Genomic DNA, 115,343 nt, shown 5'->3' with positions numbered 1-115,343 from the left:
TTCAAGTGTATATGACCCGGCAGATACCGGGATGTTGAACAAACCATCCTTATCGGCAGTGGCAGATACACCGGCCTCTACCACGCTTATGGTAGCGCCAGGCAATGGTTCACCAGCTTCATCGGCTATCTTTCCCAAAATATGGCCTTTCCCCCCAGCGTTTTTACCGGCATTTGCCAGGCTGAGGATAATATAATTATCGATGGCTTTATATTTAACCGGTAAATCGGCAGTAAGCCACTTCAAAGCATCGGCAACGGTTGTTTTCTTTTTTCTTACGGTGATTTTTTTCTCCATCAGGGAGTTCACATCCTGATCGAACGTAAATTCAATACCCTGTTGGTCTTTAACCTGCTTTATAAACTGTTGCAGTGTTACCTGGCTGCTGTTAAATGTAATGGCGCGTTCGGTATTTTGCGCCTCTGCACGCGGAACAATTGCGCACAGCATAAAAACAAGCATCAAAAATTGATACCTAAATATTTTTTTCATTATTTTAGTGTTGATTATCGCAGGGGGTCAAAAACCTGCATTTTTGTTAATTGAATCTCCAAATTCAGTTGATATTCTGCGCCCTGCTCCAACGGGGCGCATATTTTTTTTGTAAAGTTTCCTTTTGGGGTACCTCCTTGTTTAATGGGTTTAATCAATATGTATTTCGTTATTAGTCAATTGATAGGAAAATCCGGCAGTTTGCGATAAGATTACCATTACCTGCTGTAACGTCTTCTGTTTAAAAGCGGCAGTGACCTGCTTGCCCGGATTATTGTTGTTTTTGCCGAAGGAGATATGCGCGCCATAATACCGTTCCAGTACCGGGGCTATATCACGGATGCTTTCCTGGTGAAATATGAGCATCCCCTTTTGCCAACCCAACACGTCATCGGGGTTAATATGATCTGTATTAATAGTGCCGTTATAGCTTAACCTATCACCGGGCAATAACATACTTGCATGCGATGAGTTGGTAACATTTACGCCCACTTTCCCGGTTGCTACGCTTACAGTTGTTTTTCTGTCGTGTGTGTAAGCGCTTACGTTAAATGAAGTTCCCAATACCTGAACATTTAGTTTTTGGGTATGGACTATAAAAGGATGTTGAGCATCGTGTACTACATTAAAAAATGCCTCACCGTCTAAATAAACCTCACGTTTGCTCCCGTTAAAAACATCTTTATAATATAGCGTACTCTGGCTGTTCAGGGCAACTTCGGTACCATCTGTAAGGGTGATCTTTTTTTGTTGCCCTGCTGATGAAGATACACTCAGCAAAGGCTGATTATTTGAAACGGGATTGCGATTACTGAAAAACAGGTAACCTGCCGAAAGCATGATCAATATCGCGGCGGCGGCACCCAAACTCCAACGCGGGAAGGCCAGCTTTTTAACCGGTTTAGTACTACGGTTTATGCGGTTCAAAACTTCATCTTGCCTAAAGTTCAACGTATCCGAAGTTTCGGTATCATCATTTAAAGCTTCCTCCAACAAAACAGCTTCCCATTCGGCATCGTATTGTCCGGATGTGATGATCTGTTTTACCTGCTCCAACTCCCGCGCGTTGCAGTTGTTGTTAGCGTACTTACGTAATAATAAAATGATTTCCTGGTTCATATTCCTGTCCTACATTGATAAAGACACCCAGGTTAGGCGGTATAACTATCGCCTAATAAAAAATATTTTTTATTTTTTTAGTAGGAGGATAAAAGCAGTCATTGCCCCTATTGCACCTGTAGCTAACAGGTGCTCTTTGATAGATTTAAGCGCCTTTACTATCTGGTTATTAACCGTGCTGTCGGCTATATTGAGTTCGCGGGCAATTTGTTTGTGGCTCATGCCCTCGCCTCGTCCCATTTCAAATATCAGTTTTCTTTGCGGGGGCAGGTTATCGATGGCCTGCTGTGTTTTGGCAAGGGTTTCGCGATATTGGATGGTCTCTTCAGTATTCTGACTGAATTCGGTCGCGTTGTTCATTATTTCATCAATGTAGCGGCCTTCAACCGCCTCACGCCTGATGAGGTTTAATAGATGATTATGGGCGAGCCTGTAAAGGTAAGATTGAATGGAAACCTGAATATCCAGATCGGCAGCGTTATTCCAAAGCTTAACAAAAATATCGTGAACGGCATCTTCGGCTATATCGTTTGATTTCACAAAGCGAATCGCGTAGCGATAAATTTGTTTGGAGTAAGCATTATAGATAGTTGTAAAAGCGCCCTGATCCAAATCTTTCAATCTGTCCAGTATTTCCCGCTCATTCAATATCGTATTAATTTTATCGGCCATCTGCATCCAATGTTTGGATACGGGCAAAATTATTAAACCGCGTTTTGAGCCTGCGATAAGGAATCTTTAAGTTATTGTAAACAACCTAATATTTTAACAGCTCTTATTATTGATCGGTGGAAAGTGAAATATAGCAGCTTCTTCCTGGCTGATTTGTAATAAGCGTGTTGACAAACGTTGGAATATAATTCTTTCACTAAAGAATAATTCAAAAAATTATTATCAAAATAATTTAGATGCGTGGCCTTATTGATAATATTTTTGGAATAATCCGTAAATCGTTTCAAATATCTTTGGTAGTTCGATTCCGTTTATCAGGCTGGCCAGGGAAGGATGATCATTGTTCTTCCCGAGAGCTTACGGCGTTATTGATAGTTATCAAGCCGGCGGTATTTTTGCAGGACAAGTATCCGGGATATTTTCGCAAACTGAATGGCTATCTCTTACAAAAAATGCCGGCAACCCAAATTACGGCTTTCCAAAACAAACTTTTATATTAATTTTATTCCGGATCTTCAAACCATAACCATTTCCGTTTTCAAGCAATGTTTGTTATCGTAAGAAATCCGATAACCATTTTCGCTATTGCTTTTGCCTATACCTTTCGAATTGAAAAACGTCTATACTATTTATCCTGACCTGGTTCTCAGGACGCCATTTTTAAGTTATCTCGACTATGATGTCGCTATCAATAAAAAAACACTCACCAACGCGTATCTTCATTTGGCTATTTATCTCGCGAGCCCGGCGTTTTATGAACTGCTTTCATCGGGCGGGTTTGAGCCTTCAAACCTTGATCCGAAAGTATTGCTAAGCCTCGCCAAATACTATAACCGGATGAGTTTCCGGGCGACACCCTTTGGAGGCTTTTCCAGTTGTACGGTTATCCGATGGACGACAGACGAACAGCTGGTACTCGATTCCCGGGAAAATTCCATTATGAAACTTAAACTGGACAACGAGCTTGTTACCCAAGCGGTCACCGCCGCCCGGGCGAAAATCCGCCATGACATTACTTACGTGGTTAACCCGACCTTATACCAATTAAACAAACATTTCCGCTACATTAAATCGTCAGAGCATACCAGGGACGGTAAAATCTCCTATTCAATGGAATCTTTCGAGTGCGATACGCTCACGCGGCGCCTGCTTAAATATGTCAAGCAAAAACCAATCAGGCAGGCTGATATTTTAGGCTGGATCGGGTCGCGGACTGGCTATAATGAAGAAGAATCACTGGATTATCTTAACTTGCTGGAAACTGCGCAGATCCTGAAAACAGACTGGACACTTAATATTACCGGACAGGACTACCTGGACCGGATTGCCAATTTAAAAGCGCTGCCAAAAAACAGTTTACCTGCCAAATTGCAAACTTACAATAAAGCGTTGCAGGTTGCCGGCTACCCGCAGACCGCCATGCTAAAGGATTTGTCCGCCAGGATCAATGTCCTGATGGAGCAGCAAAACCTGCGACAGCCAAGAGGCAATTTTTATGCAAATACATTCAGACCGCTTTTGTCCGGAGGCCTGCATATGAAATATCAGGACAAAATCCTCAACACCGTTGACGCGCTAAGGCAACTGGTGCCGCCTGCACAACCGCAAACCATGCGGCACTTCGTTAAAAACTTCAAAGAACGATTTGACAAACAAAGGATCAGGCTTTTAGAAGCATTGGACCCCGACGCAGGGGTAGGCTACGGAAACCTGACGACCATGTTCCAGGAACCCTTTTTACTGGAGAATATACAATTCCCTGATTCCGCTATTCAAACCCAGTCCATTGAATGGACAGCAGCACACCGTTTTTTACTGCAAAAATGGAACGAAATGAACGCAAACAGCCTTCCGTTTCTCGCGATAGACGTTTCGGAGTTGAAAATGCCTGAGCAAAAAAACGATCTTGCGTTGCCGCCTTCGATATGCGTTATGTTCAGACTGGCGGGCGAACATCTGATACTGGAAAGCGCCGGAGGAGCGTCCGGCACTTCCATCATAGGCCGGTTTACCGCGCTCGATCCCACGTTCCTCGGGATTGGTCAGGACCTGGCAAAGATGGAGGAAAGCAACAACCCGGATCTGTTATTTGCAGAGATTGCGTTGGTCTCGGATGCCCATGTCGACAATATTAACAGGCGGGCGGCGGTCTATTCCTATGAAATACCAATAAATGCACACTCCGGTTATCCATTGGACAAGCAAATCCATTTAACAGATCTGTTTATTTCTGTAGTGGAAGACCAAATAGTCCTCGAATCAGCATCCTTAAAAAAAGTAATAATTCCAAGGCTAAGCTCTGCCTATAACTTCAATAATAACGATCTGGCTATTTTCCGGTTCCTGTGCGACCTACAGTACCAGGGCCTGCATGCTAACTTAACTTTTGACCTGGAAAACTTTTTCCCCGGCATGGCACATTACCCCCGGGTCACTTTAAACGGGGTTACCATTGCTGAAGCGAAGTGGCATCCGGGAGAAGAATTGACCAAGATCTCGAACCTTAACCCGGAAAATGCAATAGCAGAATTTTCAAAAATCAAACACAGGCTCCGTCTCCCGGATCTGATCTGTGTGTCGAAATCCGATCAGCAACTTGTTTTTGACCTCGCTAACAAGGATGAGCTATTGTTTTTCTTTGCCGCTATAAAAGATCTGAAGAAACCGCTCCTGAAAGAGTACATTTTACCGGATGCCACATCAGCGAAAGTCAGGGACGGCGCCGGTCAGCCGTATACCAACGAGATGATTACTTTTCTTTACCGCCAAACACCGGCGTATTTAAACAGGCATGTTCCGGCGGTCCCGGTAAAAGCAGCAACAAAGCGTGCTTTCCTTTTAGGCAGCAGCTGGCTTTACCTGAAAATATATTGCACAGCAGCCAGCTCCAATGAACTGTTGACCGGGCAATTATTACCATTGATCAGGAAGTTCCCTAAAACAGAACCGGTAACCTGGTTCTTTGTCCGGTATATCGATTCGGGCTATCACATCCGCTTCCGCGTGAAAATCGAAGAACCGGGGATCGGGCCCCTCATCACTCAATTTAAGGACCGTCTATCGGATGTCTTTCGTTACCAGATCATAAAAGAATATCAGGCGGACACTTATCAGCGCGAACTGGAGCGTTACGGCACTGATCTGATAGAGGACGTGGAGAATTTCTTTTACCAAAGCAGCAACCTGTTACTCCGGTTCATAGCAGCAGGCGGAGCGGACCTGTATGGAGAATACACTATTGCGATGGCGACCGTTATTGAAATGCTGGAGATTTTCATTCCCGAACCTGACGGGCAGCTGAATTTTCTCAGCCAGATGCGGGATTCATTTCTTATGGAATTTATGGCAGATAAACCACTCCGGCTTGGCCTGGATTCCAAATACAGAAACCTGAGAAAAGAAATGGAAAGCCTGCCGCCTGAAACAAACTTATACCGGCGACTGCGACTGAAAGCACACAAAAGCGAATTTGACCGGTCTGTTAAAAACCTCGCAGCGGCCGTTATCAATGAAGACAAACATCGCCGCAACCAGTTACTGGGCGATTTAATCCACATGCACCTGAACAGGGCATTCGCCAGCCACCAGCGAAAACAGGAGCTGGTCGTTTACCACTGTATTTATAAATTAAAGGTATCCGCCCGTGCGCGAAATAAACGGCCGGCCCAGCCGGATTTAGCGGCCGAAAAACAATATGTATAATATCAAATACAAATTTTTCATTCGTTGAGCTTTACCAGGTAAAACATTAAAATGCAGGATTACCATATGCCTGCTAACGCATCTGCTTTCGCTGCTTTGGAACGATACATCCGGTGCAGGAAAGCATAAATAACAGTCTCATAAACCCGCTGGTGCCCCCTGAAGACGCGATTGAGCAACATATGGATATGGGCTGCGACAAGGTCATCGATACGCGCTTTTCCTTTTCCATTGTTTCTTTGTATGATTATATCAGCCAAAGGCCGGACCCCTGCCCTCCAGTTGTTGATGATCAGATCCAGACCGCCGGAGCCATTTTGCAAATTATCCAAACCTGAATTCAATATGGCCGTCTTCTCCCTGTATAACTTATTGATCCGGTCTCTCATTGCAGCGCCGAACTCTTCTAAATAATTGCGTTCCAGCCCCCCAAAGAACTTCAATTTATCATGATCGCCATACCCGAAAATGCCCGCCAACTGATCGGCGGCATTTATAGCAAACAACAGCCGCATGTCAAAATTCTCTCTCAACCAACTCAACGCGTTCACGGTCAGCACGCTGTCATGAAAAAACACCAGTTCTGAGACTGTCATCGAGAGCTTCCCGTAGCGTTCCACTTCACGGCTGTAAGTGTCCGTTTGCAATTTCCATATCAAATTGTTAGCCAGGCTCTCTTTCAGAAAATCCCGGACATATTGGATAACGGCACCCGTATTATCAGGGTCTGACAAATGAATTCTCAGCCGGATATGCGGATCGGGGTCATTATAACGGATAAAGAACCAATGATCGGCGATTCCTTCAGCTAACAAAGCTGCGGTTAACAACCGGATCTCATTTTGCAACAAAGCATCAGCAGTTTTTTTTCCGCAGTAAACTTTAAAATACAGCCACTCCGATCCGATCGGAAAGCTTCTGGGCCTGAAATCTGCTGTTTCCATTGCGCCGTTATCAACATTCTCCACAGCAACATCCCCCTTTTCGCATTTCAGCACCGCGATCATTTCATTGGTGAAAGCTTCGCCCTTTTCGTTGCGCACGGCAGCGCGCCCGTCATCGAACAAAAACTCTTTCAGTACAACACTTTCCCGGTTTTTAAGCATAGTGCCGAATACCCTCAGGCTGAACTCATCTTCAAAGTTTATCAGAAGTTCGTTGTCTGCCTCGATCAACAATACAAGCGCCGGCAACCGGTATTTGGTTCTCCAGTCAAATATCCGTCGCCGGCCCTCATCTCCTCCAGGATCAGCATTAAGGAGCGGATAGATATCTTCAAAATCAATCTTCGATAATTGCCATGTGGCCCGAAAGACGATCACCCGGCCGATCTCTACGCGGGGCAGAAACTTAAATTCACCGGCCAAAGCGCCCCAGTGAAAATAAAGCCCGTTCTTCGATCCCTGAAACTGAAGGTCCCCGAGAAAATGGTAAAGCGGCAACGCTTTGTGCCGGAAATTGTGGGCGTTATCTATACGGGGTATAATCTCCTGATTTAACGACCGGGACCGTAAGTATAACTTATCATTACGAATGGAAAGATAAAGATCGCTCAGTGCAATTTGTTTATCCCGGAAATGGGATTTATTAGACAAATAGGCGATCTCAAGATCACGCATCATCGGTTTCACCAGCACATTCCCGGTCCTGCTTTCCGGTAGATGTGAAAGCACAGCGATGAGGGAAGGCCCATAGTATTCCTTCTCTGTTTCAGCAACCTCAACGGCGATCCGGCGGATATTGTCATCAACAGCGGCAAAACGACCCAGCATATGATTCGCCGAAGGGCCACTGATATGTTTAATAAGCAGCGTGTAGTCATCTGCTGAATCCATAACATAGCTGAAGGTCAACGCTAAAGTTGCAGGCAGCGTAGCAGCCGGATCTTCCAATCCTTTTACATCCGCCTCGCTGAGCGTCACGGTATATTGATCCCCGGCTCTTGCTTTCAACAGCAACCGGAACAAAAAGGACTGGTACCTGTCCCACTTGATATCCCTTGTTTCACTGCGCTTATGCTGACTGTTCAAACTTTCCAGAAAGGGGTCGGCATTTCCGGTGTGATTGGTGTGCGCGCCGTAACCAATCCCCCATTCATTGTCAAGAGCCTCCAAAAGCGGCACTTCCTGATATTCATACCTGGCAAAAAAAAGTTTTTTAAAAGTGCCCAGATCAGACTCTTCAAACGGAGGGGTGACCACACGAAGGACCTCTACCGCCCGTAACAGCGACTGCTGCAAAACAGACTTTTTATGCTCTTCAGCGGCAGTATTCCCGATGTCCCGGAATGAATCCGTTTGAAATAATTTACCCAGGTCATACGGGACATTAAACGCATCAAGCCTGGCAGCTATATCCAGATACCGCTCTTTTTCATTTCCGTTCCCGAGGTCAAGGTCTTGCAACCGGCGCTGCACGTCGAGCAACAGGGTTACAATATCCTGCAGCCTGTCATCCGGATGATCCCGCTGCAGCCTTACCAATGTCCGCAAGGTACTTTCAAGCAGTTCCCCGCCGGTTACCGATGGTTCGAGCTCGCTAACCAATAACTGACCGTCGATCAGCTCGTTGGCAAAAGCCCGGATATCTCCCTGTGTTTGTTCATCGTCGTCGAATACAGCCATAAGCTCTTCCAGTGTTATACCCTTGTCCGCACAGGAGATCAGGCGCTCGATATATTCATCAAATTCAACCTCGCATAACTGATGTACCCTTTTTTTACCGGCAAAAAAATACTCTACATAACGGAGCTTATTCCCGTCATGATACAGGCTCGTATTCGGATAATACTTTAGATAAGGCCTGATGAACTCCGTTTGCTCCAAATGCCGGACCAGGGCACAGGTAAATTGCATATCCAACCTCGTGCTCCGTTTTAATTCCTGATTCGCTATCAGGAATGAATTGCCCCATGCTGCTGCGCCGCACCCGGCGAACAAACCGAATGGTGTACAACGACTGTGCATGCGGTAAATATATTTGAGCAGCGAAACGGATAACTTCTTATCCGGCTCCTCAAAAAACCCATTGCCCGTTTTTTCAAATTCAGCAAGCAGTTCCGGCGACGAAAGGAACAGGGCTTCGCGGACCCTTTCGTCATGAAGTACCGTCTTCAAAGAATCGCGGTTAAACGCCTTTTTAAAAGGCCTGAGCGGTGTTCTGATCACCAGTTGAGGGTGAAATGAATATTTCAAAGTGTGATATGCTTAATGGTATAAAAAAATTAAAGGCCCGAAGGTCCCATGCCCCTGGTAACAGATCTGGTGAGCCGTTGAAATAACGTAGATTCACCGGTTATGACTTCGGCATCTCCTTTCAATGCTTCCCGGACCCAGCCGGGCAGCGTCGTGTTTTCCCGCAGGCTTACAAAGGCAGAACACGGTAAACCTTCCGCGGATAAGTCATTGATCCTGCTGATATGGCCGTCTACACGGCCGAATTCTTCAAAGGGATAGCCATCTATTTTCACAATGACCTGCTGCCCCACCCTAATCCTTCCCAGTTTATCCGGTGGTACGATCATGATACCAAATAACTGGCCCCGGACCGGATTTATATGAAAGACCTCCCGCCCGGCAGCTATCTCATCGTTCTCCTGGATATTCCCGGTGTACATCAGCATCCCGGATACAGGAGCAGTTAACGTATATTTGAATTTCCAATCCTCAATGGCCGTGATCAGGGCCGTCACAGCCTGTTCAAAACCGGCTTTATTCACCGCTATGAGATTGTCGAGTTCAAATAATTCTTTCCTGACCGCCGATACAGCGATCTTATTACTGATCATTGCGTTCTCATTTTGAATCAGCGGCATTTTTTTTGCGAGATAACTACTCTCCTGTGCCCTCATCTCCGCTTTTGTTTCCACATGTTGTGCTTCGAGCCGCTCATGCATGGCGTAATCATCCCCTGCAAGTGAAACGTTTCGCTGTGAGAGCGCCTGCTGTGATTGCAGTTTTTGATATTGCTGCACTAAATATTGCTGATCCCGCGTAAGGGCTGTTCTTTTCTGCCGGTAATAGGTCTGCCTGCTGCTATCGGCGTACGCCAGGTACTTCTCGTGAAATCTGGCAAAAGCATCCTGAACGTCGCCCAGCTGATCCCCCCCAAGCAACAATACCGAGTCGCAATCCGGCTTCAAACCGGCGGAAAGCTGTTTTTTCAATTTAAGAAGTAAGGGTAACAAGCGTAACAAATGCACATGATCTGCAGAACTTTCCAGGTAAGCCAGTGTAGTACCACGCTCTACTATGGCTCTGTCACTGACCAGTATCTTTACGAGCCGCGCATGCTCCTGCACACTCACCGTTTTCGCCTGAGCCGTCGAACTGATGGTGATGCGGGTAGTAACCGTTTCCGGGTAATGGATCAGCAGTGCCAGCATGGTGAATAACAGCGAGCATACCAGCAGCGCATTAATCCCGGACCTCAACAACCAGGGGGGCACTGCCGTCAACATTTCATGAAGTTCTTCGGAATGGCCGCCCCTGGCGAGCTCATCGTCCTGTAGTTCTGAATTCATAAACCCAATGCCAGTTGATCTTTAACCAGATTATAATAGTCCCCGCGAAGGGTGATGAGTTCTTCATGCGTCCCTTCCTCCGCAATCCTCCCCCTGTCCAGGAAAACAATATGATCCGCATCCCGGACCGTGCTCAGCCGGTGTGCTACAACGACCACTGTCCTGCCGGTAAAAAAAGCTTTTAAATTTTCCATTATTGTTCTTTCATTACTGGCATCCAGTGCGTTTGTAGCCTCGTCAAAAAACAAATAATGAGGGTCTTTATATACCGATCTGGCGATAAGTATCCGCTGCCGCTGCCCCTGGCTGATACCGTTACCCTCAGGGCCTATTTTGGTCTCCATACCCATGGGCAACTGATCTATCAGATCCTGAAGGTTTGCAACCCTGACGGCATGTGCCAGCCGATCCCGGTCAGGCCGCTCATGTCCCACGGCGATATTTTGGGCGATCGTGTCAGAAAATATAAAGCCATCCTGCATAACGACCCCGCATTGGGCGCGCCAGGTATCGAAAGCGATCCTGCCAAGCGGCTGACCGCCAACCCTGATCTCTCCGCCGTCAGGCTCATAAAAACGTAGTAATAATTTCAAAACCGTTGTTTTACCGCTCCCGCTTTTTCCGACGATAGCCGTAGTCTTCCCGCTCCGGATCCGGAGCCCCACCTTATCGAACACATGCTTGTTTCCGGCTCCTGGATAGCTAAAGCTCAGGTCCCTGACAGTAATTTCTTTATCATGGGGAATGGCGTTATTCCGTCCGGCAGCAACCGGCTGTTCGTCTTCCATACTATGGATTTCGTTTAAACGCTCCAGGCTTATTTTAGCGTCCTGGTATCCCTGCACGAAACCCAGGAATTCCCGGACCGGAGCATTGACCTGTCCTACGATATACTGCACGGCTATCATTCCGCCAAAACTGAGGTGTCCGCTAATTACCGATTTAGCACTAAAAAATGTAATCAATACATTGATACCCTCGGAGATAAAGGTCAATCCACCCTGCTGGTACTGGCTTAATGAAAGCAGTTTTACATTAAGCTTGAATATCAGGGCCTGTAAATGTTCCCATTGCCATCTTTTATGTTGTTCACAACCATTGAGTTTGATTTCCTGCATACCATTGACCAGCTGCACAATGGCACTTTGATTCTTTGCTCCGGCTTCAAAGCTTTTGTAATTCAGCGCCCGTCTCGGTTTCAGGAACAATAAAACCCAAAGCACATTGGAAACACTGGCGGCCAGGAACAACAAAAAGATATAAAAATTAAAATAAGCGAGCACTAGTGAAAAAAGCGCCAGATTAAATAAGGAAAATACCGTATTGAGGGCCGGCCCGGTCAAAAACGTTTCGATTTTCTTTTGGTCATTCATGCGCTGCATAATATCCCCCGTCATTTTGCTGTCGAAGAATTTCATAGGCAATTTCATCAGTTTGATTAAAAAATCTGTCAGGACCGAAATATTGATCCTCGTGCTGATGTGTAATAATATCCACGCCCTGATAAAGTCAACCGTCACTTTTCCGGCAATCAGGGTCAGCTGCGCAATAAGTATCACAGTAATGAAACTAACGTTACGCGTTTCTATCCCGGTGTCCACGATGGACCTGGCCAAAAAAGGTATGATCAATTGAAAAACGCTGCCTAACAAAAAGCTTAGCGCGAGCTGCGTAAACAATTGGCGGTAACGACTGATATATTGTAATAAATACGACCAGGAAACCGCCCTGTCCGCAGCCCCCACCCCTTCGGATTCCCGCAGCCGGGGCGTTGGTGTAACCTGCAGCGCGATACCTTTGCCTGCCGTCAGCCAGGCCTTATAAAAGTCGCTGCCATCCAGTTCAAGCAAACCGGCCGCGGGGTCTGAAACCCAAAACTTGTTTTTTTTGATGCGATACAATACCACAAAGTGATTTTGCCTCCAGTACAATATACTCGGCAGGCTGAGGTCATTAACCTGGGCGTCCCCTATGCTCACAGCAAGTGTGCGAAAACCGATTTTTTCCGCGGCTTTACTGATTCCCAGCAGGGATACGCCGTCACGGTTGATCTCACATAAATTGCGGATGTCCTGGATAGCGATATTAACTTTGTAAAATCTGGCGATCATTTTGAGGCAGGTGGGCCCGCAATCCATTTGATCCGGTTGTTTAAACCAGGGAAATTTCTTCAATGCTTTCATCATCAACCACCAGTTCTAATTTGATCGCATGGCATCCACAGGGTTCATGCGGGATGCCGAAACCGCGGGGGCGATACCGCTGATGATCCCGATCACTACCGCCAAAACCGATGCCGTAAAAAGCCGGTCCGGACCGAGGGAAAGACCGGCAGCGGATACCTCGTTGACAAGCGCGGTTATCAGGCCGGATATCAACACCCCCACCACGGAACCAAGCAGGCAGAGCATGATCGCTTCAAAGAGATATTCAAGTAATATGTAATAGCTCTTCGCCCCGATCGCCCTTTGTACGCCGATGATCGATGTACGGCTTTTAACTGAGACGAACATGATATTGGCTATGCCGAAACCTCCGACAAGCAATGAAAAAGAGCCAACTATCCAGCCGGTAATTTCCATGGCATGATACAATTTGCCAAAGGCGTTAACCAGGATCGTCGTATTATTGATCGAAAAATTGTCTTCAGCCTGAGCCGGCAGGCGTCTTACCGACCTCATTAAAGATTGGATCTCAAATTTAAGATCGGGATCTTCCGTACCGCTTTTCGGTTTGATCATGATAGCCGGTTGATAGAGCTCCAGGTTCAGGTTGAGTACCTTCGCCGCAAACCCATTGGGAATGTAGATTTTATCATCGGCAGAGTTATTGAATACATCCTTTCCCTCCTTTTCTATGATCCCGATCACCTGCACTTTTCTGCCCAGCAAAGTGATGGCCTGCCTGTCAAAAAAATTGCTGTCCAATCCCAGGCTCCGGTAGATATTCCAACCGATCAACGCCACCTTCAAACCATTCCTCTGATCGTTTTCATTAAATTTCCTGCCCCATCTCAGCTTAACTTCACTGATTTTGTCAAAGTCTGCGCTATTGGAAGAAATGGTGCCGTTATTAATGTAGTTATCCCCATACTTAATGGTTTGATTGGTGATCGTATTATTAAAGGAAATATAACAAGGTGTCTGGAGCCGCCGTTCCAGGAAATTAAACTCGCTCATTTTTACTACGGGCCGGTTCAGGTATCTCCACCAGGGCACGTCATCCGTAAACTCCCATGGGTATTTTTCGATGTAAGTCACACTTGTGCCAAACTTGTCAACACTGCGTTGAAGGCTCCCCTTCATATGATCGACAATAGAAAAAATCATGATCAGCATGAAAATCCCGATGGAAACACCGAGGATCGATAACAGGGATTTCATACCACTTTGTTTCAAGTTCTGGAAAGCCCGGGTAAAAGCAGCGGCCAGCATCCTGACAAAAATCATTTTGAGCTAAGTTTAAGAAATGAAATAAAAAGTACGGAGGCCGCAAGCCCGAGCATACTCAGCAACAGGAAAAGTATGGTCTCGGTAAAAAAGGTCCCGTTGTTTTGCCAGCGGTACAAAAGATAACACGACAGAAATGCAGCAGGCAGGGTGGTGTTGATCCCCGTCAGCAGGTAATCCAGCAGTTGAAAATGAACCTTAGTTTTACGGATGCTAAAAAAAAGCAGCAGCAATGTCACGAGCAGGGTGCTTCCTGACACAGACAATAAAAGGCCAAGGCCGATTGTCCAAAAGCGGCCGGCGATAACTGAAATGATAAGCGAGCAGCAGGAACACAACAGAATCGAAAACAATATATACGTCAATATTTTCATAGTAATCATAGTTTCCCGGGGGAACGGAAGGCCGTTAAGCCCCCGCGTCAGCGGCCGACATGGCTAATTTTTCATTCAGGACCTCCCGGAACAATGTTTTATTGTCAACATGAAAAGCAAGCTCCCGGTAATTTTTCACCTTCCCATAGATAAAATATAAACGGCCCGGCTCATGAAGCTTCAGTACCAGGTTGAAGCTATCCAGTTTTTTCAGGGGAGAAAGCGGCTGTAACTCCGAACGGTTCTCTGCTGATGGCCCGGCGGCTTCCAGCACCGCGATATTTTTTAATGGAACCGTTGTTTCGGAAAGCAGCCCATATCTCAGGATCAGCGAATCGCCGGTGATTTCTATAGGTCTTTTAAAAAATGCCCTGGCCATTCCCCATAACTGCAGGCCCGCGTATATACTGATCAGGGTAAGTACCCAGGCTATTTTCGGGCTCCATTTGCTTAACAATAAATGAAATGCCGTGGTTTCTATCGCAACCATAAATATCAGCACCCCGAAAAGCGCAATAGTCCCCGTCTCCTTATGGTAACTGAACCTGCGGTCGTCATAAACCATTTTCTGATGGTTAAAAAAAAGATAATACATCGCCGCAAGCTCGGAGGAAACAATATCCGAGACCCGGTTGGGAATGATCGAAAATGAAATCCGCTTTAACTCCGTATAAAAATCCCCTGATGTATCCCCTGCTTTTTTATAAGCGCTCAAAGCTTTCTTTACCCTGATCACTAAAAAAGCTATACTTAATACTTCGATAACAGGAACGATCCAGATCTTCAGCTGGCGCAACAGCCCCTGACCTTCTGCAGGCACCAGCCAGCTCGCTGCCACAATTCCTGCGGTAAACAATACAGAAGCAAGCACCTTGCTTCCCCCTGTTTGTTTATTGAACAGCAAGGGGACCAGCGGCAAAACAATAACCAGGTCTAAGGTCATACCGATGTCCAGGGGTTTGCCGTAGCGATGCGGCGCATGGGTGACGACCAGAACAACCAGAATAACGGTGCATATGGAAACGACAGCTGCGGGAGGCCAGAAGGAGTTTGTTATTTTTCTTACATACATCGATGAACAGTTAAGTTGTGGAAATTCAGGTTCAGCTTTGGCGCTTCCTGAGTCCGTTATATAATGTGCCGTCTAAAAACAGCCTGGCATGACCGGAAACAATCTGGTGACCGTCCAGCATTGCCTCGTTCCAGATCGCAGTTCTTTCATTCGTTAAAACAGATAATGCGTCAAAAGCTTTCAGTCTGACATAGGGTATTTCATGTTTATGCGCCAAATCTTCCAGCAGGTTAACGGTTTTCGCATTCCCGAATTTGGCGGCCAGGTTAAACATTAAATATCTGCCTGTGCCATTATTAGCAGCGGTACCGACAATTTTCCTGTTTTCCAGGTCGAAATAGAACTGCTCCCGCCTGACAATATTCAGTGTTGTGGGTAAAATATTGATAGAAACAGAGTAATCTTCCGGTGGGAACTGGGAATGAATATCCCTGGAAGCACGATATAACATTGCTTTACCTTTTGGCAAACGCGTCTTTTCCAGGAACGTCAGGTCAACGCTTTCACCGGCATAACCGATAACGGAGTCCGGATCATATTCCCATAATTCGGTTCCGTAGCCTGAACCATAATAACCAACGGTAAGAAAATCAAAGTTATGGTCATGGGCCCGCAAGTAAAAATATAACTGGTCCTGCCATTGCCTGATATCCTCCCTTTCAGAGGAAGGGGGCCAGATATTCAGCCGCATATAATAATTAGCATGTTTGAACAACATCAGGCTTTGCGCTGAATGCGTATTATTGGCCTGGAACAGCCCGGTATCACTCAGCTCATCGTGAATGATGTCCGTTATAAATGACGCGTTATTCGATAACATCTGCAGCTTTTCGGTACAGGCGGCGAGTGTTTCCACATCATCGGGGTCGAGTGTGGCGGTAACAAACTCGATCAGTTCCTCAAAAGAAATGGTTTCGGTTGTATTGAGCGGATAGGAAATTGCCATAATTAAGCGTTTATTAAATTTTGTACCTGTACTAATGCCCCGGCAACTGATTTTTGGATCTGGGGATGCGGATCCTTTTTAAGATATTCCAGCGCTTCAACACCTTTGTTAAAATCGATCAGCATAATGGCCCTGGCCGCTTCCCACCGGACATTATAATCTTCATAATCCAGAAAATTCCACAGATGGGGAAGCGAAGCCGGGTCCCCGAGTTCGCCCAGTAAGCGAAGGGTATGTTCCAGGCGGGAGGAAATGGTGTCCCCGGTAATGATCTGTTTGGGGGTTTGGGTAAGCGTATCGTATTCCCACAGGAAAGCACTTTCATCTTTTGATGTTACGACCAGCAGGATCATGCTTTTATCCCCGCTTTCCTTAAAGACAATGATGTCCTCATGGGCTTTAAGTGACAGGATTTCCCCGTTAGCAAAAACAGCGTCCTTCGTAACCAGTTCCATCTTTCTTGATTTATCCAGTATGTCAAGGGGATAAGGATCAGGCTGACGAAACATATCATACCTGATATCGCCATCCGTCAATGACAGCATCAGGCGGTCTGCCGCAAAACCGGCGCACAGCGGTTTATCGGTAAAATCCAGTTCGTTGCTGTAAAACAGATTGAACGCACAGTAATCGCAATCAAACAAATTGATAAAGGTGAAGGAACCCGGGTTAGGAACATAGACCGTTTTTTCCAGCAACTGCGTTAGTTCATAGTCAATCAGATCATTTAAAAAACCATCACCCGCAAGCCGCTGTAAACCGTCTTTCAGGCAGGCGATATCCCGGGTAGGGTTTTCCTTGATCAACCTGCAAAAATCCCCAAGGCTTTTGATGGTATTGATACGGTTCAAACCCGCCTTTGAAAAATAATTATCCATATATCGTAAAGATCAATTGTTATCGTCTCATCTGACAACCGGCCAGCCTCCTGCACGGGACCACAGACCAATAATGTCAGTATAATTTATGTCCGGGATTTTAATTGAGAATGAGCCTGTATATTTCAACAAGCTCATTCCGGTAGCTTACAGCGCTATGATAACAACTACCACAAGGCTTACTACTGCTTGTGAACTTTGCTCACTTTGCACAGGGCTTACGTTTACTTCAAGGTCGTTTAAACGCACTCTTTTAAAATTCGTGTTCATAAAAAATGTTTATTAGTTTGTTTGTCCCTACATTGTCGTATTCGGGGTTACGTCTTCTACTCTGTCAAGGATTTTCGAAGAATACCTCCTCTTAAGGTCTTACCCGGCAGCGATCACGGGCACAATTCGCTCGTGATCGGCGTTGGCGGGTTCGGGTCACAACACAGGAAACCGGTACACCTCAGGTTCGAGGTAGTAAACAGCGCCTCCTGGTTTCCGCCTAGGACCATCGCCTGTTCTGCTTCCGTCAGCTTTGTAACGATCTCTTTCTTGAACCTTGGTTTTAACTTTTTCATTGGTTTTGTTTTTGGTTTTTTCCTACTCTTTCGGCTTTTCGGATTACGCCATTCCGACGCTATGTTAAACAGATCATCGTAATCAGTTCATCTGTCAGGAAAGCAGGAGACATTGATCCCATCCTTCCTGTTGAGGGTTAAGAAATGAGCCGTAACTCAACCCAACCCCGATCAGACCCTCGAGCAAAGTGTCACATGGTTTGAAATATCTTTTGGCGAAATTGCCTACCAGAAATTCATACTTATCCGATCCGTAACGTAAAGTATCCCTTAGCCAGAAATCACGGGCTTCCCTGAAAACAGGCTGGCCTGTAGCATCCCATACTTTATTGAATATGAACGAGATGCCGGAAGAACCATGGCAAAAACCGGCATCCACGACCATCGTATTATCCGGCGACCTCCTTGTTGTAAGTTTCTCCAACCCCTCCAGTGCGCGCGCTTCCAATCCGGTATCTCCCAGTAAAACAGCTGCCGAATAGAGTGTGTACCATATCCCCAGGTCACCGTAACACCAGGCCAGCCGGCTCCGGGTTTGCATTTGACGCCCCGCATGATAATCGTCAACGGAAATCATATTCGGAAAACAAGAGCCGGTCAACCGCGGGTCCCGGACATTGGCCAAAATGAACCGGACGGTCCCGTCCATCAGCCTCCGGCAATCCGCCTCCCGAATTTTGCTTTTCACACAGCTGCTGAAAAAACGCAGCAACCCGGCTGCACCATGGGCAAGGCCAAGATCATAATAAGCCCTGGATTCACCTTCTTTCTGCCGCTTCCACATGACCTGATCGCCCCGGGACACTTTAACATGGTCCAGGTAATCGATAATCTCGGCAACCGGCCCCGGATTGCCCCTGGCTAAAAAATATCTTCCTATCTTGAGGGCGCCGTTGAGCTGATCATAATTACCGAACCGGAGCAACCAGGTCATTGCCGGCTTCAGGTAACCATCGATATCAGCCAATATCTCTGTTACCTCGGCAATCTCCTGTCGTCCTAAATAAGACAGCACCCATCCCCAGCCCGATAAGGCCAGTGAAAAATCAAAATTCCTATTCAGGGAAGCCTCGATCCTTTCCATGCTGAACGCCAGATATTCCGACACTTTATCCAGATAAACCTGCTGACGGCTCCACAAAAAATGCTGCGCCATAAACAGCAGGTTGCCGGACATGCCCGTATAAACATCAATTGATTCCGGGATCTGGTCCAATCCGAGGAAATAAGCAGTTATTTTTTCCGATTCCCTTAAAACCTGATTTCTTAGATTTTCATCCATGACACCGGTATATTACCTGGCAACATTTAATATACCGGAGAACGTCGTCAGGATAGTGGTAGCTGTAGGGTCCTTTGTTGTTTCAATAGTGTAATTGTCATTTTTAAACCGGTAGATCGATTTAAGTTTCAGTTTAGGTTTATATTTATTATTTGTTTTCATAATTCTTTCTGAAACTATATAATCTGCAACTGCAATAAAAATTTATTCCATAAACTTGCGTTTGGTCTATGCAAACAGACTAAATACCTCATGAAGACTTTTTTTAAAACCTATTCCACCCCCTTAACCCATATATTATGCTGGACCATATTCATAACCTATGAAATATTATTTATCACCACCATTACCGGTAAAGCATTTGGATTTTCGGATTATTTCCTGCCTTACCTTATCAATATATCCTTATTTTATTTTCACTCCGGCTATGTCTTAGGCTCCGGGCACAAAGCACAAAGACCCCTCCCGATCCTGATCCCCGGCCTGATCCTCGAGCTCCTGGCTTACCTGCTGATCATTAAGGCAGTTGCCGACACCGAATCCCTGATCAAAGGTATCAGGCCGGTCTTCTTTCATTTCGACAAGCTGGCAGTGTTACGCTCCTTATGGCGCGGGGTCTACTTCATCTTACTCAGCACCGCATACTGGTTCGCCAGAAGATCCCTGGCCCAGCAGCGCCAGATCGCCGGTATGGAATATGAAAAGCTTAAAAATCTGATCGAAAAAAAAGAGCTCGAAAAAAACCTGATCCGGTCGGACAATGCCTACCTGCGGTCGCAGGTCAACCCGCACCTGTTATTTAACACCCTGAACTTTATTTACGGTGCCATCTATGAAATATCAGCGGAAGCCGCACAGTCGGTGATCCTGCTTTCAGATATCATGCGTTATTCGTTAAATGAAATCAACGACGACGGAAAAGTGCCCTTGAACCATGAAATCCTCCATATTAAAAATTATATCGCCATCACCGAGCTTAGAAAAAAGAACCGGCTCGGGATAAGCATTTTCCTTCAGGAAGATTGCGGTAACCAGCGCATTATCCCTTTGATCCTCATGACACTGGTGGAAAACCTGCTTATGCATGCCGATACCGACGGGAACACCGGTGACGCCTATCTGCACATCGCCTGTGAGGGAAACCTGTTGACCTATACCAGCCAAAACAGGAAAAAGCAATACAAAACACCGGGACACGGCATAGGCCTGTCCAATGTCAGGGAACGTTTAAAAACCTACTATCCGCATGGTTTTGAACTGGAACTGGACGACACCCCGGATTTCTACAGATTAAACCTTCAAATCTTATTATAAACATGATGATCACCTGTTATATCGTTGACGACGAAACCTACGCGATCGATATTCTTGAAAAATATATCACAGGCGTACCCTGGCTCCAACTTATCGGAAAGTCACAGAACCCATTACTGGCGTTAGATACCATCAAAAAAGAGCAGCCAGCCATTACCTTTCTGGATGTAGATATGCCCCAAATATCGGGTATCGAATACGCCGACCTGATCGCTGCGGCCACATCTATCGTTTTCACCACCGCTTTTCCCAGCTATGCCCTGAACGCTTTTGACAAAAACGCCAGGGATTTTTTACTGAAACCATTTACTTTCAGCAGATTTCTGCAAGCCGTGGAAAAATTCAAAAAAAGCGAACCGGCACCGCAGCCCCCTGCAGATCCAAAGCCCCCCAAAGACTATGCATTCATCAAAAGCGGGAACAAAAGCAAAATGGTGAGGATCCCGTTCAGCGACATCAATTACGTTGCCGGGGCAAGCAATTATATCACCTTTTACCTGAAGGGGGAAGAACATCTTACCCACATGACCATGAAAGAAGCAGCTGATCTGCTAAAAGACCATTCTTTTTTCAGGATCCACAAATCCTATATCGTCAATATCGATAAAATCAAGGTGATCGAAAACGGCAGCGTGATATTAACCGACAAAAGCATCCTGCCCATAGGCAATACTTACAAAGAAGCATTATTTGAAAAAATATCCCCCGGCGACCACCATTGAGCATTCCACCATTCAGCTTTTATAACAGCTATGGAACACCGGTTTTAGCATAAGCGCGTCAGGTTTGGTAAAGCCGAATAAAAGGCATATCATCCTTTTTACTAAGCAATCTTCTTGTCGGCGGAGACGAAAAACCGACCGACAACAGTTGTGGGCAAAATTCCCGCTGTACTGCAGACTTAATCCGCATAAAACAGGTTAAACAGGAGTATGGTCACATCCATGCTCCTGTTTTTCTTCGCCCAGATTTAGGTACCAGGCCAACCAGAAAACCTGTCAATATTATAGAACCCCAAACCAGTAAAGCGACTATCAGTACAAAAAAATCACCTTAAACATTTTAAAGCATTAATTAACAACCTGAGCACCGCAAAAGAAACAGTTCCTAAATAATTCCTGGCCGCCAACATCTCCAACCATGGCGGGCTCATCATCAACTGCTTTTATTGGCACTATTGTCAAGATTCAGGGTAATGTTCAGAAAACCGAAGAACTTTCCAGATTTATCATACTTGGCCACTAATTTAAACCATGGAGATTTCGCCGAAGGGCGGCCCTGGATCGTCAGGCTGCCGATAGGTTTGAAGCCATCCTCTTTCGTCTGTTTGCCGGCTATAATAAAATCACTTTCAAAAGCCAATTTAGCTTCCAGCAATGATGCCGCAGCCTTATCCGTAAACAGCACCCGGTTCAAACCGATCTGCAAAGCCCCTATATGCCTGTTTACTGGTTTATTAGCTTTGCTGGTATCCGTGCAGATCGTGTCGGCGCCCGTAATATTCAACTCCCAGGAGCGTATTCCATGACTGTTACTCCATAGCCCTTTCAGGTATTGCACGGCCGGCACATGTGAAAACTTCACTCCACTTGTGACATAAGCATAATTGTAACTAAACGTGAGGATAGGGGCCTTTGCAATCCTGTCACTCACTCTTTTGTAATCAGTTCTTAAATAGGTGTAGACCTCCACAAGATCTTTGCCATGAAGCGAGGACGCTTTCGCGGCAATCACTTTATTCACCGCTTTTGCGTACAGCTCCAGTGTGGGGGAATTGTCTGAAGGTGCCTTCCCATTTTTTTCGACACTATATAAATAGGCCTTCATCTCTTTCGCCAGCGGAGCTTCGAAATAGACCGTTGTTACAAAACTGCTAAAAAGATCCAGATGTGAATTTTTAACAGCGGCCTGTTTATCGACATCAAATACCCGGTATTTTAAATTCCCGCTGATATCCGCAAGTAAGAGATCTGCGAATTTTCTGAAATTAACGTCTGACTTAACATCTGGCGGCAGGTTTTGTAAGCCAATAAACGCGATTATATCCTCCAGTACACCGGTTTCTTCATTCCTGTCAAAATGCTGCCTGGCGATACGGATGATACCTGTGCTGATATCCGCCTGTTTGCTGTCATGGTAATGCTGTAATTCAGCCGTGAGCACTTTCTGAATACTGTCACGGGTTTGCTGATCCAGGGCACTCCAGAAGTTTACTTCCGACGCATCCCTTTTATTTAAAACATTAAAGCTTAAACCAGCCGAAAACCCGTTGATCGTACTGTTTTTATCCAAACCGCTTCCTATCAGTAATTGCGTATTACGCTGCCAGTGATGGTTCAGGTAATAAGTGCTTTTATTTTTCTCAACGGAGTCTTTCCCGTCCAAAGCGAACAAGGTTGCTTTAAGCGTTACTTTCTTATCCGTACTCGTCACGTTACTGGCCACAGCCTGCAGATAATTCGCCATAACCTGTTGCCTTTCCATTGTTTTCACTTGCTCCGCGCCATGCAAGGTTGTCCCCTTATCAGGCTGGGCAGGTAAATTGACTGCCTCCTGCCCGGCGGCCCGCTGTACCAATATCATCATGATCACAGCTACCCAGCTCAGCCTTCTCATTCGGCGGTCACGAATAAAACGATATTGTGCGGCGGGATATCGCCTGAAGGAAAATTGGTATCAATCTCTCCGGGTATATCACCAGTTATAGTCAAGGCGATATTTCCCGTGGCTCCGTCCGGGGAACTTCCCTTAACCCCCAGGATGTGATGGCCGATGTGAAGATCCAGAGACTTCGGCCCCTGGTCATCCTGATCAAAGATCAATTGCACATTGTTTTCGTCGCTGGTGATAATCAGCTGACCTCTCCCTCCTGAAAAGGCTGTGTTAAAGGTTACTTGTCCCATGATAGTGATAAATAAGGTTGTCAGCCACACCGCGCGGCTGCTACGTAAAAATAAATTTATTTTTACTTTATCAATTGATTTTCAGTTATTTATATTTTAAACCACAATGAAAATAAGTACTAATTATTAAGTTTTTAAAAAATACTTATTGTCAGACTATTATAAATTAACTAAAGCAATAAATAACCGCCGATCAGCATCCATTTCGTATCCGCCAGCCTTCAAAGTTTTTATTATCAAACTACTAATCAACAACTTACAACTTAAAAACTCAGCAACACCTCTTGCTTTTGTTCTTTTCTTCCGTTATTTTTAAGACTGTAAGGCCACAGGCGACGATCATCACATTGTTTGGTGATATTTTGCCTGAGGTACCGGGTTCCTAAATCATTATCACCAACTTATATGTCAGAAAAGAACCTTAACCAATCGACAGGCAGCGCTGAAAAAACACCATCCGATAACACCGGTCAGGCAACAGCGAAAACTACAACGGAGAAATTTTATACTTTTTTCGATGATCATCACATCAGGTTTAGCTATGATCCGATCTATTCTGTCATCCTGTGCGGCATGGCAGGAATGATTATCGGAATCATGCTCTTTTCGGCTGGCGACCAGTCATATGGTGAAATCGTGCTTGACAACAAAATCAGCTTGACAGAGTTAATGCTGAGAAAAAGGCTCGACAAATTACAGGCGGATATCTGCGTTTGGAAAAAATCAAAGGAGGATCTGCTCAACAAATCTGGCCAGGCCGGCACCCCGGCCAAAGGCAACGATACAGCAAAAGGCGATAAAAATACCGCGGCTTCACAACAACGCGCCGGCACGACATCCAGCAATCTTATTACTTCAACGTTAACGGACGCTGTCAAAGATATTATCAGGAACATCCAGCGCGCGGAAATAGATATACGCATGACAAAAAAGGAACTGCTGTTCCTGCAGAACGGCAATGCAGATACCATCAGCTATTTCAACAAATACATTTTTATCAATCGCTCAGCTTATCGGCTTGGCCTCGATCACGACGGCTGGAAAAGATCAGCAAACCACATCATTTTCAAAGAACTGCATGCGCAACTCATCGATACCTGCAGATCGGTTCGCGGTTACCCTTTACAAACCCCGTGTACCTTGAGGCTAAGAATAAGTCACCGCACACAAAAAATTGATTTCTTTACCGACTACCCGATGTTCGCCTTATGGTTGCTCTTTGGCATCACCCAAATGACGTTTTGGGCAATGGCTATACCGTTGATAATCGGATCTGTCAACAATCTGAAACAGGAGGCCGGAAACCGTTATCGGGTAGACACCGTAAACCTTATCTTTAATTGTTTTATGGCTGCATTCCTGACGGCAATATTTATCTGTCTGTTTTATAATTTCCTGATTGACAAGCCCATCATCACCGATGATTACTTTCTGAACGGCTATCGTGGGAGACTGGCGGCATTTGGAATTATAGGTTATCTCACCGCCAGCTTTTGTTTCGGCGTTTTTGTCACAATTGCAAAGGAAATTAGCAGGGTAAAGAAATCTATCCCCGGCGAAAGACCTGTGGATATCGCTGCCAGAACCACCAGGTATCTTGCGCTTAAAAGCGTTTTCCAGGGGTCATTTCTCTGTAGCGGCATTATTCTCAGCCTATCAGTACTTTGGGTTGGGATACTGATCAACGCGCTCAACAGCACCGAAGCCTTTCGATTTTATTTCAATCTCTCCGGTAAAAACCTGATACCAGTTGACTTTGTCTACCTGCTGGCCCTGATGAATTCGTTGCTGTTACTGATCTTTTATATGCCCGTCAAACTGAGGTTCGACAGCCTTAAAATTACCGTAAGCGGCACTGACGAACAAGACAATTCAAAAGTGAGCGAACTTTTCAGCGGGCTTTCGGGCAGCATGGCACCGCTTCTGGTCACTGTATCTCCGCTACTGGCGAGCCTAATCCAGAATCTTTTCAAATTATTGGGTTAAAGCGGTCAGTTAACGAACCGGTTCTCCGGGCTTTATCTTTCACTACAGAAAATCAATAAAGTCACCGAACCGTCATATGAGCTTTTCATATTCTAAATTACCAATATTCGCACTCGCTTTATAAGACCAGGCAAGCGCTAATTTTTTCCTTTGTTACACACGTAAGCCCTTAAGAGATTACCACGGGTTTTGCAGATCAGTCCGTAATAATAGTCTGATTGGGTGGGGTCTTTTGGCCCCCCAATACCATATTGATAAATAAATCCATTATAATTACTTTTCATAGTTTGTTAACATGGACGAGGTGATGAACATTACGGAAACCTTTTGACTCTGAAAATAATCTACCAAGCTGTTCCGAACCGTGACATGATTGGCGGCACTGCCCTCACGCCCTTGTTTCCTGAGCGTTTCAATATACTCATCGCAAAATTGGATAAAGTTGATCCCTTCATTTATTCCGGCAAGGTGATCACGAAGTTGGTCCACATTTAAGAATTCAAGTTTTTCATCCAGTCTGCTAATCTCCAGTCTGTATTTAATGACTAAACTAAGGAGCTGTTGTTCGATGAACGGGTCTCTTAAGGTTAATTTCTTTGTCAACTGTTTTTGAGTGACAAAATGTTTGGTATTAAGATACCGTTTCACTCTTTTATGGGTGAGCCGGATTTTAACATTATAGGTGCCATCTGCTTTGAGATGGTGGGGTAAAATTTTACGCATACTGTCGCCATGCACAATTTTTAGCAGCAAAACTTTTGTACATATTTGCACCGAAGTTTTTACTTAATTCAATAAAAATTCTTTTAAACTGATTGAAAACACGGAAGTGTTTCAATATGGGCAGGCGGTGCAAAATGCCCTTGTGCATGAAAAAAACGTTTCCTCCGCAAGGATACGGCTTTTTCAGATATCATCCCAAATAGCATTTGAACCTAAGACCTACAGATCATTAGTCTGTTGCTCCCCGCACGAAAAACAACCAATAAAGTACTTATTTCCAGTATTTTATAAAACTTCAACAAATACAAATATTCATTTTTGTACCATATTTGTATCATTTTGCAAAAAAACACCACCGATTTTCTTTATAAGAACCTATAAATCAATTACTTAAAAAAACAGATAAAATTGAGGGAAATTTCAACGAAGAGAAGCTTTTTTCTACAAATAAAGCCTTGAATATCAAGGCTTTATTTAGTGATCCCATTTGGATTCGAACCAAAGACCTACAGATTAGAAATCTGTTGCTCTATCCAGCTGAGCTATAGGACCATCGCAATTTAATTACAAATATACACATGGTTTCGAACCCATGATATACTATATATTTTTTTGCGGTGCAAATATGCAAATTTATGCTGAAAATAACAATCAATTTGCTAATTGATTTGCTACAAGCTGTTTAACAGCCTATTAACGCAAAACAGGCTCCGGTTTATTTTTGTTTTTGATACTGCTGCAAAACGCGTCCGTCCGTCTAAACGTGTAACAGTTGTCCGTTGCCCAGTCAATAAAATCACTTATCCGCCGGGCAAAAGCTTCACCCGAGTTTTTTGAAACATAGCCGGGAAAACCAAACTTTTCTTTATCGTGCAGATTGGTAAATTCCCAGGGGTGAAAATACAGGTTCAGATAGCCATCCTTTTTATGCGCTGCCGAAGCCATCCTCTTTAATAAAGATAGCGGCAGGTTATGAAAGCTTAGCCAAAACAGCGGAAAACGTACTACAGGTGAAACCGAAGCTGGGATCTGCAGTACATCATGATCATAAAACCAGCTGCGTGGTTTATTAAAGTTATTGTACCGTCCCGGCAGCCACGTTGGGTTTATTGACGAATTATACTCGTAACCGGCTTTTGCAATTTCTGCTTCATCAACAGGCATCATCCGGGCCATCCGGAAGCCTGTTACTTCCGTTCCTGAAATATCCTCTAATGCCAGTTTCGATTGCCTTAAATGTTCGGTCTTAAAATCTGAATGATAATACCCGTGCGATGCTATCTCATGCCCTTCGGCTACCATTCTTTTGATAACTTCGGGTTTGTTGATGGCATAATTAGCGGTACAAAAAAAGGTAGCTTTAATACCCCTCTGTTTCAGCAAGTTGAGTATAATATTGGTACCCTTTGTCGAAATTTCAAGCTGCTCATCAAATGATATTGATTTACCGTACTCAAACGGCATATCAAACTCCTCAACATCAAAGCCTAATAAGATCATTATTTACAATAACAACGTTTGACGAACGGATAATATAATGAGGCCTGTGTTTAGACTGCATAAATATCTTGCCTACATACACTCCTATTACACTCATCACCAGCAACTGCAATCCTCCAAAAAAGGCAATAGTAGCAATAATTGAAGCCCACCCTGAAACAGCGTATCCTAAAAAGTAACTTACCAACACATACGGTATATACAAAATAGCCAGCGACGAAAAGAACAACCCTATTAACGATACAATATAAAGCGGCCTTGCGCTAAACGCTACAATGCTGCCAACTGCAAGCTTAACCAGTTTTGGGAAAGAATAACTTGCCTCGCCGGTATGCCGTTTTGATGGTACATAAGGGATGCCTATTTGTTTATAACCAGCCCATTTGATGATACCACGGAAAAAGATCTCGTATTCGTCAATCAGCTTAAGCTGCTTTACCACCTTCTCGTCAATCAACCTGAAATCGGCAGTGCCGTTTTCCATTTTAATATCAGAGAGCATGTTGAGGCCCTTGTAGAATAATTTTGAAGTAACCTTCTGATAACCTTTGCCGTGCGGATTTTCGCCTTCACGATAGGTATAAACAATGTCATAACCATTTTCCCAAAGCTTTAACATCTTCAGGATCAGTTGCGGCGGGTGCTGTAAATCGGCATCCATAGTTATCACGGCATCACCCTGGGCCATGGCTATACCTGCTTTAAGGGCATAATCTTTACCAAAATTGCGCGAAAGCTCTACATAAAAAACATTGGAATGCAATTCGGCATTTATCTTTAACTCGTTTAGCGTATTGTCCCGGCTTCCATCATCAACAAATATCAGCTCATAAGCATATCCTGTAGGAGAAAGTGTTTCGCGAATTTGCTCAATCAAATAACTAATGTTTTTTTCCTCATTATGCGATGGAATAACAATAGATATCTTTTTATCAAGGTATGTCATAGTTATACTATGGAATTTTTTTAAATTGTAACAGGTGGTATTTGTAAATAAAGATTATATTTGGTTGCTTTTCAGCACACTTCTTTTACATTATTAACCTTACGATAAAGTGTTACAAAACGTAACTGTCGTAATCAGTTTTAATAAAAAGTGCAAAATATCTCAAATGTAACTTATCTGTTACAAACATAATTAATAATTATTTATTAACATGCAAATCTTTCTCGTTTTACAGTAAAAAACAATACGCCAAGGCTTTTATATGGTGCAGTTCTTAAGCAATAGCCGGTCTTAGTGTACTTTCTTCTTCTTTAGCAAAATTACGGGTGAGTGTTTCGTAAACTATTTTAAGCCAAATCAAAAAGCAGGGGATCGATTTTAGCTTATAGGGCACTATATACTGCTTCCGGATAAAGGACGGGAACAAATCAGATGGCGAAAGGCTTGTCACCAACAGCGCCAACACCAACAGGAAAATCTCGAAGCCGGTAACCGGGCGGTTCAGGTTCATAAACCAAACAGCCACCCCAACAAAAGCAATAATATAGGTTGATGACTCGGCCGAGCTGCTGAATATCACGGCGAAGATCAGTACCGACGAGAGGATCAGGCGCTGGTATTGTACAAACTTATATGCCCCTATGCGCAGGTACGATAAGCCAAACAGCACCAATGCCGGCCCTATCACGTACATGTTTTTAAGATCCTGGTAATTGAAAGTTTTGCGGATAAAGCCGGTAACACAAATTTCCTGCATAGATGAATGCTGGTTATCCGAGTTTTTAATCACCAGGTCGGTATACCAATCGCGGTAAGTTTGCACAATAAACGACGGCGACGAAATAGCCATCGGCAAAACAAACAACACTGCCGACCAGAATATGAAGCTCAGCACAAATTTGGGCTTGTTATTTGAAAAGAAAAAGAAAGCCAGCCCAACTATGCCATAAAGCTTAATGAACGCGCCAAGGGCTATCATCAGTGCCGCCCAAAAATCCTGCTCACGCTTTATAAAGTTAAACCCTAAAATAATAAGCGCCGCTATCATGGGGTTGCTTTGCACATTGGCCGATGCCGTCATTAACTCATGAGCACACAGCAAAAGAACAATCACGTACTGATCTTTTTTTAAAGGCAATAACTCAATAGCCTTAAACAGCACAAACGCGTTAAACAACACCCATAAAATAACACCAATACCATCGGGCAGTATGGCAAACGGGGCCATGATTATTGAAAACACCGGCCCGTAGTGATTGAGATCGTAATAATGCTCGGGCTGATAAGCGTACAGGTTGTGCTGATGAATGGTGTTTAAAAAGTTATATTTAAAGATGGTGTAATTGTTGAACCCCTGATGGGTTAAAACGCCTTTGATTACCAAAAATAGACTGAGGCCAAACCATAAAGAATAAACAAAAGGTTTGTTGCTGATGAGTTTAGCAAGTTTTTGCACGGATTTAGGGGTCTTTAAAATTTATGCGAAGATATAAATATGTCACACAATTATTACAAAACCAGAAATTAACTTAGCTGCACTATATTTGACCAAACCCAATCATTACCATGAATTCAAACCTCTCTCCCATTAACCATAATCCCAATCGCCGTAAGTTTATCGGTCAGTTAGGCTTAGTAGCGGGCGCTGCCGCCTTATTGTCAGCGCCATTTGCTGCCGATGCCCTTACCAAACCCGATGCAAATATGACCGTAGGACAAATCATCGATCTGTTTATGAAGCAGGTGCCCGGCGCTCCGTTCCCGAACACGGTTGATACCTTAAAATCGGGCAATCGCGATATTGTGGTTACCGGCATAGTTACCACAATGTTTGCCACCATTGACGTTATTGAAAAAGCGATAAGCCTGGGCGCTAATTTCATCATAGCGCATGAGCCCACTTTTTATAACCATGCCGATGAAACCACCTGGCTGGCCAATGACGATGTATATCAGTATAAGAAACAACTACTGGATAAGCACAACATAGCCGTATGGCGCAACCACGATACCATCCACAGCCTTAAGCCCGATGGTGTTGGCCTGGGCTTGTTGAAACAGTTGGATTGGGTAAACTATTACCAACCCGAAACCGGTAACCTGTTAAGCATCCCTGCTACATCGTTAAGCTCCCTTATTGATACACTTAAAAAGAAACTGAAGATTGAAAAGGTGCGCTACATAGGCAATCCAACACAAAGCTGCCAGAAGGTATTGCTGCTTCCGGGGGCGGCGGGTGGTAAAAGGCAGATCACCGAGATGAGCACCAAAAAGCCCGACGTACTAATCTGCGGTGAAATATCCGAGTGGGAAACTGCCGAATATGTACGGGATGCCCAGGCCAAAGGCGATAAGCTTTCGCTCATTGTATTGGGCCATATCGCCAGCGAAGAACCCGGCTCAGAGTTTATGATAGGCTGGCTTCAGCAAAATGTACCCGGTATTAAAGCTACACACATCCATCCCGGCAATTCACTATCATTTATGTAACACATTTGTAATACTAAATACACGTTTTAGCATTAATTAAAGTCAATATTTTGCTAAATATGGTAACATTACGTACAATTGTAAATTACTCTGTTTTTAACCGTCGACAAGCTTGCTTATATGTAAACTTTACAGTTAAAAAAAGGTATAGTTGACCTGATTAATTATTGATAACATTGGCACGAAAGCGCCATTTAAAGTTTAAATTATATAAAAAAGTAGCTTTAAATTGAATAAAAATCGCAATTTTTATTTTTTGAATTACTAAGTGTTTTTTTTACAATAAGTAAATCCTACTTTTAACCGATTTTTAAAAAAACAAAAATTTATGATCATAATTGCTGACGGTGGCTCAACCAAAACAAATTGGTGCCTGGTTACCGAAGAGGGAAAAAAAGTTTACTTTAATACCGAGGGTTACAACCCATACTTTTCAAGTACAGAGTATATTATACAGTCACTGAACGAGAGCCTGCCAACCGATCTTGAAAAAAACCAGATCACAGAGGTAAATTACTACGGTGCAGGTTGTTCAACCCCCGAAATGCGCAAAATTGTTGAAGAAGCTATGAAAGTAGTTTTCGTTGGCGCTAAAGTTAATATTGGCCATGACCTGCTTGCTGCTGCCCGTGCCCTGCTTGGCAACACCGAAGGTTTTGCTGCTATATTAGGTACCGGAACCAATACGTGCATTTATGATGGTAAAGAAGTAGTTCATAATATTGATTCAGGTGCATACATTCTTGGCGACGAAGGCAGCGGTTGCTACATCGGCAAAAAACTGTTAACAGACTACCTGCGTGGTTATATGCCAGAGCCTGTACGTGCCCTTTTCTGGGAAACTTACAAACTTACTCCTGATGATATCAACGAGCAGGTTTATACCCAGCCACGTGCAAACCGTTTTTGCGCAAGCTTCAGCAAATTTGTTTACGATAACAACGTACACATCGAATATTCACGCAACCTGGTACGTACCTCGTTCGAAGATTTCTTCCGTAACCTGGTAACCCACTACCCTGATTATCAAAAATATACTTTCAACTGCATTGGCTCGGTAGGTTATAACTTCCGCAACGTATTGGAAGAAGTAGTTACAGAAAACGGTATGGTTGTTGGCAACATCATCCGCTCGCCTATAGATAACCTGGTGAAATACCATTTGGAATTAGCACCTTCTTCTTTATAATTAGAAGCAAGAATCAAGACCTAAGACGTTAAGATTTTAAGATAAAAAAGGACTGGAAGATTTTCCGGTCCTTTTTGTTTACATGTATTCCCCTACCACCACGTCATTGCGAGGCAAATGATGGTACTGTCGTCCGTCCGTATACCTGTGTCACTACATCTTTTGGACATATGGTGGACAGCGCACTTCTTTTTGTCTGAACCGGGATTTAGGTGAATTTTTTGGATGAACAGGATTTTTGTCTGAACTCGAATTAAACGAATTATTGGAATTCATTGAATTTGCTAAGCATTCTGTTAATTCATTAATTCCATAAATTCGAGTTCAGACAATTTTGCGTTAGGGATAGTAGCGGATACCGGCCTGTGGATAAGGCCTGTGCAGTATGAGCGAATAGCCCGCCCGTCTGCTGACGGGAACGCCCATATTCTCACCACGTCATTGCGAGGCACGAAGCAATCCCCTACTTTACAGAGCGGCTAAGCAATTGCACTTCTGGCGCAAGTATGAAGCGCAGGCCAATGAGCGTAGTGGCTACTTGTGCCTTTATCAAGTTTGTGCGTCCGTCCGTCTCCCTGTGTCTAATGTTTATTAAATTGTTCAGACGTATACGGCACAAGTAGCCTTCGCTTTTCCTCACGCTTCATACTTGCGCCAGGAATAAAAACAAAAAGGGCTGGAAAATCTTCCAACCCTTTTCTCTTATAATTCTATTTCTTTCCTGACTCTTGATTCTTGATTTCCTGAATCTTTCCCAACTTCCGGACCTCCGACTTTCGGACTTTCCCGACTCACACCAAATTCATCTCTCCCTGAAAAATCTTACCGTACTTGCGTTTGTCAAACTTGTACAGTTTGGCTGCGCGGTATGATACGCCTTTCTGCTTCTCGTCAAGCTCTTTCAAAAAGCCGTAGCTCAGCATTTTTTTGCGGAAATTGCGTTTATCCAGCTTCTTATCTAATACAGCCTCGTAAAGCGACTGTAGTTGTGTTAAAGTAAATTTTTCGGGTAGTAATTCAAACGCTATCGGCTGATAGTGCAACCTGCGCTTTATTTTATTGAAACCTGTTTTGAAGATCTCGCTGTGGTCAAACGCCAGCTTAGGCAGCTCGCTTACCGGGTGCCAGAACGCTTTTTTGGCGTATTGCGTTACCGGGCGTAACTCTTTCTGACCATTTATGCGGATCAAGGCGTAGTAAGCAACCGTAATTACACGGCCCTGCGGGTGACGGTTTACCTCGCCAAAGGTGTGGAACTGTTGCATGTGCAAATCGCGCAAGCCCGTAAGCTCGTATAATATACGCTCGGCGGCATCATCAATGCTTTCGTCCTGCTCCACAATATAGCCGGGCAGTGCCAGCCAATCCTTGTACGGCTCCTCATTCCTCTCAATAAGCAAAATTTTAAGCTCGCCGGCTTCAAAGCCGAATATCACGCAGTCAATAGAGAATACGGAATCAAACTTGGGTAACATTAGTTCCAAACTATTAGTGAGATTTAGTTAATAAGTTTAAATATATAGCCTTAATCTCTAATCCAAAAAAAAATAAATAAAATTTAATGGTGTAATTTACACACAGTATCTTCGTACCGTAAACTTAAGGAGTGAAAGATGCGTAAAATATCAAAAATAGGGGTTTTAACTTCAGGTGGTGATGCCCCCGGAATGAACCCTTGTATACGTGCCGTGGTTAGGACTGCACTATACAACGGACTGGAAGTTGTAGGTATAAGGCAAGGTTATAAAGGCCTTATTGACAACGATATGTACGAAATGGATAGACGCTCGGTAAGTAACATCCTTAACCTGGGCGGTACCATTTTAAAAACCGCGCGCTGCCTGCCTTTTAAAACCGACGAAGGTATGGAGCAGGCTTACCAACACGCCAAAGCCCGTGGCATTGATGCCCTTGTAGTTATTGGTGGCGACGGTACTTTTACCGGCGCACTGCGCTTTTCGCGCAAATATCCCGACATTGCCGTAATGGGCGTTCCGGGTACAATTGATAACGACCTTTGCGGCTCAACCTATACCCTTGGTTTTGATACCGCTACCAATACCGTTATTCAGGCTATTGACAAAATCCGTGATACTGCCGATGCGCACGACCGTCTTTTCTTTATCGAGGTAATGGGTCGCGATTCGGGCGCTATCGCCCTGCGTGCCGGTATATCATGCGGTGCCGAGGCTATTTTACTGCCAGAGCGTGCCACCGCCATTGATGATTTGATTGCCAACCTGAAAGAAGGGCACATGAACAAAAAATCGTCGAGCATTGTAATTGTTGCCGAAGGCGACAAAAATGGCGGTGTTTATGGCGTGGCAAAAGCTGTACAAGAGGAAGTTAAGAATTACGACATAAAAGTTACTATCTTAGGCCACTTGCAACGGGGCGGTGCACCATCAAGCTTTGACCGTATTTTGGGCAGCAGGCTTGGTTTTGCAGCAGTTAACGCTTTGATAGCCGGCGAATCACAAAAAATGGTAGGTTTGCAGGCAAATCATATCCTGATGACAGACCTTGAAGCAGCACTTAACCATCATGAGTTTAAGCTTGAAGAAGATCTTTTACAAATGATGGATATATTATCGATATAGATTATTAATGATTGCAGTTGTTTATAGCGGATCGTACTTTGCACATTGGAGGCTCACTGATAAGGGAAGAACTGTGGCTTCCTTTAAAACCAATGGCATAAACCCCTATTTTAACGACGAGAAGCATATCCTTCAGCTCCTCAACAAAAACATTAACCTCATACACCACGCCGAAGAAATAAAACGCATTTACTTCTTTGGCGCAGGTGCATCATCCGATGAGCGGAAGAAGATAGTACAAAACGCTTTTGAGGCATTCTTCAAATTTGGTAAAATATCTGTTGAGCATGATATTGCCGGGGCTGCCATTGCCTGTTGTAAAAACGAACCGGGCATTATCAGCATTTGTGGCAGCGGCACTAACGCCGCCTGGTATGATGGTAAACGTGTTTGGCCTAATAACTACGGTTTGGGCTATATCCTGGCCGATGAAGGATCGGGCAACTGGCTGGGGCGGCAACTCATTAAAGAGTTCATGAACGATACCCTGCCCCCATCGCTTCGTAAAAAGTTTATCCACAAGTATGATGCCGACCGTAAAAACCTGCTCGAAAAGGTTTATCGCCAAAAACAACCCGCTTTATTTTTAAGCTCTTTTACCGATTTTTACCTCGATAATAAGAACGATCATCATCTGCAAAACGTCATAAAAAAAGGATTTAGCAAGCTAATTTCTACATATTTGTTACCTTTATATCAGCAACACCAGGGTACGTCTGTTCACTTTGCAGGCTCTGTTGCTTTTAATTTCCAGGAACACTTGTATGAAGCTGCCGCCGAAGCTGATCTGCAAATCACTAACATAATTAAAGAACCCATAAATAATTTATTAACCTACTATTCAAGTAAAAATTAAAAAATCATGAAAATAGGAATTAACGGTTTCGGCCGTATTGGCCGCCTGGCATTCAGGGCTGCAATTGAAAGACCAGACATTGAAGTTGTTGGTATTAATGACCTTGTTGAGCCAGATTACATGGCTTACATGTTAAAATACGATTCAACCCACGGTCAGTTCAAAGGTACTATTGCTGTTGAAGGCGGTCATTTGGTTGTTAACGGTAAAACCATCCGCGTTACTGCCGAAAAAGATCCTGCTAACCTTAAATGGAATGAAGTAGGTGCTGAGGTAGTAATCGAATCAACCGGTTTGTTCTTAACTCAGGAAACTGCTCAAAAACACATCGACGCCGGTGCTAAAAAAGTAGTAATGAGCGCTCCAGCTAAAGATGATACCCCTACATTTGTAATGGGTGTTAACCACAAAGCGTTAAAAGCCGATCAAAACATCGTTTCAAACGCTTCATGTACTACCAACTGTTTAGCTCCTATCGCTAAAGTATTGGACGATAAATTTGGTATCGAAGAAGGTTTGATGACTACTGTACACGCTGTTACTGCAACTCAAAAAACAGTTGACGGCCCATCTGCAAAAGATTGGAGAGGCGGTCGTGGTGCTTACCAAAACATCATCCCTTCATCAACAGGTGCAGCTAAAGCAGTAGGTTTAGTTTTACCTCAGTTAAAAGGTAAATTAACAGGTATGTCATTCCGTGTTCCGGTTGCCGACGTTTCTGTAGTTGACTTAACTGTACGCCTGAAAAACGGTGCTTCATACGAAACCATCAAAGCTGCAATGAAAGAAGCTTCTGAAGGCGAATTAAAAGGCATCCTGGGTTACACTGAAGACGAAGTGGTATCTGAAGACTTTAAAGGTGATGTACGCACTTCAATTTTCGACGCTAAAGCCGGTATCGGTCTGAATGATAACTTTGTTAAAGTTGTATCTTGGTACGATAACGAGTGGGGTTACTCAAACAAACTGATTGACCTTGTTCAGGAAATTGGCAAATTATAATTGCTGATTTTATCAGATATAAAAACGCCCTTCGGATAACCGGAGGGTGTTTTTTTTGTTTGTTCTCCCCCACGTCATTGCGAGGCACGAAGCAATGACGTGGTGAAGAGTGGCTAAGCAAATTACCCTGTAAGTCGGGGATTGCTTTGTGCCTCGCAATGACGGTTTGGTGGTGAAGATTGTCGTCTGTCCGTAACACCGTGTCACTATGCTTTCTGGATGGAGGTAGACAGTGGTTAAGCAAATCTCCCTGTACAGTTTGCGATTGCTTCGTACCTCGCAATGACGTGGCGGAGATTAGAAGCGGGGTACTCAAAAATAAATCTCCAAAACCCTGCTTAATATATTAATCCTGTTATATTTGATTGCATATAAACCAAACTCATTCCTGTGATTTGGGTTATCTATTAACACCCTAACAGGTTATCTATATCATGGCCAAAAAAACAACTCAAACCGAAAACCCCTTACCGGAAGCAAAACCCGTAAAGGAGACAAAAGCCGTCACTAAGGTCAAAGCCGATAAAGTAACGCCTGAAACAGGAAGTCCGGAGCCTAAAAAAGCAGCTAAAACTAAAGCCGTTGCCGCCGAAAAGCCAGCTGCTGAAAAGAAAGCTGCAACAGCTAAAGCAAAAACCGTTGCTGCCGAAAAGCCTGCTGCTGTCAAAAAAGCTCCTGCACCGGCAAAAGCCAAAGCAGTTAAAGCTGAGAAACCTGCAGAAACCACTCCCATTCAGCAGCCTGTAAAGCTTAAAGCTGTTGAACCATATAGCCGTTTTACCGATTTTGACATCAGTTTATTTAAATCGGGAAAGCATTATAAGCTATATGAAAAACTGGGTTCGCATGTGGTTGAATACCAGGGTGTTGTGGGTACTTATTTTGCCGTTTGGGCTCCAAACGCGCAATACGTATCGGTAATAGGTAATTTCAACGGCTGGAGCCGTGGTTCGCACAGTTTGAATGCCCGTTGGGATTCGTCGGGGATTTGGGAAGGGTTTATACCTAATATTGGTGTTGGCGAAACCTATAAATATTTTATTAACTCATCAAGCGGCGAAGACCTGGAAAAAAGCGATCCCTTTGCTTTGCGCTGGGAACTGCCGCCACGTACAGCATCAATAGTTGCTGATACCTATTACGAGTGGAAAGACCAGGACTGGATGAAAAACCGCCAGGAGCATAACGGGCTGGATAAACCATACTCGGTTTATGAGGTGCATTTAGGCTCATGGGCACGCAACTGGGAAAGCCCCGATGAGTTTTTGACCTACACACAGCTTGCCGAAAAAATGGTGCCTTACGTTAAGGAAATGGGCTTTACGCACGTGGAGTTTATGCCGATAATGGAACACCCATATTACCCAAGCTGGGGTTACCAGGTGAGCGGTTATTTTGCAGCTGCATCGCGCTACGGTACGCCACAGGAGTTGATGTACCTGATTGAAGAGTTTCACAAAGCCGGTATTGGCGTGATACTGGATTGGGTGCCTTCGCATTTTCCGGGAGATATTCACGCATTATACAGGTTTGACGGTACGCACCTTTATGAGCATGCCGATTCAAGAAAAGGTTTCCACCCCGATTGGAAATCATATATATTTAACTATGGCCGTAACGAGGTTAGGGCATTCCTGATCAGTAACGCCCTGTTTTGGTTAGACAGGTACCACGCCGACGGCTTGCGTGTAGACGCCGTAGCTTCAATGCTTTACCTTGACTACTCCCGCAAGCATGGCGAGTGGGAAGCCAACATGTACGGCGGTAACGAAAACCTTGAAGCCATATCATTCCTGAAGGAATTTAATGAGGCGGTTTACAGCCACTTCCCATCGGCACAAACCATTGCCGAAGAATCAACTTCGTTTACAGGTGTTAGTCGCCCGGTTTATTTGGGCGGATTGGGCTTTGGTATGAAGTGGATGATGGGCTGGATGCACGATACCATTGGCTACTTTAAAGAGGACCCGATACACCGCAAGTATCACCATAACGAAATTACTTTTAGTACGATATACGCCTTTACCGAAAACTTTATGCTGCCGTTTTCGCACGATGAGGTGGTGTATGGCAAGGGCAGTATGCTGCGCAAAATGCCTGGTGATGAGTGGAGGCAGTTTGCCAACCTGCGTTTAATGTACAGCTATATGTTTACCCATCCGGGTACCAAGCTATTGTTTATGGGTGCTGAGTTTGGACAGGGCGATGAGTGGGATTTCAGTCGCTCGTTACAATGGCATGTGCTGCAGTATCCAAATCACCGGGGCATTAGCGAAACGGTTAAGGCGCTTAACCACCTGTACCGCGATGAACCTGCATTGTATGAAAAAGCATTTGCGTTTGATGGTTTTGAATGGGTTGACGGCGGCAATGCCAATGATTCGATACTGGTATACCGCCGTAAAGGGCATGATAGCAAAAACGACCTGATGATTGTGCTGAACATGACGCCGGTTATTCGCAGGGATTACCGCATAGGCGTACCTGCGGCAGGTAAATGGAAGGAAATATTTAACTCCGACCAGGAGAAATACTGGGGCAGCGGCATCATCAACTACGATGCGGTAAGCACCGAACCTGTTAAATGGCATGGCAAAGCGCAGTCAATCAAGATCACGATACCTCCATTAGGGGCAACTGTATTTAAACTGGCGCCAGATGTGCCTGCTAAATACGAATTGAAGAAGTAAGAGCCGGTTTAGTGAGCCTTGCTATTCTTAAGACTTACGAAGTTTTTAAAACTTCGTAAGTCTGTTATAACTTTAGGTGTTGAGGGCCTGTCATCCTGAGTGATGTCATTAAGTTAAGAGATTGATAGGGTGCACCAGAGGTGCAAAAGGTTTGTAGCAGTAAGATATACCCGATTTTTAGTGTGCCAGAGGTACACAACTCCGGTGTTCCGTACCTCCGGCACGGTTGTTTTTGGGTATATTATTGCTACAAACCTTTACCCCCTCTGGGGGATTTCCCTTAACTTAATGCCATTGCATCCTGAGCCTGTCGAAGGACGTGCGCAGAGGCCCCTACCCGCTATGCTTCGACAGGCTCAGCATGACACCCTGTTTTTAGTTAAGCTATGCGGTTTTGACGACCATAAGGTGCTGAAACAAGTTAAGCGCGATGTTGTTAAGTGAATAAATAATAATGAATCCCAAATTCAAATATCTTTATCTGATAGGCGGCATAGTAGCCACTATACTGCTTATTGTTCAAATTGTTACTACGTATCCCACACCCAACACGGTAGGGATAATCCTTGGCGCGTTGCCTGCTTTGGCCTTGTTTTACCTGTCGTACAAGGCATATCATGTTAAAAAGGATAATGAGTTGATGTAAGGGCGCATGTACCTGCTTGATAAGTAAACCAGATTGTCATTTCGAACGAACAGCTAAGGGAATGTGTAGGATTTCTCTTTCGCCCCAGGGCACATACCAGCCCCTACCCTATCGAAATGACAATTTTTCAGGAAAGAAACATCGTCCGTCAGTAACACTGTGTCACTATACTTTTAGACCGTTGCAGACATCAGCATCTTTTTGTCTGAACCGGGATTTTGGGGATTTTTTTGTCTGAACTCGAATTAAACGAATTATTGGAATTTATTGAATTTACTAAGCATTCTGTAAATTCATTAATTCCATGAATTCCGGTTCAGACAATTTTGCGTTAGGGATAGGAGCGGATACCGGCCTTGTGCGTAATGCCTGCAGGCGTATGAGCGAATAGCCCGCCCGTCAGCTGACGGGAACGCCCATATCCTTCACCACCACGTCATTGCGAGGAACGAAGCAATCCCCGACTTACAGAGTCGCCGAGCAAATCCCCCTGTACAGTTCGCGATTGCTTCGTGCCTCGCAAATGACGCTTTTTTTATTGCTTAAGGCGCAAGTAGCCTCTGCTTTACCCCCCTTCATACTTGCGCCAGAGAAAAATAATAAATCCGAAATGGAACATCCGAAATCCGAAATCAAACTACCCCAATACCGCACAATCACTGTTCGAAAACGAACAGTTTCGTAGATTGCATTTTAATGTAAATAATTGATAATCAGTGAATTAAAACCAAGGCATGCAATTGGCTGAATTTCAGGCATAAACCGTTACAATTATGCTTAAAAATTACCTGCTGGTTGCTTTCAGAAACCTATCTAAAAATAAAGCCTTCTCTGCTATCAATATAGTAGGGCTGGCCATCGGTATGGCAGCATGCCTGCTCATATTGCAATATGTTAGCTTTGAGCTTAGTTATGATAATTTTCATGTTAAAAAAGATCGTGTATTCCGCATTAACCAGGATAGGTACAACAACGGTAAGTTAAGTACCCAATGGGCGGGTGGTGCATTTGCCCCGGGCAACGCCTTTAAAACCGAACTTCCCGAAATTGAGGAGTACGTAAAAATTGTAGGGGCGGGGCAAACCATTGCTACTCACAAGGAGCAGAAAATGGTGATCCAGAATGTGTACTACGTAAGCGATGCCTTTTTCAAAACGTTCAGCTTCCCGCTATTAAACGGCGACCCAAACACAGCACTAAAAGAGCCAAACACAGCGGTAATTACCCAACAAATTGCCGATAAGCTTTTTCATGGCGTAAACCCGGTTGGCCAAACGCTGTACATCAATACAGATAAGCCGCTTAAAATTACGGGCGTGATGAGTAACATGCCTGCCAATACGCACATGAATTTTGATATCATGCAATCATATGCTACGCTGCTTAAGGAAAATCCGCCTAATAAAGATTATAACATTGATAATGCCTGGCTAAATGATGGCTGTACAACTTACCTGCTGCTAAAGCCTGGTGTTGATCCGCGTAAGCTGGAGGCTAAGTTTATCCCGATTGTAAAAAAGGCTTATGATAAGTATCCCGGTTCGGGCGAGGGTGGCATTTATACACTGCAGTCAGTTAAGGATATCCACCTGTACTCTAACCGCATGCTGGAGTTTCAGCCCAATGGTGATGGCAAATCGGTATACCTGCTTTTGGGCATTGCCATTTTTGTGATCGTCATTGCCTGGATCAATTATATTAACCTGGCTACCGCTCGTGGTATTGGCAGGGCTAAAGAGGTTGGTGTACGTAAAACCCTGGGCTCGGCAAAAGCGCAGCTCATTGCCCAGTTTATGTTGGAAGCCATGATGCTTAATGCCATGGCCATCGGGCTTGCTTTGCTCATCATTATGGCCTGCTTGCCGGCATTTGCCAGTATTTCGGGCATGCAGATGGGCTTTACGCTGTTTGCCAAACCGGCTTTCTGGCTGGCGGTGTTAGGGATATTTGTGCTGGGCTCATTCTTCAGCGGTTTTTATCCGGCACTGGTGTTATCAGCCTTCAGACCGGTTGAAATAATGAAGGGCAAGATCCTGGCATCTCCGGGCGGAGTAGTGTTGCGTAAGGGTATGGTGGTATTTCAGTTTGCGGCATCTATATTTTTGCTGATAGGCTCACTTACCGTATTCAAGCAGCTTAAATATATGCAGAGCCAAAAGTTAGGGGTAAGGATAGATCAGACTATTGTTATTAAAGCACCGCTAACTAAGGTAGATTCGTTTTACCGCAGCATGAGCTCATTTAAGCACGAATGCCTGGCGCAAAGTGCCGTTAAAAGCGTAACGGTATCAACCTCAATCCCCGGTCAGCCGGTTGGCTGGAATGCCGGCGGGATCAAACTTGTAGGTTCTGATCAAAGTACCAGCAAGCAATACCGCATTATTGGTGCCGATTATGATTACCTCAATGCTTACAATATTAAACTGATTGCCGGTCGTAAGTTTTCAAAAGCGTTTGGCGATGAGCCGCATAAGGTGGTATTTACCAAAAAAGGGGTGGAGCAATTAGGCTTTAGCAAGCCTGCCGATGCCCTGGGCAAACGCATTGACTTTTGGGGACAGGTTTATGAGATAATAGGCGTGGCCGATAATTTTCACCAGCAATCGTTACATGATGCTTATGATGCCATGATCTTCCGTTGTATCCCTGATGTGCGGGGTCCGGTGTCGGTAAAGGTAAGCACCACCAACATGCCCCAAACCATTGCCGACTTACAGAAAACCTGGGCTGCCTTTTTCCCCGGCGATCAGTTTGATTATTTCTTTTTAGATCAGTTTTTTAACAAACAATACCAAACCGACCAGCGCTTTGGGCAGGTGTTTGGCGTATTTACCGGCATAGCCATTTTTGTGGCTTGTTTAGGCTTGTTCGGCCTGGTATCGTATACCATTGTGCAGCGCACTAAGGAGATAGGTATCCGCAAGGTGCTGGGTGCTTCGGTAAACAGTATTTTGGGCTTGCTGTATAAAGATTTTGCCCTGCTGGTAGTGGTTTCCTTTGTAATATCGGCACCTATAGGTTGGTATGCCATTCACCAATGGTTGCAAACCTACGCCTTCAGGATGGATATTAACCCTTTCCTGTTTGTTATTCCGTTTTTCCTGGTATTGCTGGTAGCCTTTGCAACGGTATCATTCCTGAGCGTAAAAGCAGCCTTAATGAACCCGGTAAAGAGTTTGAAAACGGAATAGGGAGGGAAGTCAAGAGTCAGGAAGTCAAGAGGTCAGGATTTAAGAGGCAGGAATCAAGAGACAAGAAGCAATCTCTTCACCACCACGTCATTGCGAGGTACGAAGCAATCGCAAGCTGTACAGGGGGATTTGCATGGCAGCTCTGCTTATTGGGGATTGCTTCGTGCCTCGCAATGACGGGTTGGTGAAGGAATTTCCCGGTCTTTTTGATTCACAGTAATGGATACAGGAAGACGGACGGACGACAGCATCATCCTCCCATCCGCTTTATTTCCCCAGCAAATCGGTTATAGCTTTCATGTGCCCAACCAGCGCATCCAGTTGTTTAACCGACATGGTGGAGATCAATGTCATGATTTGTTTTTCAGAAGCCTCGTTTAGCCCGTTAAAAACTTCCAATCCGGCATCGGTAAGTGAAAGCAGCGATACACGGGCATCATCTGCCGAGGGTTTGCGGGCTATTAGGGCTTCCTTCTCAAACTTTTTTAATATGCGGCTCAGGTAGCCTTTATCAATACTTAAACGGTAAATGATGTCTGACGCGCTTAGCTCTTTTGCCGTAAATATTTCATAAAGTATGCGGGCTTCGGCAAGGGAATAATCGCTGTTGAGCAAATGTTTATCAAGCAAACCAATCAAATCGGTATAGAAACGGTTAAACGTTCGTATTGCCTGAATATGTTTTTGAGTGCTCATATCTGCTTACCGGTTTAACACTAAATCGTACCGTTGCTCCACCAGTTCTTTTCCGAAAGCGTTTGATGGCTTTTCGTCGCTAAGCTTAAAGCCGTACCTGGTGTACAAAGCAATTGCCGAGTGCTGTTCTTCGGTTGTCCAGAGATAGGCGCTGGTGTAGCCTCCCTGCTTCATGAAATCCAGAAATTCCTGCATCAGCTTTTTTCCCAAACCTATGCCCCGGTATTGGGGCAAAAAAATGAAATACCTAAACTGCAAAACATCACTTCCGCGGTGTTGCGCAATCAAGAAACCGATGATCCTGTTTTCATGCTCACAGATCCAAACTTTATCTTTTGCGGTATCGTACTCAAGGGCAAAGTCTTTTAAACCCTGAAGTACGTAAGCTTCAAAGTCGAGTCCGTAGCCGCATTCTTTAGCGTACAGATCGCCATGAACGTGTGCAATGTAGCCCAGATCGCCGGGAAGCAGTTTGTTTCTGATTTTTATAGAAGCCAGATCTGGCTTTAATATCGTATCCATAATGTGTGTACTTGTGAAAAAATGTTTCTGATAACAAAGTTGAATAATTTGGTTGACTTTGTCAACTAATATTAAACAGAAAAATTTACCTGCACGTCGTTGTGGTCTTTGCAATAATGTCTGAACCGGAATTTATTGAATTAGGAGAATTTATTGAATTCGATAAGCAAATTCAATAAATTCCAATAATTCGTTTAATTCAAGTTCAGACAAAAAGACGCGCATGTCCTTAGGTTCTTTTTGGATATTGGACACAGGGGAACGGACGGACAGGAATACATGATGCCTTTATACTTGCCTACCCCCATATACGGCGGCCAGAGGCCGTGAAATAGTTGCCACTCGGCCGGAGCCGAGCGGCGGCGTGTTGGTAATCGCATGCTGTATCATCTAAAAACGTCATTGCGAGGTACGAAGCAATCGCAAACTGTACAGGGCGGATTTGCATAGCCGCCCCCTCTCCACCATGTCATTGCGAGGCACGAAGCAATCTCGTAGCTATACAGGGTGAACATGCATTGGCTACGAGATTGCCACGCTTCGCTCGCAATGACATGGCGGTAAAGGTTTTGTGAAACGCTACGTCATCACTCCCTGCTGCCGCAAGCAAGGGTGCTTAGTTGGCGATTGCTTCGTGCCTTGCAATGACGTGGTGGTGAAGACTTCCTCCTGACTCTTAAATCTTGACTCTCAAATCTTACCACGGGCTTTCGCCATAATCACTGAAGAATTTACCTGTAGGGCCATCGGTGCCTATCATGGCGTATTTAACTATTGGTGCAGCGCCGTCTTCTACCGGTTTGGGGCCACGGTTGCCATTAAACTCGGTGTTGGTATAGCCGGGGTTTACCATGTTTACTTTAACCTGGTCTTTAAGGTCATAAGCCAGGGCAACGGTATAAGCGTTCAGGGCTGTTTTTGACGGACCGTAAGCTGCCGATTTAATTTCGTAGTGCTCCCATTCAGGATCGTTATGGTAGGTTAACGAACCCAGATCGGATGTTACATTAACAATACGGGGGTTCGGCGATTTTTTAACCAGATCGATAAAGATGCGCACCGTGCGGATAACGCCGAAAAAGTTTACTTCAAAAACCTCTTTCATGGTATCATCGCTTACGGTATCTGCCTTTTGCGGGAATGAACCGGGGATACCGGCGTTATTGATCAGCACATCCAGATGATTGATCTTAGCTGCCAGCTCATCATGAGCTTTTTGTACCGATGCCTCGCTGGTAACATCTATCAGCAATAGTTCTACATAGTTTATCCCGTCGGCTTTAAGCAGCTCAACAGCCTTTTGCCCCCTATCCTGATCACGACTGCCCAGGTAAATGTAGTAACCGGCCTTAGCCAGCTGACGGGCACTTTCCAAACCGATACCCTTGTTAGCACCGGTTATTAATACTGTTTGTTTTTCCATAGTACAAAGCTATGGAGGGCAGCTATTTATACCGCTGCACATAGCAGGGCATTAACTGTACATTTCCCGGATTTGCATTCTGTAAGCTATGGGTGTGGTACCGGTAAGGCGTTTAAAAAAGCGGTTAAAGTAAGCCGAATCCTCAAAGCCAAGCTCATCGGCAATTTGTTTTACCGATAACCCGGTATGCAGCAGGCGGCGTTTGGCTTCAACAATAAGCCTGTCGTGAATGTGTGTGATAGCCGTTTTACCGCTTTGTTGTTTAATAACATCGGTAAGGTGACCGGGAGTAAGGTTCAACTGTTCTGCATAGGCGGCAACATCGTGCTGGGTGGCATAATGCTCGCCAATAAGCGCCTGAAAGCTTTTAAGCAGGCAATAGTTTAAAGTAACACAGGTTTCGTTATACTGCTCGCTGTACAGCCTGCTCAGGTATATCACCAGCACCCGCAACCACGAGGTAAGCATCTGGTTGCGCCAGGTGCCATCGGCATTAAACTCAACCAGCATTTCGCGCATGGTATCTTCAATAAAAACCAGGTCGGCAGGGTTAAGCTTTATTTCGTGAGCAGCAGCAGGGTTTTGAATAATGGGAAGTTGCTTGAGTATGCGGTTATCTTCCAATTGCAAAAACTCATCGGTAAAGCTCATCATCAGGCCCTCGGTAGGGCCCGCATGCTCTTTAAGGTGCACCTGCTGTGGCACGGTAAAATAAAAGGTATCTGGCTTTACGGTATAGGGTACAAAATCTATCCAGTGTCGGTTAGCTCCGCTTTTAATCAGTACAAACAGGTAATAATCCTTACGGTGAGGTTGCAGAAAGGCAGGGTCGAGCTTAAACTCGCCGCATTGCCCGCCAGCCTCGCGCACATCAATCATGGTGCTACCCTGCCCATCTTTTTGTTGCAGGGCAAAGGTTGGAATTACAGTTTTTTCGGGTGCAGTTAAAACAGGCATAAAGCAAATAACGCAATTAGTTGATACTGTGTAAACAGCCAACCAACAGCCAATTGTAAATGTTTGGGGATTGAGGCGCCTAAATAAAATATATCATTGCGGCGATGCAATAAATTCGAGTTCAGCTAAAAGAAAACAAACTGCAAACTGCCCACTTTAAACTGCAAACTGAATATGGGCGTTACCTCCTGCCCGGGCTATCCGCTCATACTGCACAGGCCTTAACCACAGGCCGGTATCCGCTTCTATCCCTAACGCAAAATTGTCTGAACCTGAATTCATGGAATTAATGAATTTACAGAATGCTTAGCAAATTCAATAAATTCCAATAATTCGTTTAATTCGAGTTCAGACAAAAAAACGTGCATGTCCTTAGGTTCTTTTTGAGTATTGGACACAAGGGAACGGACGGACGCACCAATAAAACCCGTCATTGCGAGGCACGAAGCAATCGCGAACTGTACAGGGCGGATTTGCTTAGCCGCTCTGCCTCCGTGCGATTGCTTCGTACCTCGCAATGACGTGGCGGGAGAGGATTGCCCAGTGTTTCGATGATGTTGTGGTGAGGGGGTAAATAAAAAACGCCATTGCTTGCTATGGGCAATGGCGCTATCAAATGACTACTTTTACTTATTGATTTGCAAGGCTGCAGTTACCTTTAGCCTTTCAGCTTTAACCTCAATTAAGGTTATTTGCTTATTTCAATATGTTTAAAGTTTTTGGTGTACTTAAACTCAACGGTTTTATCTTCATTTACCTGAAACTCTTTTACATCCTTGCCATCTACGGTTATCTTAGTTGGCGCGAATGGTAAGCCTATCAGGTTAAAATGATAACCATCGTAACGTGGAGTGTATAAACCTTCCAAGCTTTGATCAATAGTAACTGATCTTGAGCTTCCATTTACCACAAATTTCTTTTCGAGGTAAATGTCCTGCTCGTAGGCAAAAGTTTCGCCGTAATCTTCAAACAGGAATGAGTTTACTTCGTAATCTGTGTAGTAGATATTCAGCTTCACTTCTTCAATTTCCTTCTGACCAACGTATTGCATTACCGGGTATTCGGGAATTACTGAGCCTGCTTTTACAAACAAAGGCATGGTTTCAAGCGGGGTATCAACCGATACTTCCTTACCGCCGTCAACAACCTCGTAAGTCCAGAAATTGTACCATTTACCTTTTGGCAGGTAAACGTTACGCTTAAGCTGACCAGGTTCCATTACCGGGCAAACCAAAATCTTATCGCCATAAGTAAACTCATCCTGGCGGAAGTGGTTCAATTGCGTATCCTGCTCGTGCATTACTATCGGCCTCAAAATAGGGAAACCGTAACGGTGATGCTCCCAGAATATGGAATACAGGTATGGGATGAGGCGGTAACGTAACTCAATAAATTTACGGTTGATAGCGGTAAACGGTTCGCCAAAGCTCCATGGCTCACGCTCTTTGGTATCACCTGCTGAGTGTGCACGCATAAACGGCGAGAAGGTACCCATCTGAATCCAGCGGGTAAACAGTTCGCCATCGGGCTCGCCGCTAAAGCCGCCAATATCGGTACCACAAAACGGTATACCTGAAATTGATAAGCGCTGACACTGGATATTGCCCAGTTTCAGGTGCTCCCATGAGGCCACGTTATCACCGGTCCACACGGATGAAAAGCGCTGTACGCCCGAGTAACCAGCCCTTGTAATGGTAAAAGGGCGTTTATTTTTCATGATCTTGCGCAAACCCTCATAGGTTGAACGCACCATCTGCATACCATAAATATTATGTGCTTTACGGTGCGATCCGCGGTAACCATCATATTGGTGGCGCACATCATCGGGGAAGGTACCTGCACCAAATACGGCAGGCTCGTTCATATCGTTCCAAACACCGGCAACACCCATCTGCACCAGTTCGTCAAACAAACCGCCCCACCACTCACGAACTTCGGGGTTGGTAAAATCGGGGAACTGGCAACGGCCCGGCCATACGTGGCCTTCCATAAAGTAATCATCGCTACGGCGGCAGAAATATTTTTTTTCCTTACCCTCTTTAAACACCGAATAGTTATCATCTACACGGATACCCGGATCAATAATTACCACGGTTTTAAAGCCATCGGCAGCAAGCTCACTGATCATTTTTTTAGGATCGGGGAAGTACTTGCGGTTCCAGGTAAAGCAGCGGTAACCATCCATATAATCGATATCAAGGTAGATACCATCGCAAGGAATCTGGTTTTCGCGGAAACCTCTGGCTATCTTCCTCACCTTAGCCTCCGGATAATAGCTCCAGCGACATTGGTGGTAACCCAGGGCCCAAAGCGGCGGCATGGGGTGTGTACCGGTTAAGGTATGGTAGCTTTTTACCACGTCCATCATGTGAGGGCCGTGGATATAGTAGTATTGCAGTTCGCCGCCATCTGCCCAGAAACTTGTTTTAGTCCTGTCTTCGGCTCCAAAGTCAAATTGCGCTTTAAATGTATTATCAAAAAAGATACCGTGTGCTATGCCCTCGTTTACGCTGATGTAAAAAGGGATACTACGGTAAAGGGGATCCTGGTTCCACTGGAACGAGTAAGCATCGGTATTCCAGTTTTTAAGCCTTTTGCCACGCAGGTTAAATTCGGTAGGTTTATCACCCAAACCAAAAAAGCTTTCGTCGGTTGCACAGGTTTTGGTGCAAAACACATAGTAGCCACCATCCTGTACGTTCTCTTCCCAGTGCATAGGCACAGCATCCATGCTGGTAACATGGTTGCTGCTATCCGAAAAAGAAATAAAGAAGTCTTTTTTACGGATATGGCAATTTACTTTATAGGTTGATACCCTGAACTCGTTGTCGTCCTCATGTAAATTGTAATCTACATGCTTGTTAGGCAGCTTAGGTACACCGTACGAAAAATCATCAAGAAACACGCCGTGAGGTGCTAACCGTACCCGGATAATTTCATCGGCTACAACTATAACCTCAACTTTGGCATCGCCGTCAGTAAAGTAGAATTTATTCCCCGATTGTGAAGCCCGGGTAGGTATACCGAGATATTTTTTAACTACTGGCTTAATACCATCGGCAGGGTTGTTAAGATGGTGAAACTCCTCTTCTTCCTCTATCAGGTTCTCAACTTCAACCAACTTACTGGTTATCAGCTCCGGATTTGGTGGGGTATTACTTTCCATTTAAATGTATTAGTGGTTCCGCAAATATGTATATAGTGTACTTAGTACGCAAGATACAAACAATTGGTTAACCAAAAATCATTAACCGTGCCAATTACTTAACTTTTATTCACAGCAGGTTCAATAATCTGAATTTTACGGCCATCCTTAACAAACAGCACAGCTATAGCCGCTAAAAACATAAATATCCCTGCCATTACTAAGGCGTAAACAGCATGTCCGCTATAAGCATATTTCACTATCGGCCCGCCTATGACACCATTTACAATTTGAGGAAAAGTGATGAAGAAGTTAAATATCCCCATATATACCCCTATTTTGGAAGCAGGTATCGAGCTTGATAAAATGGCGTAAGGCATAGCCAAAATACTGCCCCAGGCCAGGCCTATCCCCACCATTGAAAGCACAAGCAGTTTAGGATCGGTTATAAAAAATACAGAGATAAGCCCTACCCCTCCCATAACTAAAGAAAAAGCATGAGCACGCTTGCGGCTTAGTTTTTTTACGATACGGGGCAATAGCAGCGCGTAAATTGCCGATACCGCGTTATACACACCAAACAATACGTTTACCCAGTTGGCGGCATCATTATAGGCTACCGATGTGGTATCGCCCGCCGGAATATGGTATACATGATCGGCTACGGCAGGGGTGGTAAATACCCACATAGAGAAAAGCGCGAACCAGGAGAAAAACTGCACCAGGCCCAATTGTTTCATGGTTTTGGGCATATTGGCCAGATCGCTGAAAATTTCGGATAAACCACCTTTATGTCCCGAATCGGATTCGTCCTTTTCATGAAAGGTAGCATAAACCTCGGGCGGGTATTCTTTAGTACGGATAACCGTCCATAAAATAGCACCTATCAACACCGCCGCGCCTATATAAAAAGAATATAACACGTTGTTAGGTACGATGCCCTGTTCGGCAGTTTTTCCAATGCCAAACCATTCGGCAAAAACATAAGGCAACCATGAACCTATAACCGCGCCTACACCTATCAAACAGGTTTGCATGGAGAAACCGGTGGTATGCTGACTATCGGGCAGGTTATCGGCCACCAAAGCCCTGAAAGGTTCCATAGCTACGTTGAACGATGCATCCATGATCATGAGCATGCCCGCCCCTACCACTATAGGTGGAATAAGCGCCGCCAGCATAGATGAGTTTGGCATAAAGAACAAAGCTAAACCCGATAAAATAGCCCCGGTTAAAAAGTAAGGCCTGCGGCGACCAAGGCGGTTCCAGGTCCTGTCGCTGTAATGACCAATGATAGGCTGAACAATCATACCCGTTATAGGAGCAGCCAACCAAAACCACGACAGATGCTCAACATCGGCCCCGAAAGTTTGCAGGATCCTGCTGGCGTTACCTGTTTGCAGGGCAAAGCCAAACTGGATGCCCAAAAAGCCGAAGCTCATGTTAAAGATCTGCCAAAAGCTTAATCGTGGCTTTTGAGCGATGGTTGGTTTATTTTGGTTCATTGGTTCAATAGTTCACTGGTTCATTGGTTCACTGTATGTCCACACTTGTCTAAAAGTACAGTAACACAGTGTTACGGACGGACGACAACCCTTAACGCCCTCTTTTTCCGCGTCATTGCGAGGTACGAAGCAATCCCAAACTGTACAAGGGCGGCTATGCAAGCTCCTCTGTACAGTTCGCGATTGCTTCGTCGTTCCTCCTCGCAATGACGTAAAGGGAGCGGCTAAAACTCCAGCAACAATCCGCTCATGGCCGGCAGGCTTACTTCAACACCGTTGCGTATATCATCGGTATTGAATTTAGCACCGCTTAGCAAGTCGGTGAATTGTTTATGGCCGCTTTGGTTTAATTTTGTTAACAGGTCATCCGGAAGCTTTACGGTTAGTTTACGCTCGCTCCGGTTAAAATTGGTTATCACTAATATACGCTGGTTATTGGTATAACGCGCGTAGATATACAAACGGGTATCAAACCCCGGCTGCCGCTCATTAGCCATCATCAGCTCATAAAACGCTCCTGATTTAATAGCCTCGCTGTTATGCACCGCCGTAAGCAGGTTATGATAAAAGCCACGAAGCTTTTGCTGATCGGCAGATAGTTGCGCGCCATCATACTCGTGGTTATTCACCCATTTTTGATGCTGAGGTACTCCCCAATAATCAAATATAGAAGTACGACCGTCATTACCGCTAAAACCTTCGGTACCGATGGCGGGCTCCCCTACTTCCTGACCAAAATACACCATTACCGGGCCGGTGTTCAGCGTGGCGGTAACAATCATACCTGGAACGGCAAGCCATGGGTTGCCTGCAAAATCATTGCAAGCAATGCGTTGCTCGTCGTGGTTTTCCATAAAGCGAAGCATATGCTCATCTATACCTTTACTATCGTGGTTCCAAACGGCGTTAATTTCCCAGGTTGATGAGTTATGCTCATCGCGGGTAAGGCGTTTAATGGCATCGTACAGACCTACCTTATCGTACAAATAATCAAATTTGCCTTTAAAAATATAATCGTTGTATTTGCCTTTGTCATAAGCTTCGCCGATAAATACTAAACCGGGATGCTCTGCCTTAAGCTTAGGGATAACCCATCCCCAAAACTCAATGGGCACCATCTCCACCATATCGCAACGGAAACCATCAACACCCTTTTCGCTCCAGTAATGCAGGATATCATAAACCTTGCTCCAAAGTGGTGGAATGGGATCGAAATGACCACGACGATGATCCATATAATCAACCCCGTAGTTTAGTTTCATGGTCTCGAACCAATCATTAATTGACGGCGCCGCGCTGAAAACATCGTTACCGGTAGCTTTGGCAGGATTCTCGTCAAACTTTCCATCCTTCAACGGGCTTTTGAATTCATCCCCTCCGGGATTATAGCCCGATGGCACCACAAAGGGCTGACCGGGTATATAATAAAAGTCGTTCTTCGGGCTAAAACCCTTGCCTTTATCATCATCCTCACCAAAATCACGTACACCGGCAGGTTTAACATCTGATGCGTAAGTACGGGCAACGTGGTTGGGTACCAAATCCATCAATACCTTTAAGCCATTGTTGTGGGTACGTTTAATCAGCGCTTCATACTCACCAATCCTGTTATGTACATCAACCGCCAAATCGGGGTCGATATCATAATAATCCTTAATAGCATACGGTGAACCTGCCCTACCCTTCACAATATCCGGATCATCGGCTTTAATGCCAAACTGCGAATAATCGGTCATGGTAGCATGCTCAATAACACCGGTATACCAAACGTAGGTAAAACCCATCTTTTTAATTTCCTGCAGGGCTTTATCGTTAATGTCGTTCAGTTTACCAACACCATTTTCTTCAACAGAACCATTGGTTTTATTAAGCGTTTTGGTATTGCCGAATAACCGTGGCAATAACTGGTATATAATGAGCTTGTGATTGGTAGTTTGTTCCATGCGTTTTTTAGTATGATGTGTTTTTACCTGTGCCAACGTAATAAGGGGCAACATTGTTGCAGCAATAAAACAAGTAAATAGTTTATTGCTTTTCATTACGCCTCAACCAGTAATTCATCATTGGCTTTCACCAACTGCTCTTTACCATAAACCAATACGGTTGCTTCCACATCCGACGAGTTTTTAATCTGCACGCCCTCTTTGCTCACTTTGATGTTAAGCAACGCACCACGGAAACCGATATGGAACGAGAATGACGACCATTTTTCTGGTATGAACGGTTGGAACGCAAGTTTACCATCACTAACACGCATACCTCCAAAGCCTTCAACAACAGCCATCCAGGTACCAGCCATTGAGGTAATGTGACAACCATCCTCGGTATCGTTGTTATAATCGTCAAGGTCTAAACGGGCTGTACGCAGGTAAAACTCGTAAGCACGTGCTTCGTCGCCAAGCTTGGCAGCTAAAATAGCGTGCACACATGGCGATAATGATGACTCATGCACTGTACGCGGCTCGTAGAAATCAAAATTACGGCGAATGGTATCTATATCGTACTGATCTTCAAAAAAGTAGATTCCCTGTAAAACATCGGCCTGTTTAATATAGCATGAACGCAATATCCTGTCCCAGCTCCATTTTTGGTTGATAGGGCGTTCTGACGCTGGCAGATCTTTCACCAGGATCTGCTCTTTATCAAGGTAGCCATCCTGCTGTAAAAACACCTGGCGTTTCTCGTCGTACGGGTAATACATCTTTTTAACGATATCGCTGAAACGGCCAAACTCAGTTTCTTCATTCAGGTTCAGCTTGCTCACCAGGGCGGCATATTTCTCCGGCTCAGTAGCTTTTATCTTATCAGCAACATCAATGGTATATTGCATACACCAGGTAGCTATGGTGCTGGTGTACCAGTTGTTATTTACGTTGTTCTCGTACTCGTTTGGCCCGGTTACCCCCAGCATTACATATTGCTGCTTATCATCCGACCAGTTAACCCTTTGCGACCAGAACCTGGCTATGCCCAGCAATACATCAAAACCGTAATCGCCCAGGTAAGCGTCATCGCCGGTATAACGCACGTAATTGTAAATGGCAAAAGCAATAGCCCCGTTACGGTGGATTTCCTCAAAGGTGATCTCCCACTCGTTATGGCATTCGGTACCATCCATGGTAACCATCGGGTATAAAGCCGCGCCATCTTTAAAGCCCAACAATTGCGCGTTTTCAATGGCTTTACCCAATTGTTTATAACGATAAAGCAACAAGTTACGGGTAACCTTTTGTGGCGCTGTTGAAAGATAGAAAGGCACACAATAAGCCTCAGTATCCCAATAGGTAGAGCCTCCGTATTTTTCGCCTGTAAAACCTTTAGGGCCTATGTTCAGACGATCATCCTCGCCGGTATAGGTTTGGTTAAGCTGATAGATATTGAAACGGATAGCCTGCTGCGCCGAGGTATCACCTTCGATGATAATATCGTTATGCTTCCATTTTTCGGCCCAGGCAGCAGCTTGCTCAGCCAGCATGGTATCAAAACCTTTTGCGCTGATACGGGCTAAAGTAGCGTTTAACTGATCAACCAGTTCTTCCTGTTTATAGTTTTGTGACGATAGGTTAGCGGCGTATTTAATCACCGTAATGCTTTCGCCCTGTTTGGCTTCTAAACTAACCTTAGCTGCTACATATTTTTCTTTTTCGATAGCCTCGGTAGCTGGTTCAATAGCTGCACCATTTTGCAGGATATTAAACTTCATGCCCGTAGCAACCACAAAGCCCGTTTTTTTGGTGCGCATTACAATGTAACCGCCATCAGCTTGTGTAGCTTTGCTTACTTCATCCCAAAATTTTTCATCGTAGTTAGAGTCTTTGTTCACCACATCGCCATCAATTGATGGGGTTAGGGTGATAGCGCCGCTGAAGTTTAAAGGGGTAAGGGTGTATTTGATGGCGCCGGTTTCATCATCGGCCATGCTGCAAAAGCGGATGGCTTCTACCTTAAGTTCTTTACCTGAGGCTGTTTTAGCACGGAAATCGCGTTTAAGATAGCCTTCCTTCATATTCAGCTCACGACGGAAACTGAACACTTCGCATTTGGCAAGATCAAGTTGCTCGCCATCAATCGTAACATCAATACCCACCCAGTTAGCGGCATTCAGTACTTTGGCAAAATACTCAGGGTAGCCATTTTTCCACCAGCCTACACGGGTTTTATCCGGGTAATAAACCCCGGCCACATAGTTACCTTGCAGGGTATCGCCGCTGTAAGCTTCTTCAAAATTGGCACGCTGCCCCATACGGCCATTGCCCAAACTGAATATGCTTTCAGAAATTTTATTGTAATGAGCATCGAAGCCTTCTTCAATTATCTTCCACTCATCAGCTTTTATGTAGTTTTTCATTGAGCCCCCTCTAAATCTCCCCCTAAAAGGGGAGACTTTTAGTTTAATAGTTAATAGTTTATTATGCCTCCATGCAATTCAAAAGCCCTCTCCCTTTAGGGGAGGGTTGGGTGGGGCCTTACAGTTTATACAATTTATCCAGTGTCATTTCATCCAAACCTTTAATAACCAGGTTGGCGCCTTTAAGCACATCGGGCGAACCAATGCCAACCACCTTCATATCACCGGCAATGGCGGCTTCAACACCTGCTATGGCATCTTCAAAAACCACGCATTCTTCGGGTAATACCCCCAGGGCTTGCGCACCGGCTAAAAACACTTCCGGGTCGGGCTTGGCTTTACTTACCTTGTTACCATCAATTACAGCGTCAAACATATCGGTGATGCCAATTTTTTCCAATATGGTCATGGAATTTTTACTGGCCGAGCCAAGCGCTGTTTTAAGCCCCACCGCACGGCAGCTTTTTAAAAACTCTTTCGCACCGGGCAAGATCTCTTCGGGTTTCATCTGGTTTACCATTTCCATGTACCAGGCGTTTTTTTGGGTAGCCAGCTGCTCCTGCTCGGCTTCGGTTTTAGTAACACCGCCCCAACCTAATATCAGTTGCAGCGAACGCACACGGCTTACGCCTTTCAGCTGCTCGTTCTGATGTTCGGTAAAATCAAACCCGAGCGAGTTAGCCAGCCTTTTCCAGGCTTTATAGTGATAAACGGCAGTATCAACGATTACGCCGTCAAGGTCGAAAATACAGGCTTTTATAGTATTCATTTTTTTGGGTAAAACACAGGGAATTAGTCCCCTAAAGATATTATTTTAATGAGTAACGCCGGGTATTAATTCTAATACTAAAGTTGTCTTGGCCGGTATTGTTACCTTATCCAGACCAACCATCTCATCCGTTAGCACATTCTTTGCTTTTTTGGCATCGCCGATACGCTCAAAATATCTTGAGGTAGTGGTTTCCTGATCTTTTTCACTGCTGTTGAATATGATCATCACCGTTTTTTGAGCATCGTACCTGAAATAAACATAAATGCCATTTTCGGGTACAAACTGCATCATTTTACCGGTTTGCAGGGCTGTAGTAACCTTACGGTAATTGGCAAGCTTGCTCACATAGTTAAAAGCATCGTTTTCCTTTTTGTCGCGACCTTCGGCAGTAAATTTATTCTGCTTATCGCCGGCCCAGCCTCCGGGAAAGTCCTCACGTACCAAACCATCGGGATTGGAATAGTTTTTCATCAGGATCTCATCGCCATAATACATTTGCGGTACGCCACGCATAGTAAGCAGCATAGCCATAGCCGATTTGTATTTAGGAATATCTTCGCCTACCATAGATAGTAAACGGCTCATATCATGGTTATCCATAAATATGGTGTTTCGGGTAGCATCCTGGTATAAAAAATCCTGCGCTACAACCGAATACAGGCGACCAACACCATCAGTCCAACCATCTTTACCGTTGATGGCTTCATAAATAGCATCTTTTAAAACTCCGTCGGTAACGCCTGGAAGTTGGGTATCAAACCCGCGGTTAACGGTATTACCTTGAGTAAAAAATGCCTGGTTAGCAGCCGACCATACCAGCGTTTCGCCAAATATGGAAAGTTTAGGAAATTCGGCCTTTACATCTTTAGCCCATTTTGCCATATAAACAGGTTCATTATATGGATAGGTATCCAGCCTGAAGCCATCGATACCGGCATACTCAACCCACCAGATGTGGTTTTGGGTGAGATAGTTTTGTACGTAAACATTGTTCTGGTTCATATCGGCCATGCGATGATCAAACCAGCCATCCTGCATCAGCCTGCGGTCCATAGGCGAAGCATGTGGATCCATCACCGCAGCATCACGGAAGTTTGATTTGGTGTATTGTGGCCATTGATGTACCCAGCTTTTCATCGGCATATCCTGTATCAGGTAACCTTCGGTACCGGCGTGGTTGTGCACCAGGTCCTTAATCACCTTTAAACCCATGCTATGGCATTTTTCAACAAACTTTTTATAAAGATCGTTGGTGCCGTAACGGGGGTCTATCTTATAATAATCGGTAACGGCGTAGCCATGATATGAGGCGTGCGGCTCATCGTTTTCAATTTCGGGAGTAAGCCAGATAGCGGTAACACCTAAGTTTTTCAAATAATCAAGGTGGTTCATGATGCCCTGTAAGTCGCCGCCATGACGGCTAAACATAGAATCGCGATGAATGCCCTGCTCACGAAGGTTATTGAAGGAGTCGTTAGCGGCATCGCCATTGCTAAACCTGTCAGGCATAATCAGATAGATCAGATCTTTACTGGTAACACCCTGCGCCCTACCCGCCGACTTATCACGTTTGTTAAGCGTGTAACTGTAGGTAAGATCTTTTTCGCCTGCTTTTTTAAATTTTATCGGGAACGTTCCCGGAATAGCCGATGAAAAAATTTGCAGGTCGACAAATAAATAATTTGAATTTTCGACTTTGTGCACTGCTTTAAGCTTTACACCAGGGTAGCTTAAAGATACGCTGCGCTGCGCGATGTTGCTGCCATGAACCACCAGTTGCAGGTTTGGATTGCTCATGCCAACCCACCATGACATAGGCTCAACGCGCTCAAGTGCAGGCGTTTGTGCCTTTACACCCAAAGCAGCCAGCAAGCAGCATAAGGTGGATAGTAAGGTTTTTCTCATATAAAAAAATGATAAAAGGATAATTGGTTGGGTTGCGAAAAAGTCCGTAACCGCGTTTCAAATTTATAATAAAATTAATTGCTTGTATGAAAAATTTACAGATAAGTTAATTGGGTAATGATGGTGGATTTAAAACACTCGAAAGACGCTGTTAACAAACTTTGTGCTTTTATAACTTACACCGTCGCCCTCTTGGCCGGGCGGGGCCAGTTACTTTACCTTGGATGCAAAGTAACCAAACATCAAGACAAAAAAATGCTTCCCCTCACAGGCCATACTCCCTGGCCCGCTTTTTTGTCGGGCCGGCGCGCTTTTGTTTTCACTAAAAATATGTCATTGCGAGGAGCATGCAATGGAAATGAGCTCGGCGCGACGTGGTAATCGCATGCTCTACAGGGCAGGCATGCTGCCGTGCGGTTGCTTATTCCTCAATGACATAGTTTGAATGTATATCGTCTTTCTTCTTGACTCTCATTATCTTGTTTCTTTCCTCAAACCCGTCGGCAGGTAAGCTTCGGATGAAAGCGGACAGAACAATGGTGGCCTGTGCGGCTGGAGGGGCATAGCAAGTTTTTGCAGAGGGGCAGGCCAATGAGCGAGCGAAGCAGGGCAAAATAATTGCAGCCCGTGGTTCTGCCCGGTTTGCAGGGCAAAGGCCAGGGAGAGGCAAGCGGGTAAAAGCCGGTGCGGCGAAGAAGCCTATCTGCCGACTTGATTTTTGGTTCTTTTTATCAAGAAAAAGAACAAAGCCTTCCCGCGGCAATTGAGCGGGCCAATGACAATTAACTACAACTAAAGTTCTTACAACCCCAAGCTCCCGAAATCTGTTAATAAATTTTTTTTATGTTTATTTGGATTGATTACAAATAATACCAATATTTGTATCCGTTATATGATTGCGACCACCGAACTAACTTTATGGACCGACGTTTTCAGCACCAAAACAGGTGCAGTTTACCAGTGCGATGCGGAGCGTTGCTGGTATGTTGATTTCGCCGGTAAAGTTGCAAGGTTTGATCACCGTAATTTCCTGAAATTGCGCAAAGCAGTTTACGCTATCGACATTGAAGAAAAACTGCTTAACACTACTACCGATCCGGATGTTGAGATCATATTCATCTGCGCCTGCGATCATTGTTATGTGCTTTCACTGGCTCAGATCATCAACCTAAAGGAGCTTTTAGAAGGTACTTTTGTGATGCTGGAACTCAACCATATTATTCATGACCGTCTGTTCAGTAACTCACTGTAATTTAGACCAATTCTCGTTATAATTTAGATTAATTTCATATTATCATTAAATTAAACTAATATGCTTTAACTGCATTATTATTGCATCATAATTCCCGCAATAACGCATATAACGCTTAATTTAATAAAGTCATGAAAGACCTACTCCGCATAAAAAGCCTGATATCATCAGATATCGAAGCGCTTTTAAATCAGCAAGTTAAGAAAGAAGCACTATCATCTTCAATATATTTAGCCATGGCTTCATGGTGCAACCGTAATGGTTATGATTTTTCATCTGAATATTTTTTCAAACAAGCAGATGAAGAACGCCATCACCAGCTAAAATTTTATAAATACATCCTTGATATGGGCGGCAATGCCGTATCTCCGGAAGTAACCGGCATTAAACAGGAGTTTAACTCATTCCGTGAAGTGTTTGAAGAAGCTCTTGACCAGGAGATCAGCGTAACCAACTCTATTAAAAATATCTACGCTCGTTGCATGAAAGAGCAGGACTTTATTACTATGGAGTTCCTGAACTGGTTCCTGAAAGAGCAACGTGAGGAAGAATACAAAGCCCGTCGTGCACTGGAACTATTCGAAGTTATTGGCGAAGAAGGTACCGGCAGGTGGCAGATCGACAAACATGTTGGTCAGATAAAATATGACAGCGAGGCGTAAGTTTCACCCTGCCCTCTCTAAAGAAGAGAGTTCAATAAAAAAGGTCCTTTTGCAAATGCAAAAGGACCTTTTTTATTATCAGCTATTGTCATTTCGATACGAGGAACGAGTGAGAAATCTTATACCTCCTGCATATTGATTTGCAGGGCGTATAAGATTTCTCCTCATCCTGCGCTCACGCCTCCGCGCTGTTCGTCGAGATGACAATGGTTTTAAATGGGAATTAACTAAGTTTCCCTTAATCTATCAGATCCATCAGTTTCAGAACCTCTTTAGGATGATATTCCTTTAACCAGGTATTGCCGGGCTGAATACTGCATATCGGAGCGTACTTGCATCTGTCGGTACATTCGGTTTCAATAACCTCCAATTCTTCGCGACCGTGATGGTGCTTGATATACGATTTGGCCAGTTTATACATATCCTTGCCGCCGCGTTTTCCGCATTTACTGCCTACACATACGTACAGCACTTTATCAGGTATGGTAAATTTGCTCATGGGATTAAATTTTACTTACCACAAAGTTAAGGATATGTTATGTGATTTTTAAGCAATTACAAACCACATTAGTTTAATTATCCTGCCAGCTTGCTTTTAATAAAGCCGGCAGCCTTAGTATATCCACCTTCGGCTCCATCAACAAAATGGATATGCCCATCTTCCAGATCGCGCACGTAGCATGACATTACTGATTCACGGCTTACATGGAAACCAAAATACAGCTCACCTTCATTTTCAAGTTGTACTAAAATATCCTGTAATTTTTTTCTTTGGGCTGATGTTCCGGATATTACGGTATTGATCTTTCCGTCGATAACCAGCGTGTCCGACATCTCAACCAGGCGGTTTAAATAGTGCTTCCCTTTTTTGGTATTGAACCAAATATAACCGTAAAGCATTATAACCCAATCTTTGAGTAACTCCATTACTTTTATGTTGCCCAGCTTCACCTTCATTTCTCGTCCCAACCAGTCAAAAGTCGACTTAAGTTTCAGCTTGGGAATCGATATAGGCTGTCGCATTTCCGGATCGCCATAAATTTCATCGATATAGCCAATCACTTTTTTGAAAACTGCTGCCTGCTTGCTTTCATCCAGGGCAACTACCAACAAAGACACAACCTCATCCGTATTTTCGGGCGGCGGTATCTTGTCCCACCTGCATTGCATACCAGTAAGGTCAAGTTCTCCCTCCTGTGCCATATAATCAAATGATTCGCCTTCTTTTCCTTTAATTATTTTTTCGGCAAAACTTAAACCATTGCCGAGGATAATTGGGATTGTAAAATTGCCGGAAGTGCAGTATTTACTGATACATAATTTGTATCCCTCATCATAAACCCTTTTAACGGGCACAATCCCAGTCCGCAGTTCAAAATCAAAATTTTTCCGGGCATTATCCTTATACAAAGCAAGAGCCTTCATTACATCATTAACTATAGGCCCCGGAACAATAAAAGTAGCCCCATCACCACCAAAAAAGAACGGCACAGTGATATTATGCTTAAAAGCGATATTAAGCACGGATACGATACTGCCTGTGGCCACAAAGTTCACGTTTTCGTGCTGCCCGTTGCTTACTGCGAGTGTACTTCCTTTAATATCGGTGATGATGATATGCCAGTCGTCAGGCACGTTATAAAATAACTCGTCTTTAATAAAAAGCTCACTAAGTGGTATAGTGTTCACTTTCAAATCGGAATAAAAGCTTTGATTGGCAACTGACATTTCTCCTGAAATAAAAAACCGGCGAATTATGTTTTAAAGATCGTGTTCAATTACGAAAAACAGTTCCATTTTGATAGAAAAAATATTTTCAATTGACATAATATTTCAAAGATAAATTCGACATTCAACAAAGGTTAATCCTACCTCTTATAACCATCAAACAACAGCTAAACAAATGAAAGCTATCGAAATTATTTCTATCCCTGTAACCAACCAGCAGGCAGCAAAAGACTTTTATCTTAAATTGGGTTTTGAAACTATAGTGGAAGCCAACTTTGATAAACAAACCTGGATCCAGATGTCGTTCCCCGGTTCGCTTGTTTCTATTACACTTGTTAACTGGTTTCCTGAAATGCCCGCAGGGAGCGTACGTGGCTTTGTAATTAAAACTGATGAGCTGGATAAAGAAATTGAAGAGCTTCGTGCAAAAGGCCTCGAGGTGGCCGATGCCGAAAAAACACCCTGGGGCAGGTTTGCCACCGTCAAAGATCCGGATGGTAACGCGTTAAGTTTGCATGGGAAGTAGAACCGGGATTTGGGGGATTTTTCGGATTCATTGGATTTTTTTCATCTAATCTGATAAATCCGTTCATTCGGTTTATCTACTTCTTTGTCCCATCAGATCGCTTAATTCATCAGTCCTAAAAACCTCTTCATTCCAGTTCGCTTTTTTCAGGTAAATCCAATAAATCACTTAATCCGTTTAATCCTGGTTCAGAAAAAAAATCCGCACTTTTACCTCATGCTAAAAAAATACTCCTTCTTACTATTCGCTCTTTTAATCATCGTTATTGCCGGCTGTAGCCCAAACAACACCAAACAAAGCGATGCAGATGTTTATAAAGTTGTGAAGATAAAGGATGGGGATACATTGGGCTTGCTCAGCAGCGACAACCAGCAGGTTACCGTAAGGCTTGCCGAGATTGACTGCCCCGAAAAATCGCAGGCGTTTGGACAGGCAGCTAAAAAATTCACTTCTGATCTGTGCTTTGGTAAAGATGTAAAGCTTATCGGCAATGAGCATGACCGCTATGGCCGTACCGTTGCCCAGGTGGTACTTACAGACGGGACGAACGTAAATTACGCATTGGTAAAAAACGGTTACGCCTGGCACTATAAAGCCTATTCCAAAAGCACGGAACTTGCTGCTTTAGAACAGCAGGCCCGCGAAAACAAACTGGGCCTATGGCAGGATGCCAGCCCTACCCCACCCTGGGATTTCCGCCGGGAAAAGAGACAACCCAAAGCAGATTCGCTTCAAACTCCCAAGCCTAAAAAACATTACCACAAGCGTAAGCCAAAGCTTGAATATGCAGCCTAAATAGTTAACTTTAGGGGCATATCAACAACAATGAAATTCACTAAGGCATTCATATCCATTTCCATAACGCTCGCCCTGATCTGGGCACTGCAATCAAAAATTGGCACTGTTCCTCCTTTGGGTAAATTCCTGAGCCCGGCAGATGGCTTTTGGCAAAATGCCGAAAGCAAACACATTTTGCCTAAGCTCGATTTAAAACTTAAAGGCTTGCAAGGCAAGGTTACCATCAAGTTTGATGAAAACCATATCCCACACATTTTTGCCGAAAACGAACACGATCTGTACTTTGCCCAAGGCTACATGACCGCTACCGATCGCCTTTGGCAAATGGACATCCAAACCCGGCAGGCAGCCGGCAGGCTGGCCGAAGTTATTGGCCCCAAAGTGCTGGATATTGACCGGTACCACCGCCGCATGGGCATGGTTTACGGTGCAGAAAAAACCATAAAAGCCATGATGGCCGATCCTACAGTCCGGAATATGATCCTGGCTTATACCGATGGTATCAACAGTTATATCCACCAGTTAAGCCCACGTGATTATCCAATAGAGTTTAAGTTACTCAACTATGCCCCTGAAGAATGGAAACCCATAAACTGTGCTTTTTTACTAAAGCTAATGTCTGAAACATTAGCCGGAGGTTCAAACGAATTTGCCATGACCAATATCCTGCGCAAATTTGGCCCAACCACTACCAATGATCTCTTCCCAGACTATCCAATGCACGAAGATCCCATCATCCCGGTAGGCACAAAATGGGATTATTTTAAACCGCTCACCATCCCTAAGCCATCGGCCAATTTCCTGGCCAACATGACGGATAGCAGCAATACCAAACCCCGCGTTGAAGGCATAGGCAGTAACAACTGGGCCGTTGCCGGCAGTAAAACCGCAAGCGGCTATCCTATCCTGGCTAATGATCCGCATCTTAACCTCACGCTTCCTTCTATCTGGTACCAAATCCAGCTTTCGGCGCCGGGCATGAATGTTTATGGCGTATCGCTACCGGGAGCACCTTGTGTTATCCTGGGTTTTAATAATAATATCAGCTGGGGCATTACCAACGTTGACGCCGATGTACTGGACTGGTACCAGGAAAAATTCAGGGATACCAAAATGGATGAGTACTGGTATAACAACAAATGGAATAAAACCACCCGTCGTATCGAAAAAATTGAGGTATTAGGTAAAAAGCCGATTTATGATACCGTGGTTTATACCCACCATGGCCCCGTAGTATATCAAAACGATGCTCAAAAAGCAGATGGCCCTGATTTTGTTCCGACAGGGCATTCACTGCGATGGATAGCTCACGAACCATCAAACGAATTGATGGCCATGTACCTGCTTAATACGGGTAAAAACTATGATGATTATCGTAAAGCGCTCACCTTTTTCAGCGCCCCGGCATCAAATTTTGTTTTTGCCAGTAAAGATGATATAGCCATTACGCCTAACGGTAAGTACCCGCTTAAATATAAAGACCAGGGCAAATTTATTTTAGATGGAACCGACCCTGCCGACGATTGGCATGGCTGGATCCCATTTGAGCAGGACCCAACTGTTAAAAACCCGCCGAGAGGATTTGTGAGCTCGGCCAATCAGTCATCAACAGACCCAAGCTACCCTTATTACATCGATTGGTCGTTTGCCTCGTATGAACGCGGTAAACGTATTAACGACAGGCTTACCGCTATGACTAAAGCCACTGTTGATAGCATGCGGATCCTGCAAACTGATGTATACAGCATCCGCGCTCAGGACATTTTACCAACGCTGTTGAAATATATCAACCCTAAAACACTTGATGCCACTCAAATTATAGCTTATCATGAGATTACCAAATGGGACAAAAATGTTTCGGCCAATTCAATTGGAGCCACCGTATTTGGCAATTGGTGGTCGCAGCTATATACCGCCATCTGGGCCGATGATTTTGCCGATAAAAACATGCAAAATAACTTCCCGTCGATGGACCGTACCGAACGCTTATTGTTAAAAGAGCCCGATTCCAAATGGTTTGACGATATCCGCACACCGGCAAAGGAAAATGCGGCAGACATAGTTAATAAAGCGTTTGAAGCAGCTGTAAAAGAAATTGTGGACAAATGTGGTAAACCAGGGCCAGACTGGCAATGGGGGAAATTTAAAAAAATGGAAGTAGCCAGTCTGCTACGTCAGCCTGCTTTTGGTTCGGGTAATTTTGAATCTGGCGGCACGGGCACAACAGTCAATGCTCTAAATGATGGCCACGGCCCGTCATGGCGCATGGTGGTACAAATGGGGCCAAAAGTAAAAGGCTACGGCATTTTCCCGGGCGGAGAATCGGGCAATCCGGGTAGTTTCTTTTATAACGATATGTTTAAAACCTGGAATGAAGGACAGTTAAAAGAACTTCTTTTCATGCAATCGGCCAGTGAACAATCGCCCCGTATTAAATCAATATATACATTAACCGATAAATAATAGCAACATGTTATTCCTCATTATACTTATACTTTCGTTTGCCAGCGGATATTTTTTACCCTGGTGGATAATTGCCATCATATCATTTTTAACAGCCCTTTTTATTGGCACTACCGCAAAAAGCTCCTTTTGGCAGGCATTTGTAGCGGTTTTAATTGTATGGATAGTACTGGCACTTTTTAAAAGCATTCCTAATGATCATATCATGGCTACAAGGATAGCTCATTTGTTTCACTTGCCGGGTTGGGGCTTTATACTTGCAATAACCGGAATTTTAGGCGGATTGGTCGGCGGAATGTCTGCATTATCAGGACTGCTGCTCAAACGAGCCTTTCAAAAGCATTGAATAAAAAATGCCCGGCGGAAAACGCCGGGCATTTTTTATTCAATATTATTTTATTTATTAAAATGAAGCTAAAGTTTCCTTTAATGTTTTAACTGCTTCGGTAGTGCTGGTTGCCTGGGCAAAAATATCCTGCGATGTTGCTTTTGCTCCATAGTAAGCGGCGTTCGAATCCTTATCGATACCAAGGTTTGAACCATTGATGCTTATACCTGCAAATAAGCCTTTGCTGCGCGAATAAGAATACACCTCAGCCTGTAGTTTATAATCGGTACTTGCGGTTGAACTGCGACCAACCGGACCAGCAGCTGCCGAAATATCACCACCGATGGTGAAATCGCCGTTTTTAACCTTAGTTAACACGCCCTTATCACGGAACACCAATACCAGGTCTACCGATTGTACACCGATCTGCAAACCAAAGCTACCGCCTGTAAGGGTGATAAACACTGGATCGCTCCATTTACCGTTGCCCAGTTTCACCATAGCTACACCTTTTCCGCGTTTGCCGCCTATACCAAAACCTGCGTTAATCATCTTTGGAATGATCACAATACCTTCGTATTGTTCCAGCAACTGGTGCGGAATACTTTCTTTCATTTTGGCAAACTCTTTAAGCACATTTGATGCGTTATGAATACGCTCCGTTTGCTTGCTGTCGTCATCGGCCGGCTTTGCCGATATCATTACAAAAAAGAGGCCTAACAAAACCGGTAGCCTCAAAAATTTTAATGTTTTCATGGGGATGGATGATTAATATAATTAATTGTTGTCTGCTTCTATACTTAACTAACCCCCAAAACACGTACTTGTTTTTTAATTTTATGTAATCTCAAAGTCAAACACGCTCAATTTTGCATATAAAACAGCATGCCTGGGCATTTCTGGCATGCAAATATTCTACGTTCTTATTTTCGGCAAATATTTCGGCTATCAGTTCATCCACATCGGCATCGCCAACAAGTTGGCTTAAAACCATTTGTTGAGCCTTGCTGTAACCGATAAGTGATAGCGGAAAGCTCTTTTTATTAGCTTTAATCTCGGGCGGAAAGCAATAGATATCACTGTATTCTTCAACATCATTGGCATTGATAAAAACCGGTCCTGGTTGGTTATAGGCGTTTTCCATTTCAAACGGCGAATGTTTTAGTAACAGTCGTTTATCAACATTACGTTCAAAAGGCTTAAGCGAAACCCGGCAAGGCCCAAGCCCGGTTGCCAATTGCTCAACTACTTCGCCTCCAAAATCGTCAGTCATGGTGGTTCTTATTCTTTGGGCAAATGATTTGGATAATGGTACAATTTTAAATGTGTTCATGATTATTGTTTTTGATAAATCAAAGGTCGGGCGGTAAACGAGGCCATTCAACCCGAAACTTGCGGTGTTTTGAACCTTGATTTTGAACCATGATTTATAGGATTGGAGGATTATCCTGATATCTTGTCATTTCTGTATCAAATAAATTATGGTCCATCCAACATCATGTAAATCCCACAATCAAGCGATTCACAGTTCACCCTGCTATCATGTAAATCCTATAATCAAGCGAATCATGGTTCAACTCTCGGTTTTCCTTATCTTTGCCCCCAATGAACAAACCCGGTAAACAGCAGGTATTTTCTATCAGTACCGAAGAGCAATTTAACGATACAGCGTTGCAGGTTTTCAATTACCAGGCAAGGCATAACCCGGTTTACAGGCAGTTTATTGAAGGGTTAAAAATTGATCCGGCATCCATTACCTCATATGGGCAAATCCCTTTTTTACCTATCGAGTTTTTTAAATCGCATACCATATTAAGTACTGATGAGCCCATTGAGGTTACCTTTACCAGTTCGGGTACTACAGGTATGATCACCAGCAGTCACCGGGTAACAGATACGTCCTGGTACGAGGATAGTTTTCGTAAAGCATTTACTATTTTTTATGGCGATATTAAAGATTACACAGTTTTAGCCCTGCTCCCATCTTACCTGGAGCGCGAAGGTTCATCGCTCATTTACATGGTCGACGATCTGATTAAACAATCAAACAATCCCGATAGCGGCTTCTTTCTATACAATCACGATGAATTGTTTCATCAGCTTAAAAAACAACAAGCGGCCGGGAAGCCTACACTTTTGATAGGTGTAACTTTCGGTTTGCTTGATTTTATTGAAAACTACCAGATAAACTTTCCAGAGCTTGTGGTAATGGAAACAGGCGGAATGAAAGGCAGGCGCAAAGAAATGATCCGCGAGGAATTGCATGATATTTTAGGCAAAGGATTTGGGTTAAAACATATTCATTCCGAATACGGGATGACCGAATTATTATCGCAAGCCTACTCTAAAGGCGATGGTATTTTTAACTGCCCGCCCTGGATGAAGATCATCATCCGGGATACTAATGATCCACTTAGCACGTTACAAACAGGTAAAACAGGCGGTATCAGCGTTATAGATCTGGCCAATATCAATTCTTGCGCGTTTATTGCCACACAGGATTTAGGCCGGATTTATGCTGATGGCTCTTTTGAGGTATTAGGCAGGTTTGATCAGTCGGATATCCGAGGCTGCAATTTGCTGATCGCTTAGTAATATTTGAGAATCAGGAAGTCATGAATCAAGAGGCAAGATGCCATTATATAGGACTTCATCTTTTTTCTTGATTCTTAACACTTGATTCTTGACTCTTTCACAGGTATAATTGTTATTTTTGCGCGCATCATAATTGCTAAAAACATGATTGAGAAATTTTTAACAGAGGAACAGGATCCTAAAGCAGTTGAAAAGGTTTATTCACGTCTTGTTGATCTGCTATCAACCGGCGAGGAAATTATTTACATAGCCGTTCAGAAAAAGCCGCTGGTTAACCTTTTTCCCGACTGTATAGCTATAACCAACAAACGTGTATTGTTTTTCACCCCGGCAAACCTGGGTTTATCCATCAAGTTTGTTGATTTTGTTTGGAAAGATATTGTTGACGTACACACCAAAGAAGAGATCATTGGTGCGGTATTCAGCGTAAAGACCACCGGAGGTGGCGAAATGGCGGTTGATTACCTTCCTAAAATTCAGGGACGTAAACTTTATCAATATGCCCAGGAACGTAAAGAGATTGAACGCGAAGCCCGCCGCCAGCGCGAGCTCGAACAAAAGCGTGCCGAATCAGGCGCTGTACAGTTTGAGAGTTCACCTGCTGCACGTGCATTTGTACCGCCAGCGTCACCACAACCTTTTTCTCAACCTAACGGCTACGCGGCACCTGCTGCTCCGGTTGCTCCGCCTCCAGCAGCGCCTGCACCTGTTGTACAGGAAACACCGCCACCAGCGCCGGCAGCAAAACCAGATGAGCTTACCGAAAAGTTGAAAAAGCTAAAAACATTGTTCGATAACGGCCTTATCTCACAGGAAGAATATAACGCCAAGAAACTGGACTTGCTTAGCGACCTATAATTTGTCATTGGGTCATTATTAAAAAAGCGATGGATTAGCATCCATCGCTTTTTTGTCATTAGGTCATTGCTCAAAAACTTTTGCAAAAAATGACTTAATGACGATTCATCAAATGATTCAATGACAAAACTAAAGAAGTCTCCTGTCAAAACTGAAAGGCTCTCTTTTTAAAAGCTTTACTGTTAAAGCATCAGGATGCAGGGGATTGAGCAGGTAGTTGTATTCTGCCGGTACTATTGACGAAGGCACTTTCATTAATAAATATTTCTGCTTTTTGAGAAAGGCATCACCAAGTTGACGCAAAACCACAGGACCGGAAATATCGCGCCAGTCTGTAGGTAATTGTTCAATTTCAACAGTTACTATTTCAACATCAGGTACTTCAATTTCGGTAAGGCAATAATTACCCGGGATTGTCAGCGGATCTAAATGTACCAGTACTTCAAGTACCGCCAATGACCGCGACGAGGCGAGGTAAAGCATCGGCTTGCCCTCGCTGTTCCAGCGGCCACCATACAGACGCGCACCAGTGCCACTTAGGTCCGCAGCGTAATTGCATTTGCTAATACGGTAAAGTATCATCAGGCAAAAATACCGTGCTCTATACGACCGAGCTCTTTAAAAACCATATCAAAGCCGGCAGATGTATCAAGGATAGTTACAGGCGCTTCGCCCCTGAAAACAACAGATGGTGTTTTAATCCAGATCTTAAATTTATCCATCGATTCAAAAACCTCTTCACCGCGGGTATAAAGCCGCGCAAGTTCAATAGCCTTTTCGGCATATTCTGTTTTGATAATGGCATCATCCTCATAGCGTTGTAAGGTACGCTCGGAAATATGCAATATATTAGCAAGCTCCTGGATATTTAAAGAGATTTTTTTGGCGAAGGAAAGTAACGCGCTTTTAGCGAAACCTTTACGTGCCAAACCAATGATATCAAAATCAGAAGATGCTTTTACAGATTTTGAACCATTCAATAAACTATAAAATGCAGGCATTGCCCCCTGAACAGCATAAGCCGCCATTGGTTCATTTACCTCATTTTTTGCATCCGGCTTTGATTTATACGACATATATACAAATATAATTACCATTTGTCGTATTTACAAATACTGCACAACAAAAAAGGCAATGGAAAATTTCCATCGCCTTTTTTGTTCATTCGATTATCGGTCAAAAGCTATCGCCAAAATGACTAATGACAATTTATCAAATAACTTGATGGCTAAAATTACTCTGCAACTATCAGGAAATAATTCTTTTTACCTTTTTGTGCTACGATGAATTTTCCACCAATCAAAACTTCAGTGTTATAAACATCGTCGACGGTACCTATTTTAACTTTGTTGATAGCAACGCCACCACCTTGTATCATCTTTTTAGCTTCACCTTTTGATGCAAAAACCGCTGTTTTAGCAGCTAACAGATCGGCGGCATTAATACCCTCTTCCAGTTCGCTTAAAGCTACGGTATAGTTAGGCACGCCCGCAAACAAGCCCAACACTTCGTTTTCACTCAATTCATTTAAAAACTCGATGCCAACATTACCAAATAAAAACTCAGATGATTTTATCGCCTTTTCATATTCAGCTTCGCCATGCACACGGATGGTGATATCCTTAGCCAATGCTTTTTGCAGTATACGGGTATGTGGCGCGGCATCATGCTCCACTTCCATCGCCTCAATAACCTCGCGATCAAGCAGTGTAAAAATGCGGATGTATGATTTAGCGTCAACATCGGTAGTGTTTAACCAAAACTGGTAAAACTGGTATGGTGAGGTACGTTCGGCATCAAGCCAAACAGCGCCGCTTTCGGTTTTGCCAAACTTGGTACCATCTGCCTTTTTGATCAGGTTGGTAGTTAAGGCAAAAGCTTCGCCGCTATCTTTACGACGGATAAATTCAGTACCTGTAACGATGTTACCCCACTGGTCGCTACCGCCCATTTGCAACGAGCAGTTATGATGTTTCCACAAGTAGTAAAAATCGTAGCCTTGCACCAACTGGTAAGTAAACTCGGTGAACGACATACCGGTGTCGCCCTCCAAACGTTTCTTCACCGAATCTTTAGCCATCATATAGTTAACTGTAATGTGTTTGCCCACATCGCGGATAAAGTCAAGAAAAGTAAAGTTTTTGAACCAATCGTAATTGTTAACCATTTCGGCACTGTTAGCGCCGGTGTTAAAATCAAGAAAACGGGTAAGCTGTTTTTTTACCGCCTCCAGGTTATGCTGCAACACATCCTCTGATAATAAATTACGCTCGGCCGATTTACCTGACGGATCACCCACCATACCGGTAGCACCGCCAACCAGGGCATAAGGTTTATGGCCTGCGCGCTGAAAATGGATCAGGGTCATGATCTGGGTAAGGTGACCAACATGCAATGAATCGGCAGTTGGATCAAACCCAATATATCCCGAAGCCATACCTTTATTTAACATCTCCTCGGTTCCGGGCATTTCGGTATGCAGCATGCCGCGCCAGCGTAATTCTTCAACAAAGTTCATATCAAGTTCAGTTTCAAAAAGGTGCAAATATAAAAGAATAATTGGGTGGATAGCCAGTGTTTGTCAACTAACCAAAGGTTAACTACAGGTAAAATCTGTTTCAAATAATTACTTATATTTTGTATCTTGAGCAAAACCGGGTATTTTGCAGGGCAAGGCTTATGAATTTTTTATCGCATTTTTATTTCGACAGGGATACTACCAACTATTACCACGTGCTGGGAACAGTGCTGCCCGACTTGTTGAAAAATGCCGATAAAAACATTATCCTTCACCCCGAGAAACTACACCATACTGATACCGAGGTTAATTCCATCATAGCTGGATGGAACAAACATCTGGATGTAGACCGGTATTTTCACTCATCTGATTTTTTTACCACACGTTCGCATGAACTTAAAAAGCTGCTGGCTCCGGCCTTAATTGGATCACCGGTTAAACCTTTCTTTTTAGGGCACATTGCTCTGGAGTTAATTATTGATAATTTACTGCTAACAACAGGCAAAATAAGTGTCGCGCAGTTTTATGATCATTTAGACGGGTGCAAAGACGATAAAATAAAGAGTTTTTTAACTTTTGCCGGGCTTGAGGATACCGCCGTTTTCTTCAAGTTTTACGAAGGCTTTAAAAAAAGCCAATACCTGCATACATACGCCGAAACCCACCAAATAGCTTATGCGCTTAAAAGGATCTGCATGCGCGTATGGAAAAATCCCTTCACACCTGAGCAGGAGGTGATCATGGATGAAATATTAAGCAACTACCGGGAGGAAATGCTGAATGATTTTATGCAGATTTTTGAAGAGATAGATGGCAAGCTCGGATAACAGTCGCACTTATCAACTAAGGGCATTAATAAGGTTCGAAAAGTCCTCTTTTAAAAGCAATTCGTAAATATCCTCAACTTCCTTCCAACTTTTAGCCTGGTATTTTATTCCCTGATCATTTACGATACAGATCATCTTTAGTGATTTATCTATCTCCAAAACATAGTCTTCCTCTTCCGTTCCAACCCAAAATGCGCCATGTTCGCCATCCATTGATTGTATCTGAGCAATAGCTTTCCGCACATCTTCCATGTCAATATCGTCTTCGTAATCAGACCATGCCCTTTGCAAATACTTAGTCATAACTCATTAATTTATAGCACCAATAGCGGCGCAAAACATATTATCAAATGGTTTACTCAACGTAAAATCCCCTCTTACGTTAACCTGTGTCCGCCTAATCTCCTAAAAAACTTATAAAAGCACCTAAAATATAAGCAATTAACATTAAAAAATTTCTTTTTTCAATAAAATATATCCGTACCTTTGCAGTCCCAATTAACAAATTGGGAAAAGGAGAAAAATTATTTAATGGCAAAAAAACAAGAAGCAGAAAAAGAATTAAAAGCGAAAGAAGCTGAACTGGGTGCAGTTAAAGCGGCTGGCGAAAAAGAAACAATTGAATCAGAAGCTGATTCAATATCTATCGAAGAGATCAAATCAAAAATTGCAGCTACACCAAGCGAAGATTTCGACTGGGATGCTGACGACAAAAAATTTGGTAACTACAGCGATGACGACCGTGAGAAATTTGAAAAATTGTATGATGGAACTTTCAGCTCTATCACCAAAGGCGAAATCATCACCGGTACTGTTGTTAACGTTAACAACAAAGATGTTGTACTTAACGTAGGTTTCAAATCAGACGGTTTAGTATCAGTATCAGAATTCCGTGACACACCAGATCTTAAGATCGGTGACAAAGTTGACGTTTTTGTTGAGTCGCAGGAAGATGCTAACGGTCAGTTAGTACTTTCACGTAAACGCGCAAAAACTCAAAAATCATGGGAGCGCATTAATTCAGCCCTTGATAATGATGAGATCATCACCGGTTTTGTTAAGAGCCGTACTAAAGGTGGTTTAATTGTTGACATTATGGGCGTTGAAGCCTTCTTACCTGGCTCACAGATCGATATCAAACCTATCAGGGATTACGATGTGTATGTAGGTAAAACTATGGAATTCAAAGTTGTTAAAATCAACCACGAATTCAAGAACGTTGTGGTATCGCACAAAGTGCTTATCGAAGACGATCTGGAAAACCAAAAAACTGAAATTGTTGCCCGCCTTGAAAAAGGTCAGGTATTGGAAGGTACAGTTAAAAACATTACCGACTTTGGTGTATTCATTGACCTTGGTGGTGTTGACGGCTTACTGCACATTACAGATATTTCATGGGGCCGTATTGAGCACCCACGCGAAATTTTGGCATTGGATCAAAAGATCAACGTTGTTGTTCTTGACTTTGATGACGAGAAAAAACGTATTGCTCTGGGCTTAAAACAATTAACCCCTCACCCTTGGCAAAGCCTTTCTGAAGATATTCAGGTTGGTTCAAAAGTTAAAGGTAAAATCGTTACCGTTGCTGATTACGGCGCATTCCTTGAAATCATCCCTGGTGTTGAAGGCTTGATCCACGTATCAGAAATGTCATGGTCACAAAACCTGCGCAACCCTCAGGAGTTCCTGAAAGTTGGTGACGAGATCGAAGCTCAAGTATTGACTTTAGACCGCGAAGAGCGTAAAATGTCATTAGGTGTTAAACAATTAACTCCTGATCCATGGCAAAACGCTGCTGAAAGGTACGCAGTTGGTACTCAGCACGTAGCTACAGTTAAAAACATGACCAACTTTGGTGTGTTTGTTGAACTGGAAGACGGCATCGACGGCTTGATCCACATCTCTGACCTTTCTTGGTCTAAAAAAGTTAACCACCCTAACGAATTCACTAAAGTTGGTGAAAAATTAAATGTGGTTGTACTTGAACTTGATGTTGAAAACCGTAAACTGAGCTTAGGCCACAAACAGCTTGAAGAAAACCCTTGGGATACTTTTGAAACTATCTTCACTATCGACTCGATCCATGAAGGTACCGTTATCAAAGTAACCGACAAAGGTGCTATCGTAGCTTTACCTTACGGTGTTGAAGGCTTCGCGCCAACCAAACACCTGGTTAAAGAAGACGGTAAGAGCTTAAAAGCTGAAGAAGCTGCTGAATTCAAAATCATCGAATTTAACAAAGAAAACAAACGTATCGTTATTTCACACTCACGTATCTGGGAAGAAGCTCGTGCTGATGCTCGTGTACAAGAATTTGAAGCCCGTAAAAAAGAAGCAAAAGCTGCTACTAACGCGGTGAAAAAAGTGAAAGATTCGGTTGAAAAATCAACTTTAGGTGATCTTAGCGTATTAGCTCAATTAAAAGAGCAAATGGAAGGTGCTGAAAACAAAGCACGCAAAGCTCCAGCCGCTAACAGCTCTGAAGAAGAAGCATAATTTTAGCTTAACCGCTTTACATAAGCCTCTCTGGTTATCCAGAGGGGCTTTTTTGTTGAGTTTTATACGGTGTACAAAAGAAAAAAATGTCATTGCGAGGAGGAACGACGAAGCAATCTCGTGCTTCGCTCGCAATGACATCCTTTTAAAAATATTCAAGTCATCTTTTCATTTATCTTTGCCCAATGGCCACCGGAGAAACCAACCTCAACACCCTACTCAAAAACATGACACCTGTGCTTCATGAGGGTGATTATGTTTATTGTACAACGTCTTCATTGAGCAACATTAACACCGATAATATTATAGCCTTTTTTAAAGAGAAGGAAGCGTTTACCCTGATCCTTAAAAAAGAAACTGCGGATAAGCTAAATTTAGCATACACATACATTGCCGCCTGGATCACCTTAACCATTCATTCATCGCTGGAGGCAACTGGACTTACAGCCGCGTTCGCAACCGCGCTGGCCCAGGAAAATATAAGCTGCAATGTTGTAGCAGCTTATTATCATGATCATATTTTTGTAGCGAAAAAAGATGCGGAAAGAGCAATGGAAGCATTGAAGAAGTTATCGGAATAGTTTTATTCACACAATAAAAAAATATCATTCTGAGCGACAGCGAAGAATCTTCTTCAATATGCAAAGCCGTTATGCAAGGTAAAGAAGATGCTTCGTTCCTCAGCGTGACAATAAGAGTAGATGTCATCTCACCTTTACAGATCCTTTTCCCATTCAGAACAACAAAAAGGTAAACTCGCCCCCTATTCAAAACTCATCCTCCAAAACTCAAAACAAATTATTACTTTTGCCCAAATCCACCCATACGATGCAAAATCTAACACTGCTCGACGGACAAAAGTTTCAAATCACCATACAACGTTTATGTCGCCAGTTAATTGAAAATCATAACGACTTTTCAAATACAGTATTAATTGGTATCCAGCCACGTGGCATTTACCTGGCTAAACGCGTTGCCGAAGAACTAAGAAAAATCCTTCCGGATAAAACCATACTGCAAGGTGATCTTGACATCACCTTTTATCGCGATGATTTCCGTCGCCGTGAATCACAACTGCTTCCTAATCAAACTAAAATAGATTTTATTATTGAAGGTAAAAAGGTGATCATGATGGATGATGTACTCTGGACAGGCCGCACCATCCGCGCTGCAATGGATGCTTTGCAGGCATTCGGTCGCCCGGAAAAGGTAGAGCTTTTAGCATTGGTTGATCGCCGCTATTCACGTCACATCCCGGTATCTGCCGATTATGTAGGCATTGAGGTTGATTCTATCGCGTCGCAAAAAGTGGTGGTAAGCTGGAAAGATACTGATGGAGAGGACAAGATAGTTCTGGTATCAGAATGATTTCGGAATTCGGATGTTAGATTTCGGATTTATTTAATTTAGAATTTTTCGATTTGATAATCTAATAATGGATAAAGTAGAATTAAAACAGCGAACAAAAAAATTCTCGATAGACGTTATCAAGTTTGTCGAGGAGCTTCCGCGAAAGCGTTCTCTTGATATATTATCACATCAGTTACTAAGAAGTTCCACTTCAATAGGTGCAAATTACAGATCGGCATGCAGAGGAAAATCAACCGCCGATTTTATAAATAAAATTATAATAGTTGAGGAGGAAGCCGATGAATCGGTTTACTGGTTAGAATTAATGGAAGAATCGGGCTTGATAAGTTCAATTATTTACCTCAACTAAAAAAAGAAGCTAATGAACTTACCGCTATATTCACTGCAATTGGTAAAACTGCCAAGGAAAAGCAACGAATAAGCAAATAAGAAATTAAAAAATAAAAAATCGGCATTCGAAAATCAAAAAATAAAAAATCCGAAATCGAACATCCGAAATCCGAAATCAAAATAACATGGCAGGACTGAGCACACGACACTTATTGGGTATAAAAGATTTGAACCGGGCAGATATTGAGCTGATATTTGAAACTGCCGATACTTTTAAATCTGTTTTAAACCGACCGATCAAGAAAGTGCCGTCATTGCGGGATGTTACCATTGCCAATATCTTCTTTGAAAACTCAACCCGTACCCGTTTATCATTTGAACTGGCCGAAAAAAGGCTTTCGGCAGATGTGATCAACTTCGCGGCCTCATCATCATCTGTAAGTAAAGGCGAGACACTCATTGACACGGTAAACAACATCCTGGCCATGAAAGTTGATATGGTAGTGATGCGTCACCCTTATGCCGGTGCGGGAATCTTTCTTTCAAAACATGTAAAAGCGCAGATCGTAAACGCTGGTGATGGTGCACATGAGCATCCTACCCAAGCCCTGCTTGATGCTTTCTCTATCCGTGAAAAGTACGGTGATGTAGCAGGTAAAAAAGTGGTGATTGTGGGTGATATCCTGCATTCACGCGTAGCGCTTTCAAACATTCTGTGCCTTAAACAACTTGGTGCCGAAGTAATGGTTTGCGGACCAACTACATTGATCCCTAAATATATTGGTTCATTGGGTGTAAAAGTTGAGCACAACCTCATTAAAGCCCTTAACTGGTGCGATGTGGCCAATATGCTCCGCATTCAGCTGGAACGTCAGGACATTAAATATTTCCCTTCACTAAGGGAGTACACTATGCTTTTCGGTCTCAATAAAACCATACTCGATTCATTAGATAAAGAGATCACGGTAATGCACCCCGGTCCTATCAACCGTGGTGTGGAGATCACCAGCGATGTAGCCGACAGCAAACAATCCATCATTTTGGATCAGGTAGAAAACGGTGTTGCCGTACGTATGGCAGTACTTTACCTGTTGGCCGGTCAAACACCAACCATATAAGCAGCATGTTTCAGGTATGAAATTCAATTTTAAAACATATCTGAAACATACTTATAAAACCGAACTGGTTTATCTTGCCGTTATTGCGGCGTTGTATTTTTATGACAACAACAATCTTATCTTCCTTTTATTTTTCCCGTTCTCGTTTGTACAGGGCTATTACCGTTATCAGTACAAACTAACTCAAGCCGAAAAACTCAAAGCCCGTGGACTTACCGAAGAGGATATCGATAACATCAGTTTTGTAAAAAAGTGGGAGCACTCGCGTAAACGTGGCATGTGGAATTACTGCATTATCGATGGTGGCTTTATCTTCGGTTTGGCTTTATCATTAATCACAAGTATCATATGGTTTAAATTAAGCGGCAAGACTGATCTTCATGCGCTGCTTTCCGAACCCGGCGATATGTTTGCATTTATTGGTTATAATTATATAATTGGTGCTGGTATTGCCGTTATCATATTCCGCATGAAATGGAAATACAACGAAAAACGTTTTGTGCGCTTGACCGATCCTTTGGCCGATAACTATTTCGCCAAAGATTATCAGGATATATAAGTCAATAGTTTTGAGTCGCGGGTCTTAAGGCGAATCCTTATTTCCAACCTTAAAGCTTATGTCTAAAGGCCAAATGATGCTACGTATAACACTAATAACCTTCTATGAAACTCAGGTTCTGTTTTATCTTACTTTTATTTATCCCGGGCATAACCTTTGCCCAAAGCCATCAGCAGTTTAAAACCGATTCGGTGTTTGTGTTGGTAAAAAAGTTTTTCAACGCCAAACAGGCCGACTCCATTTATAACTTAACCGGAACAAATTTCAGGCATGCCGTGAGTGCCGGACAATTCCGCAGTCTTTCCGAGCAACAATTGTTTCCATTGAATGCAATCAAGGGTTCAAGCGTGATCAGCTTTGTTAATAACAAAGTAAGCACGTACAAACTGGTATTTCAATCGGTGACATTACAGCTGCTTATGAGCCTTGATGCAAGTAATAAGATAGAGCTTTTCCTGTTTCAACCCTACAAAGACATCACTGCCGATAAGACCGTACAAATGCCGACATCAAACAAATTGCTTACTGTAACAGATAAACAGGTTGATGAAATTGCACGCCCTTACATTCAAAAAGCTAATACTGTAGGCTTAAGTATAGGCGTATTCAAAGATGGGCAGATCAGCACTTATAATTATGGCGAAACAGCACGCGGCAATAATCAACTCCCAACTGTTAATACACTCTTTGAGATTGGCTCCATTACCAAAACATTTACAGCTACTCTCCTGGCCTACTATGTTAACGAAGGTAAAGTGAAACTAACCGATCCTATTACAAAGTATTTGCCCGATTCGGTAAAAACCAATTCCGCGTTAAACGCCGTAACATTGCAAACTTTAAGTAACCATACATCCGGTTTGGCGCGCATCCCCGAAAACCTTCAGTTTGACTCGACCAGTGCGGCAAATCCTTATAAAAGTTATAATAAGCGACTATTATACAGCTATCTGAAAATGTGTAAACTCAATAGCAAGCCAGGCGAACAATACGCATATTCCAACTTAGGGGTAGGTTTATTAGGAACGATATTATCACAGGTAAGCGGCAAAACATTTGATCAAATGGTTCAGGAAGTAATTTGCTCGCCTTTAGGTATGAAAAATACTGTACAGCATTTAAGCGCTTTGCAACTCCCCCATTTTACCAAAGTATACAGCCAGTATGGCGATGCTACAGTTGCCTGGGATTTTGACGCTCTTGCTGCTTGCGGAGCCCTCCATTCAACAATAAACGATTTGCTGATATACGCAAAAGCTAACACGGCAAATGGCACAGACAAGCTATCAAAGGCTTTTGAGCTTACACATCAACTCACCTACAGCAAGGACGCGAAAATAGCCCTCGGCTGGCACATCATTTTAGTTGACGGCGTAGAGTACATTTTTCACAATGGTGGCACTTACGGCAGTAGCAGTTTCTTAGCTTTTAATGCCGATAAGAAACTGGCAGTGGTTGTACTATCAAATGCCGCTGAAAGTACGGATGCTGTGGGCACCGGGATCATTAAGAAGTTGCAGGCGGAAAGTAAATAGTATAAAACCATGCTATTGCGAGCTAAGCCTGGCAATCTCGTAGCCAATGCATGCCCGACCTCGATAGCTACGAGATTGCTTCGTCGTTTCTCCTCGCAATGACATAGTTTTTATAAAAACAGAAGCCCGAAAGCTTTTCAGCTTTCGGGCTTCTGTTTTTCCCTTCGCACTATCCATAAGGCTGATTCAAATCAACCTATTTTCAAATTATTAATATTTCAGGGTCGATCCGTTTCTGATCTCATCTGATGCTGATTTTACCAGTTTATCATCAGCTTTCAGGTCGCCACCGAAGATTTCGACGCTATCGCCATTGGTAAGGCCTTTTTTAACATCAACCCAAACAGCTTTGTGGTCAACAACCTTAATAACAAAAACCTTTTCGGTTGAAGTTGCTACCGCTGATTTCGGTACAACGTAAGTGCTGTCGCCATTAGGTAGTGGTACACTCACTTCGGCAAACATATGCGGAATCAGTTTTTTATTTTTGTTGTAAACGTCCATCTCCAGGCGTTCTGCGCGTAATTTTTCATCAAGCGCCCCAGCTATACGTTTTACCTGCGCGGTAAACTTTTCGCTTGGCAATGCCCTTACAGTAAAATTAACTTCGCTTTTGTTGCTTAGCGCGCCGGTATAAATTTCCGGTACTGAAACAACTAAACGCATCCTGTTTTGATCCTGTACGGTAAACAACGGATCAGTAGTTTTACCACCCGGACCAACATAGGCGCCCAGGTTAACGTTACGGCTGGTGATCACGCCATCAAATGGCGCGCGGATCTCCAGGTAAGCCAGATTAGCTGATACTTCTTTCAAGCCAGATTTAGCGGCATCAACGTTAGCCTGATCGGCATTCTTTTTAGCTTCGGCCTGTTCCAAATCGTTTTGAGAAACCGTACCCGGAGTTTTGCTGGTGCTTACCAACCTGTCGTAAGTAGCTTTACTGGCAAAGTAAACAGCCTCATATTGCTTAATACGTGATTGGGCCGATGCCAATTGCGAATTAATTTCCGGCGCTTCAAGCACAGCCAATAGCTGACCCTGTTTAACTTCTGACCCAATATCAACCAAAAGCTTTTTAACGTAGCTATTGGTTTTGGCATACAGGTCAACCTGTTGGTAAGGGATCAGCTCGCCCGGAATAGTGATGACGCTGCTTAACCTGCCTTTAGTTACCGGTACTAATTGTACGGTTGGGGTTTCAACAGCTGCCTGCTGTTGTTCCTCTTCCTGCTGCTCCTTTTTTTCGTTATCATCTGAGTGGCAGGCGCTCAGGGAGCTTACTGCCATAGCTAAAACAGCAAGCAGTAATATTGATTTATTTTTTAGCTTATTCATGATGGTGCAAAGGGACATAAAATTTACTTTCTTTATCTTCTGGGTCTAATGAAACAGATTGGGTGCTGGCATTACCTTGTACCCAGGCAAAAACCAATGGCAATATCAACAGCGCTGCAAAGGTTGAAGCGATAAGGCCGCCAATAACGGCGCGACCCAATGGTGATGTTTGATCACCACCTTCACCTAAGCCCGATGCCATAGGGATCATACCTACAACCATTGCCAAACTGGTCATCAAAATTGGGCGTAAACGCAATGCTACTGCTTCACGTGCTGCTTTTAGCGCATCGCCATTGTGTTTGCGAAGCTCCTCGGCGTTGGTGATCAATAATACCGCGTTTGATATAGATACCCCCACCGACATGATCATACCCATGTATGATTGCAGGTTGAGCGTAGCACCTGTTATTTTAACCAGCAACAACGAACCAAACAATACCGCAGGTACAGTCGAAAGTACCACAAATGATATTTTGAACGACTGGAAGTTGGCTGCCAGCATGAGGAATATCACCAATACAGCCACAACTAAACCGCCCTGTAAGCTATCAAGCGTAGCTATTAAGGTTTGGCTCAAACCGTGCAATTCAACTGTCAGACCACGCGGAGGAGCTCCCAATTCATCAAGGGCTTTCTGTACATCGCGGGTGGCGGTACCAAGGTCCTTTTTGTTGATGTTGGCAGTTACCGAGAGCGTTGGTACAGCACCTACGTTATCATCTTCACCAAAGGTTGTACCTGTTTTAACATCAGCAACATCGCCAAGTACCGGGCGTGCCTGGTTTGCCAGTACCGGGATCTCTTTCACATCGTTCAGGCTGGCCATTTGATATTCCGGAACCTGTACCTGTACAAGATAGCTTAGGTTCGATTTCTCATCTATCCAGTTATTCTTTTCGGTAAACCTTGATGATGATGTTGACGCGATCAATGAACGTGAAATATCATTTAAACCTACGCCTAACTGCGCTGCACGCTGCCTGTCGATATTGATATCGATAGTAGGATAGTTAAATGATTGTCCTATTTGTATATCACGCAGGTATTTGATGCTTTTTAGCTTTTCAATGATCTTAAACGCGTACTCAACGTTTTGCTTTTTGTTTTTACCGGTAAGCGCAACCTCAATAGGTGTTGGCGAACCCTGGCTCAGGATCTTGTCGGTTAGCTCAATAGGCTCAAACGATAATTTAATATCCGGCAATTGTTTAGCCATCTGATACCTGAATTTCTCTTTCAGATCATCAAGATTAACCTTATAATCCTCTTTCAAACTCACTTGCATAACTGACTCCTGCGGACCGGCCATGAACAGGTATATCGGGTTGGTTGAGAATGATGACGGGTGCGAACCGACAAAGGTAGATGTAATGTCAATATTATTCTTACCTACAATATCACCTAAAATATGTTGTGCTTTAACCGCTACAAGCTCGGTACGCTCTAAACGGGTACCATCCGGTGCACGCAGCCTTACCTGGAAGGTTCCGGAATTTACCTTAGGCAATACGTCACGACCGATAGTATTAAGCAGTAATACAGCAAGGGCAATTGCAGCTATTCCATATATTGATACGATCAATGCGCGTTTAGGCAACATGCGGTCCATCAGGCGCATAAAGCTATCCCTGAATTTATCAAACTTGGTCACTTTATGACCTTTGTGCTCAAGCACAGCCTTCATAGCCCTCTCTTTCTGCTCCCATGGCTCACCTTCATCTTCTAAAGCGAAACCATCTTTGTGGCTATGATCTTCGTGTTTATTAACCATGATCCAGTTGGCCATGATAGGTACAAAGGTTTGTGCCAGGAAGTAAGATACGATCATGGAGAAACCGATAGCAAGCGCCAGCGGCAGGAACAACGCTCCCGGGATACCGTTCATGGTAAAGGCTGGTGCAAACACCGCCAGGATACAGAACAGGATCAGCAATTTAGGGAAAGCGATCTCCTTACAGGCATCCCATATAGCTAATGCTTTAGGTTTACCCATATCAAAGTGCTGGTGAATATTCTCGATAGTTACCGTCGATTCATCCACCAAGATACCGATAGCCAGCGACAGACCGCTCAGCGTCATGATATTGATGGTTTGATGCGCCAGTGACAGGAAGAAGATTGCGGAGATAACACAGGTAGGGATGGTGAGGATCACGATAAGCGCGCCGCGTTTATCACCCAAAAACAACAATACCATCAAACCTGTCAATACAGCACCTATCGCGCCTTCTTCGGCCAAACTTTTTACCGCGTTGATTACGTAAACCGACTGGTCAAACACGAACGACAGTTTCACATCCTCTGGTAGCAAAGCCTGGAAGCGGGGAAGCGCTTTTTTTAAGTTTTGCACCACCTCCCATGTTGAAGCAGTAGCCGATTTGGTGATAGGCAGATAAACTGACCGTTTGCCGTTGATAAGCGCGTAACCGTTGGTGATATCGGCACCATCTTCAATAGTAGCCACATCTTTCATAAACACGGTTTGAATGCCGTTTTTATAAAGTGGGATATCTCCAAAATCCTGAACCTTTTTAATGGTAGTGTTAGCCGGCGACAGGTAGTTATAATCGCCGATACGAACGTTACCTGCAGGCGTGTTCTGGTTATTCTCGCGCAGGGCGGCCACGATCTGGTCGGGCGTTAAGTTGTGCGAGCGTAGCAGGTTAGGGTCTGCTTTGATCAGGATGGTACGTTGGTTACCCCCAAAAGGCGCCGGAGCAACAAGGCCCGGAATTGAGGTAAATGACGAACGTACATAAACCAAAGCATAATCGAGCAATTCGTTATTGCTCCGGGTGGCGCTGCTCAACACCAGCTGACCAACTGGCAATGTTGAGGCATCAAAGCGCAAAATGAAGGGCGGCTGCGACCCCTGCGGGAAGCTGGCCTGGGCCCTGTTGGTATACGCCGTGACCTCCGCCGCGGCTTGGGCCATATTAGTGCCCTCGTAAAAAGTAACTTTAATTAACGTTAAACCCTGAATATTTTTCGTTTCGATACTTTTTACGCCCGATACGAAAAGCAACAGGTTAACATATTGCTTACCAAAGTAAGCCTCCATTTGGTTTGGGGTAAAACCGCCGTATGGGTGCGATACATATATAACCGGCAGGTTAAGATCGGGAAATATATCGATCTTGATAGTCCGCACCGCATTTATACCGAAGAAGAACAGCCCGGCTACTAAAACCAATATGGTAATTGGTTTCTGCAGCGCCCCTTTTATCATTCCCATTGTATATGTGTGTAACTGTTAAAAATTATTGATGAATAACCCAAAATCGCCGGTGGCTGCTGATTTGAACAGCAACGCCTGCCATACGTTGTTAAGGGCTATGTATTTGTCAACTTCGGCCCGGTTAAGGGTATAAAGCGCCTGCGTAAAATCAACTATGTTTGAAAGTCCGTTTTTATACAGGGTATATTTCTGAATGTAAGCGTTGTTGGCAGCTGAAACTTCAACCGGTACTTCGTTCACATTTTTAAGGGCATTGCCTATGCGCGTTTCGGCCAGGGAGCGTTGCGCTTCCAGTTGCTTATCAACCAGCTCGTAATCGTTTTTCAATTGCTCTGATGTAAACTTTTGCGATTGTACCTGGTAGTGGGTCCTGAACACGCTGGTGAAATTCCAAACCATACCTATACCAAACAGGTAGTTATAACGGGTTGGATCAACACCTGCGCCATAGCTGCCGGTGTAGCTATCCTGGTTAGTGCCATAATCAGATTTGAAGCCCGATCCCCTGCCCTGGTAAACACCAAACAAACTAAAGGTTGGCAAGGCGAATGTGCGAAGGTATTTAGCTTGCTGATCGCTCACGTTTACCCTGTTTTGATAAAATTTCAAAGTTGGGTGATCTGTATTGGCAACAGCACTTACGGCCTCAAGGTTATTCGGCTGTTTAGTAATGAAAGCGCTATCCAGTTGAAACTCCTGTGCAGGGATCCCGAGATAAACAGAAAGCTGGTTACCTTGATCCTGTACCGTTTGCTGCGCGTTGGTTAAAGCAATCTTGGCGTTAGATACCTCGGCGTTGGCCAATGACGAATCCACACCCGGGTTTAAGCCGTTCTTTACACGTGCAACAACTACCTTTTGCAGGTCCATGGCGCGGTTAAGATTATCCTGCTGCGCCTTGGCAAGCTGCTGTGCTGCCAGTAAGTTTAAATACGTGGCTGCAACGCGTACCTGGTGCTGAAATTGCTCCTGTGCAAGATCTGTTTCATCACGCGATACAATGGTTTTCTGTACGCCAATCCTTTGCTTTGATCTGCCAAAGGCGAAAAAGTCCCAGCTAACGTTGGTTAAATACAGAGCGCCAAAAGCGGCATTCCAATTTTGCTTGGCCAATACCGGCCCGGATGAAGCTACGGAAAGCCCTCGGTAACCATAAGATGGTCCGTTTTGGCCGTTCACTGTGCCGTAGTCCTGCTGCGCGGAAAAATTTACATCCGGCAGATACTCCGTTTTTGTTTCTTTGAGGTATGCCTTAGAGGCGTTAAGCTGGTTTGCCTTCGACTTGATGGAAGCATAGTTAGCAAGGGCCATTTGTTCAGCATCCTTAATGGAAAGGACTTTTTGCTGCGCTTGTACGTGTAAGACATATAAAACACTCAAAAAAAACAGGAGTAATTTTTTTGAATTTGTGTTTAACATGAGGTGTATTTTATACACGGCAAATGTATGCCTATATGATTCATGAAAAAAATGAATTAATTTTGTGCAAATCATTAGCAAAACTAATAATGAATATCGCATTACATCATTTCAGGTTAGTTGACACCATTTCAAAAGAGGGTTCGCTGACAAAAGCAGCGAGCGCTTTACACCTAACTCAATCGGCCCTGAGCCACCAGTTAAAAGAGCTGGAGAAGGAGCTGGATATAGAGGTATTCCATCGCCAGGGAAAGAGGCTTCAATTAACTGAAGTAGGCTACCGTTTTTTACGAAGTTCGGAAAAAATTTTGGCTGAAATACGTACTCTTGAAGAAGATATTAACAACTATAAAAATGGTAAAACCGGCAAGCTAAATATCAGCATGCAATGCTATACCGCGTACCACTGGCTGCCCGGCGTAATTAAAGATTTTAAGAGCCAATGGCCTGATATTAACATAAATATAGTTTCGGATGCAAGCCGCCGACCGCTTGAATATCTGATGCGAGGCGACCTTGACCTGGGCATTGTGCGCACCCAAATGGTGAACACACAAATCGTTTACGAACCCATTTTTGAAGACCGTCTGATAGCCATCTTACCGGCCGATCATCCACTGGCAAAAAAGGCCGTTATTGACATCTGCGACTTCCAGGATCAGGAGCTGATTCTGGCCCTTTATGACCCCTCTTACCAGGAGACTCCGATCATCGAAACACTCATCCAGGAGCAGCATGTAAAGCCCAAAACATTGAGCCGGATCCACTACACAGATGCCACCATTGAGATGGTAAATGCGGGCCTCGGAATTAGCGTTATGGCCGACTGGATTGTGAAGCCATACCTACCCGGTAAACACATTGTTACAAAGCCGCTGCACCATAGTATAGCAAAACGCACCTGGTACGCCGCCACCTGTAAGGATACACCCGCAATTCAGAACTTTTTGAGTTGCCTCAAGAACCATTTCTGCAAAACCGAAATGCTTTGTAATGAATTTGACGACGTTGCCGACTCTTATCCCGAACTACGTGCGATATAGCCTGACGCTATTCATAATATTTATCATGAACGGCCTTAATGCACAGGTTGCATTAAGGCCGTTTCCGCAACATAGCCGGTATACTACCGGTACCATTAAACCTAATCACATCAGTCAACAGCAACTGGATAAACAAGTAACTGTTTTTTACGATCAGTGGAAAAGCCGCTATATAAAACCTGGCTGCAACAAGGATCAATTTTACGTTTGGTTTGAAAAGCCCGGTAAAGAGTGTGTATCCGAAGGGCAAGGCTATGGCATGATCATCACCGCGCTGATGGCTGGTTATGATAAGCAGGCAAAAACCGTTTATGACGGCTTATATAATTATTATAAAGCCCATCCGGCCAAAGCATCTCCTTATTTAATGGCCTGGGCCCAGCTAAAAAACTGTAAAAACCACGATAGGGATGCTGCCACAGACGGCGATATGGATATAGCATACTCTCTTTTGTTAGCGGATAAGCAATGGGGAAGCAAAGGCAGTATCAATTACCTGCAGGAAGCTAAGAATGCGATGGCGGCAATTATGCGCTATGAGATCAATCCGAAAACATATTCTGTTTTACTAAGCGATGGCGGCGACGGAGATAGCGAGGATTATTATGATATGCGCGCTTCTGATTTTATGCCTGCCAATTTCAAAGCATTTGAAAACGCATTAAAAACCGGCAAATGGCAAAAAGCTATTGATAACAACTACCGGTTATTTAGTTATATGCAGAAAACTTACAGTCCGGATGCCGGTTTGATGCCCGACTTTATAAGAGGCATAAACTCAAAACCCCGGCCTGCCCAGGCTAACTACATGGAATCAAAGTACGACAGCTATTATAACTACAATGCCTGCCGTGTTCCATGGCGGATAGCTACTGATTATTTGTTATATGGCGATATACGCGCAAAAGCTTTTGTAACCCCAATAAACCGTTGGATCAGGCAGACTACCAATGGCAATCCTGATAATATTTCGGCCGGGTATACGCTTGAAGGTAATGATATTAAAGGGCGGTACTTTGAAGCGTTGAGTTTTATAGCACCATTTGCAGTATCTGCAACGGTTGATCAAAGCAATCAGCAATGGCTTAACAAAGTTTGGGATTACCTTGTAGCGTTTAAATTGAAGGATTATGATTATTACGACAATACCATCAAAATGCTGGATATGATCATCTTGAGTGGGAATTACTGGCGGTACTGATGAGCTATCTTCTTCATGTCATTGCGAGGAACGAAGCAATTGCACGGAAGCATATCCGCCCTATACAGCATACGATTGCTTCGTTCCTCGCAATGACATATTTTTATTTATTCATAATCTAACAGCATCTCAGCCGCCCTTAAGCCACTGGTAAGTGCTGCTTCAACAGTACCCATGGCCGTGCCTTCGTATAAGTATTCGCCTGCAAAAAACAGGGTATCTCCTATCGGATGACTGATGATCTTCCTTGCTTCGGCAGTTTCCGTGGTATCGTAGCTGTATGATCCGCGGCAGAAAGGGTCAACTGTCCAGTTGATTACATTCCAGGTGAGGAGTTTCTCTTTCAGTTTCGCGATATCTATCTTAAAAATATTGGAGATGGAACCCAGCGCCTCTATCAGCATATCTTCGTCGCTGGTATTCAAACGGGCAGCTGCTGGAGGTCCGCCGAGCCAACCGGTCAGTAACGGACGATGTACCGGCATCTGTGTCCACCAAACGGGGATAGTTTCTTTCGAGAACAGGAAACCCATGTCTTCGAGGTTGACTCCGGCCATTTGTCGCGTTTCATCACTACACCAAAAGGCATCGTCAAACTCCAGTAATACTTTGATTACAGCACCAAAACCAAGCGATTTAAGAGCATTTATATAATAATCAACCGGAGGATCAAAACTCAGGGTGCCCTTCAACCCCGCTTCGGCCTGCAAGATGCCAAGCGGTACAGCAACCAGCAATTGCCTGGCCTGATAGGTTATGCCGATATCTGTACTTACGGTAACATGATGCTGCCCCCAGTCAATATCTTTTGCTACAGCATTAAGGTAGATATGCCCGCCTGCCTGTTTAAACTCATTTGCCAGATAGCTGATCAGCATGCAATAACCGCCTTCTACACGGTACTGCGCGTCCTCATGCTCATTTTGCCACTCTTTACGGATGGAGAAAGCGCTCGCCTTTTTAGGGTCGGCATTATCATAGCCTGACACATATGCCCTTACCGATTCCCGGAGACCTTCATACCGTTCTCCGGAAAATTCCTGCTGCATAAAAGCCTCCATACTCATATCATTTTTGAGCTGCATAATACGCTCCAGAAATTCATCCCAATGCTCAATAACGTGCCCTTCAGCTATAAACTTTCCATCATCATACCTCCACATTGAAGCTGAAGCCGGAGTATATTTAATGTCAGCCTCATTAAGCAAACTTTGGGTCACGGGCAAATCGCCGTGAATAAACTCGGCACCCAATTCGGCGGGCTGCAATGATGTGCCATGCTCCAGTGTATGGATACGACCGCCAAGCCGGTTACGCCCTTCAAGCAACACAACATTCTTCCCCGCTTTGGCAAGCGTACGGGCCGCCATCAACCCTGCTGCTCCCCCTCCTATGATAATTACATCCGTATTTTCCATATGCAAAATGTGTTGAGCAAGATAAGCAGATTTTTAAAGCAGTACTTGTATGGTAGGTAATTCTTAAACAAAATTTAACTTTAAACAACCTGGCATAAGTTATCCTACCCACAATTCAACACGCAATACTTACACCTAAAAATCGGTATTTAACAAAACGACAAAGGCCGGATGGAGTATCCGGCCTTGTAATTTTGAAATCAATAAGTTTACTGCAGTGCAATCACCTGCTTATCCAAATTCCAGCCTTCAAGCAATACGGTTGGCTTTGCAGCGCCCAGTTTGGCAACCGGCGCACTTACGGCTACCGTAGTACTTTCATGCGGTGCAATAGTGAAATAATTACCTGTCCAATAGCTTGGCATCACTTCTTCCCCGTTTTTCATTAATTGCGGACGAACGAAGAATGCCAAATGATTAGAGTTGTTGGAAAACTGGATAGTCCATTTGTTTTCACTCGCACCTTTTTCGGCCCTGACCACTTTAGCCTGTACCTGTGCATGCTTCATATCATTCAATGATGTAAAGTCGTCAGTGGCCGATAACCAGTACGCATTGTGTGATATCGTTTTTCCTGCAGCATCGGTCAGGTTAAGCACCACAAAACTTACGCCTTTGGCAGCTTCAAGCGCATCTTTAAGTTGAATCACTTCTTTAACTCCGGTTTGCGCCAACCCAACATTGCCAACTTTTGCCGATTTGATGAGTTTACTGTTGATGTCATAAATATCGGCAGTAGCGGTTAAATTACCAGTTGCATGATGTGTACGGTTTATGATTGCTATCGATGAATTATCATAGTTATATTGAATGTGGATAGGTTCGCAGGCATTTTGCAGAGCGTAATAGCCGGCATTAGGTTCCAGGTACCAGTCATAAATTTGCCAGATAACACTTGGCAGGGCCGCATTTAACTTCCAGAGCATAACGCCTCCGGTTTCGTTAAGCTTATGGCCATCAGCTTCAAAAATGCCCCGGTAACCCGTAGCATTCATCAGCTGCATTTTGTCGGAGAAATTGACGATGCTATTGGGTTTACCATACCTCTTGGCCATCTCTTCATAGTATTTATCATACTTACCCGCGCCGGTAGCTGCATCATGGTATCCCCACGAATTATTAAGTGGGAACGGCAAATTAGTATCCCAAACCAAATTAGGAATTATCTTAGGTAAGGTAGTATATGGAGGCTGCGATGGCAAGCCGGTTTCGTCCTTAAACACCCAATCTCTGGCATCATTAGCCAGCTTGTAATAATCTTTAGGGTCTTTCCATTCATACGGACCACCGCTGTAAACACCCGATGGCATATCATCTGGCCATGAGCCCTTCCAACCGGCAGGCAGTTTGGCAAAACCCGATGAGCTTGGGATAAACGGCCTTGTACCATCTAAAGTGATGATATCATTGCGCATCACGTCATATAATTCTTTACGGGCATGACCTTCATTACCGCCGGTCCACACCAGTAAGCTTGGGTGATTACGGATGCGATAGATGGTACTTTCTACGTTTTTAATGAATACGTTACCTTCCAGCGGCCAGTCAGGCGAGCCCTTAAACTCACCCTGGGTATCGCCTGTGATCCAAAAATCTGACCATACCATTTGGCCATATTTATCTGCAGCATTCCAGAAAGCGTCAGGTTCTGTAACTCCACCGCCCCAAATACGAACCAGATTTACGTTGGCATTGCGGCACAGGTGCATCTCATAATCATAACGGGCCGAATCGCGGTTTACCATCATATCCGGCACCCAGGCACCACCCACCAAGTGTACTTCTTTGCCGTTTACATAAAACTTACGGCGCACAAAGCCATTAGCGGTAGTTTCGGCTTTTGAGGCAACCTTGCGGATGCCAAATACAAAAGTAGTATCGTCGCTTACCGTAGTACCTTCGGCATATTGCAGGCGAATACGGTACAGGCTTGCTTTTCCATAACCATTAGGCCACCATAATTTAGGCTGACGGATGATCAGTTGGCTGATCTTATCGGCGTTTAACTCAACACCCTTTTCTGAACCACCAGGCACAACAACAGGCTGACTAAACTGAACCCCGGCGCCAACAAAATTCTCAGGCTTGATACTGATGGTTAACTTACCACCATGAGTAGCAGCAGTATTGTTGGTTAAAGTTAAATTCAGCGAAAGCCTGGCAAGGCCTGTATCGGGCAGATTTGGCAAATCAGTAACCAGTTTTGGCCTGCCGATAGTCACCGCGCCGCTGGTACGCAGAAAAACCGGTTGCCAAATCCCCATATTACGGTCGCGCACCGGGGGGATCCAATCCCAGCCAGAAGAGCAAAGCATGGTTACGTTTTTACCTATATCGCCTGTTGGGCCACCATTTTCATAAAATGGACCGAGTGCTTTTAGTTGTTCCTTCGCGGGGTAGCCCGGATAATCGAGCGGGTAGATTTTTACAGCAAGTGCATTTTCTGTGCCGGCTTTAACCGCATTGCTTACGTCGAGGTTATGCTCGGCAAACATGCCGGCCATTTGGGTACTATCGGCAATTTGTTTCCCGTTAAGCCATACGGCAGCTCTATAGTTTATACCTTTAAATATCAACTGAAAACGGCGTCCCTTATCTGCCGCGGGTACTTTGAAAGTAGTACGGTACCAGTAAGGCTTTTTCCACGGATTGGGATCATTAGGTAAATGACTGTATTGCTCCAGGTTATATTCTTTATTGAACTGATCGGAAGCGTCGGGGATCAGCATGTTATTCAGTCCCTGGTACGGATCTGGATAAATATGATTAGCCACCAGCCCGGTTAATACTGTTGAAGGTACTTTTACCGGGAACCAGTATACCGGCGAATGGTATTGTGTGCTGGAAAGCTCGGCACCGGAAGCACTTAACAATGCAGAGGATTGCAGATCAAAATTGCTTAATTTAACTTGTTTTACAACTCCTGATTGCGCCGAAACAAAGGCGGGCAAAAGACAGGTAGCCACAAAACTTAAAGCAGAGCGGATACTTTTGTTCATGTAGTATATCGATAAATAGGTATCGTAAAACTACTTAACATACAACCAGATACAGATGTACTTATTTATCAATTTGTAGTACAAATGATACATTTTCTGGTTTTAGTAAAACAATTTAGTTGTTGGTTATAACACCAACAACAGCATGGATTCCTACTCAATGACATTGAAGCAATTATTACTGTAATAATATCACAACTTTCCAAACAGCTCTTCAATAACCTTAGTACGATAATCAAATATCTGCTCAATCTTGCTTTTAACAAAAACAGCATTGGCAAACCTGCCTATCGCGCCGTAAGGGATAGCATAATGCAAAAGGTCGGTCATGTGAACTCCACTCTCAATCTCTTTAAAATGATGCTGGTGATGCCACAAAGCATAGGGGCCGAAACGTTGTTCATCAACAAAATATTTTTTATCATCAACATGGGTGATCTCGGTCATCCAGTCCATCTTAATACCCAGCAACGGCGATATTTTGTAGGTAATGATCATGCCCGCATACATTTTGCTATCGCCGGTGTAATCAGATGTAACTACAAAACCCATATCCTTCGGAGTGATCTTAGCCAGGTTTAAGGGCGATGAAAAAAATTCCCAGGCATCGTTAAGAGTGATGGGAATTTTTTGTTCTCTTTTTAAAACGTATGTTTTCACGATAGCGTAACAAGGTTGAAGGGTGAATGTTATAAAAACACAAAAGAAACTGAAGCCGCCGCTCGTGTCCCGCGAGTGGTAACTATCAAGCGGCCTCCCGGCCGCCGGGCTACGGAGGCCAGAGGCCTGGAAATAGTTGCCACTCGGCTGTAGCCGAGCGGCGGCAAAATTCAATAATTTATCTATCTCTCTTCCTTCCCTATCGGCAAATCCCTTCTTGACCATTCGCTCCATGAACCCACATAAAGCTTGGCACCTGCGATACCTGCGTAATCCAAACCCAACAAAGTATGGCAAGCGGTAACACCCGATCCGCAATGAACAATCACCTCATTATGGGCCACATCGCCAATGGCCGCATCATACGCTTTACGTAATTCGTCAGCAGGCAAGTACCTGCCATCCGCGCCGAGGTTATTATTATAAGGCAGGTTAAGCGCACCAGGGATATGCCCGGCAATCAGATCCAAAGGCTCTGTCTGCCCTAAATATCTTGGTGTTTCGCGAACATCTATCACCACACGCGAAGGGTCTTTGGCTGCTTCGCCTGCTTCATCAATCAAAACTGTATCGGCATACTCATGTGTTACCGGGTACGGATCAACCGGGGTTGGCGTGTAAGCCTCGGTGCTTAGCTCAACACCGGCATTTTTAGTCGCCTGTAATCCGCCGTTCAGTACCTGCACATTTTCATGGCCAATAGCCCGCAGCATCCACCATAAACGGGAGGCCGCAAATGCGCCCGACTTATCGTCATAAACCACCACATGGCTTTGAGGCGTAACACCCCAGTTGCCTAACTGTACAGCAAATTCCTGTATGTTGGGCAGCGGATGCCTGCCGCCAAAAGCGGGATCTTCGGGTTTAGTGGTAAGGTGCTGGTCGAGATCGGCGAATATCGCGCCTTTCAGGTGACCGGCCAGGTAACGCTGATAGGAGTCTTGCCCTGCGCGGGCATCAATGAGAATAGTATCCTTGCCGGCCAAAGCCGGATCGTTGATTTCAATTAATGACGACATAGGTATATCTGATATGTTTAAATATCAAATATAGATACACCGCTTTTAGTTTGGCAAATTTACTGCACTATTTTGTTGGCGCAGTATGAACTTGCAAAAGCCTCGGGTTTGGCCTTAAACACAAAACCCATGCTCAGGATGTAACCCATAGCCTCGTGCAGGGCCGCGTTACTTTTAAACATCGGATTGGTATTAATGTCGGCATGTACCTCAAGGTCCACATCGTACAGGTCAAGCAAATCACAAAGCTTGTAAGCAATGTCAATTGATTTTTGCACTTCGCTCAGCATCCTTTCTTTAATGCTCATTTTTTGCGATGTGCGTTCCTGATGGATGAACATAAAGGCACCACGTTTTTCGCGCAGAAACACGATCACCGTCGCGAAATCTGTAATAGATCCCTTAACTTGAGAATCGGTGCCGATACATACTTTGAGTTTGTTACCAAGGAGGGCTTCGCGTTCAATTGCCTTTTCAACCTCTTCCATAATGGGCGATTGGATTACTTCGCCGCTGAATTTTCTCCAGGTCATAAAAATTATTTTAGGTAAATTTTAGGCGACCTTTTTTATGGGTCTATAAAAATAAGCGATTAGCTTTCATATTAACGTAAATAACATGTGATTTATTTGTTAACATTTAGCTGATTGTTAACACGTTGGGGGATTTTCGGGTGAAAGGTGAAAGGCGAAAGGTAAAAGGTGAAAGGTGAATAGTACCTGACGCTCGGCTCCGGCCGGGTGTTAGCAGAAAGGTTGTCTGAACCCGAATTTATCTAATTAAAGAATTTTTCGAATCTTTTAAATTCTGACCATTCCACAAATTCTAAAAATTCGAGTTCAGACAACTGTAGCGAGGACGCGAGCGGCGGCGGGAAGTCACTGTTTGAAGTCGTTAACAGAATCGCCTACAGCTTTCCCTTCGCCTGTAGTTCAAGCGGGACAACATCAATCAGCTCAAGTGATTTTACCATATCCTTAGTTCCGATTTTGTATTTTTTAAAATGTGGCGTTTGCAAATGAGCTTTGTATGCAACCGTATCGGCATATATTTCAAAAACAGTGATATTAGCGGGGTTGTTCTTGTCCGCCACGGCGTGCAGGGTTAAAACGCCGGGTTCAACACGTACCGCGGTTTCAATTTGCTCCTTCAGGAAAACTTTATAATTATCGAGCTGGGCAGGGTCTATTTGTAATTTGGCAATGTGCACAACCTTGTCACCTTGCTGGGCCGAAGCATTTTGATTAGTAAATACCATAATTAAAAATACCAATGTGATTAGCAGCAATGCCTTGATGTTTATTTGTTTCATTTTGAGTTGGTTTGAATAAATGGGTAGCAGGGATGTATATTCAAATATGCCGATATTTTTCATGCACTATATTATACCAATTACTGTTTTATTTACCATTATCACTGTTTAGCCCGGCAAACAAAATCATAAGCTGTAATTTTGATCTGTTTAACAACAACTATAAAACAACACTATGGAAATTAAACGAAACGGCTCGCAGGCATCAGGCAAAGGCCCGGCCGAATATTTTACCGGTTCAGTACGTATCGATCCGCTGATGAGCCCGCCAGAACCTTCACGCGTGGCTATGGCTTTGGTTACCTTTGAACCGGGTGCCCGTACGGCCTGGCATACTCACCCATTTGGGCAAACATTAATTGTTACTGCCGGTGCAGGATGGGTACAGCGCGAAGGCGATGCTAAACAAAATATTTACCAGGGAGATGTAGTTTATTTCCTGCCGAACGAAAAGCATTGGCACGGCGCCACCGATACCACTGCCATGAGCCACATAGCTATACAGGAAAAATTAAACGGTTCGCCGGTTGACTGGATGGAGCAAGTGAGCGAGGAAAGCTACAAGGGTTAGTTTTAACAAGCTATTGATATTAAACCCATAACCAACATGTCATTGCGAGGCACGAAGCAATCGCACGGAGGCGCGACCGCTCTGTGCGATTGCCACAATGACATGGTTTTTATTTAAATCAAGCTAACGCAGTTTTAATCCGATTCTCAGCCTCAAGTACCAGTTCAGCTACTGGAGTTTTGCCGGGTTCAATGGGCTCCAACACCGTCCAGGTTACTGCGGTAAAAGTATTAAGAGGAAAGTAGCCGTACTTCATAACCTTCCAGGCATTATTTATTGCAATTGGAACAAGCAAGGCGTCGGGACATTTTTTTAGGATAGCGGCAATACCTGCCGAGTGAAATGTTTTAACCGTACCGTCTTTTGAACGGGTACCCTCAGGAAATATCACTGCCGACCAATTATTTTCCTTCATCCTTGCGCCCAACTTCATTAATTCGGTCATAGCTTGCCGCTGGTCTTTCCTGTCAATGTTAGCGCCTCCACCATGTTTCAGGTTATAGCTGATAGAGGGGATATTTTTAGTAAGCTCAATCTTAGAAATAAATTTGGCGTGATATTTACGCAGATAATAGATAAGCGGGGGAATATCAAGCAAACTCTGGTGGTTGGCCAGAAATATGATCGGGCGCCCTACCGGCAAATTTTGCTCATTGATAAAAGCTACGGTATCGCCGAGTAAATAAAAGGTCCTTAACAGGAACAGGTTTAGTATATCAACAACCTTTTTATGTGCGGTGTAGCCAAACACACGGAAACTGATCCACTGTAAAGGATGAAATATAACTAAACACAGGGAAAATGCAATGGCGGTTAGCGGTGTTAAAATAAAGCCTAATAACTTTTTCATCAGTGGGCAAAGTTATATTTTTTTAAACAAAGCGGTAATTTACAAACGGTTTTCTGTGAGGAGCAGCTGTACTTTGAGCACCGCTGCAACCGTCATGGCATCGGTAATTTCGCCATCACAAACCATGCGGTACATATCGGCAAAGGGTACTTTTTTTATGATAAGCTGCTCGGTTTCCTCGGGTTCGGCCTCAAATTGTTCAAGACCACGTGCCAGGTATAATATACTCAACTCGTCACTTACCGAATTGCTGAGGTGCAGGCGTTGAATCTCTGTCCATTGGGATGCTTTTAAACCTGTTTCTTCCAGCAATTCTCGTTTGGCCGATTCAAGTGGATCAGTACCTTCCGGACCACCACCTTCCGGCATTTCCCAGCTATACTGGTTTAACGGAAAACGGTACTGCCCCACAAGGTAAGTGTTCAGCTCTTCATCTAAAGGTAAAACGCCTATAGCTAAATTTTTATAATGAACCTTGCCATAAATACCGGGATTACCGGCGGGATTAATAACCTGGTATTCGGTAACATTGATCCAGGGATTATCATAAATATTTTGTTCGGAGGTTATTTTCCAGGGATTATCTTCAGGGTGATGCATGGCCTAAAAATAATGGATTAGGCTTGATGGAAGGAATAAAATTGAATTTTAATAAAAAAGGCGGTTGTGAGGACACAACCACCGGGAAAAATTAAATTAAATAAGGGACAGCGGTTGTGAATACACTCACCCCAAGATCGTGTCCCCACGACCGGATACAAATCAAGCTGCAGCTATCGCTCTCTTCAATGTAAAATAAAATGTACTGCCCGATCCTATTTCGCTATCTACACTGATCTTGCCGGCCTGGGCCTCAATAAAATCTTTGGCAATGGCAAGGCCTAAACCTGTTCCGCCCTGCTCAGATGTGGTGTTAGGCACTTTAAAATAGCGCTCGAACAACCGGGGCAGATATTGATCTTCAATACCTTTGCCGTGGTCTGTTACTGAAAACTCTATTTCATCGTTTTTATGCTTTTTAACCACCAATTCTACAGTCGATTTTTCATGACTGTATTTTATGGCGTTTGAGAGCAGGTTAATGAGCACCCAGGTAGTTTTATCCAGATCGGCATGCACTTTGGGCAAACTTTCATCACATTTCACTTTAATCTCAACATGCTTCTGATCTGCAATAAACTTAATGGCTTTCACAGCGTAATCCACAATATTTTGCGGGTGCGTACTGCCGAAGTTGAGTTGCAGCTTTCCGGTTTCAACCTGGGCCATATCCAACAGTTCACCCGTAATGAGCAGCAAGCGGCGGGTATCATCATCAATATTGCTGATCAACTGGCGCTGTTCGGAGTTTACCTCGCCAATGCGTTCATCTTCCAGTAGTTTTAGGCTCATTTTTATAGATGATATCGGCGTTTTTAATTCGTGCGATATGGTTGCAATAAAATTGGTTTTAGCCTCATCCAGTTGCTGATATTCGGTAATATTTTTCAGGATGATCACCTTCCCTATTACTTTATCCTTACTGCTTACCGATAATGACTCGCGTGAGTAGAAACCCTCATGATTATCGGCAAAGATGCGCAGCTTGGCCTGATCGTTCACCAGCAGTTTCCGCATCAGGTCGTTCTCTAAAGCAATGTCAGGTGCATATTCACCATTAAGTTGACTGGCTTTCATACCAATCAGGTTACAGGCCACCTGGTTGGCAAATATGATCACCTGTTTCTCATCCAAACCAATGATAGCATCCTGCATAGAGTTAATGATGGTTTCAATCCTCCTTTTCTCAAACAGGATACTGGCCAGGTTACTGTTCTCAAATTCGTCAAGCTTACGGGTCATGTTATTAAAAGCCTCTCCCAGTTCCCCAAATTCGTCGTTAGATTCAAAGTGGATCTGCTGATGATAATTTTTATTTGATACCTCTTTTATCCTTACTGTAAGCTCCTTGATAGGATTAGCAATGTAACCCGGGAAATTAACCGCGAAGCTAAAGGCTACCAGAAACAAGAAAGCACCCAAAAATGCTACCAGTAAAGATCCTCGTTTTGAAGTGGCATTAGCCACATCATTCTTCCTGGATATAGCATCCATGTTAAGCTTCATGATGCCATACAAATATTGATGTAGCTTGCTTCTCAGCTGGTTTTGTACGGTTTCTATATTATCGGAATGCTTAAGCCTTTCATAAACGGTGCTTGCCGAATCGGTAAGTTGCTGCTCACCAACTTCGGTAACATTACGTTGCTGCATGATCATATTCTGATCAATAGTTTTTACTTGTTGCAGAGTAAAATTACCGCTATGTAAATCCAAAGCTGTTAGTACATTTTGAGCATACTGCACACTTTTGTAGTTATCTTTCAATATCGCGCCCGCGTCTGAAGAGAGCTGGTTAAGGAAATATATCGACATTCCGCAGCAAATTAATGCCAATGTAAACAGGAAGCCTATCCCTGCCCGGAGTTTATTTTTAATTGTCATGGCTATGAGAGTATTACAAGGTCAATATCAGTTTTGGACATTTTATTTAGTAGCTGTGTAAACACGGCTGTTTTCATAATAAGCTGGTAAAATTTAAACCGCGGCTTGCCGATGCAAATCGTGGTGATATCATATTTTTCGGCCGTTTCCCAAATGGTGCGGGCCACATTATCGTCTTTTACTTTCAGCACCTCGCCGCCCAGCTGCGTGGCCAGCTTCATATTATTGATAAGGTGCCTTTGCGCGGCTAAGTTAATCTTATCGCTGCTCTCGCGCGAGGTTTGCACATACAGCAAGTACCATTTTGAGCGATAATATGACGACAACCTTGCCGTTTTACGGATAATGACCTTAGCCGACTCATCATTGGTGCTGATACAGGCTAAAAATAGTTCCGGCCGCAACTTAATGGTTTTAGGCACTTCAATGTCAATCTTCCGCTCAACCTGGTGAGCCACCTCGCGCAGGGCCAGCTCACGTAATTGCAATATCCGCTCCGCCTGGAAAAAGTTACTCAGCGCGGTAGGGATTTTTTTTTCATCATAGATCTTGCCTTCTTTCAGGCGCTCAATCAGTTCATCGGCCGTCAAATCGATGTTTACCACCTCATCGGCCAGTTGCAGCACTTTATCCGGTACCCGCTCATTGATGGTAGCTCCGGTTATCCGCTGCACCTCTTCATTAAGGCTTTCCATATGCTGGATGTTTACCGCGCTGATCACGTTGATACCGGCGTTCAGGATCTCCATCACATCCTGCCAGCGTTTTTCATTACTGCTGCCTTCAATATTGGTATGGGCCAATTCATCAACTATAACCACCTCGGGCCGTAAGCTGATAACGGCTTTTAAATCCATTTCCTCCAACTCCTTCCCTTTGTAAAACAACTTACGGCGGGGTATAACAGGCAAGCCTTCCAGCAGGGCATGGGTTTCTTTCCGGTTATGGGTTTCGATGTAGCCAATTTTCACGTCGATACCGTTGCGCAGCAGGGTCTGGGCCTCCTGCAGCATTCGGTAGGTTTTACCCACACCCGCGCTCATGCCAATGTATACCTTAAACTTTCCCCGGCGCGATTTTTTAATCAGCTCCAGGAAATGCTCAACCGACTGCTCTTTGGTTTCTTCGCTCATAAGGCAATCCCTTTAAAAGGGGAGACTTTTAAATTTATCAATTTTATTTTTCAATTCCCCTCTTGAGAGGGGGAGCACTGGAATGGTGCGGTTGCAGGGGTGTGTTTCATCGCGTGACGAATAACACACCCCTCCTCCCCCTTTCAAGAGGGGAATCGCACAGTCCCGGCGCTTTTGCTTTTAGATTCGTTGTTGATAATCATCAAACCATGTCATTGCGAGGCACGAAGCAACCGCATGCTATACAGAGTGGCTTTGCTTCTGTGCGATTGCTTCGTCGTTCCTCCTCGCAATGACATAGTTTATATTTCTATTTCTTCAAACCATCCAGCGCCACATTCAGCTTCAATACATTCACTTTAGCAGGGCCAAACAGGCCTAACCACGGGCCTTCAGTTTGTTCATCAACCAGTTTGTTTACAGCATCTACAGAAAGTCCGCGAACTTTAGCTACACGTGCTACTTGCACTTTTGCACCTGCAGGAGAAAGATCGGGATCCAGACCACTGCCCGATGCAGTAACCAGTTCGGCAGGGATCTGTGAGCGGGTTACGCCAGGGTTATGCTTCATAAAATCGTCGATACGACCTTCAACCTGTTTCAGGTAATCAGGGTTTGAAGGCCCCTTGTTTGAACCTCCTGAGCCGGCAGCATTATAGTCAACCGCTGATGGACGGCCCCAGAAGTATTCGTCTTTAGTAAATTTTTGACCAATGTTGGCATAACCAACTACACGGCCTTTATAAGTAACGGTTTCACCATCGCCTTTGCCTGGAGTAAATTTACCTATACCGGCTATAGCTAAAGGGTATATGCCCGCTGTTAATACAATGAGTATTAAAGTTAGCTTGATGGATGGCAACAAATATGTTTTCATTTTATTTAATTTTTTAGAGATGAGTTTGGGAACGTGGGGTTTGTGACGGATGGTAGTTAAAGCTTATCTGTCGCCTTAAAGCCATACCCCACGTCCCCGGCTCATTTTTTTATATGAACAATGAAACAGCTAAATCAATTAATTTAATACCTATAAAAGGTATAATTATACCGCCTAAGCCATAAATAAGCAGGTTACGGCGTAACAACGCACTTGCACCTATCGGCTTGTATTCAACACCACGCAAAGCCAACGGTATCAGCAACGGAATAATGATGGCGTTAAATATTACCGCCGAAAGAATGGCCGACTGTGGACTATGCAGATCCATAATATTCAGCGCCTTTAATGCCGGCATAGATACCATGAACAAGGCCGGTACAATGGCGAAGTATTTGGCCACGTCATTAGCGATGCTGAATGTGGTGAGCGTACCACGGGTCATTAATAACTGTTTACCTATCTCCACAATCTCAATCAGCTTGGTGGGGTCGTTATCAAGGTCAACCATGTTACCGGCTTCTTTGGCGGCTTGTGTACCGCTGTTCATGGCTACGCCAACATCAGCCTGGGCCAGCGCGGGGGCATCGTTTGTACCGTCGCCCATCATGGCTACCAATTTACCGCCCTGCTGTTCTTTTTTAATGTAGTTCATTTTATCTTCCGGCTTAGCTTCGGCAATAAAATCATCTACACCGGCCTTTTCGGCAATAAACTTGGCGGTAAGCGGATTATCGCCAGTCACCATCACCGTTTTAACACCCATTTTACGCAAGCGCTCAAAACGTTCGGCAATGCCGGTTTTGATGATATCCTGCAGTTCGATAACGCCCATGATCTTTTCGTTTTTAGCAACCACCAATGGGGTACCACCGTTTGATGAGATCTTTTTTACTTGTTCTTCTACATCGGCAGGAAATGGGTTGCCGGCTTTCAGGGCCATGTTACGAATAGAGTCGAAAGCACCTTTACGGATCCGCAAACCATCCGGAGTATCCAAACCGCTTGAACGGGTTTCGGCAGTAAACTTGATGAACACCGAATCGGCAGGGGCATGAATTTTCAATTTATGGGCGCCTGTTTCAGCAAGTTCCACTATCGATTTTCCTTCGGGGGTTTCGTCAGCTAAAGAACTCAATACGCAGGCCATTACAAATTCCTGTTCGTCCACACCGCTTGCAGGCCAAAAATTGGTGGCCTTACGGTTACCTATAGTGATGGTACCGGTTTTATCCAGTAGCAAAGTATCTAAGTCGCCCGCGGTTTCAACAGCTTTACCGCTTTTGGTGATCACGTTGGCGCGTAAAGCCCTGTCCATCCCGGCAATACCGATGGCCGATAAAAGGCCACCGATAGTGGTAGGGATTAAACAGACAAACAACGATATAAAGGCGGCTATAGTGATGGGCGTGTTAGAGTAATCGCCGAAAGGCTTCAGGGTAACACATACAATCACGAAGATTAATGTAAAACCTGCCAGCAGAATGGTCAGGGCAATCTCGTTAGGGGTTTTTTGACGGGAAGCACCTTCTACCAGCGCGATCATTTTATCCAGAAAGCTTTCGCCTGGCTGGGTAGTTACCATCACTTTTATCCTGTCGGATAATACCTTGGTACCACCTGTAACTGATGATTTATCGCCACCTGCCTCGCGGATCACCGGGGCAGATTCGCCTGTGATGGCCGATTCGTCGATAGTAGCGATACCTTCAATGATCTCGCCATCGGTAGGAATGTTATCACCGGTTTCGCAAATAAATACGTCGCCTTTTTTAAGCTGTGATGACATCACCCTCTCTTCTTTACCGTTAACCAGTAAACGGGCGGGTGTTTCTTCCCGGGTTTTGCGCAAACTTTCAGCCTGTGCCTTACCACGTGCTTCGGCAATGGCCTCGGCAAAGTTGGCAAACAATACAGTTAGTAATAATATGATAAACACGGTAAAGTTGTAACCAAAGCTACCCTGGCCTTTATTAGTAAGCGAAAACAGGCTTACAATAAGCATTACAACCGTACCAATCTCTACGGTGAACATCACCGGGTTACGGAACAGGACGCGTGGGTTTAGTTTAATGAAGGACTGTTTTAAAGCATCCCTCATCTGATCGCCCTGGAACAATGTATTTTGAGTTGAGTTCATGATTATTTTAATGAAAAATGTTCAGCAATAGGACCTAAAGCCAGTGACGGGAAGAATGACAGCGCTGCAATGATCACAATCACCGCGAAGATCATCAACCCAAAGGTTGAGGTATCGCTCTTTAGGGTACCGGCTGATTCAGGGATATATTTTTTGTTGGCTAACAAACCGGCAATAGCCAGCGGACCAATTATCGGCAAGAACCGGCCCAGGATCATCACGATACCGGTAGTGTAGTTCCAGAAAATATTGCCATCGCCCAGTCCTTCAAAACCTGAACCGTTGTTGGCTGCTGATGAAGTGTATTCGTACAGCATTTCGGAGAAACCATGTGTGCCTGGGTTATTTAACCACGCCGAAGGTTTAACAACCCAATCGGCACCTGCCACGTTAACCGCAACGTATGATGAAATGGCCAAACCTACCAGGATAATGAAGGGGTGAAGCAAAGCTATCAGTGAAGCTATCTTCATTTCCCGTGCCTCAATCTTTCGGCCTAAAAACTCTGGTGTACGACCAACCATCAACCCGGAAATAAATACCGCTACAATAATGAAGATGTAGAAGTTAAGGAAACCTACACCGCAACCACCGTAAAAACAGTTGATCATCATGCCCAGCATCATCATGGTGCCTGAAACCGGCATAGCGCTGTCATGCATAGAGTTTACAGAACCGGTAGAAATAATGGTGGTCATGATGCTCCAGTAAGCTGAATTGGCTGGGCCAAACCTTACTTCCTTACCTTCCATAGCACCCGTAGGCTGGCTGATGCCCATTTTAGCGATAGCCGGATTTCCATGCAGCTCGGCATTCATGGTTGGGATCAGTAGCATGAGCATTCCCAGCGTCATCACACCGAAGATTACGTAGGAGAATTTCTTTTTGTTGAGATAGAAACCCAACGCGAATACCAAAGCGATAGGAATAATACATTGCGCTACCAACTCTACAGTATTGGTTAAATAGTTCGGGTTTTCGATTGGGTGGGCAGAGTTTGCGCCAAACCAGCCACCGCCGTTAGTACCCAAGTGTTTAATAGCAACCAATGGAGCAACCGGTCCGCGGGAAACGTGAACGGTATCACCCTGCATACTGATAAAGGTGTCTTTACCTGCATAGCTGGTAGTGATACCATTGAAAGCAAAGATCACGGCTATTACAAATGAAATTGGCAATAACACACGGGTGATTGATTTTACAAAGTACTCCCAAAAGTTGCCCAGCTTATCGGTAACCTTATCTTTCATGGCCCTGAACGCCACCACCAGCGCGGCAATACCTGTGGCAGCCGATACAAAGTGCAGGAACATGAATACAAAGTGTTGGGTAAAGTAGGTAGCACCGCTTTCGCCCGAGTAGTGCTGCAGGTTACAGTTCACTAAAAAGCTGATGGCGGTATTAAAAGCTGTATCTGCCGACTGTCCTGGGTTTGCATCGGGGTTAAGCGGCAAATGGCCCTGAGCCATTAAGCAAACAAAAGCATATATTAACCAAACGCTATTAATGGTAAGCAGGGCCAGCAGGTGCTGTTTCCAGTTCATTTCGCGTTTGGTGTCGATACCGCTGAAGCGGAAAATAAAACGATCAAGCGGGGCAAGAAAATCAAGCCAGGTTTTTTCGCCCTTAAATACCTTAGCTATGTAGCGGCCAAGGGGAATGGCGATAGCTAAGGTGAGCAGGTAGGTGAAAATTACACCCGTTAGTTCAGTGTTCATAGTTTAATTTTAAAATTTTTCGGGTTTGAGAAGTACGTATACCATGTAAATGAACACGGCTATTGCTACGATGAATAATGCGGCCATGACTTTAGATTTTTTCGAAGTATGTTACAGATTTAAAGAAGATCCAGAATACCACTACAAATGTGGCCAGGTAAGCGATTGTGAGTAAAGCATCCATTTTTATGTGTTTTGCAAAGGGCTTTGCCAAGCGGATGCCAAGAAAATTAAATTCTATATAAATAATTGATTATTAATTATTTATATAGATTCAAAAATGTAATATTATTTATTTAAAGGGAATTAAACTATCATTTTGATAGTTGATTATCAAAGTGGGATTGCGTTTTATGTCATTGAGAGGAGGAACGACGAAGCAATCTCGTAGCTCTACAGGGCTGCTATGCTTTCGTGCGATTGCCACGCTTCGCTCGCAATGACATGATGGAGAAAGCCTGCGTATTCCGGCGGCCAGAGGCCGCTTGATAGTCGACACTCGGCTGGAGCCGAGCGTCAGCGGGAGTGGAAAAAAAATTAAAAATCCGAAATCAAAATTCCGAAATCCGAAATCATTCCAAATTATATTCCTTCAACTTCCTGTACAGTGTAGCTACACCGATATTCAGCAGGTGCGCAGCTTCGGCGCGGTTACCGTGGGTATGATTTAACACCCGTTGAATATGTAGTTTCTCTACAGAAGAAAGGTCAAATGCCGAAATTGGGGCACCACTTTTTACCTGTTGCTGCTGAACTTCGTAAGGCAGCAGACTTTCATCAAGTACATTGCTATCGGTCAGGATCACCGCACGCTCTACAATATTTTTTAGTTCGCGGATGTTGCCGGGCCATGGATAGGCTTCCAGTTTTTCAACAAACTCGTCGCTTAGCGTGTTTACCTGCTTTTTTACTTTAAGGGCGAAGTGCTGCATAAAGAACTCGGCCAGTAGTTTGATATCTTTTTTACGCTCGCGCAGGGCAGGCAGCGTGATCTGGAAAACTGAAAGACGGTAATATAAATCCGACCTGAAGTGGCCGTCATTGATCTCATTCAGCAAATTGCGGTTAGTGGCCGCAAGGATACGTACATTAACCTGCGTAGGCTTGGTATCCCCTATTTTAATAAACTGCTGTGACTCGAGCACACGGAGCAATTTGGCCTGCAGGTCATGGTCAAGCTCACCTATCTCATCTAAAAATATGGTACCGCTGTTAGCCTCCTCAAAAAGTCCTTTTTTATCTTTTACAGCCCCGGTGAATGAGCCTGCTTTATGGCCAAACAATTCGCTTTCCAGTAATTCCTTAGTGAAGGCGCTGCAATTTACCGCTACAAATGATTTGGCGCTGCGGTTGCTGGCCTGGTGAATAGCTTCGGCGAAGATCTCTTTACCAGTTCCGGTTTCACCTAATAATAAAACTGTTGTATCCGTAAGGGCAACCTTTTGGGCCAGCTTAATAACATCGGTAATGGCATTAGATTTTCCGATCAACCTGTCGAAACCAAACCTGTCGTTCAGCTTACTTTGCAAGTCCATTACCTGCTGTTGCAGCAGGGCTTTATCCATGGCTTTGCTTACCAGCGGAATGATCTTTTCATTATCATCCCCCTTGGTGATATAATCAAACGCCCCAGCCTTAATGGCTTTTACGCCATCATTAATGGTACCATATGCTGTAAGGACAATTATTTCAGTAGTCGGGTAATTTTTCTTGATGGTTTCAGAAAGGGTGATACCATCAATATCGGGCAGCTTAACATCGCTCAAAACTACCTGGATGCTTTCATGCTGCAGCTTTTTCAAGCCTTCCTTGGCAGTGCCGGCAGTAATAACCTCATGGCCTTCCAACTGTAAAATGCGCGCCAGCAAGTTGCGCAGGCGTTCCTCGTCGTCGATAATTAATAGCTTACCTTTTTGCACCGTTGATTTCTTTTTTGATTACGCTGATGGCGTTGATGAAACAGTCGCAAATATAAACCGTTGATGGAATGATTACGTTGATTACATTGATTTTTTAAGTTGACCTAAAATTCAGATCATATTCATCTGGAAAGTCCACTCAAATACGGGTTCAGATAATCAGCGAAATCAACGGAATCAAATAAATCGGCGGTCACCACCTCGCCCTTCTCGTCGCCCGCATTAGTTGCCTGTGGCGTTTGGCATCATAGTAATCGCTGGTTACCAATATGGCATGAATTACGCCCGGAATCCAGAAAAACAGGGTTAAAAATATATTGAGTATAAAGGCACCAATCCTGCCTGTGGTAAGGATGGCGACAGGTGGCAGTAAAAAACACAGAAAATATCTCATGGCTACAAATAATCTTATTGTTATTTATTTGTTAGATCATCAATAGCAAGTTTTGTTACTGTTTAATTTCTTCGCCCAGGTTAGGCGGCAGCTGATCGCCGTAAAACAGTGCTTTTAATTCGGTGGCATCGTTAGGGTTCATTTTACCGCCCAGTATCAACCTTAACTGGCGGCGGCGAAGCGCACCTTCAAATAATGCCTGTTCTTTTTCGGTTTCGGGCAATAACTCCGCTACGGCTGTTTTCTGCCCGTCTTTATCTAAGGCGACAAAAGTGTAATAAGCCTCATTGCTTTTTACTTTGGTACCCGATGGTATATTTTGGGCCCACACGTCCATCCTTACCTCTACCGAGGTAGTGAACGCCCGCGTAACCTTAGCCTCAATGCTTACCACATCGCCCAGCTTGATGGGGGCTTTAAATGATACATTATCTACTGAAGCGGTTACCACGATACGGTTGCAATGTTTCTGCGCGCAAATGGCAGCAGCAATATCCATCCAATGCAACAGGCGACCGCCCATCAGGTTATTCAATGTATTGGTATCGTTGGGCAATACCAACTCGTTCATGATGGTGTATGAGTCCTGCGGCGTTTTTGTGGTCATGTCAGTTAGATTTGGGGTAAAGATAGGAACCTGGCTGTAAAAAGTGTCATTTCGATGCGAGGAACGAGCGAGAAATCTTATACGACAAGCTTTTACGAGTGCTATATTGCTTTGCAAGGCGTATAAGATTTATCTTTCGCCCCATCGCACATTCCAACCCTCTGCTCTATCGAAATGACAAAAATTATTAATTGGGTTTAGGTCGGGCTCTACCTCTTGGTCATCAACTCCCTGAAACCTACCAGTTCATCCCATCTTGCGCCTGGCGGACGATAGTAGGTTAGCATCTGGTACTCGTTCTCGGTTTCAAAGTGACTGCCCTCAAATGGTACATCGTCGGCTTTGCCCGTTTTGGCATCCAGCCAAACATATTCATAGTCGTACACGCCTTGTTTTAACAGCATGTTTACGGTGTACCTTCCATTATCAAGTGGGTGCAGTTTATTACTTTCTTCAAGGCGATAGTTATTAAACTGCCCTACTACATAAGGAGCACCGTCTTTGGCATCCTTGTTGGTTGATAGCGTGAAGTATACATGCGCGTAATCAGCGTCGGTGGCCGGGGTTGTGCCATCGTTATTCAGTATGTAAAATTTACCGTCGTTATCGTACTGAAAAACATAATTAGGCTGATCGCGAACGGGGTCGCCAAGCAGCACAACTACGTTTGTTGAGTCTTTATAAATTTTGGCCACCCTTTGCGAGTTAAGCTTTAATGTACGCATATCAAACAGCCTAAACTCGTTTCGGCCCGGAAAATCATTAATAGCTACATCATTATAAATCAACTGCGTGCCGCGGATATACGTAGGCTGCCCGTTAAGCATCGCCGTTTCTGTACGGGCATTTTGCATAATAAAGGTACGCAGGGCATAAGCAGGGTTTTGTACCACAAGTCCGGAGTAATCAACCGTAAAATTGATCTTCTGATTAGTTTGCCGGGTTACATTATTGGCCGAAGGTACCAGGTCGGCAGCTATCGATACCCGTTTGCCCAACACATATAACCTGCGGGTAAGCACCATTTTGTTTTGATCGCCATCTTCATACACCTTCAGCACATAATTACCCGATATTTTAGGGGCGATATTATTGTTGGGAAGCGAGATTTCGTAGTGCGTATACTTCTGCATGGTACCGGTGGAATAGTTGTAATTGTACAACCTATCGTCGTTAAAGCTTTGCAGATATTCGGCAGATGAAAGATTTGATGAGTTCCAGTTGGCATCACAATGCTCAATGGTATAATAGTAATTACGGCTACCACCGCGCAGGTCATCAAAAGTCAGCAGTACTTTTTCGTCCGATCCTAAATTGATTACCGGGAAAGAGCCCTGCTTAGCGGTATTATAAAACTCAACGCTCTTTATGGCCGGTGAGTAAACGTTGTTATTATAAGAGGATTGCGCGAAGGTTTTTTGCACAAGCATGGTAAAAATCACCATACCTAAAAATATCTTTGTCAATTTCATTCGTGTTCTATATCTATTTTATCGCGTTGCCAATACTGTTTAACATCAAAACTAAACAATGCAATTGATAAAATAAGGAATGGAATTGCTGATCCAAAGGTAAACTCAGCAAGGCTATCGCCATTGAAAATATCATGAGTGAGAAAAAACAGTCCTATCCACATAATAAAAAGCGCTATAAGCCGGGTAATTATATGCTCTTTATGTGTTGCTATAAAAAGCAAAAGCTGTCCAATAAAAAGCATCAGCGCTGATGCTGCAATTGAATTCTCATAGCTATTTGACAGGCTGAACGACAACTTGTAACCACCTTCATTTGCAAAAGGCAACATTAGCTGAAACATTACCAAGGGTCCAACACCATGTCCTGCACCAATCAAAATAAGAGAACTGGAGATTAACACGGCTATGGCAAGCCCACGATATTGTTTGATCATTTACTAATTAGGTTTTATAAACGAATATAAAAAAGCCGCTATTGCAATGCAATAACGGCTTTAGTTCTATAATCCTTTTAAAGCCCTCTCCTTTTGGGGAGGGTTGGGAGGGGTATTACGATTCCAACTCCAAAATCTGCTCGGCCAGTGCTTCCCACTTTTCCTGAATTTGTTTCAGTTCGGCTTGTTTAGCGGCGTAGGCGGCGTTGGTTTGTTTTAGTTTGGCGTTATCGCTATATATTTTCTCGTCGGCCAGTTGGGTTTCAAACTGCTTTACCTCTTTTTCGAGGTTAGCAATCTGTTCTTCCATTTTGACCAGGTCCTGGTTCAGTTTTTTAAGCTGCTGGTGCTTGCTTTCGCCTTGTGGCTGTTTAACAGGCTCAGGCTTTTTCTCTTCCTTTTTAGGCTGAGGTGCGGGTGCGGCAGCTTTGGGTTCCAGTTTGCGTTTGGCGTTCCATTCGTCAAACTCGGCATAAGTACCCGGATAGATCTTGATCTTCTGATCTTCAATAAACCAAATCTTGTTGGCTACGTTATCAAGGAAATACCTGTCGTGCGATACCACAATGAAAGTACCTTCATATTGGTCAAGCGCCTGGATCAGGATATTTACCGATTGCATATCCAGGTGGTTGGTAGGCTCATCCAGTACCAGGAAGTTAGCATCTGCAGTAAGCGCCTTAGCTAAAGCCACGCGCGATTTTTCGCCACCCGATAATACCTTGATCTTCTTGAACACATCATCGCCGGTAAACAGGAACGAACCTAAAATGGTACGCAACTCGGTATCGGTATGTTTTGGAGCGAATGCCTGCAGCTCCTGAAGAATCTGGTTTTCGAGGTGTAATGACTCCAACTGGTGCTGGGCAAAAAACGTAGTGGTTACGTTATGGCCTGTAGTCATGGTACCTGTATAATCCTTATCGGCCGAGGCGATGATACGCAGTAAGGTTGATTTACCTTTACCGTTTGCACCGATCAGGGCGATTTTATCACCTTTTTCAATTACAGCCTCGCCGCCATTTAAAATATCAATAGCAGGATATTTTTTAACGATATCCTCTAAGGTTACCACGTGCCTGCCCGATTGCTTGGAGAAACGGAAAGCGAAGTTAACCGATGGGTTATCATCATCCACATCATCAATACGCTCCATTTTATCCAGCATTTTGATGCGGGACTGCGCCATTTTAGCTTTTGAGGCTTTGGCACGGAAACGCTCGATCAAACGCTCTTCCTGTTTAATTTTTGATTGCTGGTTTTTAAACTCACCACGCTGAATTTCTTCGCGCAATGCTTTTTCTTCGAGATAGAAAGTATAGTTGCCCGCGTAAACGGTTAGTTTACCTTTACGCGATTCAACGGTGCGGTTAATAACCTTATCCAGGAACCACCTATCGTGCGATACGATAATGATAGCACCTGTAAAAGCTTTCAGGTAATCTTCCAGCCATTGGATAGACGGTAAGTCGAGGTGGTTGGTAGGCTCATCCAGCAACAGGATATCCGGTGCCTGCAAAAGTATCTTGGCCAGCATTACACGCATACGCCAACCACCCGAAAAAGTGCTCAACTTACGCTTGCAATCCTCATCGCTGAAACCTAAGCCCGCCAAAATTTCGTGAGCTTTGTATTCGATATTGTAGCCGTCAAGCAACTCAAACTCGTGTTGTTTGTCGCTTAGTTTATTTAATAGTTCTTCGCTATAATCCGTTTCCAGCTTTTTAAGCAGGTTTTCGATCTCATCGTGCAGCTGGTTCTGGCGCTCAAAGGCTTCCATGGCCACATGTACAATATTTTTATCAGATGAATAAGAAAGCAAATCCTGGTTAAGGTACCCCATGGTAAGGTCCTTAGCCATTGAAACAGTTCCGGAGGTAGGCTTGTAATCGCCTACAATAATTTTTAAAAGGGTGGTTTTACCAGTACCGTTGGCACCGATTAAACCAATTTTTTCACCGGGTTTAATATGCCAGTTGGCTTCATCATATAGGGCCCGCGCACCAATCTCGAACGTAAGGTTATTTATAGCAATCATTTACGCGCAAAGATACGGTTTTTGTTGTAAGGTTAAAGGCGAAAGGTCTTTTGGGGAAGGTGAAAGGATAAAGGTAAAAGGCGAAAGGTAAAATGCAGGTTAGCCACTTGCAAAGCTGTAGCTACCTTTTGCCTTTTACCTTTATCCTTTTACCTTAAAACAATCTTTAGCCTTTTACCTTTAAACAGTTCCTACGGCTTTCAGCCATGTTTGGGCCATGAGGGCTTCGCCGGCTACACTGGGGTGTACGCCATCAAGGTTCCAGTAGGTGGCCGGGGCGGTTTGCTCGGCTTTGTCAAATGCTGATTGATAAGGCACAAATACCGAGTCAAACTCGGCAGCTATATCTTTGGCCGCTTTGCGGAACAAATCAAACGTTGGGTACCATTTATCATCAACAGCCTTTACATTTTTTTCGGCGAAAGGCTCGCAGATCACCAGTTTAATATCCGGCAAGGCTTGTTTGGTGCGGGTAAGCAGTTTTTTATAATCGGTGATATAAGTATCAATTGTGCCGGTGTAGCCGCCGGTAAGCGTATGCCAAAAATCGTTAACGCCAATATGGATGCTCAGCACATTGGGTTTCAGGGCTAAACAATCAGTATCCCAGCGCTCGGCCAGTTGATATACCTTGTTACCGCTGATACCTTTATTGTAGATTTTTAAACCTTTATCAGCGTGTTTTAGCAACAATTGCGAAGCTGTAAGCAACGCATAGCCGGAGCCTAAAGCGCTGGTAGTATTGGGTTCGGTTTTGTTATGATCGCGGCCCCAGTCGGTGATGGAATCGCCCTGAAAAAGTACTACGTCGCCCTGGTTAAAGGTTAATTTTTTTGCCGGTTTTTCGGCAGCCAATGCCGACGACACAATGGAAGGAATGCCCATAGAGGCGATAGTACCCAAAGCGGCTGTCTTTAAAAAATTGCGGCGATAGTTTTGTACGGTATTTTTCATTTGTGGATTATAAAAGGTATTTGCCGAATTTACTGATTTGCCGCAACTATGGAAACTTTGTTCGGTTTAGTATCAGGATTTGTAAAAGGAATATTACTTAAGGCCTCAGGGTCCTCTGCGAGAGACCCTGACGGGACAGAAAGGGCGAAGCTGAAAGCTTCGGCTATACTCAACCACGGGTTACGCTTCGCTAAACCCGCGGTAGTTATTCTTTTATTTATCAGCCACAAAATTTATAGGTTTTTCTGGATCATAGCTAACATAAACCCGTTTCCAGGGGGCATCATCAATTAATTTCCATTTATGGGCGGTACCTGTAGTATCCTGCGCTACCAGGATCTCGCCGGGCTTAAGTATAAACTTTTCGCCTGGATACGTTTCAAATTCAAGTATTCCTGTAATAGAAATCACATATTGATGCGTAGGGGCATTGTGATAATCATAAAACGCATACGGTTCCGACTCCTGGAACCTGATGGCCAAAGCTTCATTCAGCGGACCTAATTCAACCATACCTTTTTCTATGTGCGAATGACCGTCTTCGCCGGTATATAACCTGTAGGCTTTTATCATGGTGGCTAAACTAACATTTAACTGTTAATACCACCTATTTGCTGTGTAATTATTGCAAAACGGTTATCATATCAACACAAAATGTTCATTTTGTTTAGTTTTAAAAATTATGGTCTTGCGATGAAACTTCCGGCCCTTTTAACGGTTCAATAAAACATTATGCCAGTAGCTGTATCTACCAAACGTTTTCAATTTTTGCCGTACCTTATCAGTCTGCTGATTGTTTTGGCTATCGGATTTGTGGCCTCACTGGTAACCCGGCCCGAAATTGCGGGTTGGTACAATACCCTCAAAAAGCCTCCGTTTAATCCCCCATCCTGGCTATTCGCGCCGGTTTGGACGGTAATTTATATCATGATAGCAACCTCGGCTTACCTGGTTTGGAAACAACGCAGCCGCAAGCCCGCTTATATCATAGCCCGCTCGGTATACTCTATTCAGCTTACTTTAAACTTTTCATGGTCAATCATATTCTTCGGCATGCACCAGATAGCCGCTGCCATGATCGTAATCATTTTACTGTGGATCAGCATTATGATCAATACAAACTGGTTTAACAAGTTTAGCCGGACTGCCGCATGGCTGCTTGTCCCCTATTTGTTATGGGTGAGTTTTGCCAGCGTGCTTAACGTGAGTATTTATTTCCTTAACCGATAGCTCATAAAAAACACTATTTTTATTGCAGATAATTACAGCATCGATAAAGAAGCTTTCTATCAACCATGAAAAAACTCTTACTTATTTTTTGTCTTATTACCGCTGCACACAGCTTTGCATTTGCCGATAAAACCGCCATTAACAACTTTGTAGTTAAAGAAAACCCCTTCGCTGTTGACGAGGTTGCCGTGGTAGCCACCGATACAGCAGGCGTGATACAGGAAAATGTAAACGGCGTTTTCACCTTTGTCATGAACGGCTTTACCGAAGAACTGAAGTTTGACAAAGGCACAGCTTTCTATCGTCACAAGCTCGATCGTTCAAGCTTTTTGTATGCCAAGCATATGAACGATAGCGGAACACATGCCATATTGTATTACATCTATAAACACGATAGTAAACTAAGTCCTTTCCATATCAGTTGGGTACTGTTGGTGGCTGTCCCGCTTTTGCTGGTGTTGCTGGCCTATATGTTTAAGCGCTTCATTATTATCGCGGTAGTGATCTTCTGTATTTTCTTAT

98 protein-coding genes and 1 tRNA gene (2 of these 99 only partly in view) are annotated in these 115,343 nt (G+C 44.0%); 33 read left to right on the top strand and 66 right to left on the bottom strand.

What is annotated here, in order from left to right; genetic code table 11:
• The 3 genes from DUL71_RS02705 to DUL71_RS02695 all read right to left on the bottom strand — a co-directional run.
• Positions 1-492, bottom strand: partial view of a SusC/RagA family TonB-linked outer membrane protein gene (locus tag DUL71_RS02705; RefSeq protein ID WP_244228686.1) — the start only. Its footprint begins 2,967 nt before the window's first position; only the first 492 of its 3,459 coding nucleotides appear in the window; the start codon lies at positions 490-492; the stop codon falls past the left edge of the window.
• A 150-nt stretch (positions 493-642) separates the two neighbouring features.
• Entirely contained in the window at positions 643-1,611 is a 969-nt protein-coding gene (locus tag DUL71_RS02700) for a FecR family protein (protein ID WP_114936609.1), read from the bottom strand.
• Between the two features lie 69 nt (positions 1,612-1,680).
• Positions 1,681-2,283: an RNA polymerase sigma-70 factor gene (locus DUL71_RS02695; RefSeq protein WP_161964359.1), complete on the bottom strand. Its 603-nt coding sequence runs from the start codon at positions 2,281-2,283 to the stop codon at positions 1,681-1,683.
• Between the two features lie 609 nt (positions 2,284-2,892).
• Between DUL71_RS02695 and DUL71_RS02685 the strand changes: the two genes are divergently transcribed.
• Positions 2,893-5,985 (top strand): lantibiotic dehydratase, encoded by a 3,093-nt coding sequence (locus DUL71_RS02685; RefSeq protein WP_161964358.1) that lies wholly within the window; start codon positions 2,893-2,895, stop codon positions 5,983-5,985.
• A gap of 59 nt (positions 5,986-6,044) precedes the next feature.
• Here the strand turns inward: DUL71_RS02685 and DUL71_RS02680 are convergent, their stop codons facing one another.
• From DUL71_RS02680 to DUL71_RS31830, 11 genes are all read right to left on the bottom strand, one after another.
• On the bottom strand, positions 6,045-9,179 hold the full coding sequence (locus tag DUL71_RS02680) for a lantibiotic dehydratase (protein WP_114936605.1): 3,135 nt from the start codon (positions 9,177-9,179) through the stop codon (positions 6,045-6,047).
• Between the two features lie 29 nt (positions 9,180-9,208).
• The gene (locus tag DUL71_RS02675; RefSeq protein WP_161964357.1) at positions 9,209-10,432 is read right to left on the bottom strand and encodes an HlyD family secretion protein; all 1,224 of its coding nucleotides are present in this window, start codon (positions 10,430-10,432) and stop codon (positions 9,209-9,211) included.
• A 71-nt stretch (positions 10,433-10,503) separates the two neighbouring features.
• On the bottom strand, positions 10,504-12,690 hold the full coding sequence (locus tag DUL71_RS02670; protein ID WP_114936603.1) for a peptidase domain-containing ABC transporter: 2,187 nt from the start codon (positions 12,688-12,690) through the stop codon (positions 10,504-10,506).
• A 15-nt stretch (positions 12,691-12,705) separates the two neighbouring features.
• Positions 12,706-13,956, bottom strand: coding sequence for an ABC transporter permease (locus tag DUL71_RS02665; protein WP_114936602.1), 1,251 nt, complete (start codon positions 13,954-13,956; stop codon positions 12,706-12,708).
• The gene (locus tag DUL71_RS02660; protein WP_154402298.1) at positions 13,953-14,216 is read right to left on the bottom strand and encodes a hypothetical protein; all 264 of its coding nucleotides are present in this window, start codon (positions 14,214-14,216) and stop codon (positions 13,953-13,955) included. The genes DUL71_RS02665 and DUL71_RS02660 overlap by 4 nt, the downstream gene beginning before the upstream one ends.
• A 148-nt stretch (positions 14,217-14,364) precedes the next feature.
• Positions 14,365-15,402: a hypothetical protein gene (locus tag DUL71_RS02655; RefSeq protein ID WP_154402297.1), complete on the bottom strand. Its 1,038-nt coding sequence runs from the start codon at positions 15,400-15,402 to the stop codon at positions 14,365-14,367.
• A 31-nt stretch (positions 15,403-15,433) separates the two neighbouring features.
• Positions 15,434-16,348, bottom strand: coding sequence for a hypothetical protein (locus DUL71_RS02650; RefSeq protein ID WP_114936599.1), 915 nt, complete (start codon positions 16,346-16,348; stop codon positions 15,434-15,436).
• A 2-nt stretch (positions 16,349-16,350) separates the two neighbouring features.
• Entirely contained in the window at positions 16,351-17,226 is an 876-nt protein-coding gene (locus DUL71_RS02645; protein WP_114936598.1) for a HEAT repeat domain-containing protein, read from the bottom strand.
• Between the two features lie 147 nt (positions 17,227-17,373).
• Complete coding sequence (locus DUL71_RS32645; RefSeq protein WP_279629784.1) at positions 17,374-17,496, bottom strand: hypothetical protein; 123 nt, start codon at positions 17,494-17,496, stop codon at positions 17,374-17,376.
• Between the two features lie 390 nt (positions 17,497-17,886).
• On the bottom strand, positions 17,887-19,074 hold the full coding sequence (locus DUL71_RS02640; RefSeq protein WP_114936597.1) for a lanthionine synthetase LanC family protein: 1,188 nt from the start codon (positions 19,072-19,074) through the stop codon (positions 17,887-17,889).
• A gap of 12 nt (positions 19,075-19,086) precedes the next feature.
• Positions 19,087-19,236 carry a hypothetical protein gene (locus tag DUL71_RS31830; protein WP_154402295.1) on the bottom strand — a complete coding sequence of 50 codons (150 nt, stop codon included), beginning with the start codon at positions 19,234-19,236 and terminating at the stop codon, positions 19,087-19,089.
• Between the two features lie 90 nt (positions 19,237-19,326).
• Here DUL71_RS31830 and DUL71_RS02635 point away from each other — a divergent pair, with 90 nt between their 5' ends.
• Both DUL71_RS02635 and DUL71_RS02630 read left to right on the top strand, forming a co-directional pair.
• Entirely contained in the window at positions 19,327-20,388 is a 1,062-nt protein-coding gene (locus DUL71_RS02635; RefSeq protein WP_114936596.1) for a sensor histidine kinase, read from the top strand.
• A 2-nt stretch (positions 20,389-20,390) separates the two neighbouring features.
• Positions 20,391-21,110, top strand: a complete 720-nt coding sequence (locus DUL71_RS02630; protein WP_114936595.1) for a LytR/AlgR family response regulator transcription factor — start codon at positions 20,391-20,393, stop codon at positions 21,108-21,110.
• A gap of 433 nt (positions 21,111-21,543) precedes the next feature.
• Here the strand turns inward: DUL71_RS02630 and DUL71_RS02625 are convergent, their stop codons facing one another.
• Together DUL71_RS02625 and DUL71_RS02620 are read right to left on the bottom strand one after the other, a co-directional pair.
• A complete protein-coding gene (locus tag DUL71_RS02625) occupies positions 21,544-23,004 on the bottom strand; it encodes a hypothetical protein (protein WP_114936594.1) in 1,461 nt (486 codons plus the stop codon).
• Positions 23,001-23,291, bottom strand: coding sequence for a hypothetical protein (locus tag DUL71_RS02620; RefSeq protein WP_114936593.1), 291 nt, complete (start codon positions 23,289-23,291; stop codon positions 23,001-23,003). Before DUL71_RS02620 ends, DUL71_RS02625 begins: the two co-directional genes overlap by 4 nt.
• A gap of 573 nt (positions 23,292-23,864) precedes the next feature.
• Here DUL71_RS02620 and DUL71_RS02615 point away from each other — a divergent pair.
• Positions 23,865-25,277: a hypothetical protein gene (locus tag DUL71_RS02615; protein WP_154402294.1), complete on the top strand. Its 1,413-nt coding sequence runs from the start codon at positions 23,865-23,867 to the stop codon at positions 25,275-25,277.
• A 273-nt stretch (positions 25,278-25,550) separates the two neighbouring features.
• Here the strand turns inward: DUL71_RS02615 and DUL71_RS02610 are convergent, their stop codons facing one another.
• From DUL71_RS02610 to DUL71_RS02590, 5 genes are all read right to left on the bottom strand, one after another.
• Entirely contained in the window at positions 25,551-26,000 is a 450-nt protein-coding gene (locus tag DUL71_RS02610) for a phage integrase SAM-like domain-containing protein (protein ID WP_114936591.1), read from the bottom strand.
• A 478-nt stretch (positions 26,001-26,478) separates the two neighbouring features.
• Positions 26,479-26,552, bottom strand: a tRNA-Arg gene (locus DUL71_RS02605).
• 141 nt (positions 26,553-26,693) lie between these two features.
• On the bottom strand, positions 26,694-27,500 hold the full coding sequence (locus tag DUL71_RS02600; protein ID WP_114936590.1) for a polysaccharide deacetylase family protein: 807 nt from the start codon (positions 27,498-27,500) through the stop codon (positions 26,694-26,696).
• A complete protein-coding gene (locus DUL71_RS02595) occupies positions 27,481-28,446 on the bottom strand; it encodes a glycosyltransferase family 2 protein (RefSeq protein ID WP_114936589.1) in 966 nt (321 codons plus the stop codon). The genes DUL71_RS02600 and DUL71_RS02595 overlap by 20 nt, the downstream gene beginning before the upstream one ends.
• A 274-nt stretch (positions 28,447-28,720) precedes the next feature.
• A complete protein-coding gene (locus tag DUL71_RS02590) occupies positions 28,721-29,902 on the bottom strand; it encodes a glycosyltransferase family 87 protein (RefSeq protein WP_114936588.1) in 1,182 nt (393 codons plus the stop codon).
• A gap of 110 nt (positions 29,903-30,012) precedes the next feature.
• Here DUL71_RS02590 and DUL71_RS02585 point away from each other — a divergent pair, with 110 nt between their 5' ends.
• Positions 30,013-30,936 (top strand): Nif3-like dinuclear metal center hexameric protein, encoded by a 924-nt coding sequence (locus DUL71_RS02585; protein ID WP_114936587.1) that lies wholly within the window; start codon positions 30,013-30,015, stop codon positions 30,934-30,936.
• A 328-nt stretch (positions 30,937-31,264) separates the two neighbouring features.
• On the top strand, positions 31,265-32,125 hold the full coding sequence (locus tag DUL71_RS02580; RefSeq protein ID WP_112567531.1) for an N-acetylglucosamine kinase: 861 nt from the start codon (positions 31,265-31,267) through the stop codon (positions 32,123-32,125).
• Positions 32,126-32,916: 791 nt separating this feature from the next.
• Here DUL71_RS02580 and DUL71_RS02575 read toward each other — a convergent pair.
• Positions 32,917-33,609: an NUDIX hydrolase gene (locus DUL71_RS02575; protein WP_371328320.1), complete on the bottom strand. Its 693-nt coding sequence runs from the start codon at positions 33,607-33,609 to the stop codon at positions 32,917-32,919.
• Positions 33,610-33,738: 129 nt separating this feature from the next.
• Between DUL71_RS02575 and pfkA the strand changes: the two genes are divergently transcribed.
• The 6 genes from pfkA (at position 33,739) to DUL71_RS02545 (ending at position 43,110) form a co-directional block, all read left to right on the top strand.
• Positions 33,739-34,725 carry a 6-phosphofructokinase gene (gene pfkA / locus DUL71_RS02570; protein ID WP_091211996.1) on the top strand — a complete coding sequence of 329 codons (987 nt, stop codon included), beginning with the start codon at positions 33,739-33,741 and terminating at the stop codon, positions 34,723-34,725.
• Between the two features lie 7 nt (positions 34,726-34,732).
• Positions 34,733-35,581, top strand: a complete 849-nt coding sequence (locus DUL71_RS02565; protein WP_112567529.1) for a hypothetical protein — start codon at positions 34,733-34,735, stop codon at positions 35,579-35,581.
• 6 nt (positions 35,582-35,587) lie between these two features.
• A complete protein-coding gene (gene gap / locus DUL71_RS02560) occupies positions 35,588-36,583 on the top strand; it encodes a type I glyceraldehyde-3-phosphate dehydrogenase (protein WP_112567527.1) in 996 nt (331 codons plus the stop codon).
• A 434-nt stretch (positions 36,584-37,017) separates the two neighbouring features.
• Complete coding sequence (glgB, locus tag DUL71_RS02555; protein WP_114936586.1) at positions 37,018-39,273, top strand: 1,4-alpha-glucan branching protein GlgB; 2,256 nt, start codon at positions 37,018-37,020, stop codon at positions 39,271-39,273.
• A 454-nt stretch (positions 39,274-39,727) separates the two neighbouring features.
• Positions 39,728-39,919, top strand: a complete 192-nt coding sequence (locus tag DUL71_RS02550) for a hypothetical protein (RefSeq protein ID WP_112567510.1) — start codon at positions 39,728-39,730, stop codon at positions 39,917-39,919.
• A gap of 773 nt (positions 39,920-40,692) precedes the next feature.
• Positions 40,693-43,110 carry an ABC transporter permease gene (locus tag DUL71_RS02545; RefSeq protein WP_114936585.1) on the top strand — a complete coding sequence of 806 codons (2,418 nt, stop codon included), beginning with the start codon at positions 40,693-40,695 and terminating at the stop codon, positions 43,108-43,110.
• Between the two features lie 267 nt (positions 43,111-43,377).
• Here DUL71_RS02545 and DUL71_RS02540 read toward each other — a convergent pair whose 3' ends face one another.
• The 11 genes from DUL71_RS02540 to DUL71_RS02495 form a co-directional block, all read right to left on the bottom strand.
• A complete protein-coding gene (locus DUL71_RS02540; protein ID WP_114936584.1) occupies positions 43,378-43,806 on the bottom strand; it encodes a MarR family winged helix-turn-helix transcriptional regulator in 429 nt (142 codons plus the stop codon).
• A gap of 6 nt (positions 43,807-43,812) precedes the next feature.
• Positions 43,813-44,328 (bottom strand): GNAT family N-acetyltransferase, encoded by a 516-nt coding sequence (locus DUL71_RS02535; protein WP_114936583.1) that lies wholly within the window; start codon positions 44,326-44,328, stop codon positions 43,813-43,815.
• Positions 44,329-45,025: 697 nt separating this feature from the next.
• On the bottom strand, positions 45,026-45,751 hold the full coding sequence (locus DUL71_RS02530) for an SDR family oxidoreductase (protein WP_114936582.1): 726 nt from the start codon (positions 45,749-45,751) through the stop codon (positions 45,026-45,028).
• A gap of 51 nt (positions 45,752-45,802) precedes the next feature.
• Entirely contained in the window at positions 45,803-46,708 is a 906-nt protein-coding gene (locus DUL71_RS02525) for a helix-turn-helix domain-containing protein (RefSeq protein WP_114936581.1), read from the bottom strand.
• A gap of 156 nt (positions 46,709-46,864) precedes the next feature.
• Positions 46,865-46,990, bottom strand: coding sequence for a hypothetical protein (locus tag DUL71_RS32640; RefSeq protein WP_279629783.1), 126 nt, complete (start codon positions 46,988-46,990; stop codon positions 46,865-46,867).
• A gap of 406 nt (positions 46,991-47,396) precedes the next feature.
• Positions 47,397-49,874 (bottom strand): glycoside hydrolase family 31 protein, encoded by a 2,478-nt coding sequence (locus DUL71_RS02520; protein WP_114936580.1) that lies wholly within the window; start codon positions 49,872-49,874, stop codon positions 47,397-47,399.
• Between the two features lie 98 nt (positions 49,875-49,972).
• A complete protein-coding gene (locus DUL71_RS02515) occupies positions 49,973-51,358 on the bottom strand; it encodes an MFS transporter (RefSeq protein ID WP_114936579.1) in 1,386 nt (461 codons plus the stop codon).
• A gap of 224 nt (positions 51,359-51,582) precedes the next feature.
• A complete protein-coding gene (locus DUL71_RS02510) occupies positions 51,583-53,301 on the bottom strand; it encodes an alpha-amylase family glycosyl hydrolase (RefSeq protein WP_114937451.1) in 1,719 nt (572 codons plus the stop codon).
• Between the two features lie 95 nt (positions 53,302-53,396).
• The gene (locus tag DUL71_RS02505; RefSeq protein ID WP_114936578.1) at positions 53,397-55,706 is read right to left on the bottom strand and encodes a glycoside hydrolase family 65 protein; all 2,310 of its coding nucleotides are present in this window, start codon (positions 55,704-55,706) and stop codon (positions 53,397-53,399) included.
• Positions 55,707-55,824: 118 nt separating this feature from the next.
• Positions 55,825-56,475, bottom strand: a complete 651-nt coding sequence (pgmB, locus tag DUL71_RS02500; protein ID WP_114936577.1) for a beta-phosphoglucomutase — start codon at positions 56,473-56,475, stop codon at positions 55,825-55,827.
• A gap of 45 nt (positions 56,476-56,520) precedes the next feature.
• Positions 56,521-58,383, bottom strand: coding sequence for a glycoside hydrolase family 13 protein (locus DUL71_RS02495; protein ID WP_114936576.1), 1,863 nt, complete (start codon positions 58,381-58,383; stop codon positions 56,521-56,523).
• Positions 58,384-59,275: 892 nt separating this feature from the next.
• Here DUL71_RS02495 and DUL71_RS02480 point away from each other — a divergent pair.
• Positions 59,276-59,635, top strand: a complete 360-nt coding sequence (locus tag DUL71_RS02480) for a hypothetical protein (RefSeq protein WP_112567494.1) — start codon at positions 59,276-59,278, stop codon at positions 59,633-59,635.
• Between the two features lie 131 nt (positions 59,636-59,766).
• Complete coding sequence (locus tag DUL71_RS02475; RefSeq protein ID WP_114936573.1) at positions 59,767-60,297, top strand: ferritin; 531 nt, start codon at positions 59,767-59,769, stop codon at positions 60,295-60,297.
• A 238-nt stretch (positions 60,298-60,535) separates the two neighbouring features.
• Here the strand turns inward: DUL71_RS02475 and DUL71_RS02470 are convergent, their stop codons facing one another.
• Both DUL71_RS02470 and DUL71_RS02465 read right to left on the bottom strand, forming a co-directional pair.
• Positions 60,536-60,796, bottom strand: coding sequence for a (2Fe-2S) ferredoxin domain-containing protein (locus DUL71_RS02470; protein WP_114936572.1), 261 nt, complete (start codon positions 60,794-60,796; stop codon positions 60,536-60,538).
• 77 nt (positions 60,797-60,873) lie between these two features.
• Positions 60,874-62,025, bottom strand: coding sequence for a DUF3095 domain-containing protein (locus DUL71_RS02465; RefSeq protein ID WP_114936571.1), 1,152 nt, complete (start codon positions 62,023-62,025; stop codon positions 60,874-60,876).
• Positions 62,026-62,200: 175 nt separating this feature from the next.
• On the opposite strand from DUL71_RS02465, the gene DUL71_RS02460 reads away from it, so the two are divergent.
• The 4 genes from DUL71_RS02460 to DUL71_RS02445 all read left to right on the top strand — a co-directional run bounded on the left by DUL71_RS02460 (position 62,201) and on the right by DUL71_RS02445 (position 66,158).
• On the top strand, positions 62,201-62,551 hold the full coding sequence (locus DUL71_RS02460) for a VOC family protein (RefSeq protein WP_114936570.1): 351 nt from the start codon (positions 62,201-62,203) through the stop codon (positions 62,549-62,551).
• A 216-nt stretch (positions 62,552-62,767) separates the two neighbouring features.
• Complete coding sequence (locus DUL71_RS02455) at positions 62,768-63,346, top strand: thermonuclease family protein (RefSeq protein ID WP_114936569.1); 579 nt, start codon at positions 62,768-62,770, stop codon at positions 63,344-63,346.
• Positions 63,347-63,376: 30 nt separating this feature from the next.
• Positions 63,377-65,812: a penicillin acylase family protein gene (locus DUL71_RS02450; RefSeq protein WP_114936568.1), complete on the top strand. Its 2,436-nt coding sequence runs from the start codon at positions 63,377-63,379 to the stop codon at positions 65,810-65,812.
• Between the two features lie 7 nt (positions 65,813-65,819).
• On the top strand, positions 65,820-66,158 hold the full coding sequence (locus DUL71_RS02445; RefSeq protein ID WP_112567480.1) for a hypothetical protein: 339 nt from the start codon (positions 65,820-65,822) through the stop codon (positions 66,156-66,158).
• 57 nt (positions 66,159-66,215) lie between these two features.
• Here the strand turns inward: DUL71_RS02445 and DUL71_RS02440 are convergent, their stop codons facing one another.
• Together DUL71_RS02440 and DUL71_RS02435 are read right to left on the bottom strand one after the other, a co-directional pair.
• Positions 66,216-66,896, bottom strand: a complete 681-nt coding sequence (locus tag DUL71_RS02440) for a lipid-binding SYLF domain-containing protein (protein WP_190295119.1) — start codon at positions 66,894-66,896, stop codon at positions 66,216-66,218.
• A gap of 97 nt (positions 66,897-66,993) precedes the next feature.
• Complete coding sequence (locus DUL71_RS02435) at positions 66,994-67,473, bottom strand: DUF1203 domain-containing protein (RefSeq protein WP_114936567.1); 480 nt, start codon at positions 67,471-67,473, stop codon at positions 66,994-66,996.
• 272 nt (positions 67,474-67,745) lie between these two features.
• Between DUL71_RS02435 and DUL71_RS02430 the strand changes: the two genes are divergently transcribed.
• Positions 67,746-68,732, top strand: coding sequence for a LuxE/PaaK family acyltransferase (locus DUL71_RS02430; protein WP_114936566.1), 987 nt, complete (start codon positions 67,746-67,748; stop codon positions 68,730-68,732).
• Positions 68,733-68,879: 147 nt separating this feature from the next.
• On the top strand, positions 68,880-69,593 hold the full coding sequence (locus tag DUL71_RS02425) for a PH domain-containing protein (protein ID WP_114936565.1): 714 nt from the start codon (positions 68,880-68,882) through the stop codon (positions 69,591-69,593).
• A gap of 129 nt (positions 69,594-69,722) precedes the next feature.
• Here the strand turns inward: DUL71_RS02425 and DUL71_RS02420 are convergent, their stop codons facing one another.
• The 3 genes from DUL71_RS02420 to tyrS all read right to left on the bottom strand — a co-directional run bounded on the left by DUL71_RS02420 (position 69,723) and on the right by tyrS (position 72,111).
• Positions 69,723-70,175 (bottom strand): RES family NAD+ phosphorylase, encoded by a 453-nt coding sequence (locus DUL71_RS02420; RefSeq protein ID WP_114936564.1) that lies wholly within the window; start codon positions 70,173-70,175, stop codon positions 69,723-69,725.
• Positions 70,175-70,669: a type II RES/Xre toxin-antitoxin system antitoxin gene (gene parS / locus DUL71_RS02415; RefSeq protein WP_114937450.1), complete on the bottom strand. Its 495-nt coding sequence runs from the start codon at positions 70,667-70,669 to the stop codon at positions 70,175-70,177. The genes DUL71_RS02420 and parS overlap by 1 nt, the downstream gene beginning before the upstream one ends.
• Before the next feature lie 158 nt (positions 70,670-70,827).
• A complete protein-coding gene (tyrS, locus tag DUL71_RS02410; protein ID WP_114936563.1) occupies positions 70,828-72,111 on the bottom strand; it encodes a tyrosine--tRNA ligase in 1,284 nt (427 codons plus the stop codon).
• 161 nt (positions 72,112-72,272) lie between these two features.
• Between tyrS and DUL71_RS02405 the strand changes: the two genes are divergently transcribed.
• Positions 72,273-72,938, top strand: coding sequence for a hypothetical protein (locus DUL71_RS02405; RefSeq protein ID WP_114936562.1), 666 nt, complete (start codon positions 72,273-72,275; stop codon positions 72,936-72,938).
• Positions 72,939-72,950: 12 nt separating this feature from the next.
• Here the strand turns inward: DUL71_RS02405 and DUL71_RS02400 are convergent, their stop codons facing one another.
• Positions 72,951-73,241: a hypothetical protein gene (locus DUL71_RS02400; RefSeq protein ID WP_114936561.1), complete on the bottom strand. Its 291-nt coding sequence runs from the start codon at positions 73,239-73,241 to the stop codon at positions 72,951-72,953.
• A gap of 228 nt (positions 73,242-73,469) precedes the next feature.
• Between DUL71_RS02400 and rpsA the strand changes: the two genes are divergently transcribed.
• From rpsA to DUL71_RS02365, 7 genes are all read left to right on the top strand, one after another.
• Positions 73,470-75,434: a 30S ribosomal protein S1 gene (gene rpsA / locus DUL71_RS02395; RefSeq protein ID WP_114936560.1), complete on the top strand. Its 1,965-nt coding sequence runs from the start codon at positions 73,470-73,472 to the stop codon at positions 75,432-75,434.
• A 185-nt stretch (positions 75,435-75,619) separates the two neighbouring features.
• A complete protein-coding gene (locus DUL71_RS02390) occupies positions 75,620-76,015 on the top strand; it encodes an ACT domain-containing protein (protein WP_114936559.1) in 396 nt (131 codons plus the stop codon).
• Between the two features lie 247 nt (positions 76,016-76,262).
• Positions 76,263-76,802 (top strand): bifunctional pyr operon transcriptional regulator/uracil phosphoribosyltransferase PyrR, encoded by a 540-nt coding sequence (gene pyrR / locus DUL71_RS02385; protein WP_114936558.1) that lies wholly within the window; start codon positions 76,263-76,265, stop codon positions 76,800-76,802.
• A gap of 67 nt (positions 76,803-76,869) precedes the next feature.
• Positions 76,870-77,154 (top strand): four helix bundle protein, encoded by a 285-nt coding sequence (locus DUL71_RS02380; RefSeq protein ID WP_244228684.1) that lies wholly within the window; start codon positions 76,870-76,872, stop codon positions 77,152-77,154.
• Between the two features lie 166 nt (positions 77,155-77,320).
• Positions 77,321-78,253, top strand: coding sequence for an aspartate carbamoyltransferase catalytic subunit (locus tag DUL71_RS02375; protein ID WP_091163068.1), 933 nt, complete (start codon positions 77,321-77,323; stop codon positions 78,251-78,253).
• Between the two features lie 16 nt (positions 78,254-78,269).
• The gene (locus DUL71_RS02370; RefSeq protein ID WP_114936557.1) at positions 78,270-78,812 is read left to right on the top strand and encodes a hypothetical protein; all 543 of its coding nucleotides are present in this window, start codon (positions 78,270-78,272) and stop codon (positions 78,810-78,812) included.
• Between the two features lie 104 nt (positions 78,813-78,916).
• On the top strand, positions 78,917-80,347 hold the full coding sequence (locus DUL71_RS02365) for a serine hydrolase domain-containing protein (RefSeq protein WP_114936556.1): 1,431 nt from the start codon (positions 78,917-78,919) through the stop codon (positions 80,345-80,347).
• A 210-nt stretch (positions 80,348-80,557) separates the two neighbouring features.
• On the opposite strand, the gene DUL71_RS02360 is transcribed toward DUL71_RS02365, so the two are convergent.
• The 3 genes from DUL71_RS02360 to DUL71_RS02350 are packed head-to-tail and all read right to left on the bottom strand — an operon-like array spanning position 80,558 to position 86,345.
• The gene (locus DUL71_RS02360) at positions 80,558-81,685 is read right to left on the bottom strand and encodes an efflux RND transporter periplasmic adaptor subunit (protein ID WP_208645464.1); all 1,128 of its coding nucleotides are present in this window, start codon (positions 81,683-81,685) and stop codon (positions 80,558-80,560) included.
• Positions 81,678-84,923, bottom strand: coding sequence for an efflux RND transporter permease subunit (locus DUL71_RS02355; protein ID WP_114936554.1), 3,246 nt, complete (start codon positions 84,921-84,923; stop codon positions 81,678-81,680). Before DUL71_RS02355 ends, DUL71_RS02360 begins: the two co-directional genes overlap by 8 nt.
• 18 nt (positions 84,924-84,941) lie before the next feature.
• Positions 84,942-86,345, bottom strand: a complete 1,404-nt coding sequence (locus tag DUL71_RS02350) for a TolC family protein (RefSeq protein WP_114936553.1) — start codon at positions 86,343-86,345, stop codon at positions 84,942-84,944.
• A gap of 89 nt (positions 86,346-86,434) precedes the next feature.
• On the opposite strand from DUL71_RS02350, the gene DUL71_RS02345 reads away from it, so the two are divergent.
• Complete coding sequence (locus DUL71_RS02345) at positions 86,435-87,388, top strand: LysR family transcriptional regulator (RefSeq protein ID WP_161964356.1); 954 nt, start codon at positions 86,435-86,437, stop codon at positions 87,386-87,388.
• A 25-nt stretch (positions 87,389-87,413) separates the two neighbouring features.
• Positions 87,414-88,589, top strand: coding sequence for a family 8 glycosyl hydrolase (locus tag DUL71_RS02340; RefSeq protein WP_161964355.1), 1,176 nt, complete (start codon positions 87,414-87,416; stop codon positions 88,587-88,589).
• Positions 88,590-88,696: 107 nt separating this feature from the next.
• On the opposite strand, the gene DUL71_RS02335 is transcribed toward DUL71_RS02340, so the two are convergent.
• The 6 genes from DUL71_RS02335 to DUL71_RS02310 all read right to left on the bottom strand — a co-directional run bounded on the left by DUL71_RS02335 (position 88,697) and on the right by DUL71_RS02310 (position 95,997).
• The gene (locus tag DUL71_RS02335; RefSeq protein WP_279629782.1) at positions 88,697-90,013 is read right to left on the bottom strand and encodes a flavin monoamine oxidase family protein; all 1,317 of its coding nucleotides are present in this window, start codon (positions 90,011-90,013) and stop codon (positions 88,697-88,699) included.
• 203 nt (positions 90,014-90,216) lie between these two features.
• The gene (locus DUL71_RS02330; RefSeq protein ID WP_114936550.1) at positions 90,217-93,006 is read right to left on the bottom strand and encodes a glycoside hydrolase family 2 protein; all 2,790 of its coding nucleotides are present in this window, start codon (positions 93,004-93,006) and stop codon (positions 90,217-90,219) included.
• 192 nt (positions 93,007-93,198) lie between these two features.
• Complete coding sequence (locus DUL71_RS02325) at positions 93,199-93,891, bottom strand: SRPBCC family protein (protein ID WP_244228683.1); 693 nt, start codon at positions 93,889-93,891, stop codon at positions 93,199-93,201.
• Positions 93,849-94,685, bottom strand: a complete 837-nt coding sequence (locus DUL71_RS02320) for a sulfurtransferase (protein ID WP_114936549.1) — start codon at positions 94,683-94,685, stop codon at positions 93,849-93,851. The genes DUL71_RS02325 and DUL71_RS02320 overlap by 43 nt, the downstream gene beginning before the upstream one ends.
• Before the next feature lie 59 nt (positions 94,686-94,744).
• Positions 94,745-95,218 (bottom strand): ribonuclease H-like YkuK family protein, encoded by a 474-nt coding sequence (locus DUL71_RS02315; RefSeq protein WP_112575879.1) that lies wholly within the window; start codon positions 95,216-95,218, stop codon positions 94,745-94,747.
• A 374-nt stretch (positions 95,219-95,592) separates the two neighbouring features.
• The gene (locus tag DUL71_RS02310) at positions 95,593-95,997 is read right to left on the bottom strand and encodes a putative quinol monooxygenase (RefSeq protein ID WP_114937448.1); all 405 of its coding nucleotides are present in this window, start codon (positions 95,995-95,997) and stop codon (positions 95,593-95,595) included.
• A 175-nt stretch (positions 95,998-96,172) separates the two neighbouring features.
• Between DUL71_RS02310 and DUL71_RS02305 the strand changes: the two genes are divergently transcribed.
• Positions 96,173-96,568 (top strand): (R)-mandelonitrile lyase, encoded by a 396-nt coding sequence (locus DUL71_RS02305; protein ID WP_112575934.1) that lies wholly within the window; start codon positions 96,173-96,175, stop codon positions 96,566-96,568.
• Between the two features lie 118 nt (positions 96,569-96,686).
• Here DUL71_RS02305 and DUL71_RS02300 read toward each other — a convergent pair whose 3' ends face one another.
• From DUL71_RS02300 to DUL71_RS02225, 16 genes are all read right to left on the bottom strand, one after another.
• The gene (locus tag DUL71_RS02300) at positions 96,687-97,418 is read right to left on the bottom strand and encodes a lysophospholipid acyltransferase family protein (RefSeq protein WP_114936548.1); all 732 of its coding nucleotides are present in this window, start codon (positions 97,416-97,418) and stop codon (positions 96,687-96,689) included.
• A gap of 39 nt (positions 97,419-97,457) precedes the next feature.
• Positions 97,458-98,018 carry an NUDIX domain-containing protein gene (locus DUL71_RS02295; protein WP_112575876.1) on the bottom strand — a complete coding sequence of 187 codons (561 nt, stop codon included), beginning with the start codon at positions 98,016-98,018 and terminating at the stop codon, positions 97,458-97,460.
• 162 nt (positions 98,019-98,180) lie between these two features.
• A complete protein-coding gene (locus tag DUL71_RS02290) occupies positions 98,181-99,902 on the bottom strand; it encodes an ATP-binding protein (protein ID WP_114936547.1) in 1,722 nt (573 codons plus the stop codon).
• Positions 99,903-99,904: 2 nt separating this feature from the next.
• Positions 99,905-101,035 (bottom strand): sensor protein KdpD, encoded by a 1,131-nt coding sequence (locus tag DUL71_RS02285; protein WP_114936546.1) that lies wholly within the window; start codon positions 101,033-101,035, stop codon positions 99,905-99,907.
• A 310-nt stretch (positions 101,036-101,345) separates the two neighbouring features.
• Positions 101,346-101,912 (bottom strand): K(+)-transporting ATPase subunit C, encoded by a 567-nt coding sequence (locus tag DUL71_RS02280; protein ID WP_114936545.1) that lies wholly within the window; start codon positions 101,910-101,912, stop codon positions 101,346-101,348.
• A gap of 109 nt (positions 101,913-102,021) precedes the next feature.
• Positions 102,022-104,052, bottom strand: a complete 2,031-nt coding sequence (gene kdpB, locus DUL71_RS02275) for a potassium-transporting ATPase subunit KdpB (protein WP_114936544.1) — start codon at positions 104,050-104,052, stop codon at positions 102,022-102,024.
• Positions 104,053-104,054: 2 nt separating this feature from the next.
• Positions 104,055-105,770, bottom strand: coding sequence for a potassium-transporting ATPase subunit KdpA (gene kdpA / locus DUL71_RS02270; RefSeq protein WP_114936543.1), 1,716 nt, complete (start codon positions 105,768-105,770; stop codon positions 104,055-104,057).
• A gap of 9 nt (positions 105,771-105,779) precedes the next feature.
• Positions 105,780-105,857: a K(+)-transporting ATPase subunit F gene (gene kdpF, locus DUL71_RS32750; protein ID WP_083879072.1), complete on the bottom strand. Its 78-nt coding sequence runs from the start codon at positions 105,855-105,857 to the stop codon at positions 105,780-105,782.
• A gap of 485 nt (positions 105,858-106,342) precedes the next feature.
• Positions 106,343-107,689: a sigma-54-dependent transcriptional regulator gene (locus DUL71_RS02260; RefSeq protein ID WP_112572310.1), complete on the bottom strand. Its 1,347-nt coding sequence runs from the start codon at positions 107,687-107,689 to the stop codon at positions 106,343-106,345.
• A 193-nt stretch (positions 107,690-107,882) separates the two neighbouring features.
• Positions 107,883-108,083, bottom strand: coding sequence for a YqaE/Pmp3 family membrane protein (locus DUL71_RS02255; RefSeq protein ID WP_110586577.1), 201 nt, complete (start codon positions 108,081-108,083; stop codon positions 107,883-107,885).
• A 55-nt stretch (positions 108,084-108,138) separates the two neighbouring features.
• Positions 108,139-108,690: an acyl-CoA thioesterase gene (locus DUL71_RS02250; RefSeq protein WP_114936542.1), complete on the bottom strand. Its 552-nt coding sequence runs from the start codon at positions 108,688-108,690 to the stop codon at positions 108,139-108,141.
• Between the two features lie 209 nt (positions 108,691-108,899).
• Positions 108,900-110,162: a type IX secretion system plug protein gene (locus DUL71_RS02245; protein ID WP_244228682.1), complete on the bottom strand. Its 1,263-nt coding sequence runs from the start codon at positions 110,160-110,162 to the stop codon at positions 108,900-108,902.
• Complete coding sequence (locus tag DUL71_RS02240) at positions 110,159-110,599, bottom strand: hypothetical protein (protein WP_114936541.1); 441 nt, start codon at positions 110,597-110,599, stop codon at positions 110,159-110,161. Before DUL71_RS02240 ends, DUL71_RS02245 begins: the two co-directional genes overlap by 4 nt.
• A gap of 115 nt (positions 110,600-110,714) precedes the next feature.
• Positions 110,715-112,637 carry a ribosomal protection-like ABC-F family protein gene (abc-f, locus tag DUL71_RS02235; RefSeq protein WP_114936540.1) on the bottom strand — a complete coding sequence of 641 codons (1,923 nt, stop codon included), beginning with the start codon at positions 112,635-112,637 and terminating at the stop codon, positions 110,715-110,717.
• 180 nt (positions 112,638-112,817) lie between these two features.
• Positions 112,818-113,591, bottom strand: a complete 774-nt coding sequence (locus tag DUL71_RS02230; protein ID WP_114936539.1) for an SGNH/GDSL hydrolase family protein — start codon at positions 113,589-113,591, stop codon at positions 112,818-112,820.
• Between the two features lie 213 nt (positions 113,592-113,804).
• Positions 113,805-114,164, bottom strand: coding sequence for a cupin domain-containing protein (locus DUL71_RS02225; RefSeq protein WP_114936538.1), 360 nt, complete (start codon positions 114,162-114,164; stop codon positions 113,805-113,807).
• A gap of 159 nt (positions 114,165-114,323) precedes the next feature.
• Here DUL71_RS02225 and DUL71_RS02220 point away from each other — a divergent pair, with 159 nt between their 5' ends.
• Both DUL71_RS02220 and DUL71_RS02215 read left to right on the top strand, forming a co-directional pair.
• Positions 114,324-114,821: a TspO/MBR family protein gene (locus tag DUL71_RS02220; protein WP_114936537.1), complete on the top strand. Its 498-nt coding sequence runs from the start codon at positions 114,324-114,326 to the stop codon at positions 114,819-114,821.
• Between the two features lie 65 nt (positions 114,822-114,886).
• A protein-coding gene (locus tag DUL71_RS02215) for a hypothetical protein (protein WP_114936536.1) crosses the window boundary here: on the top strand, positions 114,887-115,343 show its 5' portion. Its footprint extends 77 nt past the window's final position; only the first 457 of its 534 coding nucleotides appear in the window; the start codon lies at positions 114,887-114,889; the stop codon falls past the right edge of the window.

The organism is Mucilaginibacter endophyticus, assembly GCF_003351025.1.
Classification (GTDB): Bacteria; Bacteroidota; Bacteroidia; order Sphingobacteriales; family Sphingobacteriaceae; genus Mucilaginibacter; species Mucilaginibacter endophyticus.
The sequence above is the reverse complement of the archived record's forward strand: the minus strand, read 5'-3'. Positions and strand labels throughout refer to the sequence as shown.

What these genes read in the sequence shown, in the direction of transcription:
- DUL71_RS02700 (WP_114936609.1), bottom strand. Translation starts at nt 1,611, where the DNA reads ATGAACCAGGAAATCATTTTATTATTACGTAAGTACGCTAACAACAAC.
- DUL71_RS02695 (WP_161964359.1), bottom strand. Translation starts at nt 2,283, where the DNA reads ATGGCCGATAAAATTAATACGATATTGAATGAGCGGGAAATACTGGAC.
- DUL71_RS02670 (WP_114936603.1), bottom strand. Translation starts at nt 12,690, where the DNA reads ATGAAAGCATTGAAGAAATTTCCCTGGTTTAAACAACCGGATCAAATG.
- DUL71_RS02665 (WP_114936602.1), bottom strand. Translation starts at nt 13,956, where the DNA reads ATGATTTTTGTCAGGATGCTGGCCGCTGCTTTTACCCGGGCTTTCCAG.
- DUL71_RS02655 (WP_154402297.1), bottom strand. Translation starts at nt 15,402, where the DNA reads ATGTATGTAAGAAAAATAACAAACTCCTTCTGGCCTCCCGCAGCTGTC.
- DUL71_RS02650 (WP_114936599.1), bottom strand. Translation starts at nt 16,348, where the DNA reads ATGGCAATTTCCTATCCGCTCAATACAACCGAAACCATTTCTTTTGAG.
- DUL71_RS02645 (WP_114936598.1), bottom strand. Translation starts at nt 17,226, where the DNA reads ATGGATAATTATTTTTCAAAGGCGGGTTTGAACCGTATCAATACCATC.
- DUL71_RS32645 (WP_279629784.1), bottom strand. Translation starts at nt 17,496, where the DNA reads ATGAACACGAATTTTAAAAGAGTGCGTTTAAACGACCTTGAAGTAAAC.
- DUL71_RS02640 (WP_114936597.1), bottom strand. Translation starts at nt 19,074, where the DNA reads ATGGATGAAAATCTAAGAAATCAGGTTTTAAGGGAATCGGAAAAAATA.
- DUL71_RS31830 (WP_154402295.1), bottom strand. Translation starts at nt 19,236, where the DNA reads ATGAAAACAAATAATAAATATAAACCTAAACTGAAACTTAAATCGATC.
- DUL71_RS02635 (WP_114936596.1), top strand. Translation starts at nt 19,327, where the DNA reads ATGAAGACTTTTTTTAAAACCTATTCCACCCCCTTAACCCATATATTA.
- DUL71_RS02630 (WP_114936595.1), top strand. Translation starts at nt 20,391, where the DNA reads ATGATGATCACCTGTTATATCGTTGACGACGAAACCTACGCGATCGAT.
- DUL71_RS02625 (WP_114936594.1), bottom strand. Translation starts at nt 23,004, where the DNA reads ATGAGAAGGCTGAGCTGGGTAGCTGTGATCATGATGATATTGGTACAG.
- DUL71_RS02620 (WP_114936593.1), bottom strand. Translation starts at nt 23,291, where the DNA reads ATGGGACAAGTAACCTTTAACACAGCCTTTTCAGGAGGGAGAGGTCAG.
- DUL71_RS02615 (WP_154402294.1), top strand. Translation starts at nt 23,865, where the DNA reads ATGGCAGGAATGATTATCGGAATCATGCTCTTTTCGGCTGGCGACCAG.
- DUL71_RS02610 (WP_114936591.1), bottom strand. Translation starts at nt 26,000, where the DNA reads ATGCGTAAAATTTTACCCCACCATCTCAAAGCAGATGGCACCTATAAT.
- DUL71_RS02600 (WP_114936590.1), bottom strand. Translation starts at nt 27,500, where the DNA reads ATGATCTTATTAGGCTTTGATGTTGAGGAGTTTGATATGCCGTTTGAG.
- DUL71_RS02595 (WP_114936589.1), bottom strand. Translation starts at nt 28,446, where the DNA reads ATGACATACCTTGATAAAAAGATATCTATTGTTATTCCATCGCATAAT.
- DUL71_RS02585 (WP_114936587.1), top strand. Translation starts at nt 30,013, where the DNA reads ATGAATTCAAACCTCTCTCCCATTAACCATAATCCCAATCGCCGTAAG.
- DUL71_RS02580 (WP_112567531.1), top strand. Translation starts at nt 31,265, where the DNA reads ATGATCATAATTGCTGACGGTGGCTCAACCAAAACAAATTGGTGCCTG.
- pfkA (WP_091211996.1), top strand. Translation starts at nt 33,739, where the DNA reads ATGCGTAAAATATCAAAAATAGGGGTTTTAACTTCAGGTGGTGATGCC.
- DUL71_RS02565 (WP_112567529.1), top strand. Translation starts at nt 34,733, where the DNA reads ATGATTGCAGTTGTTTATAGCGGATCGTACTTTGCACATTGGAGGCTC.
- gap (WP_112567527.1), top strand. Translation starts at nt 35,588, where the DNA reads ATGAAAATAGGAATTAACGGTTTCGGCCGTATTGGCCGCCTGGCATTC.
- glgB (WP_114936586.1), top strand. Translation starts at nt 37,018, where the DNA reads ATGGCCAAAAAAACAACTCAAACCGAAAACCCCTTACCGGAAGCAAAA.
- DUL71_RS02550 (WP_112567510.1), top strand. Translation starts at nt 39,728, where the DNA reads ATGAATCCCAAATTCAAATATCTTTATCTGATAGGCGGCATAGTAGCC.
- DUL71_RS02545 (WP_114936585.1), top strand. Translation starts at nt 40,693, where the DNA reads ATGCTTAAAAATTACCTGCTGGTTGCTTTCAGAAACCTATCTAAAAAT.
- DUL71_RS02540 (WP_114936584.1), bottom strand. Translation starts at nt 43,806, where the DNA reads ATGAGCACTCAAAAACATATTCAGGCAATACGAACGTTTAACCGTTTC.
- DUL71_RS02535 (WP_114936583.1), bottom strand. Translation starts at nt 44,328, where the DNA reads ATGGATACGATATTAAAGCCAGATCTGGCTTCTATAAAAATCAGAAAC.
- DUL71_RS02530 (WP_114936582.1), bottom strand. Translation starts at nt 45,751, where the DNA reads ATGGAAAAACAAACAGTATTAATAACCGGTGCTAACAAGGGTATCGGT.
- DUL71_RS02525 (WP_114936581.1), bottom strand. Translation starts at nt 46,708, where the DNA reads ATGCCTGTTTTAACTGCACCCGAAAAAACTGTAATTCCAACCTTTGCC.
- DUL71_RS32640 (WP_279629783.1), bottom strand. Translation starts at nt 46,990, where the DNA reads ATGAATTCAGGTTCAGACAATTTTGCGTTAGGGATAGAAGCGGATACC.
- DUL71_RS02520 (WP_114936580.1), bottom strand. Translation starts at nt 49,874, where the DNA reads ATGGAAAGTAATACCCCACCAAATCCGGAGCTGATAACCAGTAAGTTG.
- DUL71_RS02515 (WP_114936579.1), bottom strand. Translation starts at nt 51,358, where the DNA reads ATGAACCAAAATAAACCAACCATCGCTCAAAAGCCACGATTAAGCTTT.
- DUL71_RS02510 (WP_114937451.1), bottom strand. Translation starts at nt 53,301, where the DNA reads ATGGAACAAACTACCAATCACAAGCTCATTATATACCAGTTATTGCCA.
- DUL71_RS02505 (WP_114936578.1), bottom strand. Translation starts at nt 55,706, where the DNA reads ATGAAAAACTACATAAAAGCTGATGAGTGGAAGATAATTGAAGAAGGC.
- pgmB (WP_114936577.1), bottom strand. Translation starts at nt 56,475, where the DNA reads ATGAATACTATAAAAGCCTGTATTTTCGACCTTGACGGCGTAATCGTT.
- DUL71_RS02495 (WP_114936576.1), bottom strand. Translation starts at nt 58,383, where the DNA reads ATGAGAAAAACCTTACTATCCACCTTATGCTGCTTGCTGGCTGCTTTG.
- DUL71_RS02480 (WP_112567494.1), top strand. Translation starts at nt 59,276, where the DNA reads ATGATTGCGACCACCGAACTAACTTTATGGACCGACGTTTTCAGCACC.
- DUL71_RS02475 (WP_114936573.1), top strand. Translation starts at nt 59,767, where the DNA reads ATGAAAGACCTACTCCGCATAAAAAGCCTGATATCATCAGATATCGAA.
- DUL71_RS02470 (WP_114936572.1), bottom strand. Translation starts at nt 60,796, where the DNA reads ATGAGCAAATTTACCATACCTGATAAAGTGCTGTACGTATGTGTAGGC.
- DUL71_RS02465 (WP_114936571.1), bottom strand. Translation starts at nt 62,025, where the DNA reads ATGTCAGTTGCCAATCAAAGCTTTTATTCCGATTTGAAAGTGAACACT.
- DUL71_RS02460 (WP_114936570.1), top strand. Translation starts at nt 62,201, where the DNA reads ATGAAAGCTATCGAAATTATTTCTATCCCTGTAACCAACCAGCAGGCA.
- DUL71_RS02455 (WP_114936569.1), top strand. Translation starts at nt 62,768, where the DNA reads ATGCTAAAAAAATACTCCTTCTTACTATTCGCTCTTTTAATCATCGTT.
- DUL71_RS02450 (WP_114936568.1), top strand. Translation starts at nt 63,377, where the DNA reads ATGAAATTCACTAAGGCATTCATATCCATTTCCATAACGCTCGCCCTG.
- DUL71_RS02445 (WP_112567480.1), top strand. Translation starts at nt 65,820, where the DNA reads ATGTTATTCCTCATTATACTTATACTTTCGTTTGCCAGCGGATATTTT.
- DUL71_RS02440 (WP_190295119.1), bottom strand. Translation starts at nt 66,896, where the DNA reads ATGAAAACATTAAAATTTTTGAGGCTACCGGTTTTGTTAGGCCTCTTT.
- DUL71_RS02435 (WP_114936567.1), bottom strand. Translation starts at nt 67,473, where the DNA reads ATGAACACATTTAAAATTGTACCATTATCCAAATCATTTGCCCAAAGA.
- DUL71_RS02430 (WP_114936566.1), top strand. Translation starts at nt 67,746, where the DNA reads ATGAACAAACCCGGTAAACAGCAGGTATTTTCTATCAGTACCGAAGAG.
- DUL71_RS02425 (WP_114936565.1), top strand. Translation starts at nt 68,880, where the DNA reads ATGATTGAGAAATTTTTAACAGAGGAACAGGATCCTAAAGCAGTTGAA.
- DUL71_RS02420 (WP_114936564.1), bottom strand. Translation starts at nt 70,175, where the DNA reads ATGATACTTTACCGTATTAGCAAATGCAATTACGCTGCGGACCTAAGT.
- parS (WP_114937450.1), bottom strand. Translation starts at nt 70,669, where the DNA reads ATGTCGTATAAATCAAAGCCGGATGCAAAAAATGAGGTAAATGAACCA.
- tyrS (WP_114936563.1), bottom strand. Translation starts at nt 72,111, where the DNA reads ATGAACTTTGTTGAAGAATTACGCTGGCGCGGCATGCTGCATACCGAA.
- DUL71_RS02405 (WP_114936562.1), top strand. Translation starts at nt 72,273, where the DNA reads ATGAATTTTTTATCGCATTTTTATTTCGACAGGGATACTACCAACTAT.
- DUL71_RS02400 (WP_114936561.1), bottom strand. Translation starts at nt 73,241, where the DNA reads ATGACTAAGTATTTGCAAAGGGCATGGTCTGATTACGAAGACGATATT.
- rpsA (WP_114936560.1), top strand. Translation starts at nt 73,470, where the DNA reads ATGGCAAAAAAACAAGAAGCAGAAAAAGAATTAAAAGCGAAAGAAGCT.
- DUL71_RS02390 (WP_114936559.1), top strand. Translation starts at nt 75,620, where the DNA reads ATGGCCACCGGAGAAACCAACCTCAACACCCTACTCAAAAACATGACA.
- pyrR (WP_114936558.1), top strand. Translation starts at nt 76,263, where the DNA reads ATGCAAAATCTAACACTGCTCGACGGACAAAAGTTTCAAATCACCATA.
- DUL71_RS02380 (WP_244228684.1), top strand. Translation starts at nt 76,870, where the DNA reads ATGGATAAAGTAGAATTAAAACAGCGAACAAAAAAATTCTCGATAGAC.
- DUL71_RS02375 (WP_091163068.1), top strand. Translation starts at nt 77,321, where the DNA reads ATGGCAGGACTGAGCACACGACACTTATTGGGTATAAAAGATTTGAAC.
- DUL71_RS02370 (WP_114936557.1), top strand. Translation starts at nt 78,270, where the DNA reads ATGAAATTCAATTTTAAAACATATCTGAAACATACTTATAAAACCGAA.
- DUL71_RS02365 (WP_114936556.1), top strand. Translation starts at nt 78,917, where the DNA reads ATGAAACTCAGGTTCTGTTTTATCTTACTTTTATTTATCCCGGGCATA.
- DUL71_RS02360 (WP_208645464.1), bottom strand. Translation starts at nt 81,685, where the DNA reads ATGAATAAGCTAAAAAATAAATCAATATTACTGCTTGCTGTTTTAGCT.
- DUL71_RS02355 (WP_114936554.1), bottom strand. Translation starts at nt 84,923, where the DNA reads ATGGGAATGATAAAAGGGGCGCTGCAGAAACCAATTACCATATTGGTT.
- DUL71_RS02350 (WP_114936553.1), bottom strand. Translation starts at nt 86,345, where the DNA reads ATGTTAAACACAAATTCAAAAAAATTACTCCTGTTTTTTTTGAGTGTT.
- DUL71_RS02345 (WP_161964356.1), top strand. Translation starts at nt 86,435, where the DNA reads ATGAATATCGCATTACATCATTTCAGGTTAGTTGACACCATTTCAAAA.
- DUL71_RS02340 (WP_161964355.1), top strand. Translation starts at nt 87,414, where the DNA reads ATGAACGGCCTTAATGCACAGGTTGCATTAAGGCCGTTTCCGCAACAT.
- DUL71_RS02330 (WP_114936550.1), bottom strand. Translation starts at nt 93,006, where the DNA reads ATGAACAAAAGTATCCGCTCTGCTTTAAGTTTTGTGGCTACCTGTCTT.
- DUL71_RS02325 (WP_244228683.1), bottom strand. Translation starts at nt 93,891, where the DNA reads ATGGTCAAGAAGGGATTTGCCGATAGGGAAGGAAGAGAGATAGATAAA.
- DUL71_RS02320 (WP_114936549.1), bottom strand. Translation starts at nt 94,685, where the DNA reads ATGTCGTCATTAATTGAAATCAACGATCCGGCTTTGGCCGGCAAGGAT.
- DUL71_RS02315 (WP_112575879.1), bottom strand. Translation starts at nt 95,218, where the DNA reads ATGACCTGGAGAAAATTCAGCGGCGAAGTAATCCAATCGCCCATTATG.
- DUL71_RS02310 (WP_114937448.1), bottom strand. Translation starts at nt 95,997, where the DNA reads ATGAAACAAATAAACATCAAGGCATTGCTGCTAATCACATTGGTATTT.
- DUL71_RS02305 (WP_112575934.1), top strand. Translation starts at nt 96,173, where the DNA reads ATGGAAATTAAACGAAACGGCTCGCAGGCATCAGGCAAAGGCCCGGCC.
- DUL71_RS02300 (WP_114936548.1), bottom strand. Translation starts at nt 97,418, where the DNA reads ATGAAAAAGTTATTAGGCTTTATTTTAACACCGCTAACCGCCATTGCA.
- DUL71_RS02295 (WP_112575876.1), bottom strand. Translation starts at nt 98,018, where the DNA reads ATGCATCACCCTGAAGATAATCCCTGGAAAATAACCTCCGAACAAAAT.
- DUL71_RS02290 (WP_114936547.1), bottom strand. Translation starts at nt 99,902, where the DNA reads ATGACAATTAAAAATAAACTCCGGGCAGGGATAGGCTTCCTGTTTACA.
- DUL71_RS02285 (WP_114936546.1), bottom strand. Translation starts at nt 101,035, where the DNA reads ATGAGCGAAGAAACCAAAGAGCAGTCGGTTGAGCATTTCCTGGAGCTG.
- DUL71_RS02280 (WP_114936545.1), bottom strand. Translation starts at nt 101,912, where the DNA reads ATGAAAACATATTTGTTGCCATCCATCAAGCTAACTTTAATACTCATT.
- kdpB (WP_114936544.1), bottom strand. Translation starts at nt 104,052, where the DNA reads ATGAACTCAACTCAAAATACATTGTTCCAGGGCGATCAGATGAGGGAT.
- kdpA (WP_114936543.1), bottom strand. Translation starts at nt 105,770, where the DNA reads ATGAACACTGAACTAACGGGTGTAATTTTCACCTACCTGCTCACCTTA.
- kdpF (WP_083879072.1), bottom strand. Translation starts at nt 105,857, where the DNA reads ATGGCCGCATTATTCATCGTAGCAATAGCCGTGTTCATTTACATGGTA.
- DUL71_RS02255 (WP_110586577.1), bottom strand. Translation starts at nt 108,083, where the DNA reads ATGAGATATTTTCTGTGTTTTTTACTGCCACCTGTCGCCATCCTTACC.
- DUL71_RS02250 (WP_114936542.1), bottom strand. Translation starts at nt 108,690, where the DNA reads ATGACCACAAAAACGCCGCAGGACTCATACACCATCATGAACGAGTTG.
- DUL71_RS02245 (WP_244228682.1), bottom strand. Translation starts at nt 110,162, where the DNA reads ATGAAATTGACAAAGATATTTTTAGGTATGGTGATTTTTACCATGCTT.
- DUL71_RS02240 (WP_114936541.1), bottom strand. Translation starts at nt 110,599, where the DNA reads ATGATCAAACAATATCGTGGGCTTGCCATAGCCGTGTTAATCTCCAGT.
- abc-f (WP_114936540.1), bottom strand. Translation starts at nt 112,637, where the DNA reads ATGATTGCTATAAATAACCTTACGTTCGAGATTGGTGCGCGGGCCCTA.
- DUL71_RS02230 (WP_114936539.1), bottom strand. Translation starts at nt 113,591, where the DNA reads ATGAAAAATACCGTACAAAACTATCGCCGCAATTTTTTAAAGACAGCC.
- DUL71_RS02225 (WP_114936538.1), bottom strand. Translation starts at nt 114,164, where the DNA reads ATGATAAAAGCCTACAGGTTATATACCGGCGAAGACGGTCATTCGCAC.
- DUL71_RS02220 (WP_114936537.1), top strand. Translation starts at nt 114,324, where the DNA reads ATGCCAGTAGCTGTATCTACCAAACGTTTTCAATTTTTGCCGTACCTT.